At 56.8% G+C, this 114,025-nt stretch carries 108 protein-coding genes and 3 tRNA genes (1 of these 111 cut by a window edge); 42 read left to right on the forward strand and 69 right to left on the reverse strand.

The features are described 5' to 3' along the window. Positions 1 to 247 precede the first annotated feature (247 nt). The gene (locus tag QZ268_RS09940; protein ID WP_295451706.1) at positions 248 to 1,015 is read left to right on the forward strand and encodes an SDR family oxidoreductase; all 768 of its coding nucleotides are present in this window, start codon (positions 248 to 250) and stop codon (positions 1,013 to 1,015) included. 22 nt (positions 1,016 to 1,037) lie between these two features. Here the strand turns inward: QZ268_RS09940 and QZ268_RS09945 are convergent, their stop codons facing one another. The 10 genes from QZ268_RS09945 to QZ268_RS09990 form a co-directional block, all read right to left on the reverse strand. Then, positions 1,038 to 1,904: an acyl-CoA thioesterase II gene (locus tag QZ268_RS09945; RefSeq protein WP_295451709.1), complete on the reverse strand. Its 867-nt coding sequence runs from the start codon at positions 1,902 to 1,904 to the stop codon at positions 1,038 to 1,040. Between the two features lie 13 nt (positions 1,905 to 1,917). After that, positions 1,918 to 3,879, reverse strand: coding sequence for an acetoacetate--CoA ligase (locus QZ268_RS09950; protein ID WP_295451711.1), 1,962 nt, complete (start codon positions 3,877 to 3,879; stop codon positions 1,918 to 1,920). Continuing rightward, a complete protein-coding gene (locus QZ268_RS09955) occupies positions 3,876 to 5,087 on the reverse strand; it encodes a serine hydrolase domain-containing protein (RefSeq protein WP_295451713.1) in 1,212 nt (403 codons plus the stop codon). The genes QZ268_RS09950 and QZ268_RS09955 overlap by 4 nt, the downstream gene beginning before the upstream one ends. A gap of 32 nt (positions 5,088 to 5,119) precedes the next feature. Then, positions 5,120 to 5,884 carry an enoyl-CoA hydratase/isomerase family protein gene (locus QZ268_RS09960; protein ID WP_295451715.1) on the reverse strand — a complete coding sequence of 255 codons (765 nt, stop codon included), beginning with the start codon at positions 5,882 to 5,884 and terminating at the stop codon, positions 5,120 to 5,122. Positions 5,885 to 6,093: 209 nt separating this feature from the next. Then, on the reverse strand, positions 6,094 to 7,122 hold the full coding sequence (locus QZ268_RS09965) for a phosphotransferase family protein (protein ID WP_295451717.1): 1,029 nt from the start codon (positions 7,120 to 7,122) through the stop codon (positions 6,094 to 6,096). Positions 7,123 to 7,134: 12 nt separating this feature from the next. After that, the gene (locus QZ268_RS09970; RefSeq protein WP_295451719.1) at positions 7,135 to 7,785 is read right to left on the reverse strand and encodes a histidine phosphatase family protein; all 651 of its coding nucleotides are present in this window, start codon (positions 7,783 to 7,785) and stop codon (positions 7,135 to 7,137) included. 2 nt (positions 7,786 to 7,787) lie between these two features. After that, complete coding sequence (locus tag QZ268_RS09975; protein WP_295451721.1) at positions 7,788 to 8,783, reverse strand: nitronate monooxygenase family protein; 996 nt, start codon at positions 8,781 to 8,783, stop codon at positions 7,788 to 7,790. A 46-nt stretch (positions 8,784 to 8,829) separates the two neighbouring features. Further along, a complete protein-coding gene (locus QZ268_RS09980; protein ID WP_295452063.1) occupies positions 8,830 to 9,651 on the reverse strand; it encodes an SDR family NAD(P)-dependent oxidoreductase in 822 nt (273 codons plus the stop codon). Between the two features lie 6 nt (positions 9,652 to 9,657). Next, the gene (locus tag QZ268_RS09985; RefSeq protein WP_295451724.1) at positions 9,658 to 10,773 is read right to left on the reverse strand and encodes an acyl-CoA dehydrogenase family protein; all 1,116 of its coding nucleotides are present in this window, start codon (positions 10,771 to 10,773) and stop codon (positions 9,658 to 9,660) included. A gap of 5 nt (positions 10,774 to 10,778) precedes the next feature. Further along, complete coding sequence (locus QZ268_RS09990; RefSeq protein ID WP_295451728.1) at positions 10,779 to 11,948, reverse strand: acyl-CoA dehydrogenase family protein; 1,170 nt, start codon at positions 11,946 to 11,948, stop codon at positions 10,779 to 10,781. A 168-nt stretch (positions 11,949 to 12,116) separates the two neighbouring features. Between QZ268_RS09990 and QZ268_RS09995 the strand changes: the two genes are divergently transcribed. The 3 genes from QZ268_RS09995 (at position 12,117) to QZ268_RS10005 (ending at position 14,484) form a co-directional block, all read left to right on the forward strand. Continuing rightward, a complete protein-coding gene (locus QZ268_RS09995; protein WP_295451730.1) occupies positions 12,117 to 13,112 on the forward strand; it encodes an NADPH:quinone oxidoreductase family protein in 996 nt (331 codons plus the stop codon). 164 nt (positions 13,113 to 13,276) lie between these two features. Continuing rightward, positions 13,277 to 13,729 carry a type II 3-dehydroquinate dehydratase gene (gene aroQ, locus QZ268_RS10000; protein WP_295451732.1) on the forward strand — a complete coding sequence of 151 codons (453 nt, stop codon included), beginning with the start codon at positions 13,277 to 13,279 and terminating at the stop codon, positions 13,727 to 13,729. Then, the gene (locus tag QZ268_RS10005; protein WP_295451734.1) at positions 13,729 to 14,484 is read left to right on the forward strand and encodes a LuxR family transcriptional regulator; all 756 of its coding nucleotides are present in this window, start codon (positions 13,729 to 13,731) and stop codon (positions 14,482 to 14,484) included. Before aroQ ends, QZ268_RS10005 begins: the two co-directional genes overlap by 1 nt. Before the next feature lie 513 nt (positions 14,485 to 14,997). Here QZ268_RS10005 and tsf read toward each other — a convergent pair. The 5 genes from tsf to QZ268_RS10030 form a co-directional block, all read right to left on the reverse strand. Beyond that, positions 14,998 to 15,873, reverse strand: coding sequence for a translation elongation factor Ts (gene tsf, locus QZ268_RS10010; RefSeq protein ID WP_295451739.1), 876 nt, complete (start codon positions 15,871 to 15,873; stop codon positions 14,998 to 15,000). Positions 15,874 to 15,963: 90 nt separating this feature from the next. Then, positions 15,964 to 16,719: a 30S ribosomal protein S2 gene (rpsB, locus tag QZ268_RS10015; RefSeq protein ID WP_295451742.1), complete on the reverse strand. Its 756-nt coding sequence runs from the start codon at positions 16,717 to 16,719 to the stop codon at positions 15,964 to 15,966. Between the two features lie 157 nt (positions 16,720 to 16,876). Next, complete coding sequence (locus tag QZ268_RS10020) at positions 16,877 to 17,704, reverse strand: lysophospholipid acyltransferase family protein (RefSeq protein ID WP_295451745.1); 828 nt, start codon at positions 17,702 to 17,704, stop codon at positions 16,877 to 16,879. 4 nt (positions 17,705 to 17,708) lie between these two features. Then, positions 17,709 to 18,470, reverse strand: coding sequence for a GNAT family N-acyltransferase (locus QZ268_RS10025; RefSeq protein ID WP_295451747.1), 762 nt, complete (start codon positions 18,468 to 18,470; stop codon positions 17,709 to 17,711). A gap of 107 nt (positions 18,471 to 18,577) precedes the next feature. Then, positions 18,578 to 18,760 carry a DUF3553 domain-containing protein gene (locus QZ268_RS10030; RefSeq protein WP_295451749.1) on the reverse strand — a complete coding sequence of 61 codons (183 nt, stop codon included), beginning with the start codon at positions 18,758 to 18,760 and terminating at the stop codon, positions 18,578 to 18,580. A 27-nt stretch (positions 18,761 to 18,787) separates the two neighbouring features. Here QZ268_RS10030 and QZ268_RS10035 point away from each other — a divergent pair, with 27 nt between their 5' ends. Beyond that, the gene (locus tag QZ268_RS10035; RefSeq protein WP_295451751.1) at positions 18,788 to 19,384 is read left to right on the forward strand and encodes a histidine phosphotransferase family protein; all 597 of its coding nucleotides are present in this window, start codon (positions 18,788 to 18,790) and stop codon (positions 19,382 to 19,384) included. 118 nt (positions 19,385 to 19,502) lie between these two features. On the opposite strand, the gene QZ268_RS10040 is transcribed toward QZ268_RS10035, so the two are convergent. The 7 genes from QZ268_RS10040 to QZ268_RS10070 form a co-directional block, all read right to left on the reverse strand. Further along, positions 19,503 to 20,768 carry a glutamate-5-semialdehyde dehydrogenase gene (locus QZ268_RS10040; RefSeq protein ID WP_295451753.1) on the reverse strand — a complete coding sequence of 422 codons (1,266 nt, stop codon included), beginning with the start codon at positions 20,766 to 20,768 and terminating at the stop codon, positions 19,503 to 19,505. Positions 20,769 to 20,868: 100 nt separating this feature from the next. Next, entirely contained in the window at positions 20,869 to 21,975 is a 1,107-nt protein-coding gene (gene proB / locus QZ268_RS10045) for a glutamate 5-kinase (RefSeq protein WP_295451755.1), read from the reverse strand. Next, positions 21,963 to 22,997 (reverse strand): GTPase ObgE, encoded by a 1,035-nt coding sequence (obgE, locus tag QZ268_RS10050; protein WP_295451759.1) that lies wholly within the window; start codon positions 22,995 to 22,997, stop codon positions 21,963 to 21,965. The genes proB and obgE overlap by 13 nt, the downstream gene beginning before the upstream one ends. Before the next feature lie 129 nt (positions 22,998 to 23,126). Continuing rightward, on the reverse strand, positions 23,127 to 23,663 hold the full coding sequence (locus QZ268_RS10055; protein WP_295451761.1) for a GNAT family N-acetyltransferase: 537 nt from the start codon (positions 23,661 to 23,663) through the stop codon (positions 23,127 to 23,129). A 216-nt stretch (positions 23,664 to 23,879) separates the two neighbouring features. After that, positions 23,880 to 24,149 carry a 50S ribosomal protein L27 gene (rpmA, locus tag QZ268_RS10060; RefSeq protein WP_122073771.1) on the reverse strand — a complete coding sequence of 90 codons (270 nt, stop codon included), beginning with the start codon at positions 24,147 to 24,149 and terminating at the stop codon, positions 23,880 to 23,882. 11 nt (positions 24,150 to 24,160) lie between these two features. Further along, complete coding sequence (gene rplU / locus QZ268_RS10065) at positions 24,161 to 24,721, reverse strand: 50S ribosomal protein L21 (RefSeq protein ID WP_295451764.1); 561 nt, start codon at positions 24,719 to 24,721, stop codon at positions 24,161 to 24,163. Between the two features lie 275 nt (positions 24,722 to 24,996). Further along, entirely contained in the window at positions 24,997 to 25,848 is an 852-nt protein-coding gene (locus tag QZ268_RS10070; RefSeq protein ID WP_295451766.1) for a DUF2059 domain-containing protein, read from the reverse strand. Positions 25,849 to 25,970: 122 nt separating this feature from the next. On the opposite strand from QZ268_RS10070, the gene QZ268_RS10075 reads away from it, so the two are divergent. Then, positions 25,971 to 26,060, forward strand: a tRNA-Ser gene (locus QZ268_RS10075). Between the two features lie 240 nt (positions 26,061 to 26,300). Then, positions 26,301 to 26,438 (forward strand): hypothetical protein, encoded by a 138-nt coding sequence (locus QZ268_RS10080; protein WP_365321971.1) that lies wholly within the window; start codon positions 26,301 to 26,303, stop codon positions 26,436 to 26,438. 111 nt (positions 26,439 to 26,549) lie between these two features. Here the strand turns inward: QZ268_RS10080 and QZ268_RS10085 are convergent, their stop codons facing one another. Beyond that, positions 26,550 to 27,473 (reverse strand): LysR family transcriptional regulator, encoded by a 924-nt coding sequence (locus tag QZ268_RS10085; RefSeq protein WP_295451769.1) that lies wholly within the window; start codon positions 27,471 to 27,473, stop codon positions 26,550 to 26,552. Positions 27,474 to 27,604: 131 nt separating this feature from the next. Between QZ268_RS10085 and QZ268_RS10090 the strand changes: the two genes are divergently transcribed. Then, a complete protein-coding gene (locus tag QZ268_RS10090; RefSeq protein WP_295451770.1) occupies positions 27,605 to 28,471 on the forward strand; it encodes an SDR family oxidoreductase in 867 nt (288 codons plus the stop codon). A gap of 434 nt (positions 28,472 to 28,905) precedes the next feature. Here QZ268_RS10090 and QZ268_RS10095 read toward each other — a convergent pair whose 3' ends face one another. From QZ268_RS10095 to QZ268_RS10105, 3 genes are read right to left on the reverse strand one after another with little or no spacing between them, the layout of a single operon-like run. Beyond that, positions 28,906 to 29,967 (reverse strand): methyltetrahydrofolate cobalamin methyltransferase, encoded by a 1,062-nt coding sequence (locus QZ268_RS10095; protein WP_295451772.1) that lies wholly within the window; start codon positions 29,965 to 29,967, stop codon positions 28,906 to 28,908. 3 nt (positions 29,968 to 29,970) lie between these two features. Next, the gene (locus tag QZ268_RS10100; RefSeq protein WP_295452071.1) at positions 29,971 to 30,903 is read right to left on the reverse strand and encodes a methylenetetrahydrofolate reductase; all 933 of its coding nucleotides are present in this window, start codon (positions 30,901 to 30,903) and stop codon (positions 29,971 to 29,973) included. A gap of 26 nt (positions 30,904 to 30,929) precedes the next feature. Continuing rightward, complete coding sequence (locus tag QZ268_RS10105) at positions 30,930 to 31,226, reverse strand: virulence factor (RefSeq protein WP_295451775.1); 297 nt, start codon at positions 31,224 to 31,226, stop codon at positions 30,930 to 30,932. Between the two features lie 307 nt (positions 31,227 to 31,533). Between QZ268_RS10105 and QZ268_RS10110 the strand changes: the two genes are divergently transcribed. Continuing rightward, a complete protein-coding gene (locus tag QZ268_RS10110; protein WP_295451777.1) occupies positions 31,534 to 32,646 on the forward strand; it encodes a Ppx/GppA phosphatase family protein in 1,113 nt (370 codons plus the stop codon). A 64-nt stretch (positions 32,647 to 32,710) separates the two neighbouring features. Beyond that, positions 32,711 to 33,442 carry an RlmE family RNA methyltransferase gene (locus QZ268_RS10115; RefSeq protein WP_295451779.1) on the forward strand — a complete coding sequence of 244 codons (732 nt, stop codon included), beginning with the start codon at positions 32,711 to 32,713 and terminating at the stop codon, positions 33,440 to 33,442. 15 nt (positions 33,443 to 33,457) lie between these two features. Here the strand turns inward: QZ268_RS10115 and QZ268_RS10120 are convergent, their stop codons facing one another. Then, the gene (locus QZ268_RS10120) at positions 33,458 to 33,637 is read right to left on the reverse strand and encodes a hypothetical protein (RefSeq protein ID WP_295451783.1); all 180 of its coding nucleotides are present in this window, start codon (positions 33,635 to 33,637) and stop codon (positions 33,458 to 33,460) included. A 178-nt stretch (positions 33,638 to 33,815) separates the two neighbouring features. After that, a complete protein-coding gene (locus QZ268_RS10125) occupies positions 33,816 to 34,673 on the reverse strand; it encodes a YihY/virulence factor BrkB family protein (protein WP_295451786.1) in 858 nt (285 codons plus the stop codon). A 169-nt stretch (positions 34,674 to 34,842) separates the two neighbouring features. Between QZ268_RS10125 and QZ268_RS10130 the strand changes: the two genes are divergently transcribed. Genes QZ268_RS10130 through QZ268_RS10140 form a run of 3 tightly spaced genes read left to right on the forward strand, consistent with a single transcriptional unit; the run spans position 34,843 to position 38,976 of the window. Next, the gene (locus tag QZ268_RS10130; protein ID WP_295451789.1) at positions 34,843 to 35,499 is read left to right on the forward strand and encodes an ABC transporter ATP-binding protein; all 657 of its coding nucleotides are present in this window, start codon (positions 34,843 to 34,845) and stop codon (positions 35,497 to 35,499) included. After that, positions 35,496 to 37,934 carry an ABC transporter permease gene (locus QZ268_RS10135; protein ID WP_295451791.1) on the forward strand — a complete coding sequence of 813 codons (2,439 nt, stop codon included), beginning with the start codon at positions 35,496 to 35,498 and terminating at the stop codon, positions 37,932 to 37,934. Before QZ268_RS10130 ends, QZ268_RS10135 begins: the two co-directional genes overlap by 4 nt. Further along, positions 37,924 to 38,976, forward strand: a complete 1,053-nt coding sequence (locus QZ268_RS10140) for a lipocalin-like domain-containing protein (RefSeq protein WP_295451793.1) — start codon at positions 37,924 to 37,926, stop codon at positions 38,974 to 38,976. The genes QZ268_RS10135 and QZ268_RS10140 overlap by 11 nt, the downstream gene beginning before the upstream one ends. 83 nt (positions 38,977 to 39,059) lie before the next feature. Here the strand turns inward: QZ268_RS10140 and QZ268_RS10145 are convergent, their stop codons facing one another. The 3 genes from QZ268_RS10145 to QZ268_RS10155 form a co-directional block, all read right to left on the reverse strand. After that, a complete protein-coding gene (locus QZ268_RS10145) occupies positions 39,060 to 39,503 on the reverse strand; it encodes a universal stress protein (protein ID WP_295451795.1) in 444 nt (147 codons plus the stop codon). Further along, positions 39,500 to 42,601 carry a TRAP transporter permease gene (locus tag QZ268_RS10150; protein ID WP_295451798.1) on the reverse strand — a complete coding sequence of 1,034 codons (3,102 nt, stop codon included), beginning with the start codon at positions 42,599 to 42,601 and terminating at the stop codon, positions 39,500 to 39,502. Before QZ268_RS10150 ends, QZ268_RS10145 begins: the two co-directional genes overlap by 4 nt. A gap of 145 nt (positions 42,602 to 42,746) precedes the next feature. Continuing rightward, positions 42,747 to 43,712 (reverse strand): TAXI family TRAP transporter solute-binding subunit, encoded by a 966-nt coding sequence (locus tag QZ268_RS10155; protein ID WP_295451800.1) that lies wholly within the window; start codon positions 43,710 to 43,712, stop codon positions 42,747 to 42,749. Between the two features lie 921 nt (positions 43,713 to 44,633). Here QZ268_RS10155 and mtnA point away from each other — a divergent pair. The 3 genes from mtnA to QZ268_RS10170 all read left to right on the forward strand — a co-directional run bounded on the left by mtnA (position 44,634) and on the right by QZ268_RS10170 (position 47,786). Continuing rightward, positions 44,634 to 45,761, forward strand: a complete 1,128-nt coding sequence (gene mtnA / locus QZ268_RS10160; RefSeq protein ID WP_295451803.1) for an S-methyl-5-thioribose-1-phosphate isomerase — start codon at positions 44,634 to 44,636, stop codon at positions 45,759 to 45,761. Beyond that, a complete protein-coding gene (locus QZ268_RS10165) occupies positions 45,754 to 46,416 on the forward strand; it encodes a class II aldolase/adducin family protein (RefSeq protein ID WP_295451805.1) in 663 nt (220 codons plus the stop codon). Before mtnA ends, QZ268_RS10165 begins: the two co-directional genes overlap by 8 nt. Before the next feature lie 701 nt (positions 46,417 to 47,117). Further along, positions 47,118 to 47,786 carry a hypothetical protein gene (locus tag QZ268_RS10170; RefSeq protein ID WP_295451808.1) on the forward strand — a complete coding sequence of 223 codons (669 nt, stop codon included), beginning with the start codon at positions 47,118 to 47,120 and terminating at the stop codon, positions 47,784 to 47,786. On the opposite strand, the gene QZ268_RS20185 is transcribed toward QZ268_RS10170, so the two are convergent. The 6 genes from QZ268_RS20185 to QZ268_RS10195 all read right to left on the reverse strand — a co-directional run bounded on the left by QZ268_RS20185 (position 47,749) and on the right by QZ268_RS10195 (position 53,891). Then, positions 47,749 to 47,985, reverse strand: coding sequence for an acyl carrier protein (locus QZ268_RS20185; RefSeq protein ID WP_353401956.1), 237 nt, complete (start codon positions 47,983 to 47,985; stop codon positions 47,749 to 47,751). The genes QZ268_RS10170 and QZ268_RS20185 overlap by 38 nt on opposite strands. Next, complete coding sequence (locus QZ268_RS10175; protein WP_295451810.1) at positions 47,975 to 49,432, reverse strand: class I adenylate-forming enzyme family protein; 1,458 nt, start codon at positions 49,430 to 49,432, stop codon at positions 47,975 to 47,977. The genes QZ268_RS20185 and QZ268_RS10175 overlap by 11 nt, the downstream gene beginning before the upstream one ends. Beyond that, positions 49,419 to 50,420: an HEXXH motif-containing putative peptide modification protein gene (locus QZ268_RS10180; RefSeq protein WP_295451813.1), complete on the reverse strand. Its 1,002-nt coding sequence runs from the start codon at positions 50,418 to 50,420 to the stop codon at positions 49,419 to 49,421. Before QZ268_RS10180 ends, QZ268_RS10175 begins: the two co-directional genes overlap by 14 nt. A 1,272-nt stretch (positions 50,421 to 51,692) precedes the next feature. Next, positions 51,693 to 52,391 carry a hypothetical protein gene (locus QZ268_RS10185; protein WP_295451815.1) on the reverse strand — a complete coding sequence of 233 codons (699 nt, stop codon included), beginning with the start codon at positions 52,389 to 52,391 and terminating at the stop codon, positions 51,693 to 51,695. A gap of 10 nt (positions 52,392 to 52,401) precedes the next feature. Continuing rightward, the gene (locus QZ268_RS10190; protein WP_295451818.1) at positions 52,402 to 53,004 is read right to left on the reverse strand and encodes a hypothetical protein; all 603 of its coding nucleotides are present in this window, start codon (positions 53,002 to 53,004) and stop codon (positions 52,402 to 52,404) included. Next, entirely contained in the window at positions 52,989 to 53,891 is a 903-nt protein-coding gene (locus QZ268_RS10195) for an acyltransferase (protein WP_295451820.1), read from the reverse strand. The genes QZ268_RS10190 and QZ268_RS10195 overlap by 16 nt, the downstream gene beginning before the upstream one ends. A gap of 467 nt (positions 53,892 to 54,358) precedes the next feature. On the opposite strand from QZ268_RS10195, the gene QZ268_RS10200 reads away from it, so the two are divergent. The 4 genes from QZ268_RS10200 to QZ268_RS10215 all read left to right on the forward strand — a co-directional run bounded on the left by QZ268_RS10200 (position 54,359) and on the right by QZ268_RS10215 (position 56,567). Next, on the forward strand, positions 54,359 to 54,655 hold the full coding sequence (locus tag QZ268_RS10200) for a hypothetical protein (protein ID WP_295451823.1): 297 nt from the start codon (positions 54,359 to 54,361) through the stop codon (positions 54,653 to 54,655). Next, a complete protein-coding gene (locus tag QZ268_RS10205) occupies positions 54,652 to 54,972 on the forward strand; it encodes a hypothetical protein (RefSeq protein WP_295451825.1) in 321 nt (106 codons plus the stop codon). Before QZ268_RS10200 ends, QZ268_RS10205 begins: the two co-directional genes overlap by 4 nt. 346 nt (positions 54,973 to 55,318) lie before the next feature. After that, positions 55,319 to 55,567 carry a hypothetical protein gene (locus tag QZ268_RS10210; protein WP_295451828.1) on the forward strand — a complete coding sequence of 83 codons (249 nt, stop codon included), beginning with the start codon at positions 55,319 to 55,321 and terminating at the stop codon, positions 55,565 to 55,567. Beyond that, positions 55,557 to 56,567, forward strand: coding sequence for a hypothetical protein (locus QZ268_RS10215; protein ID WP_295451830.1), 1,011 nt, complete (start codon positions 55,557 to 55,559; stop codon positions 56,565 to 56,567). The genes QZ268_RS10210 and QZ268_RS10215 overlap by 11 nt, the downstream gene beginning before the upstream one ends. 70 nt (positions 56,568 to 56,637) lie before the next feature. Here the strand turns inward: QZ268_RS10215 and QZ268_RS10220 are convergent. After that, positions 56,638 to 56,723 (reverse strand) — tRNA-Leu (locus tag QZ268_RS10220). Between the two features lie 163 nt (positions 56,724 to 56,886). Here QZ268_RS10220 and QZ268_RS10225 point away from each other — a divergent pair. Further along, complete coding sequence (locus QZ268_RS10225) at positions 56,887 to 57,465, forward strand: YqaA family protein (protein ID WP_295451833.1); 579 nt, start codon at positions 56,887 to 56,889, stop codon at positions 57,463 to 57,465. A gap of 1 nt (position 57,466) precedes the next feature. Further along, positions 57,467 to 57,934: a disulfide bond formation protein B gene (locus QZ268_RS10230; RefSeq protein ID WP_295451840.1), complete on the forward strand. Its 468-nt coding sequence runs from the start codon at positions 57,467 to 57,469 to the stop codon at positions 57,932 to 57,934. A gap of 35 nt (positions 57,935 to 57,969) precedes the next feature. On the opposite strand, the gene QZ268_RS10235 is transcribed toward QZ268_RS10230, so the two are convergent. Beyond that, positions 57,970 to 58,395, reverse strand: coding sequence for an Lrp/AsnC family transcriptional regulator (locus QZ268_RS10235; RefSeq protein ID WP_122073687.1), 426 nt, complete (start codon positions 58,393 to 58,395; stop codon positions 57,970 to 57,972). A gap of 113 nt (positions 58,396 to 58,508) precedes the next feature. Between QZ268_RS10235 and rocF the strand changes: the two genes are divergently transcribed. The 3 genes from rocF to QZ268_RS10250 are packed head-to-tail and all read left to right on the forward strand — an operon-like array spanning position 58,509 to position 61,401. Next, entirely contained in the window at positions 58,509 to 59,435 is a 927-nt protein-coding gene (gene rocF, locus QZ268_RS10240; protein WP_295451845.1) for an arginase, read from the forward strand. Continuing rightward, positions 59,432 to 60,358 carry a citrulline utilization hydrolase CtlX gene (gene ctlX, locus QZ268_RS10245; RefSeq protein ID WP_295451849.1) on the forward strand — a complete coding sequence of 309 codons (927 nt, stop codon included), beginning with the start codon at positions 59,432 to 59,434 and terminating at the stop codon, positions 60,356 to 60,358. The genes rocF and ctlX overlap by 4 nt, the downstream gene beginning before the upstream one ends. Next, positions 60,355 to 61,401: an ornithine cyclodeaminase gene (locus QZ268_RS10250; protein WP_295451852.1), complete on the forward strand. Its 1,047-nt coding sequence runs from the start codon at positions 60,355 to 60,357 to the stop codon at positions 61,399 to 61,401. The genes ctlX and QZ268_RS10250 overlap by 4 nt, the downstream gene beginning before the upstream one ends. 73 nt (positions 61,402 to 61,474) lie before the next feature. On the opposite strand, the gene QZ268_RS10255 is transcribed toward QZ268_RS10250, so the two are convergent. Then, a complete protein-coding gene (locus QZ268_RS10255; RefSeq protein ID WP_295451858.1) occupies positions 61,475 to 62,059 on the reverse strand; it encodes an HNH endonuclease in 585 nt (194 codons plus the stop codon). A gap of 226 nt (positions 62,060 to 62,285) precedes the next feature. On the opposite strand from QZ268_RS10255, the gene QZ268_RS10260 reads away from it, so the two are divergent. Beyond that, positions 62,286 to 63,044: a pseudouridine synthase gene (locus QZ268_RS10260; RefSeq protein ID WP_295451861.1), complete on the forward strand. Its 759-nt coding sequence runs from the start codon at positions 62,286 to 62,288 to the stop codon at positions 63,042 to 63,044. Between the two features lie 75 nt (positions 63,045 to 63,119). On the opposite strand, the gene QZ268_RS10265 is transcribed toward QZ268_RS10260, so the two are convergent. After that, positions 63,120 to 63,785: an alpha/beta fold hydrolase gene (locus tag QZ268_RS10265; RefSeq protein ID WP_122073681.1), complete on the reverse strand. Its 666-nt coding sequence runs from the start codon at positions 63,783 to 63,785 to the stop codon at positions 63,120 to 63,122. Then, positions 63,782 to 64,441, reverse strand: coding sequence for a DNA-3-methyladenine glycosylase 2 family protein (locus tag QZ268_RS10270; protein ID WP_295451866.1), 660 nt, complete (start codon positions 64,439 to 64,441; stop codon positions 63,782 to 63,784). Before QZ268_RS10270 ends, QZ268_RS10265 begins: the two co-directional genes overlap by 4 nt. A 95-nt stretch (positions 64,442 to 64,536) precedes the next feature. Here QZ268_RS10270 and QZ268_RS10275 point away from each other — a divergent pair, with 95 nt between their 5' ends. Continuing rightward, positions 64,537 to 65,754 (forward strand): MFS transporter, encoded by a 1,218-nt coding sequence (locus tag QZ268_RS10275; RefSeq protein WP_295451868.1) that lies wholly within the window; start codon positions 64,537 to 64,539, stop codon positions 65,752 to 65,754. A gap of 89 nt (positions 65,755 to 65,843) precedes the next feature. On the opposite strand, the gene QZ268_RS10280 is transcribed toward QZ268_RS10275, so the two are convergent. From QZ268_RS10280 to QZ268_RS10300, 5 genes are all read right to left on the reverse strand, one after another. Beyond that, positions 65,844 to 66,620 carry a squalene/phytoene synthase family protein gene (locus QZ268_RS10280; RefSeq protein WP_295451870.1) on the reverse strand — a complete coding sequence of 259 codons (777 nt, stop codon included), beginning with the start codon at positions 66,618 to 66,620 and terminating at the stop codon, positions 65,844 to 65,846. Continuing rightward, a complete protein-coding gene (locus tag QZ268_RS10285; protein WP_295451873.1) occupies positions 66,610 to 67,593 on the reverse strand; it encodes an alpha/beta fold hydrolase in 984 nt (327 codons plus the stop codon). Before QZ268_RS10285 ends, QZ268_RS10280 begins: the two co-directional genes overlap by 11 nt. Further along, a complete protein-coding gene (gene cimA / locus QZ268_RS10290; protein WP_295451877.1) occupies positions 67,590 to 69,212 on the reverse strand; it encodes a citramalate synthase in 1,623 nt (540 codons plus the stop codon). Before cimA ends, QZ268_RS10285 begins: the two co-directional genes overlap by 4 nt. Continuing rightward, a complete protein-coding gene (cysS, locus tag QZ268_RS10295; RefSeq protein WP_295451880.1) occupies positions 69,212 to 70,621 on the reverse strand; it encodes a cysteine--tRNA ligase in 1,410 nt (469 codons plus the stop codon). The genes cimA and cysS overlap by 1 nt, the downstream gene beginning before the upstream one ends. Positions 70,622 to 70,824: 203 nt before the next feature. Beyond that, entirely contained in the window at positions 70,825 to 71,352 is a 528-nt protein-coding gene (locus tag QZ268_RS10300; protein WP_295451887.1) for a hypothetical protein, read from the reverse strand. Between the two features lie 459 nt (positions 71,353 to 71,811). Here QZ268_RS10300 and QZ268_RS10305 point away from each other — a divergent pair, with 459 nt between their 5' ends. After that, positions 71,812 to 73,368, forward strand: a complete 1,557-nt coding sequence (locus QZ268_RS10305; RefSeq protein ID WP_295451890.1) for a trimethylamine methyltransferase family protein — start codon at positions 71,812 to 71,814, stop codon at positions 73,366 to 73,368. A 98-nt stretch (positions 73,369 to 73,466) separates the two neighbouring features. On the opposite strand, the gene QZ268_RS10310 is transcribed toward QZ268_RS10305, so the two are convergent. The 10 genes from QZ268_RS10310 to QZ268_RS10355 form a co-directional block, all read right to left on the reverse strand. Then, positions 73,467 to 74,687, reverse strand: a complete 1,221-nt coding sequence (locus tag QZ268_RS10310) for a cysteine desulfurase (RefSeq protein WP_295451893.1) — start codon at positions 74,685 to 74,687, stop codon at positions 73,467 to 73,469. Then, a complete protein-coding gene (locus tag QZ268_RS10315) occupies positions 74,680 to 75,273 on the reverse strand; it encodes a YIP1 family protein (RefSeq protein WP_295451895.1) in 594 nt (197 codons plus the stop codon). Before QZ268_RS10315 ends, QZ268_RS10310 begins: the two co-directional genes overlap by 8 nt. Next, positions 75,270 to 75,767 carry a YIP1 family protein gene (locus tag QZ268_RS10320; RefSeq protein WP_295451897.1) on the reverse strand — a complete coding sequence of 166 codons (498 nt, stop codon included), beginning with the start codon at positions 75,765 to 75,767 and terminating at the stop codon, positions 75,270 to 75,272. Before QZ268_RS10320 ends, QZ268_RS10315 begins: the two co-directional genes overlap by 4 nt. Beyond that, a complete protein-coding gene (locus tag QZ268_RS10325; protein WP_295451901.1) occupies positions 75,768 to 77,048 on the reverse strand; it encodes a SufD family Fe-S cluster assembly protein in 1,281 nt (426 codons plus the stop codon). A 1-nt stretch (position 77,049) separates the two neighbouring features. After that, entirely contained in the window at positions 77,050 to 77,805 is a 756-nt protein-coding gene (sufC, locus tag QZ268_RS10330; protein WP_295451905.1) for a Fe-S cluster assembly ATPase SufC, read from the reverse strand. A gap of 33 nt (positions 77,806 to 77,838) precedes the next feature. After that, on the reverse strand, positions 77,839 to 78,666 hold the full coding sequence (locus QZ268_RS10335; protein ID WP_295451909.1) for a polysaccharide pyruvyl transferase family protein: 828 nt from the start codon (positions 78,664 to 78,666) through the stop codon (positions 77,839 to 77,841). A gap of 2 nt (positions 78,667 to 78,668) precedes the next feature. Continuing rightward, positions 78,669 to 78,983, reverse strand: a complete 315-nt coding sequence (locus tag QZ268_RS10340; RefSeq protein ID WP_009808387.1) for a heavy metal-binding domain-containing protein — start codon at positions 78,981 to 78,983, stop codon at positions 78,669 to 78,671. 246 nt (positions 78,984 to 79,229) lie between these two features. Beyond that, positions 79,230 to 80,750, reverse strand: a complete 1,521-nt coding sequence (gene sufB / locus QZ268_RS10345; protein WP_295451917.1) for a Fe-S cluster assembly protein SufB — start codon at positions 80,748 to 80,750, stop codon at positions 79,230 to 79,232. Positions 80,751 to 80,765: 15 nt separating this feature from the next. After that, positions 80,766 to 81,809, reverse strand: coding sequence for an aminotransferase class V-fold PLP-dependent enzyme (locus QZ268_RS10350; RefSeq protein ID WP_295451919.1), 1,044 nt, complete (start codon positions 81,807 to 81,809; stop codon positions 80,766 to 80,768). 62 nt (positions 81,810 to 81,871) lie between these two features. Further along, positions 81,872 to 82,333, reverse strand: coding sequence for an Rrf2 family transcriptional regulator (locus tag QZ268_RS10355; RefSeq protein ID WP_295451921.1), 462 nt, complete (start codon positions 82,331 to 82,333; stop codon positions 81,872 to 81,874). Positions 82,334 to 82,524: 191 nt separating this feature from the next. On the opposite strand from QZ268_RS10355, the gene QZ268_RS10360 reads away from it, so the two are divergent. From QZ268_RS10360 to typA, 5 genes are all read left to right on the forward strand, one after another. After that, positions 82,525 to 83,178, forward strand: a complete 654-nt coding sequence (locus QZ268_RS10360; RefSeq protein WP_295451924.1) for an alpha/beta hydrolase — start codon at positions 82,525 to 82,527, stop codon at positions 83,176 to 83,178. After that, positions 83,178 to 83,420 carry a hypothetical protein gene (locus QZ268_RS10365; protein WP_295451927.1) on the forward strand — a complete coding sequence of 81 codons (243 nt, stop codon included), beginning with the start codon at positions 83,178 to 83,180 and terminating at the stop codon, positions 83,418 to 83,420. The genes QZ268_RS10360 and QZ268_RS10365 overlap by 1 nt, the downstream gene beginning before the upstream one ends. Continuing rightward, positions 83,417 to 84,586, forward strand: coding sequence for an HD domain-containing protein (locus QZ268_RS10370; RefSeq protein ID WP_295451930.1), 1,170 nt, complete (start codon positions 83,417 to 83,419; stop codon positions 84,584 to 84,586). The genes QZ268_RS10365 and QZ268_RS10370 overlap by 4 nt, the downstream gene beginning before the upstream one ends. 353 nt (positions 84,587 to 84,939) lie before the next feature. Beyond that, a complete protein-coding gene (locus QZ268_RS10375; RefSeq protein ID WP_295451931.1) occupies positions 84,940 to 85,275 on the forward strand; it encodes an SMR family transporter in 336 nt (111 codons plus the stop codon). Between the two features lie 201 nt (positions 85,276 to 85,476). Then, positions 85,477 to 87,294, forward strand: a complete 1,818-nt coding sequence (gene typA / locus QZ268_RS10380; RefSeq protein ID WP_295452073.1) for a translational GTPase TypA — start codon at positions 85,477 to 85,479, stop codon at positions 87,292 to 87,294. A 146-nt stretch (positions 87,295 to 87,440) separates the two neighbouring features. On the opposite strand, the gene QZ268_RS10385 is transcribed toward typA, so the two are convergent. From QZ268_RS10385 to recA, 3 genes are all read right to left on the reverse strand, one after another. Then, positions 87,441 to 87,728 carry a DUF1330 domain-containing protein gene (locus QZ268_RS10385; RefSeq protein ID WP_295451942.1) on the reverse strand — a complete coding sequence of 96 codons (288 nt, stop codon included), beginning with the start codon at positions 87,726 to 87,728 and terminating at the stop codon, positions 87,441 to 87,443. 168 nt (positions 87,729 to 87,896) lie between these two features. Continuing rightward, a complete protein-coding gene (gene alaS / locus QZ268_RS10390; RefSeq protein ID WP_295451945.1) occupies positions 87,897 to 90,548 on the reverse strand; it encodes an alanine--tRNA ligase in 2,652 nt (883 codons plus the stop codon). A gap of 159 nt (positions 90,549 to 90,707) precedes the next feature. Further along, positions 90,708 to 91,772 carry a recombinase RecA gene (gene recA / locus QZ268_RS10395; protein WP_295451950.1) on the reverse strand — a complete coding sequence of 355 codons (1,065 nt, stop codon included), beginning with the start codon at positions 91,770 to 91,772 and terminating at the stop codon, positions 90,708 to 90,710. 192 nt (positions 91,773 to 91,964) lie between these two features. Here recA and QZ268_RS10400 point away from each other — a divergent pair, with 192 nt between their 5' ends. Next, positions 91,965 to 92,558 carry a gamma-glutamyl kinase gene (locus tag QZ268_RS10400; protein ID WP_295451952.1) on the forward strand — a complete coding sequence of 198 codons (594 nt, stop codon included), beginning with the start codon at positions 91,965 to 91,967 and terminating at the stop codon, positions 92,556 to 92,558. Positions 92,559 to 92,595: 37 nt separating this feature from the next. Here QZ268_RS10400 and QZ268_RS10405 read toward each other — a convergent pair whose 3' ends face one another. The 3 genes from QZ268_RS10405 to guaB all read right to left on the reverse strand — a co-directional run bounded on the left by QZ268_RS10405 (position 92,596) and on the right by guaB (position 97,677). Continuing rightward, the gene (locus QZ268_RS10405; RefSeq protein ID WP_295451955.1) at positions 92,596 to 94,908 is read right to left on the reverse strand and encodes a PAS domain-containing hybrid sensor histidine kinase/response regulator; all 2,313 of its coding nucleotides are present in this window, start codon (positions 94,906 to 94,908) and stop codon (positions 92,596 to 92,598) included. Positions 94,909 to 95,008: 100 nt separating this feature from the next. Then, positions 95,009 to 96,178, reverse strand: coding sequence for an RsmB/NOP family class I SAM-dependent RNA methyltransferase (locus QZ268_RS10410; protein WP_295451958.1), 1,170 nt, complete (start codon positions 96,176 to 96,178; stop codon positions 95,009 to 95,011). Between the two features lie 50 nt (positions 96,179 to 96,228). Beyond that, a complete protein-coding gene (gene guaB, locus QZ268_RS10415) occupies positions 96,229 to 97,677 on the reverse strand; it encodes an IMP dehydrogenase (RefSeq protein WP_295451960.1) in 1,449 nt (482 codons plus the stop codon). A gap of 210 nt (positions 97,678 to 97,887) precedes the next feature. Between guaB and QZ268_RS10420 the strand changes: the two genes are divergently transcribed. From QZ268_RS10420 to QZ268_RS10440, 5 genes are all read left to right on the forward strand, one after another. After that, positions 97,888 to 99,090 (forward strand): CaiB/BaiF CoA-transferase family protein, encoded by a 1,203-nt coding sequence (locus QZ268_RS10420; protein WP_295451963.1) that lies wholly within the window; start codon positions 97,888 to 97,890, stop codon positions 99,088 to 99,090. Positions 99,091 to 99,274: 184 nt separating this feature from the next. Further along, positions 99,275 to 101,317, forward strand: coding sequence for an ASKHA domain-containing protein (locus tag QZ268_RS10425; protein WP_295451965.1), 2,043 nt, complete (start codon positions 99,275 to 99,277; stop codon positions 101,315 to 101,317). Between the two features lie 68 nt (positions 101,318 to 101,385). Further along, positions 101,386 to 102,600: a DUF2235 domain-containing protein gene (locus QZ268_RS10430; RefSeq protein ID WP_295451970.1), complete on the forward strand. Its 1,215-nt coding sequence runs from the start codon at positions 101,386 to 101,388 to the stop codon at positions 102,598 to 102,600. 44 nt (positions 102,601 to 102,644) lie between these two features. Continuing rightward, positions 102,645 to 102,718 (forward strand) — tRNA-Gly (locus tag QZ268_RS10435). Between the two features lie 186 nt (positions 102,719 to 102,904). After that, complete coding sequence (locus tag QZ268_RS10440) at positions 102,905 to 103,384, forward strand: acyl-CoA thioesterase (RefSeq protein WP_295451974.1); 480 nt, start codon at positions 102,905 to 102,907, stop codon at positions 103,382 to 103,384. A gap of 35 nt (positions 103,385 to 103,419) precedes the next feature. On the opposite strand, the gene pgl is transcribed toward QZ268_RS10440, so the two are convergent. Together pgl and zwf are read right to left on the reverse strand one after the other, a co-directional pair. Beyond that, a complete protein-coding gene (gene pgl / locus QZ268_RS10445; protein ID WP_295451977.1) occupies positions 103,420 to 104,091 on the reverse strand; it encodes a 6-phosphogluconolactonase in 672 nt (223 codons plus the stop codon). Further along, on the reverse strand, positions 104,088 to 105,566 hold the full coding sequence (zwf, locus tag QZ268_RS10450) for a glucose-6-phosphate dehydrogenase (protein WP_295451979.1): 1,479 nt from the start codon (positions 105,564 to 105,566) through the stop codon (positions 104,088 to 104,090). Before zwf ends, pgl begins: the two co-directional genes overlap by 4 nt. Positions 105,567 to 105,712: 146 nt before the next feature. On the opposite strand from zwf, the gene QZ268_RS10455 reads away from it, so the two are divergent. Next, a complete protein-coding gene (locus tag QZ268_RS10455; protein WP_295451983.1) occupies positions 105,713 to 106,666 on the forward strand; it encodes a radical SAM protein in 954 nt (317 codons plus the stop codon). Positions 106,667 to 106,731: 65 nt separating this feature from the next. Here QZ268_RS10455 and QZ268_RS10460 read toward each other — a convergent pair whose 3' ends face one another. Further along, on the reverse strand, positions 106,732 to 107,001 hold the full coding sequence (locus tag QZ268_RS10460) for an usg protein (protein WP_295451987.1): 270 nt from the start codon (positions 106,999 to 107,001) through the stop codon (positions 106,732 to 106,734). A 228-nt stretch (positions 107,002 to 107,229) separates the two neighbouring features. On the opposite strand from QZ268_RS10460, the gene gyrA reads away from it, so the two are divergent. Next, positions 107,230 to 109,977 carry a DNA gyrase subunit A gene (gyrA, locus tag QZ268_RS10465; RefSeq protein WP_295451992.1) on the forward strand — a complete coding sequence of 916 codons (2,748 nt, stop codon included), beginning with the start codon at positions 107,230 to 107,232 and terminating at the stop codon, positions 109,975 to 109,977. Positions 109,978 to 110,007: 30 nt separating this feature from the next. Here gyrA and QZ268_RS10470 read toward each other — a convergent pair whose 3' ends face one another. After that, positions 110,008 to 110,739, reverse strand: a complete 732-nt coding sequence (locus QZ268_RS10470; RefSeq protein WP_295451994.1) for a hypothetical protein — start codon at positions 110,737 to 110,739, stop codon at positions 110,008 to 110,010. A 245-nt stretch (positions 110,740 to 110,984) separates the two neighbouring features. Between QZ268_RS10470 and QZ268_RS10475 the strand changes: the two genes are divergently transcribed. After that, a complete protein-coding gene (locus tag QZ268_RS10475) occupies positions 110,985 to 111,335 on the forward strand; it encodes a DUF6614 family protein (RefSeq protein WP_295451997.1) in 351 nt (116 codons plus the stop codon). A 73-nt stretch (positions 111,336 to 111,408) separates the two neighbouring features. Here QZ268_RS10475 and QZ268_RS10480 read toward each other — a convergent pair whose 3' ends face one another. Together QZ268_RS10480 and ctaA are read right to left on the reverse strand one after the other, a co-directional pair. Continuing rightward, positions 111,409 to 112,878, reverse strand: coding sequence for a carboxypeptidase M32 (locus QZ268_RS10480; RefSeq protein WP_295452001.1), 1,470 nt, complete (start codon positions 112,876 to 112,878; stop codon positions 111,409 to 111,411). Between the two features lie 3 nt (positions 112,879 to 112,881). Continuing rightward, positions 112,882 to 114,025, reverse strand: partial view of a heme A synthase gene (gene ctaA, locus QZ268_RS10485; protein WP_295452003.1) — the 3' portion only. It continues 5 nt past the right edge of the window; 1,144 of the gene's 1,149 nt are visible here — the last part of the coding sequence; its start codon lies beyond the right edge, outside the window; it ends in the stop codon at positions 112,882 to 112,884.

Consider the following 114,025-nt stretch of genomic DNA (forward strand, 5'->3'; position numbering starts at 1 on the left):
CTTTGCAAGCTTGCGACGTTCGTCCAGCTTCAGGTGACAGTAGTGGGTTCCCATTCTTCATCCTCCGTGCAACTCTCTGTTTTAGTAAAGAATTTGCACTTCGTTTGTGAATCCACCCGACTACACACTTTAATCCAATAATCTGGATTATGGTAAATATATTTGTTCCGTTCCGTCACACCGGATTGGCAGACCCCGAAAACCACAGTAGCCTTTATTCAACAAAACCAAGGACAAGGCGACAGAGATGGATATCAAGGGTAGTTGCATAGTTGTAACCGGCGCTGGACATGGCATTGGCAAAGGGCTGGCAGAAAAATTTGCCGATCTTGGCGCGGCCCATGTGATCTGCGCTGATATTGATCTGGATGCTGCAAAAGCGACCGCAGACCATATTGGAGGTGTCGCGCTGCATCTTGACGCAGGTAGCGAAGACAGCATCAAGGCTCTGATTGATACCGTTGAAGACAGCATCGCACCGATAGATTTGTTCTGTTCCAATGCCGGGATACTGACCAAGGGTGGATTTGAAGTTCCCAATGATGAATGGCAAAAGATTTGGGATATCAATGTGATGTCCCACGTTTGGGCCTCGCGTCATTTGGTGCCGCTGATGTTGAAACGTGGTGGTGGATATATGCTCAACACTGCCTCGGCGGCAGGCCTGTTGAACCAGATTGGCGCGGCGCCCTATGGGGTGACCAAACATGCGGCAGTTGGGTTTGCTGAGTGGCTGGCCATCACCTACGGGGATCAAGGAATTGGTGTCTCGGTTCTTTGCCCACAGGCCGTGCGATCTGAAATGACCCGTGGATTGGAGGAAAGTGTTGCCAGTCTCGACGGTTTGCTAGAGCCGGATATGGTTGCAGACTGTTGTGTAAAGGCGATTGAGAACAATGAGTTCCTGGTGCTTCCGCATCCACAGGTAAAGGACTACATGCAGGCCAAGACTTCCAACTATGGGCGTTGGATTACTGGCATGCAAAGGCTGCGGGACCGCTTCGGTGGCATGTAATGTGAGATAGGCTGATGGGGTTTTATCGTTCTTTGATTGGCCGCATTAGTCCTTCCTGCGCGACACTGGCGACCAATTGGCCGTCCTGAGTATAGATCGAGCCGCGATTGAAGCCGCGGCCGCCGCCGCCAAAAGGCGAATCCATTGTATAGAGGTGCCAGTTTTCAAACTGCACCGGAGCATGGAACCACATGGCATGGTCCAGACTGGCTGTCATCGCTTCGGGCTTGTGCCAGGTGAGCCCATGGGGCCGCAGTGCGGAACCAAGCAACCCAAAGTCGGAGGCATAGGCCATCAGCACATGTTGCAACTGCGGCCCTGCCCCTTTGGCCGCCTCCATTCTTATCCACATATGATTGATATCACTAGTAATTTCTGGATCTAGCGGATCACGCGGCTCAATATCGCGGATTTCAAAGGGACGCTCTTTGATGAATTCCTCATATTGATCCTCTGCGATGCGATGGGCATGCTGGCGATGCAATTCATCGCGGGACAACAGCCCGTCTGGCGCTGGCACATCGGGCATTTCATGCTGATGTTCCCAGCCTGACTCCACCAAATGGAACGAGGCTGCCAGGTTTAGGATCTGTCGACCATTCTGTATCGCGGTGACCCGACGGGTGGTAAAACTGCCGCCATCACGGGCTGGATCCACCTCGTAGATCACCGGTTTGCTGGGGTCGCCGGGCCGGATGAAATAGGCATGCAGCGAATGGCACAACCGTTCGGGAACACTGGCATAGGCGGCAGCCAAGGCCTGTGCAATGACCTGGCCACCGTAGATCCGCATGGGCGTCTCTCCGCCCGAGCCAACCCCGCGATAAAGATTGGTATCGAGCTCTTCCAGATCAAGAAGATTGAGAAGAACACTCCCAGCGTCAGTCATTTAGCAGATCTTTCTAAGATGTATTTCGGTCGTTCGCATAGGCAATGAATACATCAAAACTGTCAGGGTTCACCATCGAGTCCCGGTTCACAACCTTTGCAGGGTCGCCCCCCAGTAGCAGCTTTTTCACCGGAACTTCCAGCTTTTTGCCTGATAGCGTGCGGGGAATTTCCGGCACTTCAATAATTTCGTCAGGCACAAAGCGAGCGGATACAAACTGACGGATGGAAGTTTTAATCTTATCCTTCAGTGTATTATCCAGGCTTCCGGGCTGTGTCAGCACCACAAAGAGCGGCATAAAGCTTTCTTTGCCAAGGAATTCCAGATCAACAACCAAACTGTCCTGTATCTCCGCCAGCACCTCCACCGCCTGATAGATTTCGGAAGACCCCAGCCGCAGTCCGCGACGGTTGATCGTGGCATCGGAACGTCCGTAGATGACCGAGCCCCCATCGGGGGTGAAGGAGATCCAGTCCCCATGCCGCCAGATGCCTGGATAGGTGTCAAAATAGCTTTCAAACAGGCGTGATCCGTCCTCATCCCCCCAGAAAAACAAAGGCATAGAGGGCAAAGGTTCGGTGCAGACCAATTCTCCGACCTCTCCGGTCAGCTCGGAGCCAAAAGGATCAAAGGCACGCACCGCATTGCCAAGCACACGGGCCTGCATTTCACCGGCCCGAACGGGCAGCATCACGTTGCCGGCGACGAATGCGCCGCCAAAATCAGTGCCGCCAGAAATGGGCGCCAGCCAGATATCTGGGCTCACCGCGCGATAGACCCAGTCATACCCATCCGAGGTCATCGGCGACCCGGTTGCCCCAAGTGAAACCAGAGCGGAAAGATCCAACGTGGCGTCGGGGGTGATCCCGGACTTGGCGCAGGCAGTGAAAAAGGCGGCGCCAGCACCAAAATACGTCATCTTCTCATCTGCCACCCGCCGCCAGATATCCAACATATCCGGATAGTTAGGGGCGCGATCATAAAGCATCACAGTGGCACCCTGCCCCATAGCCCCAAATTGCGAATTCCACATGATCCAACCAGATGAGGTCAGCCAGCAAAAGCGGCTGCTGGGGCTCAGATCAAGGTGAAGCGATTGTTTGGTGCCTTCCAGCAGAATGCCGCCGTGGCCGTGCACAATCGGCTTGGGGTTGCCGGTAGTGCCAGAGGAATAGACGATCCACAGGGGGTGGTCAAAATCGACCTGGGCAAATGTCAGCTCTGCTGGGCGATGCAGCAGGCCTTCCCAGGCGACAGAGCCCGTGGGGTGAGGTTGGTCATTTGCGGCGACATAGATATGGCTCTGCAGGTCCGGCAAGTCCGCGACAACCTTTGCCATCTCGTCCTTGCGGCTGATCTCTTTGCCGCCATGCATGTAACTGTCCTGATAAATCAATACCTTGGGTTTGATCTGGCGGAACCTGTCGAGGATGGCAACATGGCCCATATCTGGCGCACAGAGAGACCAGATGGCACCCAGGCTGGTCGCTGCAAGGCAGGCAATAATGGCGCTTTCGGTGTTGGGAAGGATGGCGGCGACCCGGTCCCCCTGCCCGACCCCCATGTTACGCAGATGTGCGGCCAGGCTTGCGACCTGCGCGCGCAGCTCGCCAAGGCTAAGTTCTGTGCGGCCAAAGGTTTCTGAATGGATGATCAGAGCCTGATGGTCCTCCTCGACACCTCTGGCAGCAAGGATATTTTCGGCCCAATTCAGCTTTGCTCCCGGGAACCACTTGGCACCCGGCATTTTGCGCTCTTCCAGTACAGTGCTGGCCGGTTCCGAGAACTTAAGCTCAAAATAGTCACAAATGCTTTGCCAGAACGCCTCCAAGTCGGTGGTGCTCCAGGTCCACAGCGCGTTGTAGCTGTCAAAATCCAGGCCTTTGGTCTGCTTTAGCCAGTTTTGGTAAGCCGCCAACTGGCTGGCCTCTGCGCGTTCGGATGTGGGGGTCCACAGGATTGGGTTTTCGTTCATGACAAAATGGCTCCGTGCACCAGGGCTTTGAGTTCAGCCCGTGCTGGGTACGAGCTGGAAGGAGAGAGCTGGGTGAAAAAGACCACCGAAAGGTCCAGTATTGGATCCACCCAAAAGAAGGTCGAGGCCATACCGCCCCAGCTGAAATCGCCAACAGATCCGGGGCAGCGCGCCCGGGCTGGATCTAGTACCACAGCCCCTCCCAGGCCAAAGCCCATGCCCTCCATCGGCTGTTCGGCAAAGCTTTGTGGTCCCATAGAGGCAATGTCACCGGGAAGGTGGTTTTGCATCATAAAATCAACGGTTTTTGGCGAGAGGATAAAGCCATCCTTGCCGCGCCCACGCTGGCGCAGCATCTCGGCAAACAGCATATAGTCGTCAAGGGTTCCCACCAGACCACCGCCACCTGACATCATATCGGCGGTTTCAAAGGGGGAGCCGCCGTAAAGATCGGTCAGGCGTAGGGACTCGCCGCCAGTTTGTGCGGAATTGAGCGCCATGGCATCCCCGGACAGCGGAGTATAGAGCGATGCAAATCGGTTGCCCGCCTGCCGTGGAACCCGAAACCCAGTTTCTGTCATCCCCAGAGGTTGGAAGATCTCTGTTTCAAAGAACTCTGCAAGTGTCTGACCAGAAACAATTTCGACCACGCGTCCCAGGACATCAATACCGACGGAATACTCCCAGCGGCTGCCCGGCTGGAACGCCAGTGGATAGCTGGCCAGGTGGGAAACCATCTTGCCCAGATCGCCCTGGTTGGGTTTGAACATCAGCTGTTCACGGTCCATGGCCTGGGACAGGATGCCGGGGTTGAACGGGTAGCTTAACCCGCCGGTATGGGTCAGCAGTTCGTGCAGGGTTGGCGACCGAGAGGGCTCGGTTTGCTCGATCGAACTGGCACCGGGTACCAGCGCCTGCATCTGAGAGAATTCTGGAATGAAATCGGACACCGGCGCATCAAGGTGAAACAATCCCTTTTCGGCCAGCATCATCAGCGCCACAGAGGTCACAGGTTTGGTCATGGAATAGATCCGCACCAGCGTATCGCGGGTGAAGTCCAGGTTCTCTTCCAGGTTCCGGCGGCCTGCCGCATGAAAATACTGCTCAACACCACCCCGATTGATCAGAAGGGAGCTGCCCGCATATTTTCTTTCATCCACATAGCGTTGCTGCCATTGCTTTAAGTTCTCTAGCCGGGTTTTATCCATTCCCTGCACCCCCCATATTCGCCTCTATGTCGCTATCTCTGATCTATCATGCGTTGCATGGCCGCGACGGTCTGGCTGTTGAACCAGCCGCCGTCAGGGGCGTTGCCGCCTGCCGCCAGTGCTGTCTTGATCTTTTTGATTGTCTCGCCTCTGAGCTGCTGCTTGATCGAGGCATAGGCCATCGAAGGAAGCTCAGCCAGCTTGCGCGCCTCTGACAGGGAGTAGCCTGCCAGATCTTCAAGGTCGTCTGCGATAATGTCGATAAAGCCAAAGTTACGCGCCGCGATGGGGCCAATGGGTTGGCCGGTCAGCATCATGCGCCGCTGAGTGTCGGCGTCCAGGGTTGCTTTGGCGATCTCCAATGGGCCAACCGGGAAATCCGCCCCAACGCGAACCTCTGCGAGGCCAAAGGAGGATTTGTTCAGGGCAACCCGACGATCACTGGCAAGCACAAAGAACAACCCACCCGCAATCGCCGCCCCACCGACAGAGGCCACGACCGGTTTGGGGCAGGCATAGAGCGCCAGAAAGCCTTCGTTGAGGCCACGCACAATTTCCTGCTGCTGCTCTAGATCAAAATGCTGCGCTTCCTTCAGGTCAAGCCCGGCAGAAAACACCTTGAAAGGACTGCTTAAAATGATGCACCGCACGGCGTCATCCGTGCCCAGTCGGGTGATCAGTTCAGCAAATTCCATCAGGAACGCAGCACTCAGCGCATTGACCGGGCCACGGCCCAACTGCAGCTCAACTATCCCATCTCCAAGATCACGTGTGGTGAGGGTATCACTTCCTGTCATCCGGGCTCTCCTTTGCTCAGAGTTCGCCTTCTGTTGCCGAAGGCTTTGATTGACATATTGCGCAGTCCTGAAGCCCCCGGTCGAGGGTAAAGAGCTACGTATAACCACGCAGTACCGCATGGTCAGGCCTGTCTAGCCAAGAGAGGTAAACAAATGCGGGCAGATGTTGCCCGCATTTTTCCAAACGATACATGCGATAGATCAAAAGGTTATTTATTCAGCGCTTCCAAACCGCTACGGGCAAACAGTGACACAAATCCACCCAGTTTGACGGCGCGTTCGGGGTTTGAGGCATTGCCATCCAGCGCGCGTTTCAGAACGCCCTGCAAAATCCCGCCCATGCGGAAAAAGCTGAAAGACAGATAGAAGCCAAAATTGTCAATTCCGTCCAATCCCCGCCGCTTGCAATAGCTTTCAATAAAGGCCTGATCCGAAGGCAGACCAAGCGCGGCGCGATCAATACCCGCCAGGCCACGGCCTTCGCTTCCCGGCGGCATTTGCCACTGCATGATAACCCCGGCAAGATCCGCATAGGGATGACCAATGGTTGACAGCTCCCAGTCCAATACGGCCTGACAGGTTGGTCCGTCGCTGGCAAAGATCATATTGTCGATCCGGTAGTCTCCGTGCACAAGACCCCGTTGTCCGTCCTCTTTTGGCATTGCTTTTTCAAGGGCTTGTATCAGCTCGTTCATCTCTGGGATGACCTCGGTTTCCGAGGCGCGATACTGTTTGGTCCAACGCGCCAGCTGGCGCTCAAAATAGTTGCCGGGAGGGCCATAGTCCGCCAAGCCGACCGCATCAATATCCACCTGATGCAGCGAGGCCAGGACCCGGCTCATCTCATCTACCACCGCAGCGCGGGATTGCGGGTCCGAGTCCGGCATACGCGGATCGGTGAGGTTGCGCCCGGCCACGTGATCCATCACATAAAAGGCTGAGCCAATGACATCGTCGTCTTCGCACAGCAGATGCATCTTGGCCACCGGCACATCGGTGTCCGCCAGAGCTTTTTGAACCTGGAATTCACGATCAACCGCATGGGCCGATTTCAGCAAAACACCCGGAGGTTTGCGCCGCAGCACATAGTTTCCTTCGGTGGTTTTCAACATGAAGGTCGGGTTCGATTGCCCGGTTTGAAACTTCACTACCTCAAAATCGCTGTCAAATCCCGGCAGGCGGCCGCGAAGATAGGCGCCAACGGCCTCGTGATCCAGGGTCTGGGTCTTTGTGCTCATCTTCTGTTCCTGTCAACTATAGGTCATAAGAGCCGCACGCTCCACGTTATGAAAATGCGGCACAGAATTGAATTCGTGGAGAAAAAACTTCTCCTTTGAGAACACGAACCGGCTGGTGGATGTGTTCTTGATCTGAAGGTTCAGCGCGATCATCTGATCGTTGGGCAGGGAAAGGCTGTCCGCTACCAGTCGGGCGATGGCTCCGCCCGAACTTACCACCAATACCCGTTCCACCCTATCAGAAACCGCCGCCTGGCGGGCCCGTTCCACCCGGTCGCAAAAGGTGAGCCAGCTTTCACCCGCCGAGGCAATGCCGCCCTGCTGCCACTCTGTCAGCGTTTCCCTGAGGGCGCGAAAATGCGTCTTGCGATCTGTGATGACATCATCCGGGGCCACACCGCCATAGCGGCTGTTGAGCAGGTCGTGAAAATCATATTCATTCCAGCCCGCATGCTCTTCTGCATCTCCGTCAAACCCCATTTCCTCCAGGGTTTGCTTTTGACGCATCAAGCTGCCGGTGATCATCCGATCCGGGACCCAGTCAAGGGCACGTAAGGTATCGCCCAGGGCGCGCGACTGTTGCCGCCCCAGGTCGCTCAGATCATCATAGTTCTCGGCCCCAAACGAGGCCTGACCATGGCGAACAATCAGAAGTTCGGCCATGGTCAGCTCTTGAACTCGCTAGCCAGTTTTTTACCAGCGGCGTGGTATTCGCTGGCAATGCGATCTACCAATTCCCCCGCAGAGCAGATCGATTTTACATCGCCAATGCCTTGGCCAGAACCCCAGATCTCTTTCCAAGCCTTTGGTTTGGAAGAGCCGCTGCCAAAGTTCATGGAAGAGGAATCTGCCTGGGGCAGGTTTTCGGGGTCCAGACCAGCCTGAGAAACAGACTTCTTCAGATAGTTCCCCCAAACACCTGTAAAGAGTGAGGAATATACAATGTCCTCTGCGCCGCTTTCGACGATCATTTGTTTGTAATCCTGTTGGGCGTTTGCCTCATGGGTGGCGATGAAGGGCGAGCCGGCATAGCCAAAATCAGCGCCCAAAGCGCGCGCCGCCAACAGGGCTTCGCCGCTGGCGATTGCGCCGGACAGCGCCAGCGGGCCATCAAACCAGCTGCGGATTTCACGGATCAAGGCAAAAGGCGACTGTTCGCCTGCATGGCCGCCAGCGCCGGCAGCTACGGCAATCAACCCGTCAGCGCCCTTGTCGATGGCCTTTTTGGCAAAGGTATTGTTGATCACATCATGCAACACCACGCCACCACAGGAATGTGCCGCATCATTCACTTCAGGACGCGCGCCCAGCGAGGTGATCCAGATCGGCACCTTCCAGCGGTTGCAGATCTCCAGGTCGCGTTCCAGTCGCGCGTTCGAGCGGTGAACGATCTGATTGACCGCAAAGGGCGCGGCGGGCTGATCAGGGTTTTCCTGATTGTGGCGATCCAGCTCTTCGGTGATCTGCTTGAGCCAAGCCTCCAGCAGGATCGGATCCCCCTCGCCTTCGCGGGCATTTAGCGCTGGAAAGGCGCCGACGATGCCCGCCTTACACTGGGCAATCACCAGTTCTGGCACAGAAATGATAAACAAAGGCGAGCCGATCAGCGGCAGGCGCAGGTTTTGCAGCGCCTTGGGGAGGTGTTGATTGGGTGAAGACATCTTTTCTTCCTTATTTCAGAATATTACGGGTCAACTTTGACCTTTTCTATTCCATTGCGCTGCCAAAAATATTCTGACCGGACATGACATTGATACCACCTGAAATCGGCACCACCGCGCCTGTGACATAGGCGCCGCCCTTGCCGCTGAGAAACAACACAGAACCCGCGATATCCTCGTAGCAGCCAACCCGGCCTAGGGGGACATCGTTGCCGACTTTTTCCCGCTTTTCCTCGTCGCCGGTGGCAAAGGCGGTCATTCTGGAAACAAAGGGCCCAGGGGCCAGCGCATTTACCGTGACATGCTTATGGGCCAGTTCCTTGGCCAGAATTTTGGACATATGAATGACCGCCGCCTTGGAGGCGGAATAGCTATAGGCGCCATCCCCCATAGGGATCTCCCCCATGACCGAGCCTACATTGATCACCCGCGCCGGATCTCCCAGCTCACCGCTTTTGATCAACATTGGCAGCAAGCGACGGGTCAGATCAAAAACGCCAGTCACATTGACATTCATAACCTTTTCCCAAGCCTGATGGGGGAAGTCCTTGAGCTCTGCCCCCCAGGTGATACCAGAGTTGTTCATCAAAATATCAAGCTGTTCGGTGCGGGATTTAACCTCATCCACCAGGGCGATGATGCCCTCTTCGGTGCCGACATCGCCGGCAAAACCTTCGGCCGAGCCCGGTGCATCCAATGCGTTCAGTTCTTGCGCCACGGCTTCGCAGGCATGGCCTTTACGCGAGGCGATCAAGACCCGGGCGCCAGCCCGGACCATGGCTTCAGCCGCCATCCGGCCAATGCCGGTTGCGCCGCCGGTGATCAGTGCGGTTTTGCCGTTGAGTGTAAACAGATCCTGCATCTCAATCTCTCCTTAGAAGCCACGCAATTGGGCAACCAGCCCGGCGTGATAGCCATAGTCCCCCAGCCATTCGGCTGCGACCCGGGCGCGTTTCATATAAAACCCCATGTCGAATTCATCGGTCATGCCAATGCCACCATGCATCTGCACCCCTTCTTGAACCGATTTCTGGGCCGTATCCGTTGCCCGCGCCTTGGCGACCGAGACAGCAAGTGTCGCCTGATCTGGAGTTTCGTCCAGAATACGGCCCGCATTCAACACCGCAGAATGTGTGAGCTCGATTTCACACCACAGATGCGCTGCCCGATGTTGCAACGCCTGGAAACTGCCGATGGTGATGCCAAATTGTTTGCGCTCTTTCAGGTAATCGGTGGTCAGGGAAAATGCCGCCTCTGCCAGTCCGGTGGTTTCAGCCGCCAATGCGGCCTGTCCGGCCTCAAGCGCGGGCTTCAACACATCAAACCCTGCACCGGGGTCGCCCAACAGGGCCTCGCCTGAGACTTCGACATCGTTAAATATCAAGTCCGCTGCATCACGGCTGTCGATCATTTTCAGCGCGTTTTGGGTCAGACCCTGGGCCTTGTTGGCCAGATCAAACAGGCACAGGCCCGCGTCGCTTTTGGCCAGAACCAGAATGCGGTCCGCGTCACAACCATCTACGACAAAACGCTTTTTACCGTTTAACACATAGCCGTTGCCACGGCTTTCCGCAGTTAGCTCAACCTGGTCTGGCGAAAATTTTGCCGTCTCATCCAGCGCCAGCGCATAGGTCAGCCCGCCGACGGCGATCTGCTTCAGTTTGCTGGTGGCGCTGTCATCGCTGAATTGGCGTAGCAAGGTTGCAGCCATGACGGCGGTGCTGAGAAAGGGGCTGACAGTCAGGTTGCGGCCCATTTCGCGGGCCAGCACATGGGCTGCTGCGTGGCCCATATCGGAGCCTTCTGCAGACTCGGGGACCAAAACGCCGGCCCAGCCGGCTGCAGCCATTTCCTGCCAAAGCGCCGGATCAGAATGCTCGCCACTGTCGCGCATTTCCCGCAGACGGGATACTGTCGCGGATTTGGAGAGGAACCCATGGGCCGCCTCTGACAAGAGGGTTTCTTCCTCTGTTTGAATGAGTTTTGCCATGTTTCTTATCCTGGAAGGTTCAAAATGCGACGGCTGATAATCGAGAGCATCACCTCGGAGGTGCCCCCCTCGATCGAGTTGGCCTTGGTCCGCAGCCAGGACGATGCTGGCGTGTCTCCCCAGGTCAATGCATCAGCCCCATCGGCAGCCATTATCAGTTCAAGCCGCGTCTTGTTCAGTTCGGTTCCCATATATTTCAGCATGGCAGAGGCATCGCCAACGCCCTGGCCGCCTTCGGCCTGATCCTTGTACCGCTCCAGGGTCATCGCCATTGCCAGGCTATCCACCTCGGCCCGCATCGCATCACCGCGCAGCACAGGATCGCTCTGACCGGTTTCGCTCTCGGTTAAAACCGCCCCCAGGGCACGGCCAGATCCCATGGCATTGCCGCCATTGCTGATCATCTCGCGTTCATGGGTCAGCAGGTATTTCGCCACATCCCAGCCCCGATCAATGGTGCCAACAACTTGGGTCTTTGGCACCTCAACATTTTCAAAAAAGGTCTCACAAAACGGCGACGCGCCGGAAATTAGCTGGATCGGACGTGTGGTAATTCCAGGGCTGCGCATATCCATAAGGACGAAGGAAATGCCGAGATGTTTCTTGGCGTCACGGTTTGTTCTGAGCAGAGCAAAGATCCAATCGGCGCGATCCGCATAAGAGGTCCAGATCTTTTGCCCATTGACCAGCCAGGTCTCGCCCTGATCCGCGGCATGGGTCTGTACCCCGGCCAGATCAGAGCCGGCGCCGGGCTCGGAATAGCCCTGACACCAGCGAATTTCGCCGCGGGCAATGGGCGGCAGGTAATGCAGTTTCTGCTCTTCTGTACCGAACTTCAAAAGCGCCGGCCCAAGCATCCAAATGCCAAAGCTATCCAGTGGTGAGCGCGCGCCAATGGCCTGCATCTCCTGCTTCAGGATTTTGTCTTCATCCCGGCTAAGCCCTGCACCGCCGTAGGCTTTGGGCCATGTGGGCACGGTAAAACCACGTGCTGCGCAGCGATCCAGCCAGATCTTTTGTGCCTCGCAGGTAAAGACCCAAGTGGTCCCCCCCCAACAGATTGAACTCTCGCCAGCCGCACCATCGCGCATTTCTGGCGGGCAATTTGTCTCCAACCATTCCCGGACCTCGCGCCGAAACTCGGCGTGATCGCGTCCCGCGTTAACTTCACCCATGATGTGTCTTCTCCTCAGTCCCGCGCTCCAGAGCCTCCCATGGCCTATGGCGGTTTCACAATGTAGAATTACATTTCGCTATGCCATTGACAACGCGGCTGAGGGACAGAAGACTTTACGTAATTTTAGGAAACATAAGGCGGCCACCGGGCTGCCGGAAGGAAAAATATGAAATCTATGCTCAGCACCACCCCGGGTGGACCTCAAACACTTGTCTGGACCGAACAGCCGGATTTGAGCCCTGGCAAGGGTGAACTGCTGGTTGATATTCGCGCTGCTGGCGTCAACTTCCCTGACACGCTGATCATTCGTGATCTCTATCAGATGAAGCCGCCGCGCCCCTTTGCCCCGGGTGGCGAGATTGCCGGGGTGGTGGCGGCCCTTGGTGAGGGAGTCAGCGGATACGAAATCGGCGATCGTGTGCTGGCCTTGACCGGCCATGGAGGTTTTGCCACGCAGATCTGTGTGGCGGCAAAGCAGGCCGTGAAGTTCCCAGATGCGATGCCTTTTGAGGATGCTGCGGGCTTTGTCTTTACCTATGGCACCTCCTATCACGCACTCAAAGACCGGGCGCAGCTTAAAGCCGGGGAAACCCTGCTGATATTGGGTGCCGCCGGCGGCGTTGGTGCTGCGGCAATTGAGCTGGGGAAATCCATGGGCGCAAAAGTGATTGCGGCGGTGTCATCCGAGGAAAAAGCAGCCTTTTGCAAGAAGATCGGTGCCGATGAAACCCTGGTCTACAGTCGCGAGATGAGTCGCGATGAGCAGAAAGAGTTTTCGAACAATATCAAAGAGCTGTCCGGCAAAGCTGGCGTTGATGTTGTTTATGATGCGGTGGGCGGTAACTATGCAGAACCAGCGCTTCGGACGATGGCATGGCTGGGGCGCTACCTGGTTGTTGGTTTTCCTGCCGGCATCCCGGAACTTCCGCTGAACCTGCCGCTGCTGAAAGGCTGCGATATTCGTGGCGTATTCTGGGGCGCATCGGTCTTTCGTGATCCCAAGGGTCATGAAGAAAACATGGCCGAGCTGCAGGAGCTCTATGGCGCAGGCAAGATTAAGCCACAGATTTGCGATGTCTTGCCAATGACAAAGGCCGCAGATGCGTTGGAGATGATGCAGGACAGGCGTGTTATGGGCAAGGTGGTCCTGACCAACAGCTAGACCAAACAAAGGTGCAAAGATTCAGGTTGGCGGCCAATTGGGTGCGCCAGCCTTTTTTTCGTGCGATATTAGCAACATACTGCGTGTAAAACCGCGATCAATCGTTTCGCTTTGACTGTGCAAAGCTGCCGTTTCACCTTAATCTTGGACTCAGGGGATATGTAATGCATAGCTTATTGATACTGAACGGTCCTAATCTCAACCTGCTTGGAACGCGGCAACCCGAGGTCTATGGGGCAGAAACCCTCGAAATGCTGGAAAGCAGCTGCATTCAATATGCACAAAAATCGGGGGTTCGGGCGCAGTGTTTTCAATCTAACCACGAAGGCGTTCTACTGGACGCCATACATGATGCCCGTGGTAAACATGCTGGCATTGTTCTTAATGCTGGAGCCTATACCCACACCTCTGTGGCCCTAATGGATGCCATTTACTCGGTTGAGATCCCCACGGTTGAGGTTCATCTGTCCAATATCCATGCCCGCGAGGCCTTTCGCCACCAGTCCTATATTGCCCGTGCGGCGATCGGACAGATATGTGGTTTTGGCCCTCAGGGCTATTTGATGGCGATTGATGCTCTGGTTCAAAAACTGTCTCAATCAAGCGATATAACCTAATGACAATGTTGGAATATCTTCACTTTGTTTCCGGCGCAAAAAGCATCGAAGAGCTGTGGCATGCCCATGTATCGAAAATGGCAGAATATGGGTTCCACCGTCTAATCTACGGCTATACCCGGTTCAAAACCGAAACCTCGCTGGGCGATCCCGACGATTTTGTCATTCTGACCAACCACGATCAGAAATACATTTCTGGTTTTCTACATCAGGGCCTCTACCGCCAGGCTCCGATGGTGCTCTGGGCGCTCAAGAACGAAGGCGCCCGCAGTTGGGAAATGATCCGCAAAATGCTCGACGACGGCCTGTTGGGCCCCGCGTCCAAACAGGTGATCGAATTCAACGAACGCATGCAGCTGACGGCCGGATATACCATCAGTTTTTTCTCTGCTTCCAAACGCTACAAAGGGGCAATTTCCCTGGCTGGTAAACCCGGAATTTGCCAGAGCGATCTTGACGAAATGTGGCGTGAGCATGGTGAAGATGTCATTCTGATGAACAATGTGGTTCATCTCAAGATCCTGACCCTGCCCTATGACTCGCCGAATCGCAGCCTGACCAGTCGCCAGCGCGAAGCCCTGGAATGGGTCGGAGACGGAAAAACCACCCAGGATATTGCTCTGCTTATGGGGCTGACCCCGGCGACCGTAGAAAAACACCTTCGCCTGGCGCGGGCGTCGCTATCGGTGGAAACCAGTGCCCAGGCCGTGCTAAAGGCGGCGCTGCAAAACCAGATGTATGTGCTTGAAAACTGAAACAGTTTTACTGTCATAGGTCGATCGACAAAAAACTACACATGATTTACATCTTTTAGATGTGCCTTCCCTAGGGGGAGCTGCCGTCATTCGGGTATGGAAAACACTACTACACGAAAAGTTAAATATCGGGCACTATAGCACCGTTCCGTGAGTGGTGGCTTTGGCCTAGGAACTTTGGGAAATGACCCTTGCAATACCAAGGCTCTCAGACCTGTTCGGTTTCTGGCGCGTATTTTTCCGCGCCAGTTCCGTGTTAAAGAGAGGCCCCATCCATCCCCATCAATGGGGCCTCTCCACCTGCTCCTTTTCCTTCGCTAGTTCGATGATGCCCAAGATTTAGAGCTTACGCCTCGCACCGATCTGTAGCTGCGTTTGGGCTGGTTTTGCGGTTGCGGCAAATCTAGCCAGTCTAGCTAGGGCGTATTTTGCCCAGCCTGCTGTCATTTTGACAAACAAAAAGGGGCTGACGGAAAACCGCCAGCCCCTGATCTTGGATATTTGGGAGGACGTTTAGCCCTGTGCCGCTTTTGCAACTTCAGCTGCGAAATCTTCTTTTTCGACTTCGATGCCTTCGCCAACTTCCAGACGTACAAAACCGGTGATGGTGGCGCCGGCTTCTTTTGCCGCAGCTTCAACGGTGAGGTCTGGGTTCACAACAAACGGCTGGTTGAGCAGAGTGGACTCACCAACAAATTTCTTCATGCGACCAACGATCATCTTCTCGATGACTGCCTCAGGCTTGCCGGATTCGCGAGCGATATCCATCTGAACCTGCTTTTCTTTTTCAACAACCGAAGCGTCCAGGTCTGCTTCTGACAGAGCTGCAGGGTTCACAGCTGCAATATGCATCGCAACCTGCTTGCCAAAGGCTTCGTCGCCGCCGGTCATTGCAACCAACACGCCGATTTTGCCCATGCCAGCAGTCACGGCATTGTGGACGTAAGAGATGACAGTGTCACCTTCGGCAACAGACATACGACGTACGGACATGTTTTCACCAATGGTGGCGATCTTGTCAGTGATAACGGCTTCGACGGTCTTGCCACCCATGTCAGCGGCTTTCAGCGCCTCAACATCGGAAACACCCAGGGCAGCCTTGGCGATGCCGCCAACCATTTCCTGGAATTCGGCGTTCTTGCCAACAAAGTCGGTCTCGGAGTTCACTTCAACCGCAACACCTTTGCCGCCTTCAACAACAACGGCCACCAGGCCTTCTGCTGCGGTACGACCGGATTTTTTGGCCGCTTTGGCCAGACCTTTGGTGCGCAGCCAGTCAACGGCGGCTTCCATGTCGCCATTGGTTTCGGTCAGCGCTTTTTTGGCGTCCATCATGCCGGCGCCGGTGGAGTCGCGCAGTTCTTTAACGAGTGCAGCTGTGATTGCCATCTTTAGGCTCTCCTCAAATCAAAACGGAATTGGGGCAGGTGATAGCCTGCCCCGCATGTCAAAACTGTGACAGGTAGCGTCGGCGGGTGCTTATTCAGCAACTGCTTCTTCTACAGGCGCCTCTTCCAGGGCACCAAGGTCAACACCGGCGGCACCCAGCTGAGCGGACATGCCGTCCAGCGCAGCACGTGCAACCAGGTCACAGTACAGGGAGATAGCGCGCGATGCGTCATCGTTGCCTGGGATCACAAAATCAACGCCATCAGGGGAGCAGTTGGTGTCGACGATTGCCACAACTGGAATACCCAGTTTTTTGGCTTCGGCGATGGCCAGCGCTTCTTTTTTCACGTCGATGACGAACAGCAGATCAGGAACACCGCCCATTTCGGCGATACCGCCCAATGAGGCCTGCAGTTTGCCCTGGTCACGTTCCATGCCCAGACGCTCTTTCTTGGTGAGGCCTTCGGCGCCACTTTCCAGCTTTTCGTCAATTTCTTTCAGGCGTTTGATCGACTGGGAAACGGTTTTCCAGTTGGTCAAGGTGCCGCCGAGCCAGCGGTGGTTCATGTAGTACTGTGCGGATTTTTCAGCGGCTTCGGCGATGGGGCCGGTGGCCTGACGCTTGGTGCCAACAAAAAGAACGCGGCCGCCCTTTGCAACGGTGTCGCGGACGATCTGCAGGGCCTGGTCCAGCATAGGAACAGTCTGTGTCAGGTCCATGATGTGGATGCCGTTGCGTGCACCATAGATATAGGGTGCCATACGCGGGTTCCAGCGCTGTGTCTGGTGACCAAAGTGTACGCCTGCTTCCAGCAGCTGGCGCATGGTGAACTCGGGAAGAGCCATGCTTGTATTCCTTGTTTCCGGTTTCAGTCCTCGGTGGGGGTTCAGAGCATTTGCTCCAACCGGCGGCCCATTTGGGGATTTCTCCCCCAGACAGGCCAAACCCCACCTGCGGGTTTGATGGCGCGCGTATAGGCCAGGATGACCACCTGTGCAAGGGCTATTTGCGCATCTTCGCATGTCCCTGTCGCACGATACGTTCACATTCCGCCGCCAGGGCCTTGCGATTGGCAAAATCACTGACCTTCAGCGGCGCGTGGTAGGTCAGCTCAACCCGTCCTTGGCGCCGCGAGGCCAGGGTTTTCAGCAGGTGCGGTCCGAACTCCATATCGCCCCACCAGCCATAGAACCGCTCTTCTGCCTCTTTGGGCGCATGGAACACTGCAGATACCGGTTGGATGTAGCAAATATCCCGCAGGTGTTCCCCAAAAAACGCCGCAAAAAGCGTTGTTTTAAAGGGCAAAACCCGGAGCCCATCGGTGGAGGTGCCTTCGGGGAAAAACAGCAGCTTATGTCCTGCCATCAGCCGTGCCTCAAACAGTTCGGTCTGCTCCTTTGCGCGGGCACGGTTGCGTTCGATAAAGACCGTTCCTGTGGCACGGGCCAGCCAGCCAATGCCGGGCCAGGCGGCGACCTCAGCCTTGGACACAAAATAGATGCGCTTTTTGGCGTTAAGCGCAAAAATGTCCAACCAGGATGTGTGATTGGCCACCACGGCACCGCTATGTTTCATCAGGGTGCCATGGGCCGTAAAGCCGATCCCCAGGATACGAAAGGCATTGCGACAGACAAACTGTGTAATAAAGGGAGTGACAGGCCGGTGCAGTCCACAGAGCGGCCGCTCGACCAGACGAACCAAGAGCAGGATTATCAATCCGCCAAACACCAAGGTTCCCAGCACACTGGCGCGCAGTAGGATCAGCCCCCAGCCAGAGGGCGAGATCTGCAGCGGCTCCGGGGGCTCGCCTTCATTCCAGGTCGCAGACATCTTGTTAAGCCCGGGCCTTTGGAGTGCTGTAGAACCGCTTTTGTCGTTCAGTCATACGAGCGGTATCCAGGATCATAAGCACATCAGTGGTGTTAAACCCGTGGTCGACAAAGGCACCATCTCCTACGGTGCCGCCCAGGCGCAGATAGGCCTTGATCAAGGCCGGGCACTCCACCATGGCGCGCTTACGGTCTACCGCGCTGGCCTCCAGAAGGTCCATCGGCTGATAGCTGCGGGATTTGCACCGCAGGGGCGGTGGCGCCAGGTAGTCCCGGTTCAGCACCGACAATGGCCCGGAAAGAGCGTTCAGGTCGGTGCCGGCAAAACTGGCAGTCCCAAACAGGATTTCAATATCGTGCTCAGACACATAGGCATTGAGACCCACCCAAAGATAAAACAGGGCTTTGCCACCGCGAAACTCTGGATGTAGGCAAGACCGGCCCAGTTCCAGCAAGCGCCGCCCAGAGCGGGTCAGTGGGCTCAGATCGTATTCGGCCTCCGAATAGAACCCTCCGGCGTTGACCGCCTGGTCCGCGCGCATCAGGCGGTACACCCCGACCACCCGGTCTGTTGCGGTCTCACGAATGATCATGTGATCACAAAAGGCATCAAACGTGTCTTTCTCCAGCCCTTCGCGATGATCTACCAGGGCGCCGTCAGCGCCCATTTCGCTGACAAAGACCTCATAGCGAAGCGCCTGGGCCGCGCGCAGGTCTGCGTCGGTCGTGGCCAGCGAAACGGTGAATTCAGTTTGGGTTTCAGCCATGTACCAGGGCTTTCCTAGATCAGTTTGCGGCGCTGATAGACCGCTAAGGGTGCAATAGGCAAGGTTTTCGTAAAACTCTCCGGGGTTTCTTAACTATTCATAAACCGTTAAGCCTCATTCACTAGAATCAAGGGAACACGTGTCCCGTCAAAGACCAATTTTCCCTGGTCCGGGAAATTGACAGTAATTTTGCCGCCTGCATTGGATTGGACTTCTCCAGGTCCCCATTCAGGATGATCCGGATGCGTAACGCGCATGCCGGGGGCAAGGAAGGCATTGAGGTCGATCATGTGATGGGCCCAATTCGGAGGAAAGATATGGCCGTAGATACCGCCAATTTGGCCGCTTTGATAGGGTCCAGAATTTGTCACGATTTGATCAGCCCCGTCGGCGCTATCAACAACGGATTGGAATTGCTGGCAATGTCCGGTGCCATGGCCGGACCGGAGCTTGAGCTGATTTCCGACAGTGTGTTGAATGCCAATGCGCGCATCCGGTTTTTCCGCATTGCCTTTGGCGCTGCGGGTGATCAGCAGATGGGCCGGGCAGAGATCGTCTCGGTTCTGGATGACATCAGCAAGGCTGGCCGCCTAAAGTTCCAATGGGATTACGCCGACGGGTGCAGCCGCAGCGCCGTACGTATGGCCTTTCTGGCAGCGCTGTGCCTGGAAACCGCCCTGCCCTATGGCGGTATGATCACCATGACCTGCACAGATGGGAAATGGACGGTGGCGGGCGAAGGCCGCAAGGTCGCTGTTGAAGCATCACTTTGGGGCTATCTCGACGGGAGCGACACCTCGGCCAGCTTGACCCCGGCGCAGGTGCAATTTGCCATGCTACCGGCGGCGGCGACAGAGGCAGAATGTCAGCTGGGCTTTGACCATACAGACGAGAAAGTCACAGTCTGGTTTTAGAATGCCTGCTGTCAGACCCTGACAAAAGTGATCATAGAAAAAGCCCCCAATCATCTGATCGGGGGCTTTTTTGTTGTAGTTTCAGTTAGGTATTCGGCGATCTAGATACCCTGGAATCCTAGGCCCGCACTGTGCCGTCGCCACGCACCAGGTATTTAAAGCTGGTCAACTGGGCCGCGCCGACGGGGCCACGGGCATGCATCTTGCCAGTGGCAATACCAATCTCCGCCCCCATGCCAAATTCACCACCATCGGCAAACTGGGTCGAGGCATTATGCATCAGGATTGCACTGTCGAGCTCAGCAAAAAACTGAGTTACGGCAGCTTCATCCTCGGTAATGATGCAATCAGTATGCTGCGAGTGATATTTGCGGATATGCGCGATCGCATCCTCGATATCCGCTACGGGCTTTGCGGCAATAACCTTATCCAGAAACTCTTTGCCCCAGTCGGCCTCCTCTGCGGGCGCCATGCTCTCGGGGCCAACCAGGCCGCCAGCCGCGTGGATTTCTACCCCGGCTGCCGCCAGTGCAGTCAGCACGTCGCGTCCAATTGTGTCGACGATATCGCGATGGATCAGCAGGCATTCCGCGGCGCCACAAATCCCGGTGCGACGGGTTTTGGCGTTTAGCACCACGTCGAGCGCCTTTTTGGGGTCAGCAGATTTATCCAGGTAGATATGCACGATGCCCTCAAGGTGGGCAAAAACCGGCACCCGCGCCTCGCGCTGCACCAATCCCACCAGGCCCTTGCCGCCACGGGGGACGATGACATCAACATATTCTGTCATGGTCAGCAGCTCTTGCACCGCTGCGCGGTCTCGGGTTGGCACCAGTTGCACAGCATCCTCGGGCAGGTTTGCGCCGCGCAACCCTTCGGCCAGACAGGAATGAATGACCTGGCTGGAATGAAAGCTCTCCGACCCGCCGCGCAGGATTACCGCATTGCCGGATTTCAGGCACAGTGCCCCGGCATCCGCCGTGACATTGGGGCGGCTTTCATAGATCACGCCGATAACGCCAAGCGGCGTTCTTACCCTTTGGATATTTAGCCCCGAGGGTTGCTCCCATTCTGCCAGCACCTCGCCCACGGGGTCAGGTTGTTCCGCCACTGCGCGCAGCCCGTCGACAATGGATTGGATGCGGGGCTCATCCAGCATCAACCTGTCCATCATCGCGGGCGACAGGCCCTTGGAGGTGCCATAATCAAGGTCTTTGGCGTTGGCGGCTATGATCTCGCTGCGGCGCGCCCAGACGGCATCGGCGGCGCCGATCAGGGCGGCATGTTTGCGTTCACCACTGGCTGTTGCCAGGGTTTGCGCTGCGCGCTTTGCGCGAATGCCAAGATCCATCATCAGCGCGGGAATATTTTGTGTCTCTGTCATCGGTCTCTTCTAAGCCTTGTCTGTGAGAGGCTGCTGCGGTTCAGTTGCTGCCAGATTAGGGAAAGCAACAGGCCGGTTTCCAGCCCCAAAAGGAAGGGGATCAGAGCGCCATATCGTCCCGATGGATCAAAGCAGCCCGGCCGGGATAGCCCAGGGCCTGTTCGATTTCGGCAGATTTGCGCCCCTGAATGGCGCGGGCTTCATCGCCGGTGTAGCGTGACAAGCCCTGCCCCAGGTTGCGTCCCTCCGGGCTCTGGATGGCCAGGGGATCCCCCCGGCCAAAGTCACCCTCCACATGACAGACCCCTGCGGGCAATAGGCTATTGCCGTTTGCCAGCGCGCGCGCTGCCCCGGCATCAATGGTCACCACGCCGCGCGGCTTCATCGCCGCAATCCAACGCTTGCGGGCAACCTGCGGGTCATCCAGCGCGGTGAACCAGGTACAAGGTGCGCCGTCTATAAGTGTTTTCAACGGGTTCAGGGGCGATCCTTCAGTGATCACCATGGCGCAGCCTGCGGCTGTCGCCATCTTTGCCGCTAGCACCTTGGTGATCATGCCGCCCTTGGACAGGCCAGACACGCCATCGCCGGCCATGGCTTCGATCTCGGGGGTGATCGCGTCAATCGTGTCATAGCGTTTGGCGCTGGGATCCAGCGCCGGATTGGCACTGTAGAAACCATCCACATCCGACAGCAGCACCAGCGCATCGGCCCCGACAGTCACCGCGACCTGCGCTGCCAGCCGATCATTATCGCCATAGCGGATTTCATCGGTGGCGATGGTGTCATTTTCGTTAACGATGGGCACCGCGCCCAGACCAATCAGCGTCTCCAGTGTGGCGCGTGCGTTCAAATAACGGCGTCGGTCGGCGCTATCCTCTAGGGTGACCAGCACCTGGGCGGTGGTTACGCCATGGGGTGCCAGGGCCTCTTCATAGGCGCGCGCCAGACGGATTTGCCCAACAGCGGCCGCTGCTTGCGATTTTTCCAGCGGCAGGTCAGCGCGCGGCAGCCCCAGAACTTCGCGTCCCAGCGCGATAGATCCTGACGACACCAGGATAACATCCTTGCCCTTGGATTTGAGCCAGGCCACATCATTGGCCAACGAGTGCAGCCAGCCCAGGCGCAGCTTGCCCGTGGTGCGATCCACCAGCAGGGCTGAGCCGATTTTTACAACAATGCGGCGCGCGTCGATCAGGGCCGCCAAGGGTCTTGTTCCTCGACGGGTTTTTGACGAATGCGATCATCGTCGATCTCGGCGCGCACTGCGCGCAAAACCTCGTTCAACCCCTCGCGGCTGACCCCAGACATCATCAGAACCTTGTCGCCAACAGCCGCTTCCAAGGCAGCAAGCGCCTCGGCGCGCTCTTCCTCATCCAGGGCGTCGATCTTGTTCAGGGCGGTCACGCGTGGCTTTTTGGCCAGCTCACCGCCATATGCCTCGAGTTCATCAATGATGGTCTGATAGTCGCCGGCCACATCATCCGAGGTGCCATCCACAAGATGCAGCAGCACAGCGCAGCGTTCTACGTGGCCCAAGAAGCGATCGCCAATGCCTTTGCCTTCATGTGCGCCGGCAATCAGGCCGGGGATGTCAGCCATGACAAATTCAGTGTTATCAATGCCAACCACCCCAAGGTTGGGGTGAAGCGTGGTGAAAGGATAGTCGGCAATTTTGGGCCGCGCATTGGAGCTGGAGGCCAGAAAGGTGGATTTGCCCGCATTGGGCAGCCCCAACAGGCCAGAGTCCGCAATCAGCTTTAGCCGCAGCCAGATGGTGCGCTCAACGCCTTCCTGGCCGGGATTGGCGCGCCGTGGCGCCTGGTTGGTGGAGGATTTGAAGTGCAGGTTGCCAAAGCCACCGTTGCCGCCCTTGGCCAGCTGAACCCGTTGGCCGATCTCGGTCATATCCGCCAGCACGGTCTCCTGATCCTCGTCCAGGATCTCGGTGCCGACTGGCACCCGCAGGATGATCTCGTCGCCATCCTTGCCGGTGCGCTGCCGCCCCATGCCGGACTGGCCGTTGTTGGCAAAGAAATGCTGCTGATAGCGAAAATCAATCAGCGTGTTCAGCCCATCCACGGCCTCAGCCCAGACCGAGCCGCCCTTGCCGCCATCGCCGCCATCCGGGCCACCGTATTCGATGTATTTTTCGCGGCGAAAACTTACGCAGCCGTTACCGCCGCCACCAGAGCGAATATAGACCTTTGCCAGATCAAGAAATTTCATGGCGGCTCCTTGCTGCGCGGCCCCCTTCGCGAGGTGCTGCGCCGAAATACGATTAGCTCAACGAGCCCCCTGCTGGGGCCCGCCTATTTGTCTTTGACGTGCCTTACCTGAAAGCGCCAGCCGCGCCAATCACAGTTTTCGGCTATAGGTCCAGGTGGGCACATTTGCATTGCGGCTGACCGAGAAACTCTCGGCATCGCCCAGATAGTCAAAACCGCAATGGATCAACACCCGCGCCGATGCCGCATTATCCTGAAAGACAGAGGCAAACATGGCGTCATTGTTCAACGGGTTCGCCTGGACCAAGGCCTCCACCGCCTCTGACGCAAGGCCGGTATTCCAGAACAAGGGCGCAATCCAAAAGCTGACCTCAGAATGGTTTCGGTCCATCTGTTTAAGGCTGATGATCCCTTTCAGGTCCTCACCACCATCCGGCGTGCCGTCGATGGCCCAGATGTCCTCTTCCTGTTTGCGCGCTGCAGCACGAGAGACATAGGCCTCTACCGCGCCGGGGGGCATAGGATGCGGAATAGAGGGGGTCATGCGGGCCACGCGCTCATCACCCATATACAGGGCGATAAGGCCGCTGTCGGCCTCCCGTAGCGGGCGCAGCACAAACCGGCTGGTTTCAATAACCTGCTGATCTTTCACATTATCCAAACTCATATCTCTGCTCCTTTTCGCAAAGAAATCGGAAACGACGGCGCGTTTGCCAGATTGAACGCAACCAGCTACCAGCAAGGCCATGCCCCCAAAAGATGTGGGGCGGCTGGTCGTTCATCAAGGCGCCAATACAAAACAATACAGACGCAACCGCGCCAAATAGAAAAAGGGACCGGCTGTCGCCGATCCCCTGATTTTTCAAAACCTTGTGGGTTCGGTTTACTCAGCGGCCTCCGCCACTGGGAGAACCGATACAAAGGTGCGGCCTTTCAGGCCTTTGTGGAAGGTGACAGCACCGTCAGTCACAGCAAAAATCGTGTGATCTTTGCCCAGACCTACGCCTTCACCCGGCCAAAACTTGGTGCCGCGCTGACGAATGATGATGTTACCTGCGATGGCCGCTTGGCCACCATAGAGTTTCACACCGAGGCGGCGACCCGCTGAGTCGCGGCCGTTACGGGAGGAACCACCAGCTTTTTTATGTGCCATTCTGTCTCTCCTTAGCCTTTAGCCAGATCTTTGGCCTGTGCAACCCACTCGGGTTTCACCTTGACCGCGTCAATACCAGCAATGTCGTCATCCGACAAGGCTGCGATCTGGGCAAAGCTTGTCAGACCAGCTTCAACCAGCTTTTTGGCGGCGGCAGGGCCAACACCAGTCAGCTGTGTCAGATCGTCAGAACCGGCTGCAGCAGGCGCAGCTTTAGGCGCTGCTTTGGCGGCGGCCTTAGGGGCAGCTTTGGTTGCGCCGGAGGTCAGGATCTCGGTGATCTTGATCAGGGTCAGCTTTTGACGGTGGCCCTTGGTGCGTTTGGAAGAGTGCTTACGACGACGCTTCACAAAGTGAATGAGCTTTTCGCCTTTGATCTGGTCGATCACTTCTGCCTTAACAGCAGCGCCATCTACCAAAGGAGCACCAACCACGGGGGCATCGCCACCGAGCATCAGGATTTCGTCAAACTGGATTGTTTCGCCAGCATCAGCAGCCAATTTTTCAATGCGGAGGATATCGCCCGCTTGAACTTTGTACTGCTTGCCGCCAGTCTTGAGGACCGCAAACATATGCGTGTTTCCTTTATCAACCGCGTCCTTTGGTCCCCTATTGGGCGTTTTGGCCGTTTGGCCACCTCGAACAGCGCGCCCCGGTTGGGGGCCGTATTGCAAAATGAACCCGGCACAGAGAATCCGAGCCGGGATGGCGCATTTGCCCGAAAACACCTGGCCCTGTCAACCCATTATAACCGTGTCTCAGTCGATGTCGCCAAGTCACACCACAGAAGGTGATAAATCACGGTTTGGCGCGCGGCCAACACCCCGCCAGACACCCGGGCTGGCGGCTAGATATCTTCCCCCTGGCCCAGCTCTTTCATACGAAAAGCCAAAGCTTCAAACCGGTTGGCGGTGATTTCAAACTGTACCGCGTTGAGCAGCTCATAGACCTGCTGCATCAGAGGCGTTTCCAGCGCCTTTACATAGGCTTCCACCTCCGCCTCGCTAAAGCCCTGATAGGTATAGGCCGAGGCCGCAAGGTTAGAGGCCCGCAGCGCAATGCGCATCTCCGCTTCCTGTGCGCGCTGCAGCGCGCGCAGGCCTTCGCCATCCAATTGCAGCTCAATGACGCCAGCGGCATTGGCGGCCATCAGAAAGCGGAATTGGATCTGCTGGATCGACTTCACCCCAGACCCGGCCGCATCAATCGCCTTGCTCATCCGGTGATACAGCGCAACACGCGTGCTGCCGGATTTTACAAGATCCGCAATGATGCGCTGACCGGCGATCTGTTTGGTCTCCCCCTCTTCAACCAGATGCGAGGCGTTTTCAGCCACCACCAAGCGCTGGCCCAGGTCACTGGCATAAAAGGCGGCCGCATGGCTCAGGGCCTCATCCTCCAGGGTCTCGGTCAGAATATCGAGAGCCAGCTCGCGCATTTTGTCCTGATCAAACACCGACTGAGACAGCCGCGTCCAGTTTGAGCCAAAGTCCCCAGCGGACAGCCCCAGCATCTGCGGCGCGTCCCCGGCGGATAGCGCGATACTGTCCAGAGCGACATCAAACCCTGTCACCTCAAGAAAAGCCGCGACCTTCCCCCGTTCAGCGGCCTGTGCCGCAGGCACCAAGTGGAGCACCAAAAAACCAAGGGTAACGGCGGCCAGCGCCAGGTGATTAAAGCGTTTTGCAATCTGTCTCATAGGTGAAATCTAGGCGAAAACTGTGCCAAAACAATGAAAAAATGCCATTCTGAAAAGAAGTTGAAAATCCCCCTTGCACTGGGCCGCATTCAGCCTTAAACGCTCCTCCACCAGACCCCCGCGGAGAGGTGCCGGAGTGGTCGAACGGGGCGGTCTCGAAAACCGTTGAGCCTTCACGGGTTCCCAGGGTTCGAATCCCTGTCTCTCCGCCATTACACCAAAATTGACGTTGAAATTGTGCGCAAACCCGGAAAAACTGATGTTTTCCTAATTCAGCCATTTTGCCTATGGTGAAAAAAATGTGGGCCTGAATGTGGGTGCGGAAATGGATGGTCAATCGAAGAAGATAAACGGCAAACGGCGCATGCCGCATTTTAAGAAACAACTCAAAGCCGCGTTTGTGCGATCTGCTCCACCGCGCAGACATACTGACGGTGGAGGACTATACCTCTATGTCTCTGCATCTGGTGCTCGCCGAGGCGACAAGATCAATCCGGCAGGCGGAGGTTGGTTCGACCAAGACCATGCTGGAGCGCGTGAAGGCCAGGTTCGACCTCCCTCCCGAACGCCTGATCGCGGACGCCGCCTAGCGAACTTTGCAAACCCTGGCACCCAGCGTAAAGCAGTCATTTCTCAGGATGATAGATGTGCCACTCTGGTCCCCAAATTCTAAAAGCTGCACGTCAAATCAATATCTGGTTTTAGAGTGCATCCGGATCAATCACGTCAGTCGAGGCTGGCTCTATCTTGGCTGCGAGAAAATCGACAAACACCCGGACCTTGCTCGCAAGGTTTCTCCCGCTTGGGTAGACTGCACTAATTGGAGTCGCGGGAGGTTCTAGAGGAAAGCCAGGTAAGACAGGAACAAGCGTGCCAGTTTCCAGCTCGGAGCGCACCATCCAGATCGGTAACATTGCTATGCCGAGGCAAGATTTGGTAGCTTCTTTCAGGAGAACGAGACTGCTCGCCTGAACGGGCCCGGTCACGGAAACAGCTGAGACATCTTCGCTTGACCTGAAACGCCAAGTGGCCTGTTCCGTTTCAACTCTGAATGAGAGACATGAGAACCTGGCTAGATCTTCTGGATGTTGAGGAGCGCCTTCACGTCTTAAAAACTCTGGACTTGCCACAAGCAGAGATCGGCTCATTGTCAGGCGCTTTGCTATCAGGCTCGAGTCGGCAAGGTGCCCCACGCGAATTGCTACATCAATCCCCCGGCTGATCAGATCTTCCATGACTGAGGATGTATGAACGTGAACCCGTAGATTTGGGTAAGTCTCCAGAAACTCCGGCAATACCGGAGACAATAGAGTAACGGCCAAATCTGCTTCGGCTGTTACTCGCAACACGCCCGAAGGTGCTCCGCTAAGGCGCGTTACGGCATGTCGCGCAGCATCAACATCTTCAATGATCTGTCTGGCGTGACGCAAGTAGATTTCGCCAGCTTCAGTCAACTCTTGCTGGCGTGTCGTGCGTTGCAACAAACGCGTACCCAGGTTTTCCTCAAGCCGTGAGATTTGCCTCGAAATTGCCGAGGGTGTTGTACGTGTGGAGCGTGCGACGGCCGAAAAGCTCCCTTGGTCCGTGACTTGAACGAACAACCTTAGCAAATTCAGATCTTCCATTTGTGCAAAACCTGCATAAATCTTGTTCCAGTTTTGGAACTTAATACACCCATATCACAAATGATACCAAGCTTGCAGGCGGTGCCAAGTGTCGCAACGCCCGAAACGACCAAGCAAAAAACGAGTATTCTATGCCCAAAACCATCTTAGTTACCGGAGCCTCCAGCGGATTTGGACGGCTCATTTGTGAAACACTGGCCGGATCTGGTCACACAGTCTTTGCGTCAATGCGCGACACGGCTGGGAAGAACCGCGACCATGCCAAATCTCTGCGCAATCGAGGCCTCAATGTTGTCGACCTGGACGTCACGCAAGCAGAATCCATCGAGGCAGCTGTTTCCGGAATCCTATCCACTCAAGGCCAGATCGACGTGTTGGTCAACAATGCCGGCGTTGCGTCTGCGGGAGTGTCCGAAGCCTTTTCAGATCAACAGGTGGCAGACCTGTTCAATGTAAATGTCGTAGGGGTACACCGCGTTACCCGCGCGGTCCTCCCATCGATGCGCCAGCAAGGAAAAGGTCTCGTTGTGAACATCGGTTCGATCCTCGGACGTGTTACCTTTCCGTTTTTCGGTATCTATGGCGCTAGCAAATTTGCTGTGGAGGCCTTAAGCGACAGTTATCGTTATGAACTATCCCAGCTCGGCATTGACGTTTGCCTAGTACAACCTAGCGCTTTCCCCACCCAAATGTACGCGAGTGCGGCGCAACCTGTGGACCAGAAGACCGTGAGCGAATACGGGGATACGGGAAAAATTCCTGCTGAGATGTTTGAACAATTCATGGCCATGCTCTCAGGCCCGGAGGCGCCAGCCCCGCAAGATGTCGCCGATGCGGTTTCTGGCTTGGTTTCACAGTCTGCAGGTACACGTCCGGCGCGAGTTGTGGTCGGAACAAGCTTCGGTGCGGACGAGGCAAATGCGGCAATGACTCCTTTGCAGACCAATACAATCAATGCCTTAGGCCTAAGCCATCTTGCCGCAATAAAGACCGGCTAGGGCAAAACAGGCCTACAGATTACTTAGCTTTATCATGTTCCATAGCAGTTCGCTGCTGTGGGGCAATCCTTGTAAGGAAAACTCTGAACCGATCAGACGATGAACAGTGCATTGAATTTGGGTTCACATGAAAAGAAATTTTCCAGGCATTTGGGCAACCGCGATAATTGGCGGCTATAGTCGGCGGAAGCTTCGAAATTTTGCAACGAAAAAGCCCCAGCGCTTCGCTGCAACCGAGGCAGTAATTCCCAATTTTGCCCTTGGGATTTCAGAAACAGGTTTCGGGGATGCCCACAATCAAGCTGTCGGCGTCGGGGGCAACATCCGCAGCAACAGCCACTTGGCGGAGGCTCACCCCGTGAACCCAACGTAAAGAGGCCGGGTTTCCCCGGCCTCTTTACGTTGGTTGATGCATCACAGGCTGCTGGGCTGACTTAGCCCCGGCGGCGACGTCCGCCACCACGGCCACCGCGACCGCGGCTCTCTTCGCCCTCTTTCAGGGGCGCCTTGTTGAACTTGATCCATTCGCCACCGTGTGGGTCATTGTTGGTCAGGAAGTTGGCGGCACGGATGGCTTCCATTTCCTTGCCCGCGCGGGGCTTCATCGAGCCCAGGCCAAACATGGTGACAAAGGTTTCATCATCCATGTCTTCGGGCAGAATGATGCCGGCGGCGGCGACTTCTTCTTTTTTGGCTGCCAGAGCTTTTTGCGTCACCGGCAGGCCAACAGGATTCATAATAGCCGAGGTCATGCCCGCACCCATCGCCATGGGCAGGAAGGCATTGTTGATGCCGTGACGGTTTGGCAGGCCAAAGGATATGTTGGAGGCACCACAGGTGGTGTTAACCCCCAACTCTTCGCGCAAGCGCCGCACCAGAGCAAAAACCTGCAGGCCGGCAGTCCCCATGGCGCCAATTGGCATCACCAGCGGGTCAACCACGATGTCATGGGCGGGAATGCCAAAGTCGGCAGCGCGCTGCACGATCTTTTTCGCTACTTCAAAACGTACATCGGGATCCTCAGAAATCCCGGTGTCATCATTGGAGATCGCCACAACAGGAACGTTGTATTTCTTGACCAGCGGCAGGATCTGTTCCAGGCGCTCTTCTTCGCCGGTGACAGAGTTCAGTAGCGGGCGACCTTCGCAGACCTCAAGACCGGCCTCCAGCGCGCCAGGCACCGAGGAGTCGATGCACAAAGGAACGTCAACAAGCCCTTGAACCAGTTCAACGATCTTCCGCATCAGTGGCGGCTCTGTCTCATTGGGGTTGGGGTTGGAGTTATAGACAACACCCGCATTGATATCGAGCACGGTTGCGCCAGCCAGCACCTGCGCCACAGCATCTTTTTCAACCGTGGAGAAATCACCGGCTTCCAGTTCTGCAGCCAGTTTTTTGCGCCCGGTGGGATTGATCCGCTCGCCAATAACACAGAAGGGCTCGTCAAAGCCCATAACGGCTGTTTTTGTTTTAGATTCGATAACCGTACGGGTCATTGTTTATCCTTGCGGGTTGACGGGCTGCGCAGATGCGCCGCCGTTGTTGATGGCCCAGGTGGCGTTGGTCTTGATGCCGCCAAGTGGGAAAAAGTGAACTTTGGTGATATTGAAATCCGGGTTGGCGGCCTTGTGGGCTGCCAGATCCGCCAAAACTTCACCGGGTTCATGGGGCAGCAGCAGCTTGGTAACATCTTTGGCGCGCTTTTGCAGCACTTTCAATGAGGGGCCGACGCCGCATGCGATGGCAAATTTGATCATGGTCTGCAGCTTGGCAGGACCGGCGATGCCAATATGGACCGGCAGGTTCATGCCGCGCGCGCTCAGCTCATTGACCCAGTCAATGACCGGCTGTGCCTCAAAGCAGAACTGTGTGGCCAGGGCCATCTCGGCGTCGGTACGCTTGGAGAATTCCTGTTTCCAGTCCAGCGCCGCATAGGTGTTTGCACGACCGCCTTTGGGATCAATGTCGAGGTTGGGTTCCGGATGGCCCGCGACGTTCAGATGGGTAAAGCCCGCCTTGTCAAACAACCCGGTTTCCAACAGCTGCATCGAGGAATGGAAATCGCCTTTTGGCTCGGCAACGCCGCCGGCCAGCAATAGCGCCTGCTTAACGCCAGCTTCGCCCTGGTAGCGGGAGATCCAGTCAGCCAGGGTGGCCTCATCCTTGATGATGCGCGCCGGGAAATGCGGCATGACATCAAAGCCTTCTTCGGCAATGCGTTTGGCGGTGGCAACCATGTCCTCAATAGGTGTGCCATCGATATGGGCGATATAGACGCGGGTTCCCGCAGGCAGCAGGGCGCGGAAATCCTCAACCTTGGTGGCTGTGCGCGGCATTACTTCGATGGAATACCCCTTGAGAAAGGCCTCCATTTCAGGGCTGACGGGCTGGTCGGCGCCAGGGTCGCGTTTTTTGAAGTTCAACAAAGCCATCACGGCCTCCCATAGTGGTGTCAGGCTCACGCCCATCCGTCATTTGCAATCAGGGTCTTAAGACGATCCTGATCGTATTCCGCTTCCAGACGTTTGGCCTCAGCCTCGGCAACCTCGCCAGCATCACCTTCCAGGGCATAGGGCGCTGCTTTGCGCCATTCTGCCAGGTAGGCATCGCTGTCTTTGGCGTTGACCTTCATCGCAGCTCGGTCAATTGCCTGTTCAAACCGTTCTTCCAATTGGCGCTTTGAACCGCGGCGCCCCTTGCCCACAATGACCTGCGCGGGGATATCGCGCCAGTATACGATCGTAACATCCACCATAGCCTGTCCTCCTGAGACGTCTGTTGTGTTGTTTTAGTGCGTCCCGTTTCACCGAGTACGCCGGATTTCGACACCACTTGGGTTTTGAGCGACGTTTTTCCTTTCTCTTGAATACAAAGCTGCCCCGGCGCTGGCCACAGCTGGGCAGTGTCAAAATACTCATCAAACATATGAGTTTGTCGCAACCTTTGCAGTCAGCCCCCACCCTGTCCCCTGTATGCCGGGGGTTATAGCGGCCAGATGCCCTTGCGCAGCAGGGCCTGGCTCCATAGTCTAGGGGTAACACGATAATCGGAGGGCGTGAATCATGACGCCCAGGCGTTCCAAAGGTGCGGGCGCGTTTCCCAAGGTGGTTGAAACCCCTGTACCAGCCCGTCCGGATTCTGATGCGCTTTATGCGGCTCTGGATCTTGGCACAAACAGTTGCCGCATGCTGATTGCCCAGCCAAAGGGCAGCGGCTTTCATGTGGTGGATAGCTTTTCCAAGTCTGTGCAATTGGGCACAGGGCTTGAACGAACCGGACGCCTGTCCCGTTCGTCCATGTCTCGTACTATTCAAGCGCTGCGGATCTGCCAGCAAAAACTCAAACGCAACCGCGTCAAGCGCATGCGACTGGTTACCACCGAAGCCTGTCGGCGTGCCAAAAACGCGCGCGAGTTCATCCGCCAGGTGAAACGGGAAACCGGGCTGCTGCTGGAAATTATCCAGCCCGAAGAAGAGGCCCGTTTGGCGGTGATTTCCTGCGCGCCTTTGGTGTCGACCAAGACTGAGCAGCTGTTGGTGGTGGATATCGGCGGCGGCTCGACTGAACTGGTCTGGATTGATCTGTCTTCGGTGCCAAAGCGTGATCGCCCGGCCGCCATCATGCGGCTACATGCCGGGTTTCACCCTGCCCACAGCCCTTTTCCTTCGGCCAAGGTCGTGGATTGGATTTCTGTCCCGCTTGGGGTGGCCACGCTGCGGGATCAGTTCAACGACGTAGAAGATGATTCCGCCCGCTTTGCCCTGATGAGCTGGTATTTCGAAGAACACCTGGCCGATTTCGCCCCCTATAAGGATGAGCAGGCCCGCGACGGCTTTCAGATTGTTGGCACCTCGGGTACGGTGACCACTGTTGCTGCCTCCCATCTTGGGTTAAAGCGCTACGATCGCACCAAAGTGGACGGGTTGCGGATGACCAGCGACCAGATCGACAAGGTGATCCGGGGCTATCTGGATCTTGGGCCGCAGGGACGTCGTCGTGACCCCCGAATTGGCGAAGATCGTCAGGCCCTGATCATGTCCGGCTCGGCCATTTTGCAGGCGCTGCTCCGGTGCTGGCCCACGGATCGGCTGTCGGTGGCGGATCGCGGTCTGCGCGAAGGCCTGCTTTATGCGCAGATGAGCGCGGATGGTGTACTGGAAGACGGGCCCTTCTGAGGCACGTAAATGTAATTTACGCCCTGCCCTCCGGTTTGGAGGCTGCGGCAAAACGGTGACGATGATGGCAAAAACGCCGAACGGAAAAACCCCTACAGGCAAGAATACCTCTGGCCGTGGTCAGCGGGATCTGAAGGTTAAGGTAAAATCAGCGCGCGGACGTCGGCTCAGCTCTACCCGCTGGCTGCAACGTCAGCTGAACGATCCTTATGTCAAACGCGCCCAGGCCGAAGGTTATCGCGGGCGCGCCGCCTATAAGATCATGGAAGTTGACGACAAATATCGCTTCCTGGTGCCCGGTGCTCGGGTTGTCGATCTGGGCTGTGCCCCAGGTGGATGGGCTCAGGTGGCCGTAAAACGCATCAATGTGATGGGCGAAAAGCGCGGCAAGGCCCAGGGACGCATCATCGGCGTTGACCTGCAGGAGATGGAGCCAATGGCGGGGGCTGAGTTCCACCAGCTCGACTTTATGGATGAAGGCGCTGACGATCAGGTCAAGGAATGGCTGGGCGGCACTGCCGATGTGGTCATGTCTGACATGGCGGCCTCCAGTTCGGGTCACAAACAGACTGACCACCTCAAAATTATCGCCCTGTGCGAAGCTGCCGCCTATTTTGCCTTTGATGTTCTGGAAGAAGGCGGCACCTTTGTCGCCAAGGTTCTGGCCGGCGGCGCCGAGGGTGAGCTGCAAAAACTGCTCAAGAACAAATTCACCAAGGTCGCCAACGTCAAACCGCCATCGTCGCGGTCAGACAGTTCGGAAAAATTTGTGGTGGCCATGGGGTACAAGGGCTAGGGCTCTTGGTCTTGCTTAGGGCTGTGCCAGCAGCGACCGGCTTGCCTGATCACGCAGTTCGAGGGCCTCTGCGCCCTCGCCTTCGCTTTGCAGAGAAACTCGCAGCTTCTGCGACATTTGGCTGGCGAGCCCTGACTTTTGCAAAACCTGTTTTACCAGCTGCGGGACCAGCAGCTCTTTGCCAAACCTTGTCATCTTGCTCTTCCTACCTTTGGTGTTCCTGTGGCGATGGGATAGGATCTGGGTAGGATCCGAGCGGGGCCAAAATGTGGCAGGACTGCCCCATTGTTTCCAATCTGGAAACGTGTGGTATTTTTGCATATCTAGGGCTTTGGTCGGCGACCTAATCAGCGATTGATCTGTCTGGACTGCCTTAGCTTTTTGATCTTAGGTCAATAAGGGCGCTGTTGAATTCCGCCCCCAGGATCAAAATCGCCGCGTTCACATAGAGAAAAATCATTGCCGCCATGGCCCCGGCCAGCCCCGCATAGGTGGCAGAATATTGAGCGATGGAGCCAACATAGAAGGCAAAACCAATCCCAGCGCCCCACCACAGCGCAACCGTGAGAACCGTCCCAGGCAATATGTGGGACAGGCGGTGGACTTGTCCCGGCAGCAACAGGTGGCAGAATAATACCGCCGCAAAAGGCAACAGTGCCAATACCAAGGCATGCAGGCCGGGCGTCAAATAACCCGAAAGCTCCACATTGGGGAAAAAGTCAGCGAGATAATGCAGGTAGAGCGGTAAGATAACCTCAAACAGGGCGGCAATCAGGATACCCACACCGCCCAGGATCACAAAGCCAAGGCAGAGCAGCCGTGACACCCAATAGGGACGCAGATCCTGGTCGTGATAGGCCCGCACCATGGCCAGCCGCACCGCATTGACGCCGTTGGAAGCAAAATAGAGGGCAAAGATACCACCCACGGTGATCAATCCAGTGTTGGAGGTCTCCAGCACCGCGTCAAGCTCAGCCAGGATCGGGGTTGAGACAGGCTCTGGCCAGGCTCCAAAAACCAGCTCCACCAGATGATCCAGTTCGACGCTTTGCGAAAACAGGCTCGCAACGGTGCCGGCCAAGGCCACAGTGAACAAAACAAAAGGGAAAAGCGCCAGCATCATCGACATGGCAATATGGCTGCTCATCACCCAGCCGTTCTTGCTGTTAAAGCGGTTTATCGCCAGCCAAAGCGACCTGATCCAAATATTTGAAAAAATGCCGGTTTTCATATTGGCAGACATCCGTATCTACATCACAAACATCAGTACACTACGACAAAGAGCGCCGACAAGACAGCGGGTTACTGGACAGTTTCACCTCAGACGTATTCACTGCCATTCAGCGATCAACCTGCCATTTGCCCTGCTGACGGCCATTTCTCGGGATACAGATCAAAACATGGTTCTAACCGTAACAGATGTTACCAAGACAATTCCCCAAAGCGGTTTGCAAAAGCCGATCTTGGATCGGGTGAATTTGCAGGTGCAGGCCGGAACCTCTCTGGCGCTCACCGGCGAAAGCGGATCTGGAAAAAGTACGCTATTGCACCTGGTGGGTGCTTTGGACAGTTTTGACAGTGGCGAAATCCATGTGGATGGCATTGCCCTAAGCAACCTGGATGAAACCGGGCGGGCGGCGCTGCGGCGAAGTAAGGTTTCCATTGTTTTTCAGCAATTTAATATAATCCCTTCACTCGATGTCGCTGCAAATGTTGCGCTGCATGCCAAGCTGGCCAAAACCCATGACCCGGATTGGGAGGCGCTTTTGGCCCAGCGGTTGGGCTTGACCGCACTGTTGTCCCGCTACCCCGAACAGCTGTCGGGCGGGCAGCAGCAACGGGTGGCAATTGCCCGTGCGCTTGCTATGCGACCCAAGCTGTTGCTGGCGGATGAACCGACCGGAAGCCTGGATGAGGAGACCGGTGACGCGGTGCTGGGTTTAATGCTGGATCTGGTTACAGAAAGCCAAACCGCGCTGTTTCTGGTCACACACTCCCAATCTATCGCCGCAGCGCTGGATCAACGTCTGCATCTGAGCAACGGCGGGTTGACGTGACCCGGCCCGCCCTCCTTGCACTGCTGTCCCATTGGCGGCAGCACAGGTTTCAGCTGGCAGCCCTGATTGTCGGCCTGGCACTGGCGACCGCGCTCTGGATGGCCGTTCAGGCGATCAACAGCCAGGCAAGGGCCAGCTACGCCAAGGCGGCAAACTATGCGCGCCAAATTGACCGCCCAAGCCTGGTGTCCGCCACCAATAACTTGACGGTGTCCGACTATGTCAGCCTAAAACGCAGCGGCTGGAAACTGTCTCCGATCCTAACCGGAAACATAAAGGTTGCGGGCCAGTCCATTGAAATAACTGGGGTTGATTTGTTATCGCCGCCCCCCATTTCTGGCATCATGCCCCCCGAGATGACTGCCCAGGACATGACTGCCCAGGACGGGGAGATCCTGATTTCCATGTTGCGCCCGCCCGGTGGTTTGCTGCTGCATCCTCAAACGGCCCAACGGATCGCCGCAGAGCTCCCCGATATAACCCTCCATCGCTCGGCAGAGCTGCCGCCAGGACATGCAATTGGCGATATTTCGGTTGTAAGCAGACTGCTCGACGCGCCTACAACGCTGACACGGCTCATCTATCTGCCGTCAACGCCACCACACCCGAGTGCCCTGCAAACACTGCCGGATCATATTCAATTTGAAGCCGCAAATGCCAGCCGCGTTGAACCAGGCACCCTCACCGAAAGCTTTCACCTCAATCTAACGGCCTTTGGGTTCCTGTCCTTTGTCGTTGGGCTGTTTATCGTGCAAGGCACTATTGGTCTGGCGATGGAGCAGCGGCGCGGCCTGTTTCGCACCCTGCGCTGCCTTGGGCTTCCCTTCGCAAATCTTGTGTTGATTTTGCTGATCGAGATCACATTTATTGCCTTTATAGCGGCCTTTATCGGTTTGATAATTGGCTATTTTATCGCCGCATCCCTGTTGCCTGGGGTCGCGGTGACGCTTTCGGGGCTGTACGGTGTCGAGGTGGACAACGGTCTGACCCTGCAACCCGCATGGGTGCTGTCCGGTCTTGCCATGACCCTGTTGGGGGCGGCTGTTGCCAGTGGTTATTCGTTCTTCACCCTTTGGCATCTGCCTATTCTACAAGCGCCCTCCACCCAGGCCAGAGGCCAGCAGATCCTGCGCAATTTCAACGGTTGGGCACGGGCTGGGGTCGGCTTGCTGGGGATTGGCGCCCTGTCCCTGCTGCTTTGGGGCGGGCTCAATGGCGGTTTTGCCTTTCTCGGCTGTCTCATGCTGGGGACGGCGCTGCTGCTGCCATTTTGCCTCTGGCACATACTGCAGGCCGGACAGAGACTGACGCGCCATCCGCTTGGCCATTGGCTCTGGGCGGATGCACGGGCACAGCTGCCGGGCCTGTCGCTGGCGCTGATGGCGCTCATGCTGGCCTTGGCTACAAATATTGGCGTTGGAACAATGGTTTCCAGCTTTCGGTTGACCTTTACGGGCTGGTTGGATCAACGGTTGTCGTCTGAGCTTTACGTCACCGCCCGTGACGACGCCCAGGGGGCAGCGCTCGAGCAATGGCTGGCGCAAAAAGACCTGCGGGTTTTGCCGATCCGCTCCCAGGACTTGCGCGATCAGGCCGGGAAGATCAGCATCTACGGCGTGCGGGACGATCCTACATATCGTGACCACTGGCCGATGCTGGAATCCCAGCCAAGGGCCTGGGATTTACTGGCAACGGGTCAGGGGATTTTGATCAGCGAACAACTGGCACGCCGCCGCAACCTGAGCCTGGGCGACACAATACTGCTGCCACAGGGCTGGCCCAGCAACATCCTGGGCATTTATTCGGATTATGGAAATCCTCACGGGCAGGCGATTGTTTCGATGGTGCAACTGCTGCGCAATGCGCCCCAGGCGCCCAACCAGCGGTTTGGCCTGCGTTTAGACGCCAGGGATGTCCTTGACCTGATTAAAGAGATTCAAGAAACGTTTGATTTGGATCGGGAAGATCTTGTTGAACAAGGTAAGCTCAAGGCCGCTTCACAACAGGTTTTTGATCAGACCTTTCGGGTGACCGACAGCCTGAAGCTGCTCACCCTGGGGGTGGCGAGTTTTGCAATTTTCACCAGTCTCGCAACACTCTGGAGCCAGCGCCTGCCGCAACTGGGTCCGGTTTGGGCCATGGGGGTCAGTCGCCGGACGCTGGCGCAGATCGACATCGCGCGCAGCCTCCTGATGGCGGGTTTGACGGCCCTCTTGGCGCTGCCGCTGGGGTTGGTACTGTCCTGGGCCTTGTTGGTGGTGATCAACACAGAGGCCTTTGGCTGGCGGCTACCGATCTATCTGTTTCCGCTGGACTGGCTGTGGCTGGTCATCCTGTCGCTTTTGGCGGCTTTGCTGGCGGCGCTACTGCCAGCCTGGCGGCTGTTCCGCCTACAGCCCAGTGCACTCTTAAAGGTTTTTTCCAGTGAACGTTAGCCGCCTGCTGCTCTGTCTGAATTTGCTTGTTGCCGGACCGGCCTTGTCCCAGGGGTTTGCCGGCCTCGGGACTGCGGCTGAAGGTTTTGCAATTCCCCATCCCGACCACCGCCTGGAATTTCCCATGGACCACGGAGCGCATCCTGATTTTCGTATTGAATGGTGGTATTTGACCGCCAACCTTAAGGACGAAACCGGGCAAAGCTATGGCATTCAATGGACGCTGTTTCGCAGTGCGCTTGCCCCCGGCGAGGCAGAAGGTTGGCAAAGCCCGCAGATTTGGATGGGACATGCCGGGCTGACCAGCGCCACTGCTCATTTCTCAGCTGAGCGTCTGGCGCGTGGGGGCATTGGCCAGGCCGGCGTCACCACAGCGCCCTTTCAGGCCTGGATTGACGATTGGCAAATGGCAGGAGCAAATGACCTGTCCCAGCTTGATCTCTCAGCCGCGGGTGACAGTTTCTCATATGAGCTCTCGGCCAAGACCACGGCGCCATTGGTTTTGCAAGGTGAGCAGGGCTATTCGGTGAAATCCCCCGAAGGTCAGGCAAGCTATTATTATTCGCAGCCAAATTACCAAATCAACGGCAGTCTCACCCTGCCCTCTGGGCCCGTTGCTGTGACTGGCGATGGCTGGCTGGATCGCGAATGGTCCAGCCAGCCGCTGTCAGAGAACCAAAAAGGCTGGGATTGGTTTTCGCTGCGGTTTGACAGCGGGGATAAGCTGATGGGCTTTGTCCTGCGCGGTGCCAACGGGGCCGAGGACTTCCGTTCCGGCACCTGGATTTCTGCCACTGGCGAGGTCACGCCTTTGGCTCCGGGAGTGTTTCAGGCGGAACCGCTGGCCCAGGTTGAGGTCAAGGGGCGGAGCATTCCAACCCGTTGGAAAGTCGACCTGCCTGAAAGGAATGTTTCCCTTATAGTTGAGGCGCTTAACCCACAAAGCTGGATGGATGTTGCCTTTGCCTATTGGGAAGGTCCGGTGACGGTATCTGGCAGTCACAGTAGCACCGGCTATTTGGAAATGACCGGCTATGAATAGCGCACAGTAAAAATAGCCAGAAAAAAGGGGCGCCTCAAAGCGCCCCTTTTTTGATTTTCAAACCAGGTCTTCAGGTTGGGTCGTCAGGCTTTTGGCCCGCGCACAACAAAGACCGAGCACTCTGAATGACGGATGACCCGGGCCGCATTGGGGCCCAGCAAATAGTCCTTCAGATCAGGCTTATGCGCCCCAACCACGATCAGGTCGCTGTCAGCGGCCTCGGCCACCTTCAGGATCTCCTGATAGGCGGTGCCGGTGGCAACCACATGGCGGATCTTGGCATTGCGCTCTTGCCCCAGGATCTCGGCGCAGATGCTTTTGAGCGTGGCTGTGGTTTCCTCGACTGCCTTTTCATGGTGGTGGCTTTCAAAGAACCCAGAAACCCAGCTTTCGCCAAAGTCAGGCAGAACATTCACCACATCCAATTGCGCCCCGTCCAGGTCGGCCATTCTGGCCGCCTGTTCGAGTACCATTTTATCAGTGGCCTTGTCGCTCAGCTCCACCGCGCACAGGACAGATTTGATCATGCTGGATCTCCTTCTCTGCGGACGCGGCCGCGTTGCATCATGGCTATCAGACCCAGCAGCAACAGCGCTGGAATGAACACCAACTCCTTGGGCAGCTGATCAACTGGTGCCAGGATTTCCTTCACAAAAACAGGGCTGTCCCCGTAAAAGTCAAAGCTGCCCAGGTCTTGTTCCGCCGGGGTGCCAAAGCCCGGTGCATCCAGGTTCATCTGGCTGCCTTCGGGCAACAGGATCAGCCCGGCCTTTTCAGCCAAAGCAGCGCCATCCAAGCCTTCGATCGCTTCGACAATCAGCGTTGTTGAGGCAATTTCACCAGTGTCAAAATCAGGCCCTTCGATGGTCAAGCGCAGCTCTTGCCCCGCCTCAGCCGTCCCAAGCGCCTGCACCAGTTCGGTTGGAGCAACTTCCGTGTGGGCCGGCATTATCCGGTTCATAAAAAAGTCCGGACGGAACAGCGCAAAGGCGACAAAGACCAACAGAAAGCTTTCATAGATCTTACTGCGGGTGACAAAGTAGCCCATGGTGCCAGCGGTAAAGACCAGGATGGCAATGGTAGCGGATATGGCAACCAATATGCCTTGGGTCCAGGTGACATCTATCAACAACAGGTCCGTGTTGAAGATAAAGACAAAGGGCAAAGCCACTGTTCGCAAACTATAAAAGAAGGCGACAAAACCAGTACGGATGGCGTCACCGCCGGACACAGCGGCAGCCGCAAAGCTGGCAAGCCCCACCGGTGGCGTCACATCGGCCATGATCCCAAAGTAGAACACAAACAGATGCACCGCGATCAGTGGCACGATCAGACCAGACTGCGCGCCTAGTTCCACCACAACCCCCGCCATCAGCGAACTGACAACGATATAGTTGGCGGTTGTGGGCAACCCCATGCCCAGCACCAAAGACAACAGACCAACACAAAGCAGAACAAAAACCAGAATGGTCCCGGTCATGTCTGCGGCGCGTTCGGCCACGGTGCCCTGAAAGCTGGTAATGCCAACAAAATCGGTCAGCGGGCTGATCGCGTGAACCGCCATTGCGCTCAGATAGGTGAGTCCATAGGCCATGGTTTCCACCAGATCGGCCATCACCTGACCCACACCTGTCAGCGTTACCGTGCCCACGATCACTCCGGCCGTCGCCGTTGCAAGGGCGATACCGATCATATTGCGAGAGCCGTCAATCAAGCCGCTCCACAGGTCGTGGCACCCCTCAACAAATGTTGCTACGATATTGCTTTGTTTGCGGAAAAACGCCTTGATCGGTTTTTGGGTCAACAGGATGACAAAGAGCAGCGCCGTGGCCCAGAAGGCCGAAAGCCCCGGGGATTTTTGCTCGATCATCAGGAAATACACCAGAACCACGATGGGCAGCATATAGTGCAAACCTGCTTTGTAGATCTTGGCGATTTCCGGCAGTTCGACCTCTTTGGCGTTGGGGTCATCCGGTTCCAGATCATCAATGCTGGAGGCCAGGGCCACCAGAGCCACATAGATCGCAAAGACCACGCCAAACATCAAAACGCCCGCAATACTGGGCACCCACCTATAGGCTGCCTCCACCGGGAACTGACTGCCGTAGCACAGTCCGGCAAAGACTGCGAAAAAGCTGGCCATGCCAAGAATGGTGCGGGTCATGTGGACTTCGCGGTTGCCCAGGGTTGGCATGTTGCGTTTCACCGCCTCCAGGTGCACGATATAGACCAGTGCGATATAGGAAATCGCCGCCGGCAGAAAGGCGTGGGTGATCACCTCGACATAAGAAATGCCGACATACTCCACCATCAAAAAGGCCGCAGCCCCCATCACCGGCGGCATGATCTGCCCGTTCACAGACGAGGCCACCTCGACCGATCCGGCCTGCTCTGACGAGAAGCCAACCCGCTTCATCAGCGGAATGGTAAAGGTGCCGGTGGTGACCACATTGGCAATCGAAGAGCCAGAGATCAGACCGGTCGCAGCAGAGCCAACAACGGCCGCCTTGGCCGGACCACCGCGCAGGTGACCCAGCGCGCCAAAGGCCATTTTAATAAAGTAGTTCCCTGCCCCGGCCTTATCAAGAAGAGCGCCGAAGAGCACAAAAAGAAAGACAAATTTGGTCGAGACCCCAAGTGCGATACCAAAGACACCTTCCGAGGTGATCCACATATGGCTCATCGCTTTTTTCAGGCTTGCGCCTTTCCAGCGAATGACTTCTGGCACCCAGTCAGAGGAGCCGAAGAAAACGTAGGCCAGAAAAATCGTGGCAATAATCGCCATGGCCGGCCCCAGTGCGCGGCGGGCCGCCTCGAACAGGATCAACAGGCCCGCAAGGGCGTAAAACTTGTCGATGTCATCCGCCAGGCCGCCACTGTCGACGATCTTTTGATAGTTCAGATAGCCATAGATGGCGACAAAAACCCCGGCGCCCGCCAAAGCCCAGTCCTGAACCGGGACAAAACCGCCTTCGGGGGGTTTCCATTGACGCACATAGGACAGCACAAACCAGGCGCCCATCGCTAGGGCCAGTATCAGCGCGACAGCCTGCAGGGTGCTGCTCCAGCCGTCCAGCAGGTATTGGCCCAGAATGGCAAAGGCGCTGTAAAACAACACCACAATCGCGGCGAACATACCAAGGGCACTGACGAGGCGTTCCACGCCACTCGCGACACCAGATCCATTCAGGAAGGTTGGCGCCACCAGCGCCAGCGCAACCACTGCGCCAATTGCCACAGCCACATTGATGGAGATATCCGGCGAGACCGTGATCATCACTGCGACCGTAAAGGCCCCCAGCCCCAGAACCGTGCCCAAATGCCCAAGGGCAAAGGAAATCAGATTGCGGCTTTCGCGGCCCATCGCTGGATAGGCCATGAAGCCCAGCATCAGCGCAAAGGCGAGATGGATCAGGCGCGAGTTATTATTGACCGCGCCCGGTAGCAGGTAGTTTGCCAGCGGTGAGGCGAGAATGACTTGAAAAACGGACCAGCTAACAGCGATGACAGCAAGGGAGAGACCCACTGCTCCGACCGGGTTGCGCGCACCCGCATCGGAGGAGGCAACCAGTTCCTGCAGTTCATCTTCGCTAAGCGGTCGATTTCCCTGAGCATCGGATGTCATGGATAATCTCCCATACAGAAGTGATCCGCCCTATGGAGAAAGCCCCCAGTTTCGGACCCTGTCTGATATTATTGGTTTTGGGGGGGTCCCCTTCGTAAATTGAAAGGGGCACGAAATCGCGCCCCTTCCTATGTCGTTGGATTTATTATTCAATCCAACCTTTTTCACGGTAGTATTTCGCCGCGCCGTCATGCAGCGGTGCAGACAGACCATCGGCGATCATTTCTTCAGCCTTCAGATTTGCAAAGGCAGGATGCAGTTTGCGGAAGGCGTCAAAGTTTTCAAATACCGATTTCACAACCGCATAGACGGCCTCGTCCGGAACATCGGTGGAGGAGACAAAGGTCGCGCCAACACCAAAGGTCTGGGTATCCGCATCCGACCCGCGGTACATGCCGCCGGGGATGGTGGCGGTACGGTAAAAGGCGTTGTCGTCAACCAGTTTGGTCACAGCGTCGCCATCAACGGTTACCAGGACGGAATCACAGGCTGTGGTGGCTTCCTGGATCGAACCGGAAGGGTGGCCAACGGTATAGACCATGGCGTCGATCTGGTTGTCACACAGAGCTGCGGACTGTTCAGCCGCTTTCAGCTCGGTCGCCAGTGCAAAGTCTTCCATGCCCCAGCCTTTGGCATTCATCAGCACTTCCATGGTGCCGCGCTGACCAGAGCCCGGGTTGCCGATGTTGACGCGCTTACCCTTCAGATCGTCAAAGGTGGTGATGCCGGCGCCGGCCCGTGCCACAACGGTAAAGGGCTCGGGATGCACAGAGAAGACGGCGCGCAGACTTTCATAGGGGCCTTTTTCAGAGAACTTGGAGGTTCCGTGATAGGCATGGTGCTGCCAGTCAGACTGGGCAACGCCAAACTGCAATTCGCCTTCGCGGATGGTGTTGATGTTGTAGACGGAGCCACCGGTGGATTCCACCGCGCATTTGAACCCGTGCTCTTTGCGGCTCTTGTTCACCAGACGGCAAATCGCGCCACCGGTTGGGTAATACACACCTGTTACACCACCGGTGCCGATGGTGATGTACTCCTGCGCCTGCGCAGCCGGGGCCATAAAGGCCGCCGTGACCAAGGCACCCACGGTTAGTTTTGTATGTTTCATGTTTGGTTTTCTCCCACGATGTTTTTCATGAAATTTCACCGCTCTACGTTGGAACGGCGATAGGCATGCACTCACTCTTGTTTCATCCAGTACCACGCGGCCAACAGAATGAATGAGGGGTGATCATATTGCACTCTCCCAAGCTAGCCCCTTGCGGTCCCGACCTGTCAAGCGCTTCAAAATCAAGCGATGTGGATGAGACGGCACTTTTCTCGCATGTGACAAAAGCCCGCCAATTTTCCCCTGTGCCCTCCCCCTCAAGAGTCGCAGCAGTGTGGCAGATTGCCGCAGGTTAGTGCAAGAGCGAACTCGGCCTGATTAAGGGTCGCCGGTGGGTTCTGCGGGGATTAGGTGGAAAATCAGAACGAAGCATTCGTTTTCCAGATCAATTACTGTCTCATGCCGCTCATTGGTAAAAGTGCCGCGAACCAAACGGTACAGCCTAACCGCGAGCCATTTGATCTTACTTAGCAACTTGGTCGCAGACAACCCTAAGGTAAAAGACTTCAGCGCCCTCGATAGATGCCTATCAGCGGCGTCTATCGAGGGCGCCGATGGTTTGGTGCCCCCGGTTTGCTGTCCCCCCATTGATCTGAAGCCTGAATACTGCCCACCCTCGCGAAAGTGGCAGATCATTCTTACTGCCGCCTTTGAGCGGGGCCTGCAGGCAGGCAACACGGGCGCCTAGATCGCCGCACCAAAGGGCTAAACAAAGCCGACCAGAGAGCCAGACAGGTCGACAAAGCAAAGGAACCGGGGAGGGTCAGAACACGCCTCTGTGGTATGTTTTATGAAGAAGTGGTCGCACTGCCACCTTTAGATCTGTCATAAAGGTACAATCAAAATCAGCCAGGTTGGCTGTACCACTTTATTGCGACCTGCGCCTAGCACTTGCAGGTTACGCCCTTGCGGAGATCACTCATGAAAGTTGACGGCACGCCCTATAGATCCCTGTGGTGGGACACTGACGCCGAGGCCCTGCAAATCATTGATCAAAGATGGCTGCCCCATGACTTTCGGATCGAACAGCTGGACAGCCTGCAGGGTTTTGCCAGTGCGATCAAGGATATGCATGTGCGCGGCGCGCCTCTTATTGGGGCCACGGCCGCCTATGGAATGGCGCTGGCCATGCGCCAGGATCCTAGCGACGCCGCACTGCAACAGGCCTGGGAGGCCCTCAATCAAACCCGCCCCACCGCCATTAACCTCAGGTGGGCCTTGAACCGGTGCCGGAATCTGTTGCTGGGCATGCCTCTGGAGCAGCGTCGCCAGGCTGCGCTGTCTCTGGCGCATGAAATCGCTGACGAAGATGTGGAGATCAACCGCCGCATCGGTGAACACGGGTTAAAACTGATCCAAGACATCGCCGCCCAGAAAAGTGACGATAGCCCGGTGCGCCTGCTGACCCATTGCAACGCCGGTTGGATTGCTACGGTTGACTGGGGCACCGCCACCAGCCCGATGTACCACGCCCATGATGCCGGCATCCCGTTGCATGTCTGGGTGGATGAGACCCGCCCCCGCAACCAGGGGGCGCTGACCGCCTGGGAGCTGGGCAGCCATGGCATCAGCCATAGCTACATCACGGACAACGCCGGCGGGCATCTGATGCAACACGGGTTGGTTGATATGGTGATCACCGGAACCGACCGCACCACCCGGCAGGGGGATGTCTGCAACAAGATCGGCACCTATCTCAAAGCTCTGGCGGCTAAAGACAACAATATTCCCTTTTATGTCGCCCTGCCCTCACCCACGATCGACTGGACGGTGTTGGACGGGATCTCGGAAATACCAATCGAAGACCGCGCCGCAGCAGAGGTAAGCCATATTCAGGGCCGTACAGATACAGGCGAAATATCGACCGTACAGGTGACACCGGAGGGGACTTCTGTCAGCAATCCGGCCTTTGATGTGACCCCCAATCATCTGGTGACGGGCCTGATCACCGAACGTGGCGTCTGCGCCGCATCTGAGGCTGGACTGGCGGCATTGTTCCCGGATATGGCCCCACCTGCCGCCACGGCAAAGGTCTCCGCCAATGTCTAGGCCCTATTGCGATGACACTGCCACCCGGCAATCCATCATTGACGCCTGTCTGGCGATGCAAGCTGCGGGCGTCAATCAAGGTGTGTCCGGCAATATTTCGCTGCGCACCACCGAGGGCATGCTGATCACGCCCTCTGGGGTGGAATATGAAAAGATGCGCCCCGACATGCTGGTGCTGATGCCACTGGATGGCTCTCAGATGCGCACAGGCCAGATGAAACCCTCGTCGGAATGGCAGTTTCACCGGGATATTCTTTTGGCCAAGCGCTCTGAAATGGCCGTGGTTCACGCCCACCCCACCTTTTGCACCGCGCTGGCGATGAACCATCAGCCGATCCCGGCCTGCCACTATATGGTGGCGGCCTTTGGTGGCGATGACGTCCCTGTGGCCGATTATGCGCTCTTTGGCAGCCAGGAGCTGTCGCGTCTGGTGGTTCAGGCCCTGCATCACAGATCAGCCTGCCTGATGGCCAACCACGGCGCAGTGGTTACCGGCGACAGCCTGCAGACTGCGCTGTGGCGGATGATGGAGCTCGAAACCCTGGCCAAGGGCTATGTGACCTCTCTTACAATAGGCAGCCCAAAACTCCTGGGCGCAGACCAGATGAGTGAGGTCAAGCAAGCCTTTGCAGATTATGGCCGCACATCTCTTTGAACAGATCATAAAAGCCGCGCACCGCTCTCGGCTGCTGGTGATTGTTCACGGCGCGTCGGCGATTGTAGTATCGCGCACCGTCCACGGTGCTACCAATGGGCAATTCAGTAGAGTATCTTTTGGCGCAGATTGCGGCAGCTCAGATGTGAATCTTGGCTTCATTGATGCTGAAAAGGTGTTTAATTTTAAATAACTTAGGTTTTTTCGGCGCTAAGGTGTGTGCAGAAATTTCCATCAACTAAAATAAATTTGGATTTCAATAATGCAGCAAGCCAGTCTATGCACAGGCCAATTAGGCAGCACCCGATCGCACCCCTAGCCTCGACAGGCTACCTCATATCAGCCTTTTCAGCGCCGATATGAGCCCCTTATTGATAAGAGGCAAAACCTCATTGACACGGCGAGTTGAAACGTTTTGTCTGTCTCCGCTGAAACAGCCGACAGAAAATCTTTGTGTGATCAAAACCTTTTGAAAGAGGAAGTTACCATGAAATTGAATCCCAATAAAATCCTGACATTGAAGGGCAGCAAGGCAGCAGCCGCTCCGAAAGTCGGTGAACCAGCCCCACCGGGCAGTGGCTTCTAAGCCAATCCGGCACGATATTCCGAATTCTGAAGAAAGCGGCGGCCTGCGAACTATCGGGCCGTCGCAAGCACCAGTAGAGCTTGCCCACAATATCGCAGAAACAAGAAACCTTATGATGAGTTCAGACACACAGATCGACGAAACTTTTCGTTCGATTTCGCGTTTGTCCGACAATTGGCCAGGCCGGGCCGTCGGCCCCCGAGGGGTTGTAAGGTACCTGAATTCATCCGGATCTCTCGCGCCGATCCTATGGTTTTTCAATGCGGCGCACGAACCCGCAAGATTCCATGCAGCACTGGATCCGGAGCGGCCGTTTTTTGCGCTTCGCTCTCTCAACCTCATCATGAAACCATCGCCTGAGCGGGATGAAATTGGTGCCAACATGGCGAACCATCTTGCGGACGCTTTGACTGGCATGTTGCCCAAGGAGATTGCGGTTGTTGGTGGAAATTGCCAAGGAGCGCCATTTGCAATCTGTTTGGCACGGCGCCTGCTGGAACTTGGACATGACATAAAATCCGTAGCCGCGATTGATGCCATTCCCGACTACACAATACCCGTTCCGGCGTTGCTCAATTTCGGCGCGGAGGCACCGGAACGAAACCCCTTCCTGCAGGATCAGAGCATGACCGAGCAGCGGGTAGAAAACCTGTTTCCAGTATATGAGCAAGCCAGCCTGCCCTGTGGGCATGGCAAATACTTCGAGGCTGAAAACCTCCCCTACCTCATCGCGAACATCGAAAATTTCATAGGGACCCGCATTCGCGCCGAAGAGCATCTGTAAGCGTTGCCGGGGTGGAATGAGAAAACAGAATGGATGGATGAACCTCCATGCCGAGGGGGCCTCCAATAAGACGACACAGGTCAACCGCTTTCAGGGAATCCCCACCTAGATCGAAAAAATCACTGTCCTGCGATACCTCGGCATCGGGAAAGCAGGTTTTAAAGGCGTCTTCGACGCAGGTGCTCAGTTCAAATGGCATGGCATACCTCTGGTGTTTCTTCGATCATCTGACCCAACTGTGCCCTTGCGATTTTGAGACCAGATGTCTTTGGAAGCACCCGCATCAGTACGATTTTGTCCGGCCTTGTCAGCGGCGACAGATGGGCTCTCAATCGGGTTTTGACTTCGCTTATGTGGCTTGGCTCGGCTTCGATGACCGCAACGATCTGATCTTCATCACCGGCCTCGCTCGGGATAGAAATCACGCAACAAAGCGCCGCGCCGGTAACGTCCTGGATCCGGTTCTCGAGGTCTGGTGCGTTGAAGGAAATGCCGTTTCGGCAAAAGTACTCCTGAACTCTCCCCACAACATGGAGATACCCTTCGTCGTCCAGGTAGCCACGATCACCAGGCCGAGCGGCATTGCCATTGACCTGCGCTTCAATATGGCCAACCTGGTTGTTGGGCAGTGGGCAGCCTTCGTCATCGACGATCCTGATATGATAATGTGGAAGCGGTTTTCCAACGGAGGTTGGATGGCTGTCAATCGCATCCCCTTCCAGACGGGATATGATGCCCGTTTGCGTCGAAGAATAGGTAACGCAAAGCTTGTCGGACAGGATGGACTTGGCTTCTGTAAGAACCGGGCCAAGCAGCGGGCCGCCGATACTCTGCATTTTGACCAGCCTGTCATAGCGCGGCCCGTCCCCGACCAACCCTTGCGCCTTGATGTGCTGGACCAGACCGCGGATCAATACCGGCGGCAAAGTGACTTCTTCTGCATCCTCATGCAAGAGAGCCGCATCGAGTTCCCCATAGTCGAAGAACACCGGGACAGTGATGATCTTGCGCCCGCTGAGCGCGTTGCGGAACCAGATATAGCGCGTTCCCGGAAAGCTGAGATTGAGACAGGACACTGCATTTCCCCAATGGCCTCTTTCTCCGCCCACGGCCATCCGGTCAATGGCACTCAAAAGCTCTTCATGTGATAAAGGGTGCAGTTTCGGAACCCCGGTTGTTCCAGAACTCATAATGAAATCTGCGGTGACATGCGGCGTGGCCGGAAAAATCAGCCCTCCCGAAGTTTTAGTCACCTCCCCGACCCTGGGAGCCTCCAGAACCCCTTCGTTCTGCGTCAGCTTCCGAAAGTCTGAAAAGATACATACAGCGCGCGACCTCGCAGCCCTTTCCAAAATGTCCGAAGGCGGGCTTCTGAAATCGAGCACCAGAGGCGACGCCCCCAATGCCCATAGCGCAAAAATTGCAGCGAACGTGTCAATCTGGTTGGTGTTGGCAAGCCCTACCACCTGGCCAGCAGAAACGCCTTTTCTGGCAAAAGCTAACATCGTCAACTCGATGCGCATTTTGAAGTCTGCGTAGGTGAGGGAGCCGCCCCCTGTTCCGCGCCGAGTTTCGAAAAGTATGGTGCCTGGGTTTGTTTCGACCTGTTTCAGAAAGGCCGCGCCGATGGTTTCAGGAGCAGGCATCTGACATTGCCCTTTGTGCATCATCAAACAACTGTTGTCCCAGCGGCGTCAAACGCGCATGTCGTTCAACTTGAGTAGCGCAATCCCGATAGATGATCACCGCCTGCCTGCATTGGCGGCGCAGCTCTTCGGCATCCGGCCCGCTAAAGCCGTTTTCGAGCATAGCCCTCGCAGATTGCACCATGCGTGCCGAGACCCAGGCCGCATGGAAAATCCCCTCCATCGGGCGCGGCGTGGAGCGGAGGGGAGAGCTGAAGAGTTCAGTATCTTCATTCAGGATGACAGGGTCATCCAGGTGATACAGGAACAGTTTGGCATGAGAGCTTTCATGCACCAGCGTCATCAAAACCGTTGGTAGAATATCAATCTTGTCAGAGTTCACGAGGATGGAACCAAAAGCCCCAAAGACCGTGGCGCCGCCAAAGCCGCTCTTCTTGGGGTCCCGGTTAACGGCAAGGTATACCTGCGACACGAGGAGATCGAACTCCTTTGCCCAATTGGGCGCGTACTGTTCCAGCGTGTTTATCGCTAGTTTGATCTTGGCAGCAGCTTGTTTCTTCTCCTCGGCGCCGGGAGCGCTCAGATCGGCTGTGAGCCCGACATCATCACGAAACACACGACGAAGAAGGTTACATGCACCGAGTCCCAGCTCTTCTTCCGACAGGCCGAGTACCCTGAGGCCGGTCGCCTCGACCGGATCGGGGAGCTGTAGGAATTGCAGGCAGGCCTGTTCAAATCTGGGTTCGTCCTGCGCGAGTGCTGCGTTCAACATGGCGTCATGGGCGGCAAACACAAGGCTATCGGGGCGCCTGTGATCGGAGAAAATACGCTTGATTTTTTCTTCTGCTCTCGCTGTGTTTTCGGGTGCGTCCCAAACCTCAAGCAGCAGGTGCCACAATGAGGTCTCAAGCCTGCAGAATAATCGCGTGATCGTTTCCCGAAGATCATCTGCATTCGGCAACAAGGTTGTTCCAAACTGGATTTCCATAATATGTACCTAATAAAATGACTTTCACAAACATGATACTGATTTTCGAGAAGTTTGCACTTTCACGAAGCCGCAGCCGGGGGCGGTTAAACGCGGCTAGGCCTAGCTGCTCCGAACCAATATATGCGGCGTAACCCGTTGTACTATCAAGTGCTGCCTGTGCGCTGGAAGCCTCCGCTGCGGAAAATATCTTTCCCCTTTTCGGAAGAAAATCGCGTCAACTGGTATCTGAACTGCTCTTGAAGCGCTGTGAGTTCCGCGGAGGGAAAATCGACGCGACTGCTTCTAATCACGTGCATGATGTTTCCCAGCGAAATTGTGTAACCTGTCAATCTATTTTCCCAACTTTTGGATAGCTTAGCGACAGTGGCGCTATCACTGTTCGCAATGATGAAACGGGCCGCGAAGGCGTTCCGCTCGCCGTAGGTATTTGGTAAGTGAGAGCGATCACGCGTCAAGGCAAACCGGAGAACAGGAGGACGCAGGGGGCAGCCCCTCCCAATATGTGGGCGGGATCTACATGCACGTAGCGGTCAAAAAATGCGTGCGCTGCGGCCTTGGAAAATTGCTACACTATGCGCGTAAAACGCTCAAATTCAGGATCTGTAAGCGCCGCGATCAGTTTTCTGGATCGACAGAAACTGGCTCAGACAAATCATAGCCACCGTCACAGTCCGCAAGCGTTCGCCACTGAGGCCTTTTCGTGTTTTGCGGGGTGCTGGAACTAGATCTGACAGGCGGGAATGTGCCTGCCCCGACCCTCCCTTGCGCGTCTCCGGCGCGACGTCGTGGCAGGCCCCTAGTCCCTCTCCATGCGGGCCCCATTGTGGTTGCATTCGGTGCGCAAATTCAATCAGTGACAGGCCACAAAACTCTAGCCATGGTTCAAAAGTATCGCCAGCGTGCATCGCAGAGAAGGCTCTCAAAACAGGCCCAAAGCCGACGCGACAGAACGTGAACGAAAAGGGAATGGGGGAACTGCTGGGGGAACTTGTGAGGAGGCTCTCAAGGGCTTGCATTAACGTAATAACGCAAGCCCTTGAAGAATATGGTACCCAAGGCCGGACTCGAACCGGCACGCTGTCACCAGCGGGGGATTTTAAAATCATAAGTTTTCTAATGATTTCAATGGGGTGGTACTCAAAGAATAGTACCAAGGCGGAAAAGTCTTCGCCTTGGTACAACAACTACTTCGCCCAAACCCGCAGCGGGGTTTTGATCCCGTTGCCATCGATCTGGCGCATCCCATGCAGCTCACAACCGGTTACATTGCTAAGAGAATCCACTAGTCTTTGTCGAAAGGGTGAACCTAATTCTCCTACGTTTCAACGGCTCTGTTAGCTTCAAACCAACATGGGATGACGCCAAGACAAGAGCGATGTAAAACCACACCCTAGGGGCTACAAAACCAGCGTCCGAAAGCAAAATTAGCGTCGCGGCAGCCGTTGGGAAGAACAGCACCCCAGTCATTCCCCAAAACAGTCGTATGTAAAGCGCTACAAGGACAGCACTGAAAACAACACCGCCATAGACAAACAGTTCAAAAAGAGCAGATCCCCAACCAGAGTATCCAGGATTAAGTATGAAACGCTGAATGAACACGTAAGGGTTTTTCGCGTAGACTTCGATCACAATGTCCTGCACGAGTTCTCTAGCACCGATGCCCGTTCCCGCCAGCGGGTATCGGATCATCGTGCGAAGTGCTATCTCAGCTGGTCCCGAACTTCTCAATAAGGTACTGACATCAGTATTGTTTGCGATGCTTTGCGCGCGCGCTATTGGGACAAATTGCGCAAAGTATGGCAGATTTAGGTATATGAACAACAGTAGACAAACAATGGCCACAGCCACCAGTCGATGAGCGGCGTTGCGCCCAAAATGCCGATAGTGAAGGCCTAGAAGATAGATCATCACACCAAAGAACATCGAAGGCGAGCCGGTCAACAATAGCCCGGCGACAAACATGACCATCGTTTGCAGTTTAGTCCCCTTCGAACTGAGACCAAATGCGCATGTCATGAAAGTCACAAATTTTGCTACATGCGAAGGTTCTTGAGTGAAGAACTTTGGGCGAATATTGCAAAAAAATCTCTATGTCCCTAGCATCCGAAGCATAAAGTAGGCTTTCACCATAAAGAGCTGCCCGCACGCCGTCAGTGGTGAATGGGGTGTAGACCTCCAACGCGCAGCCCAACAGGGTTACCACTACTAATAGTCGAGCGATCCTAGAAAACTTCTCGACGCCGATTTCTTCAATGAGACGGAAGACAGAAACAAACACGATTAGAGCTGAGAACATGAGTGCAAGTGATTTCACTTGTTCCAAGTTGTCAGAAAAAAGTGGATCAAAAACCAATCCCAAAAACCACGAAAGGAAAATCCAAACAACACTGCTGAATGCCTTTCCACGGTTGTCTATTAGACCATTTCGAGACTTGAGAGCAAAAACCGCAAGACCAAGCAAACTAAGAATCGCGCCTGCCACGTAACCGCCAATGCTTATTCCTAGGTTAGTATATGCTGCGACCGTTAGGGCCAAGAACAGAGCAATTGAGGTGCCATCTTTCTTTATACTAACTTGCATAAAAAATCACCCCGACCGCCCCAAAGATTGACACACAGTCCCTCGCAGCAGAAATGAAGTGCTCCCCTCTCGCTGGCAAACACCCACACAACAATCGCAAAAACTAGCGGTGCAGCAAAGCTAGCTGGCCTACCGCATGCATAAACAACAAATATAACGACAACAGACAGAATAATAATTTCCAAAATCGTCGCTACAAATTTACTTAAACTATTGTCTCGCCAAAATCGGTGCACAATTACACCAGCAAAAAAACCAGCGACGCATCTGAAATACCCAAGATCATATGTTGCAACAATATAGTCGGGCGACAACACAATCAAAACGAAAATGGCACCTGCAATCAAAACTAGTGACACGAAAATATACAGACTACGAGCACGTATCAACACGATTGCAAATGTTAAATACGCCCAAAACTCCGCTGCTATTGACCAGCTAGGCAGGTTCCATGTTCCGGTATCGTGTATACCAAATGCTTGCAGAAAGAAAATATTTGTTGGAATTGCTGCGACGTCCCAATTCTCGGTGAATGGCGACTTTGGCAACGTCACTCCTGCGTTAGAAACCAATAGAGCGGCGCATTGGGCCAAAATCAAGACCAACAGCACAGCCAAATTCAAGGGAGCAAGCCGCCCAAAACGCCTCACCATGAATTGCAGTGACGACAATCCATTAGTTATCCGTTTTGAGTATGCAAATGAAATAACAAACCCTGAAAGCACAAAGAAGAAGTCTACAAACAGAAAGCTATGCCTAACAAAATCAGCAGAATAGAAATGGTGCAACGCCTGGAAGTGCATGAACGCCACAGCCGTTGCCGCGATGCCGCGAAAGCCATCAAGGGTTTCAAACCTCGCTCGGGTTGTCGCTTGAGAATATTTCATAATATGGATCCAAATCAAATGATGGCTGGTTCTATCACTAAAGGGCCTAAAGATCGGAAATGCGCTCTGTTCCTGACCGAATTGAGAAGCTCGGTCAAGTATGCTTCAGATGTATCCGGACAAGAGTTGCCATAAATCTCCTACGTAGGAGAACCTGTTCTAGACACGAACAGATGGGGCTCAACAACCGACAAACCGACCTTACTCCACAGGTATCTGGATCGGCTTCAGGAGTAGAACCTGGCCATCATCGAGTCGGGTGACTGTTAACTTATCAGAGCTCACTGGTGCCTACTGCTTTCATGACAGGAGATATCCGCCTAAGGGTGACCATAGCCGCAGGATTACCCGTCCTTGGCTTGGCTATCACAAAACCACCATCACGCACCCGCACTTCGGCCCCGATCCGGTCGAGGTCTATGCAATCCGCGTTAACTGAAAAAGGAACATCACCAGTGGAGGCCCAAGTGGACCTCTTTTCCGAACAATTCGACCAATACACTTCGCCATCCAGCCAACCTCCCCAGGACACGAGCCAGTACCTTCTCGCACCGCGGGCCATGGAAAACGCCATGCTTAAGGCGATGGGCGCCGCGCCAACAAAGCCAGTCGTCAAAAAAAGATCCGCGCATCAGGCAGACAAACAAACGGTTCGTATGAACGGCATGCCCGCATCAGAGAGGCGATTGTTGCTGCTGTCGAAGGAAAGTGGCTCAGCATCGACCAAATTGCTGCAGCCATCTCTGAGGATCGGGATGTGGTGAAAAATAAGACTGGCGTCATGGTTGCCAAGGGGCTGCTTTCCGGGCGTGGCCATTGCCTCTCGCGCCGCTTCACCAAAGGGAAGAATCCCAAGGAAAAGAAAGCTACCCGAAGAACGATGGTCGCGGATCGACGGGAGGCCATTGTTAAAACGATCAACAAGCCTATGAAAATGCAGGAGATTGCCAAGGTGACTGGCAAGGATCGACATACTTTGCAAGGCGATTTGAACTGGCTCGGCAGCGCCGGAAGAATCGAAATCAGCAAGGAAAAGAACGGATTGCCCGCAGTATATAGCCCGGCAACCCAGGAGGCATAAGGATGAGTGAAGCACTTAAACCATGCCTGTTTTGTGGGGGTGAAAACCTGAAAAGCGGGGGAGATGACAAAATTGTCGGAACTTGGTGCTTGGATTGTCAAGCTACGGGCCCAAACTAATACATAACAGGACAGGATTGGAACAACCGCCCCGCCATCACCCCAGCCATGGCGGCAAACGTGTTGTTGGCAGATGACCTGAACGTATCCCAAATGGCGAAAGCGATGCACGATGGGCCATTAATGGCAGATGATCATTGGTTTAGCGCGGCAACCGAACAGGGCGGGTGGTGCGTTGACATGGCTCGCGCCGCTCTCCGCGCCATTGCAGAACAGGAGGCACAGTGATGCCTCCACAACGTCTTTATGAAACCGAGAAAGAAGTGGCGCGGTTGCTGGGTCACGATGTCACTTGGTTAAGAAAGAACTCTAACACACTGGAAACACAATATGGATTTCCACCGATTGATGCTGCCGTAGGAATGCGGCATCGTGAGTCTATTGAGGCGTGGGCGCGAGAACGCAACACGAGAAAGGTGAAAGCGCGCACAGGGCGGTTGTCGGAAACCAACCAGGAGAACGAAAATGGCTTTTAAAAGCTCATTGTGGGATGATAGCGATCCGCTGTATGCCCCCGGATTAAAACACAGTAAGGTAATTGGGCGCTACAAATCTGATGAATACAGTCAGATCCATGACGTCCGACCAAACGCCCGTCTGGACTACCTAAAGGTTCTCGGCAAGATCGAGGAAGCCATTGGAGAGGTCCTAATTCAGGAAACTGATTTTTCCCGAATGATGAGCTGGAAAAAGTCAATGGAAAGAAAGGGTCGCTCCACAAACTTCATCAAAAAATGGTTCACCCACTGGGGGATCGTGAACTCTCACGGGATCAAGATTGGTGTAACACAGTGCAGTGCGCTGAAGGCAATTCGCGGCGAGATGCGTATCAAATCACCTTCTCGCAGAAGCACGTACATCACGCGGCCACAGGTCGATGCTGTAGTAGCGGAAGCGGATAGCCGCGGGCTGACCCATGTGGCTTTGGCAGTTCTGATACGCTTTGAGTTTATGCTTCGAGGAGTGGATGTTCACAGTCAATGGGAACCAAAGGGAAATCGTGAAGGAGGTATCCAATCAGATGGCCAAATGTGGGTCGACGGTCTCACCTGGGACAGGTTCGACACCCATTTGACAACCTTTACCAAGGTGATCAGCAAGACGAGGGATAGCCTACCAGAACCCTACACCTTCGATTTGGCCAACACGTCTGATATTCGAGACCGTCTTGCGAAGGTACCTCAGCAGCATCGTACTGGCCCGGTAATTGTTCTGTCGACTGGGAAACCACCCAAGAACAGTGTCATTACCCGTATGTTCAAATCGATTGTTCGGGATCTCGGCCTTCCAGAAGAGCTACATATTCGGGACACCCTGTCTGGCGCTATCACCGAAGCAAAGGGGCTTGCTGACCCTCATTCACTCCAGTATGCGGCTCAGCACACCCAAAGCACCACGACAGACATCTATATTCGTGACCGTTCTGGTGCTGCAAGTAAAATCGTTCGCCTTAGAAAACAGGGGTGGAAAGTCTAAGAGTACCCCTCGAGTACCACCCCCAATAAAAAAACAGAGAGCAGATTTCTCTAACCCTCTGTTTTTATTTTGGTACCCAAGGCCGGACTCGAACCGGCACGCTGTCACCAGCGGGGGATTTTGAATCCCCTGCGTCTACCATTCCGCCACTTGGGCAACGACCCGTTCCTACCCAAGCCAGAACCGGAGGTCCAGAGGAAAATGCCTAATAGAATGCAGAAAAATGGCAAGAATCCACCACAGGCAGCGCACTGTTATTGACCTCTTCGCGCGCCCATGCGAGGCCCCTGTTGCAGGGGCAAACGCAAAGGTATTTCAAATGCTACGCAGGCTATATGATCGAACCATGTCCCTCGCGTATCACCGCCATGCCTTGTGGTGGCTCGCTGCGGTCTCCTTTGTCGAAAGTTCGATCTTTCCCATTCCGCCGGATGTGTTGATGATTCCGATGATACTGGCGCGTCCTTCCCGGGCCTGGCTGATCGCTTCAGTTGCGCTGGTCGCCTCCGTTGCGGGTGGCATGCTGGGCTATGCCATTGGTGCCTTTTTCTATGACAGCCTGGGCCAACCGATCCTCGAAGCCATGGGAAAAGGCGCTGCAATTGAAGAGTTCAACCATAAATTCAATGACTTCGGGTTTTGGGCGGTTCTGATGGCCGGGATCACGCCTTTTCCTTATAAGGTCATCACAATCATGTCGGGCTGGACCGGCATGCCGCTAATGACGTTTCTGGCAACCTCCGTTTTGGCCCGTGCGCTGCGCTTCTTTATCGTGGCCGGACTGTTGCGTGCCTTTGGCGCCCCCATTCGCGGCTTTATCGAGCAGCGTATGGGGCTTGTCTTTACCGTCTTTATCGTGCTCCTGTTTGGCGGATTTTTAGGGCTGAGGTACCTGTGATATGCGACGAATTCTGATCCTTGCCGCCACCTTGGGCTCAGCCGCAATGATGCTGGGAGCGCTGGGGTTTCAATACATTGGTGAAATGGCGCCCTGTAAGATGTGTTACTGGCAGCGCTACCCGCATGTGGCAGCGGTCGGCATCGGAATTCTGGCCCTTTTATTGCCTGGCGCAGGCCTTACGGCGCTGCTGTACCTTGGCGCCCTGGCCGCCCTGATCACTGGCGGGATTGGTGTTTACCACACCGGCGTTGAGCGCGGCTATTGGGAGGGACCGACAACCTGTACCTCAAGCCCAATAGGAGGTTTGTCCCCCGAACAGTTGATGGAACAGATCATGGGGGCGCCGCTGGTGCGCTGCGATGAGGTGCCATGGGAGCTGTTCAGCCTGTCAATGGCCAGTTGGAACGCCATTATTTCCTTTGCCCTGGCCAGTCTGTGGATCGCGGCGGCGCGCAGCAAGCCCTGAACCACTTTGCGGCACGCGGTTCACCAGGTCTGGTTTCAGGAGTCCTTTTTGGTTGCCAAAAGCAGATTTGTTTCACTGCTGACCACCCCGTCAAAGGTGCGTATCTTTGCAAGTGCGGCATCCAGTGTTTCCAGTGTTTCCGTGCCCAGTTCGACAATCAGATCCCAGCGTCCATTGGTGGTATGGATGGCACGCACCTCCGGCAGGCCTTGAAGCTGGCGAATAATGCGACTGGCGCCGCGGCCTTCGATGCCGATCATCATCAATCCCCGCACCGGATCGCGCAGCACGTCCTCTTTCAGAACAACCGTAAAGCCAAGTACATCTCCACGCAGTTGCAGCCGCTCAATCCGAGCGCGCACGGTGGTTCGGGACAAATCCAGCTGCAAAGCAAGATCTGACAGGCTGGCGCGGGCGTTGTGCCGCAAGGCTGCAATCAGTCTTTCGTCCGTTTTATCCACTTTAATACTCCGTTTTGTTGGTCAGTTAAACATATCGGTCAATTTGATCGGTTTCAATCACCTCATTTCGGAGGTTTTTAGATCTCACTGATTTCGACGTGGAGAATTCTACCGTGACGCAAAAGACTTGTTTCCTTGTTGGTGCCCCCGTGGATAGCGGCAAACGGCGGCCTGGTTGCCTTATGGGGCCGGATGCCTACCGAACTGCGGGCCTGGCTGCAGCTCTGTCCGGGCTTGGCCATCAAGTGACAGACCTGGGCAATATCGCCCCTGCTCCACATGCCCCCGATGCCGAATCTGGCGCAGTTTTTGCGCCCAATCAGACAATTGGCTGGACCTCAGCACTGGCGGAGATCGCCGAACAGACTATGGCCGACGGTTTGCCGATCTTCCTTGGAGGCGATCATTCATTGTCGCTGGGATCGGTGTCTGGTGTGGCAGCCTATGCCGCTTCTGTTGGACGCCCGCTTTTTGTTTTGTGGCTGGATGCCCATACGGATTTTCACACGCCGCAGAGCTCTGACAGCGGCAACCTGCATGGCACGCCGGTCGGCTATTTCACCGGGCGCAGTGGGTTTGACGGCTTTCCCGAGGTGGCCCACCCGGTGCCACAGGACAACATCTGTATGATTGGGCTGCGCTCTGTCGACAGTGCTGAGCGTCAGGCGCTGGAAGCCAGCGCAATCCACCGCCATGATATGCGCGACATAGATGAAAATGGTATCGCCGGGCCGCTGGCACAGTTTCTCAAGCGGGTCGCGGCGGCCAATGGGTTGCTGCATGTCTCGCTGGATGTTGATTTCCTGGACCCCTCGGTGGCGCCAGCTGTTGGCACCACGGTTCCGGGTGGCGCAACGGTGCGCGAAGCCCATCTGGTTTGCGAAATGTTGCATGATTCCGGGCTGATGACCTCTTTGGATCTGGTAGAGCTGAACCCGTTTCTGGATGAACGCGGTCGCACCGCCCATCTGATGGTTGACCTTTGCGCCTCTGCGCTCGGGCGCCGTGTCTTTGATCGGCCAACCAGGAGCTACACTTGAACAGTCTGCAAGCCCCCACCGCCGTGGTGATGATCCGGCCGCATAATTTTTGTTCCAACCCGGACACCCAGGTGGACAATGCCTTTCAGATCACTGCCGGAGACCCAGAATCCACCCGTAAGAAGGCGCTGCAAGAGTTTGATACCGCGGTGGAAACCCTGCGAAACGCAGGCGTACGTGTGCATGTCTTTGACGACACCGGCACCACGACACCTGACAGCGTATTTCCAAACAACTGGTTCTCAACCCATTCCGGTGGTCATATTGCCATCTACCCGATGCATGCCCCAAATCGCCGTCTGGAACGGCGTTGGGATGTCATAGAGGCGCTCAAGCGCAGCTACCGGGTGCAGGATGTCATTGATTTCTCTGGACTGGAAGAAGACGGGCTGGCGCTGGAGGGCACCGGCGCCATGGTGCTCGATCATGTTGGCCGGGTTGCCTATACGGTGAAATCAAACCGCGCCGATCCAGTGCTGCTGGAGCGGTTTTGCACCCATTTCAACTATGAACCCATGGCCTTTGAGGCCCGCGATGCAGCAGGGCGTGAAGTTTATCACAGCAATGTTTTGATGGGCATTGGCAGTGATTTTGCCATGATCTGCCTGTCGATGATCAGCGATCCATCCCGGCGCATGGAAGTTGCCACGCGCCTGGCAGAAACCGGCCATGAGGTCATCGACCTGACGGAAGATCAGATCCGGAACTTTGCCGGTAATGTCTTTGCGCTAACGGGATCAAAGCCCCTGCTGGCCCTGTCCTCCCGTGCGCTGGAGGCCCTGCGCCCCGATCAAATCCGCATCATCGAGCGCAGCACAAGCCTGTTGCCACTCTCCATTCCAACCATCGAAACAGCCGGAGGCTCGGTGCGCTGCATGTTGGCAGGTATCCACCTTAGCCCCCGCGAAAGGACCATCCCATGACCACGCCCTCACATAAAGCTCTCGTTCCCTTTGTCAGCGTCGACAACATGATGCGCCTGGTCCATAGCATTGGCATTGAAACCATGCTGCGCGATCTGGCGGAATACGTCGAAGCGGACTTTAAGCGTTGGGAATTGTTCGACAAAACCCCACGCGTTGCCAGCCACTCAGATGTCGGCGTGATCGAACTGATGCCCACCTCTGATGGGGAGGCCTATGGGTTCAAATACGTCAATGGCCACCCCAAAAACACCAGCGAAGGCTTGCAAACCGTAACTGCCTTTGGGTTGTTGGCGGATGTCTACACTGGCTACCCGGTGCTTTTCACCGAGATGACAATGCTCACTGCGCTGCGTACCGCCGCGACATCAGCTATGGCGGCTAAGTATCTGGCTCCAAAAGGCGCGGACACCATGGCGATGATTGGAAACGGGGCGCAGTCTGAATTCCAAACCCTGGCGATGAAGGCGATCTGCGGGCTGAAAACCGTGCGCTTGTTTGACAAGGACCCGGCGGCAACAGAAAAATGCGCCCGCAACCTGGGGGCTTTTGGTCTCAATGTTGTGCGCTGCAGCTCCCCCGAGGAAGCCATTGAAGGCGCACAGATCCTGACCACCTGCACCGCCGACAAGCAAAACGCCACCATCCTGACCGACAACATGATCGGCGCTGGGGTGCATATCAATGCCATCGGCGGCGACTGCCCCGGCAAGACCGAATTGGCCGCCGGCATCTTGAACCGGTCTGATGTCTTTGTGGAATTCCCACCGCAAACCCGGATCGAGGGCGAAATCCAGCAGATGCCAGAGGATTTTGCCGTCACCGAGCTTTGGGAAGTGATCAGCGGTCAGAAAAAGGGACGCCGCGACGACAAGCAGATCACTCTGTTCGACAGCGTCGGTTTTGCAATCGAGGATTTCAGCGCCCTGCGTTACATCCGCGACCACATCAAAGGCACCGAATTCTTTATTGATCTTGATATGTTAGCGGACCCGGATGATCCACGGGATCTGTTTGGTATGCTGCAACGCTCAGACGCGTAAACTACATCCAGATCACGACATTGGGGCCAGCCGGACTGATGACCTGCAACATGGCCATTTTGAACCGGCGACCTCAGGCATCGAGCTCTGTGTCCCAATAGAGAAAATCCATCCAACTGTCGTGCAGATGGTTGGGTGGGAACTTCCGCCCAGTATTGCGCAATTCCTCGGCACCTGGGCGCCTGGGGGCTTTGCACAGTGACATCCCAAGCATATGCAAGGGCTTGGAGCCTTTTTTTAAGTTACACGGCGAACAGGCTGCCACGACATTTTCCCAGCTGGTAATCCCACCAGCGGCCCGCGGGACCACATGATCAAAGGTCAGATCACCACGGGCACCACAGTATTGGCAGCAGAACTCGTCGCGCAGAAATAAATTAAAGCGCGTGAAGGCCACGCGCTTTTGAAGTTTCACATAGTCTTTCAGCACCACAACCGAAGGTATTCGGATCTGCGTGCTGGGGCTATGCACCACCTCGTCATATTCCGCCAGAATATCCACCCGATCCAGCCAGGCCGCCTTGACCGCGTCTTGCCAGCTCCACAGCGACAGTGGGTAATAGGACAGCGGCCGATAATCCGCGTTCAGCACCAGTGCAGGATGCTGCCGCAACGCGCTGGGGTCCCTCACAAAATCAGTTCTGAAATCGCCATCCATGATGCTACGTCTTCCTCGCCCTGTCTGCCGGTTGCCGGCACCAGAGCGGGGAACCCGCCCCAGCATATGTTCAACTATATATCGTGGTTTTTGTCTGACAAGCCCTTGCCAGCTACAAGATTTCGCTTCTTCGCTAGCATTCCTCTGTGACAGGCTCGTGACGGGGAATTGCCATGGTCGCCAAAGCCCGCTTGCAAGCCAAGGGACCACTGCCTATGCACGTCCCATGACCCGTCTTATACGCTTTAACAAACCCTATGACGTGCTGCCGCAGTTCACCGATTCCGGCAGCCAGGGCAGCACGCGCCAGACCCTCAGCGCCTTTATTGACTGCCCCGGCGTCTATGCCGCAGGGCGGTTGGACCGGGACAGCGAAGGCTTGATGCTGCTGACAGATACCGGCCGTTTGCAGGCCTGGATCAGCGACCCACAGCACAAGATGGCCAAAACCTATTGGGTACAGGTCGAGGGCGAAATGGATTCTGCGGCAGTGTCGGCACTGGAAAAAGGCGTGGAACTGAAGGACGGCTTAACCCGGCCCGCCAAGGCGCATCTGATGGCGGAGCCTGCGCAGCTCTGGGCGCGGACGCCCCCCATTCGCGCGCGCAAATCCATTCCCACCAGCTGGATTTCCCTCACCCTTCGGGAAGGCAAGAACCGCCAGGTCCGCCGCATGACAGCTGCGGTTGGCTTTCCCACCCTGCGGCTTATTCGCTATAGCATCGGGGCCTGGACGCTGGATGGGCTGTCCCAGGGCGCTTGGGCAGATCTTGAAGTGCCAAACATTCCAGGGCCTGCAAAACCATCGCAGCTGCCCAATCGCAGAGCGCAAAAGACTAGGGCCAAAAATACCAAGGCCCAAAAGACTGACGCACAGTCTAGGATACAGGCTAAGATACCGGGCAAGGCTGAAGCCGAACACAAGCTTGACCGCAAGGATCCTACGCCCCGCTCAAGCCGGGGAAACCGCTCCCGGAAAACTTGACCCAGCGCTCGTTTTGGCGAATTGAGCCCTGTAGTGAAGCAGGCCAGTAGCCTGCATCACTATTATATCAGTGACTTACAGGCCCAACTTGTCGCGCATAAAGGCCAGGGAAACACTCAGCCCATCCGGTGCGATCCCGTGCCCGGTGCCTTTCATGATATGGGCAAAGACATCCTTGAACCCGGCCTGATCCAGCGCTTCTGCGGCTTCTGGTAGGGATTGAGGTGGCACCACATCATCTGCATCGCCATGCACCAACATGACCGGCATCCGGCTCACCACCTCGTCTTTCAGCGTGTCAGGCGACAGCAGGCGCCCCGAGAAGGCAACAATGCCAGCAATCGCATCTTCGCGGCGCGGCGCCACGTGCAGGCTCATCATGGTGCCCTGCGAGAAGCCAAAGAGCACCACCTGTTCGGGCAGAACATCTTCGTCGACCATCAGCGCGTCCAAAAAGGCGTTCAGATCCTCGATCGAGGCATTCATGCCCCGCATGCTTTCCTCTTCCGAGGAGCCATCGATCCAGGGGATGGGGAACCACTGGTATCCCATTGGCGCACCGGGACAATTCTCTGGTGCATCTGGGGCCACAAACAGCGTATCTGGCAGGTGCTCGGCCAGCGGATCAGCCAGCCCCAAAAGATCCGCCCCATTGGCGCCGTAGCCATGCAGAAACACCACAATAGACCGGGTCACCCCGGAGAGCGGCTCTCTGCGCTCAGCTTTTAGTACACGAGTCATCGGATCCCTTCCCTGTCTTTTGCAATATGGTAATAGGCCCAGAGGATGCGGGCCGCAACCGACCGCCACGGGGACCAGGCCTCGGCCAGCTGCCTGAGTTCACCTTCCTTTGGCCGGTCTGGCAGGTCAAACAGCACTTTGGCCGCCTCCTGCAAGGCCAAATCGCCGGGGGCAAAGACATCGGCCCGCCCCAACGAAAACATGGCATAAATTTCAGCGGTCCAGACCCCAACGCCGGTCACCTGTGTCAGGGCCTTGATAACCCTGTCTGTAGGCATGTCACGAAGTGTATCAAAATCAATATCTTCCTGAGCCAAGGCGCGAGAATACCTGACTTTTTGTCGGCTTAACCCGGCGGCACGCAGATCATCCTCTGTGGCTGCCAGGATCTCTGCCTGGGTGGTCAGGCGGGCCGCGATAAGACGCTGCCAGATCGCATTGGCAGAGGCCACACTCACCTGCTGGCTGACGATGGCGCTGAGCAATTGCCCAAAGCCATCCGGTTTGCGCCGCAGCGGCAGCGGGCCACATTGGGTCAAAGCCATGGCAAACCGTGGATCCTGTTTGGCAAGCCAGGCAGCGCCTTCGTCCACACAGGCATCTGTGATGATTATACGGCCCGCCGCTGGCGCACAGCTGGTCACAAATGGGGTCACCGCAAACTCCTCAAAGCGTTCTCTTTTCCTGCGACATTGTACCAAAGAGGATCTTGCCGCTTGTTCCTTTGAATATTGATCGCTACGCATCCCATATGACAGATCACATGACCACCCCGAGCGACAGCGTCGCCAAGAAAAACGTCGCCATCCTGGTATTGGCCCAGGCGATCCTCGGCTCACAAATGCCGATGATTTTTATCATTGGCGGGCTGGCTGGCCAGTCCCTGGCCTCCAATCCCTGTTTTGCCACCCTGCCGATCTCTTTGATTGTTGCGGGATCTATGATTGCGGCGACACCCATTTCGTCGATCATGCAAAAATGGGGACGGCGCGCCGGCTTTTTTACCGGTGCGATGTTTGGTGCTCTGGGCGGGGTGGTTGGTGCCTATGGGCTCTACCTCGGGTCCTTCCCGGTCTTCCTGCTGGGCAGTCTTTTGACCGGCGTCTACATGAGCGCCCATGGGTTCTATCGCTTTGCTGCGGCAGATACCGCCTCTGAGAGTTTTCGGCCCAAGGCGATTTCTTATGTCATGGCGGGCGGATTGCTTTCGGCTTTGCTGGGGCCACAATTGGTCAAAGCGACAAGCCAGGTCTTTGTTATTCCCTTTCTCGGCACATATTTGACAGTGATTGCCATCAACCTGTTGGGATCCGGGCTGTTTTTGTTTCTGAATATCCCCAAACCACAAGCTCCCCACGAAGATTTACCCGTTGGGCGCAGCCGCATGGAGTTGCTGAAAACTCCGGCTATTGCTGTGGCGGTGATATGTTCCATGGTCTCTTACGCGCTGATGAACCTGGTGATGACCTCTACCCCCCTGGCGGTTGTGGGATGTGGCTTCACCGAAGGAAACGCTGCGGATGTTGTATCCCTGCATGTTCTGGCGATGTATGTGCCCTCCTTCTTTACTGGACACCTGATTGCGCGCTTTGGCGTCCATAAGATTGTCGCTGCGGGTTTGGTGATCCTGGCAGGTGCTGGCGCAGTGGCGCTGCAGGGGGTCGAACTGGAAAATTTCTTTATCGCCCTGATCCTGCTGGGCGTGGGGTGGAACTTTGGCTTTATTGGCGCCACCACCATGCTGACCGCCTCGCATACGCCAGAAGAGCGCGGACGGATGCAGGGCCTCAATGACCTGCTTGTCTTTGGTGGTGTGACCATGGCCTCGCTGGCCTCTGGTGGCCTGATGAACTGCTCGGGTGGTAATCCGGTTGAAGGCTGGAATGCCGTCAATATGGCGATGGCGCCCTTCCTGGTTCTGGCAGGCGGCGCCCTGGTGTGGCTGGCCATGCGCCCCAAAGAGGCCTGATCTCCAAGGCCTGATTCAAACAGCAAAAAGGCGCCAGATTGTGGCGCCTTTTTTTTCGTTTAGTCAGATAGATACGGCAGAAATCTAAGCTACCACCGACCACATCCAGCCCGCCACATCAGCCCCGCACGGCGGCGAAATTCGCTTTGGCCCAGGCTGCCCTCGGCAATACGGTCTGGCTGGGAGAGCGCCTGTTTTAAGATTGCTTTGGCCTGCCAGCCCGACAACAGCGCCCAGCCGGCGTCTTTTGAAACAAGAGCGCGGTGTTTTTCCGCCTGCAGGATATGTTCCAGGCCTTTGCGGGCCAATTGGCGCAACCCCTCTGGGGTGCCATCCAGCAGCGGGATACGGCTGTGGCTCACCAGCTCGGGAATGGCCCTGAACCAGTTGGCGATCCCTACCCCATAGGCATATTTGCGCACCACGGCTTCGTCCGCCGGACCAAGGGAAGCCGCAGCCATCCACATCAGCCCACCAGAAGTGCCGTCAATATAGCGGTCAAACCCCGGCTCATCTTCAAAGGGGTCTTTGTAGATATCCCACCTGCGGGCCTCGGCCATGGGGTCAATATATGTGGCGAGATCCGCGCGCAGTAACCGGCCCAGAGGGGTGGCAACATGGTGGCGTCTGACCGCACCGCCCTGGGCGATCTCAGCGCCAATATCACGCCACCATTGCACCCGCATCTCGGCGATCATGCTTTCCTGACTGGCCCAGGGGGCCCGCGCCAGTTCAAGATTAAACGCGTAAAGCGCAAACAGCAGCGGCCGCGCCGCAACCGGGGCCGCCATGGTCGCCAGAAACCGGTCTGGGTCGCCCTGCTGGACCAGCTCTGCACAGCTGGAGAGGTCTTCGTCAAAATGCATCCAAATATCCCCGAATTGCCGCCAAAGTTTGTGGCGCATCAACCAGATCTAGATGACCTGTATCTTCCAGGACCTGAAAGGCTCCCTTGTCTGTTTCCGCCTCCATCAATGGGCGATAGGCCTCAGCGATAAAGGCCTCATCCTGCGCGCCAGCAAGCAGAAGAAACTCCGGTAGCGACCTGATATCACTCAGATAGTCAGATCTCGGCGCGTAGGATTTATTAAGCCGGTAACTGTAAGAGGTTGTTGCCAGATGCCCCAGTGGCCCCTGCAGAACCTCCGCTGGCATATTGAACTGAATGACCGGCAGGCGGTTCCAGGCCTTGATGCCAACCGCATTGAGCATCGACAGCCCGATGATGCGGCGCAACAAGGGCTGCGCCCAGCCGCCGGAATTGGCACGCATGGTGGGGGCGCTATGATGCAGAAAGGGCGCCAATAACACCGCGCCATCCAACAGATCCCCCTGTGCACCACCAGCAAAGCGCACCACCAGACCACCACCTGAGGAATGGCCGACCAGGACGACCTTTTGATCCAGTCCAACCCTAGCCGTAATCAGATCCGCCAGATCATCCTCCAACTGGCCGATATAGTTGACATCTCCGCGCCTGCCGGGCTGCGCTCCATGACCTCGAAGATCCGGCACCAGGACGGTTCCTGCGAGCTGCGGCGCCAGATGTGAAAACTGCAACCCATTCCAGCCGGAGCCGTGCACCAGGACAATCAGTGGCCCATCCCCATTGGAATAGGACCTTACCTGAAGCCCGTAACCATCTCTCATATATATGGTTTCTGGATCGATAGAGGGAGCCTCCTCAGCCTGAGGTTTGTCCTGCAGCAGGCTTGTGAAATCCAGGGTCGGCGCTGCAGGCTCAATGGGTGTAACAGGCTGTGACAAGATCAGGCCAAGCGGGATAAGCGCGGTGATCCCTGCTGAGATCGCGATAAACTTTAGCGCCTGGGGGATCACTTTAGCGCTCCGCTGTCCCGCATCAGTTTCCACCGCATGGCATCCAGCAAAGCCTCAAAAGAGGCGTCTATTATATTGGCGCTGACGCCAACAGTGGACCAACGGCGCCCCTGCCCGTCTTCACTGTCGATGATAACACGGGTCACAGCCTCGGTACCGCCCTGGGTGATCCGCACTTTGAAATCCACCAGATGCATATCGTTGATAATCGCTGAATACCGCCCCAGATCCTTGGCCAGCGCCTTTGCCAGTGCATTCACCGGCCCCCGGTCACTGCCGGTTTCATCCATCGACTCGCTGACAGAGAGACGCTTTTCACCATCAACCTTGACCACCACAACAGCCTCCGAGAGGCTAATCATGCGATTATATTTGTTCTTGCGACGCTCCACGGTGACTTTGTAGCGCTTGACCTCAAAGAAATCGGTGCTCTGCCCCAGTTCTTCCCGGGCCAGCAGCTCAAACGACGCCTGCGCCGTATCATAGGAATAACCCTCGGCCTCACGCTCTTTGATGCGATCAAGAATACGCGCCAGGGCCGGGTCGCCCTTGGCAACCTCCAGCCCGGCATCCATCAGGCGTTTGCGCAGGTTGGACTGGCCGGCCTGGTTTGACATCGGTATGATCCGCGCATTGCCGACCAACTCAGGGGCGATATGCTCATAGGTGGTTGGGTCTTTGAGGATCGCGCTGGCGTGCAACCCAGCCTTATGAGCAAAGGCCGAGGCACCGACATAGGGCGCCTGTTTCGTTGGCACCCGGTTCAGGATGTCGTCTAACATCCGGCTGAGCTTGGTCAATCCGGTAAGCGCCTCTTGGCTGACGCCAATGTCGAACTGATCGGCATAGGGTTGTTTCAGCAGCAGGGTCGGGATCAAGGTGGTCAGATTGGCATTGCCACAGCGTTCCCCCAACCCGTTCAGGGTGCCCTGTACCTGGCGTGCCCCGGCCTCAATCGCGGCCAGAGAACAGGCCACGGCATTTTCGGTATCATTATGGGTGTGAATGCCAAGACTTGCGCCCGGAATGCCTGCCGCTATGACCTCGGCCACGATACGGCGCACTTCACTGGGCATGGCGCCGCCATTGGTGTCACATAACACCACCCAACGCGCCCCTGCATCCAGCGCCGCGCGGCATGCCGCCAGCGCGTATTCAGGATTGGCCTTGTAGCCATCAAAGAAATGCTCAGCATCATATAGCGCCTCGCGCCCCTGGCTCACCAAATGCGCCACAGAGGCCCGGATATTTTCCAGGTTTTCCTCCAGGCTAATGCCAAGCGCAGCCGTCACATGGTAATCATGCGACTTGCCAACCAGGCAAACCGCCGAGGTGCCGGCATTCATCACCGCTGCCAACACATCGTCATTCTCTGCTGAGCGCCCTGCCCGTTTGGTCATGCCAAAGGCGGTCATGGTGGCGCGGGTCTTGGGCGCTTCGTCAAAAAACGCACTGTCGGTGGGGTTGGCACCGGGCCAGCCGCCCTCGATGTAATCAATCCCCAGATCATCCAGCGCCTGGGTGATCTGCTTCTTTTCGGCAGTGGAGAATTGCACCCCCTGGGTCTGCTGGCCATCGCGCAGGGTGGTGTCGTAAAGATAGAGCCGTTCGCGCTGCATCACAGCCCCTCCAGTTTGGCCGCGTCAAATCCCGGCCCGGGCACCAGTTCAACACCGGCCTTGCTCATCCGCACTTCCAACCCTGCCGCGACAAATGCAGCCTTCAACCGGTCGACCTGCGAGAAGTCCTTGCTCTGCATGGCGGCTTCCCGTGCCTCCAGCAACTGCGCCGCATAGGCCGACAGATCGAAATCGGGCGTCTCTGCCCACTCCCCGAGCGCGTCACTCAAAAGTCCCATCAACCGCGCCGATGCCAACAATCCAGGCCCATCGCCAGCGGCGGCCAGTTTGTGCATCTCGGCAATGGCCCCGGCGGTGTTGAGATCATCAGCCAGTGCGTCCAGAACCGCGGCAGCAGCGTTGGCGGCGGGCTCGATGCCCGCTGTCAGCGCACGCCACTTGCGCAGCGTTGCCTCCGCTTCTTTTGCCTTTTTCTCAGTCCAGTCCATTGGTTTCCGGTAATGGGTCTGCAAAAACACAAATCGTATCACCTCGCCGGGAATGCCCTGGACCAGCAAGTCATGCACAGTAAAGAAGTTGCCCAGGGATTTGGACATCTTCTTGCCCTCGACCTGCAGCATCTCATTGTGCAGCCAGTAGTGGGCAAAACTGTCATCACCATTGGCGCAGCAGCTTTGGGCTATTTCGTTCTCATGGTGGGGAAACATCAGATCATTGCCGCCGCCGTGAATATCAAACGTCGCCCCCAGCAGTTCCTGGGCCATGGCGGAGCACTCAATATGCCAGCCCGGACGACCACGCCCCCAGGGACTGTCCCACCCCGGCAGCTCATCCGTGGAGGGCTTCCACAGGACAAAATCCATCGGGTTCTTCTTATAGGGCGCCACTTCGACGCGGGCACCGGCAATCATATCATCGACTGACCGCCCGGACAGGGCGCCATAGTGTTGCTTCCAGCTGTCTACGGCAAAAAGCACATGGCCCTCGGCCGCGTAGGCATGGCCCTTGGCGATCAGATCCTCGATCATTGCAACCATCTGGCCAATATACTGCGTCGCCCGTGGCATGTGGTCGGGTTCCAGGGCGCCCAGTTTGCCCATGTCGTTCAGATACCAGCCGATGGTCTCTTCGGTGCGCTCTGCAACCAGCTGTTCCAGGGATCCGGGGGCGCCTGCCTCTTTGCGCGCCAGAGCTGTAGCGTTGATCTTGTCATCGACATCAGTGAAGTTGCGCACGTAAGTGACATGCGCTGCGCCATAAACCTGCCGCAGCAACCGATAGAGCACATCAAACACCACCACAGGCCGTGCATTGCCCAGATGCGCCCGGTCATAGACCGTGGGCCCGCAGAGATACATCCGCACATTGTTCGCATCAATCGGGGTAAACTCCGACTTTTTGCGGGTTTTGGTATTGTGCAGTTTAATCACGGTGTTCGAGGTCATCATGACAGCTCCTTGGACGGACACGGATGGGCTGAGCGCGCAGCGCGGGCATAGCAACTTGTCAAGGTGAAGAAAACGACAGAAACCAGCCCGCTGAGGAAATCAGCAGGAAATGCAGCAAATAATCAGGGTGCAGGTTTTAGTCATGCCAAACCTCCTAGCATGTCTTATTTGGTCCGCCAAGGGGGAAGTCTAGCGGCGTGGCCCTAGAAACGAAACGCCGCGCCGATAGAAATCCGGCTGGGGGATTGACCTTGATGTGCTGCCGACCCTAACGGCGCGTGATGCAGGTATTCACCTGTCAACTGCAGCGCACGGTTCAGGGAGACCCGAACGCCAATGCCCAAAGTGTTGGTCTCTTCCTGGCCGCTAACTGCCTGCTCCCGCTGGTGCCCCAAAGAAATATAGCCAAGGCTGTGGCCAAAATCATATCCAGCCCGCAGGCTCACCTGCTCTGTCCTGGCTGTGGCTCCAAATCCAGACAGCAAAGAGCCGTTGCCGCGACTGTAGGTTCCACCCAGCACAAGTTGCCCATAGTCCCTGTCAGCGGAAAACTCCAAGCTGTCATCAGCCTGGTTAAAGCTTTCGTCTGTTGCGCCGATTTGTTCGTGTTGAGGTGAGAAAAAGTTGGGAGAGTTCCAGTCCCCGGACATCGCCGGAACGGCCACAGCCGAAAACGTGCCCACAGCGAGCAATAGTCCGATTTTTGTCCAATTTATCTGCGCAGCGGGCATGATTTCTTGCCTGTTCTAGCGCCGTTCACAGCGCGGTATGTCCTGAGCCTCCATTTTCGGAGAAATACCTTAACGAGCTGTTCCATTTTTTCAGGGAAAGGGCTCGAAACGGAAAGAAAATCTGCGCCCTCAGCCAGAGGCGGCTGAGGGAAAGGAACATTGTTGAAAAACCGCTGAAATGGCCCTGGAGCCATAGCCTTCCATCGCAACGGTCGCGCATGAAAAAGAGGTCGCATTTTTCACACAAGTCGCAAACAGGTTAGAATCGGTCCTAAAAACCGCCAAGGCTGTACGGGGGAACAGGAGGAATTCTTTATGCGAGCCGAACGCTGTGTCGTTAATCTGGTCTGGCGCACGATTGGTGCCACCAGAGGCCTGGCCGCCCGCGGGCGCCCTGGCGGGGTGTTGTCTTCAGCTCTTTGAAACACCTTTGCTTTTCCTGCATCAAGGAACCTCACCATGACCAATCAAACTGCCAGCCCGCCCCCTGCCTCCGTGCGTAGCGGGGGCCGCGCCGCACGTCGAACCGCCCGTGCCAGCGCCCTGCCCGATCATCTGCGTCCCATTCGCCCCGGCATGGAGGGCGGCACTCTCAAACCGCTCACCCAGGAGGGAATGGAAAAAATTCACAGAGCTGCGCTGGATGCGCTGGAACATATCGGCCTGGCAGATGCCCCACCCAGTGGTATCGGCCACCTGACACAGGCGGGCTGCATCCTGGGCGAGGATGGCCGCATCCGCTTTCCCCGCGCCCTGGTGGAGGACATGCTGGCCAAGGCCAACCGCTCCGTTACCCTGTTCAGCCGGGACGGCAAACATGATCTTGAGCTGTCAGGGAACCGCGTACACTACGGCACGGCCGGCGCTGCGGTTCATTTGGTCGATGTCCAGGGGCGCCACTACCGCGATTCAACGGTTCAGGATCTGCACGATGCCTCCCGGATCTGTGACAAGCTTGATAATATCCATTTTGTTCAACGCCCTATGGTCTGCCGCGACATCGCGGACAATATGGAGATGGACCTGAATTCGATCTACGCCACCACATCTGGCACCACCAAACATATCGGCACCTCCTTTTCAGAACCGGGATTTGTTGCCCCGGCAATGGAGATGCTGCACCTCTTGGCAGGTGGAGAAGACAAATGGCGCGCCCGTCCCTTTGTCTCCAACTCCAACTGCTTTGTGGTGCCGCCGATGAAATTTGCCACCGAAAGCTGCCAAGTGATGGAGGAGTGCATCAAACATGGCATGCCCGTGCTGCTGCTCTCTGCCGGAATGGCTGGGGCCACGGCACCTTCAACCATCGCAGGTGCCATCACCCAGGCGGTGGCAGAATGCCTTGCGGGGTTGGTCTATGTGAATGCGGTGAAACCCGGTGCCCCGGCGATTTTTGGCACCTGGCCCTTTGGCCTGGATCTGCGCACCGGTGCCATGACCGGCGGATCCGGTGAACAGGCGCTGCTGACAGCGGGTTGCGCCCAGATGCACAAATTCTACGACCTGCCAGGCGGTGCGGCTGCCGGCATCGCAGATTCCAAACTGCCCGACATGCAGGCTGGATGGGAGCAAATGTGTTCTAATGTCATGGCCGGGCTCTCGGGCCTCAACATGGTCTATGAGGCCGCCGGCATGCATGCCTCCCTATTGGGGTTTTGCCATGAATCCCTGATCTTGGGCGACGACCTTATTGGACAGGCGCTGCGCTGTGTGCGCGGGATTGAGGTCACAGATGAGACCCTGGCGCTGGATCAGATGGCCGAGGTCTGTCTGAATGGCCCGGGGCACTATCTGGGCACCAGCCAGACCCTGGGGCGCATGCAGGCGGATTATGTGTATCCGGCGCTAGGGGATCGCACCTCGCCAAAGGAATGGGTTGAGCTGGGCAAACCGGACCTGCTGCACAAGGCCACAGCCCGTAAGGAGCAAATCCTGTCAGAACGATCAGCCGCCCGGTTTGATCCGGTGCTGGACGCAGAGATACGCGCCCGGTTCAACATTCACCTGGGAACGTGAACCAAAAACAGCACAGGCGAGGATCCCTCCTCGCCTGTACCAAATCAACCTGTGCCTAATTAGCCTGTGTCAAATTTGCTTGCGCGTCTTATTTGCTCTTAAGCGAACAACTCATGTGCCAGTTCTAGCGCCTCGATCAAAGTATCGACCTCTGCCTTGGTATTATAGGCGCCAAAGGACGCGCGACAGGTGGCGGTGACGCCCAGATGATCCATCAAGGGGCCAGCGCAGTGATGACCGGCCCGCACCGCGACGCCCTTTTTGTCTAGAATGGTGGAGATGTCATGGGCATGAGCAGCGCCCTCCATAGTAAAGCTGAAAATCGCTGCTTTGCCTGTGGCTTGCCCCTGGATATTGATCCAGTTCAATCCCTGCAACCGGGCCATGGCATGTTCACGCACCTCGGCTTCATGGGCGGCGATATTCTCCATCCCCAGATCCATCATGTAATTCAGCGCCACACCCAAGCCGATGGTTTGCACAATCCCCGGCGTTCCGGCTTCAAACATCATCGGCGGATCATTGTAGATCACCGCCTCCTTGGAGACCTCGCGGATCATATCGCCACCGCCCAGGAAAGGCCGCATCTCTGCCATGCGGTCAGGATGCACATAAATCGCCCCCGACCCGGAAGGCCCGTATAGTTTATGCCCGGTAATGGCAAAGAAATCGCAGCCAAGATCTTGCACATCCACCGGCATATGCACCGCGCTTTGCGAGCCATCGACCAGTACCGGGATGCCCTGTGCATGGGCGCCTGCAGTGATGGCTTTGACGTCAACAACGGTACCCAACACATTGGAACAGTGGGTAATTGCAATCAGTTTGGTTTTTGGCGAGATGGCGTCCAGTACCGCCTGTGGATCCAGGCTGCCGTCGGCGGCGGTATCCACCCATTTGATCACCACCCCCTGACGTTCGCGCAGGAAATGCCAGGGCACAATATTGGCGTGATGTTCCATCACCGACAACAGGATTTCATCCCCTGCCTGAAGCCGCGGCATGGCCCAGCTATAGGCCACCATATTGATGCCCTCGGTGGTGCCCGAATTCAGAATGATACTGTCTTCGCTTGCCGCATTCAGGAACTTGGCAATGACGCCACGCACGCCTTCATATTTTTCGGTGGCGAGATTGGAAAGATAGTGCAACCCCCTGTGAACATTTGAATATTCTTGCGAGTAGGCTTGGGTAATTGCATCAATCACCACCTGCGGCTTTTGCGCCGAGGCCCCATTGTCCAGATAGGTCAGCGGCTTTCCGTTCACCTGCCGGGACAGAATTGGGAAATCGCTGCGGATTTTTTCGACATCATACATTTTCGAGCAGTCCAAGGTTTGCAGGCCCAAGCAGCCCGACGATAAAGATCATGGCAAAGAACATCACGATCGAGGCCATCAGAACAACCGCAAAGGAGCGCCAAAGAGAGGCAAACCCATGCGCTTCATTGACAAAATTCAACAGCACAAAGAGCAACACAAGGCCAATCAGCAAAAACATCATGCTGCCCAGCGGGGGCAACACCAGCAAAACCACTATCCCCAGGCCCATGAGGGCGAGCTGAAGCAGCTGATCCCAGACCAGCAGCGCGAGAATAGGCATAAACTGGCCGGTTCCACCAAGCCAGCGGCCACCGAATGTGAGCATGGTGGCAAAGACAACGCTTCTGATGGCGGACACCATCATCGACAACCCCGGCGAGTCCGGCGACATGTCAAAAATGGGCAATTCACTGCTACTGGGAGCGATTAGGCCCAAGACCCCAAAAAACAAGGCATTCAGAACAACCGCCAAGAACAGGCCGGTCCAAATGGCTTCATTCGGCCATTGCCGCAACAGGATACTTCGGGCGGCCACACCAGGCTGGCGCAGGGTCAGGATCATAAATGACCACAGAAACCTCATGCTTTCACCTGGGGTTTGGCCCAATAGCCCTGATACATGCCAGAGATCCAGAACCACAAAAAGACAGTGAACCAGAGCCCACCAACCAGGGTCAACTCACGTCCCGGGCCAATCATGCCCGCGACTAGCCCATTCAGCAGCATCAGCGGGCTGGCAGCAAGAAAGCTCCAGAACAGCGCCAGACGCGCCGCATGGCTTTCGCCAGTGCCGCGCAGAACACGGGCGATGACATGGGCAATCAACGCCAGGGTATATAGCGCCAGCGGAGCAACAAAAATGATGCCAAACAAGGCGTTGCTAAGCAACATTGTCTGTTCCTGCCCGGTCAAATGCGCCTCGCGCGCCAGGCTGGGCATGCGTGAGATGAACATCAAAGCACAGCCAGCCATCAGGATCGCCAAAAACCGATCTTCACGAGGGCCCATGGTCAAGAGCCGCGCAAACACCCTGCGCGGCCCCCGATAAGTTGCAAGGATATCTCCGGTGATCGCCATTTAGCGACGCCGCGACAGCCAGCCTTCCAGGCGGGCAACAATGGCAGCAGAGATGTCACCGTCTTCGATCTCTTCCACCGCTTCCGCAAGGAACGCCAGGGTCAAAAGATCCGTTGCCTCCGAAACCGGGACCCCACGCGAGCGCAGATAGAACAGGGCCTCGTCGTCAATGGCGCCGGTGGTGGAACCATGGGAACAAATCACATCGTCGGCATAGATTTCCAGCTCTGGCTTGGCCAGGAACTGGCTGTCATCATCCAAAAGCAGCGATTGGCTGATCTGGTAGCCATCGGTTTTCTGAGCCCCCTCTTTGACGAGGATCTTGCCCTGAAACACACCGGTGGCCCCATTGCGCAGCACCTTTTTGAACACCTGACGGCTTTCGCAGTTTACCGCATCATGGGTGATGAACACCGTGTCATCATGGTGGAATTCCCCGTCGCCCACACAGGCACCGGCGATATGGGCAATGGCGTCATCGCCCAACAGCTCAACCACGGCCTCGTTGCGGGTCAGAATGCCATTCACCGTGAGGGTGAAGCTTTTGAATACCGATTCAGTGCCCAGGCGGGCAAACAGATGGGTCGCAGCCCGACGTTCATGATCCCGCCCCTGGGCGCGCACCAGATGCAGCTTGCCAGTGTCGGCAATGTCGATCTCCATACATTTGTTGAACCGCGCGGCGGCCGGACCGTTTTCCAGGATCGTGGCCTCGGCGCCGGATTCAACCCGGATCACGTGATGCAGGATAGCGTCTGACCCCTCATCCGAATGCACATAGATGAGGTTGATTGGCTTGCTGGGTTTGCCTGTCACGTGGATGGCAACACCGTCCTGGGCAAAGGCGGTGTTCAACGCCGCCAGTGGGCGCTGCACCGGAGCCTGACCGCGCGCTTCCAGAACCCCGTACAGATCTTTGGCCCAGTGGATGTCTTGACCGCAGATATCAGAAATTCGGTCGATCTGGACCCCTTCCAGGCTCAGATCATCCGAGGCCTCGGCATTATAGACGCCATCCACAAAAACGACCTTCAAGCGGTCGAATTCATTGAACATTGGCGCTTCATCCATGGTGAATACCGCCGCCTTTGTGGCCTCGGGTGAGGTCAGCGTATCTGGGCGGGTATATTTCCAGTATTCATCGCGCCGGCTTGGCAACCCCATGGTCTGCACCCGTGACAGCGCCGCCTGACGTGCCGCCGCAAGGCAACCGCCCTGCGGCAGGCTCAGCGCCGCCAGCCGTGCCTCGGTGGCACTTTGTTTCACATCAGCCAATGCCATCTCAGGAAACCTCCGCCAGGATACCAGCATAGCCGTTGTTTTCGACTTCCATTGCCAGCTCTGGTCCACCGGTTTTTACGATTTTGCCGTCAGCCAGAATATGCACAACATCGGGTTTGATATGGTCCAGCAAGCGCTGGTAGTGGGTGATCACCAGAAAGCCACGGCCCTCATCGCGCAGGGCATTGACGCCTTCGGCAACCAGCTTCATCGCGTCGACATCAAGGCCCGAGTCGGTTTCATCCAGGATGCACATCTTGGGCTCAAGCATGGCCATCTGCAGGATTTCATTGCGCTTTTTCTCACCACCGGAGAAGCCCACATTGACCGGACGCTTCAGCATATCAGCGTCGATCTTCAGCTCCTTGGCCTTGGCGCGGATGGATTTGAGGAAGTCTGCCGCTGACAGCTCTTCTTCACCGCGGGCCTTGCGCTGGGAATTCACTGCGGTGCGCAGGAAAGTCATGTTGCCAACACCGGGGATTTCAACCGGGTATTGGAAGGCCAGGAACACACCCAATGCGGCGCGCTCTTCCGGGTCCAGCTCCAGCAGGTCTTCACCCGACAGGGTGGCACTGCCTTCGGTGACTTCATAGCCATCGCGACCCGACAGAACATAAGACAGTGTCGACTTGCCAGAGCCATTAGGCCCCATGATCGCATGCACCTTGCCGGCCTCAACAGTCAGGTCCAGACCTTTCAGGATCTGTTTGTCCTCGTCTTCAAGTTTGACGTGCAGGTTTTTGATTTCGAGCATTTTTTCCTCGTCTCTTTTCTCTTGGTCGCGCCCTCAGGCGGTCCCTGTGTTCTGCTCAGCGCGCAGGCGCGCAGGAAAGCTGTTACGCAGATCGGCCTGGGCGCGCGCAATGCCCGCGCCATAAGCCAGCTCTGCCGGTTGATTATTGTTTCGCAAATGATCCGGGATCTGGTCCCAGGCCAGCGGAGAAATAAGCACCCGCCCGATCGAGGCGGCATAGTCGCGGTATTTCAGATGCCCCTGATCGCCAGGCGAAACCCAGGTCGAGGCCACGCCATAGGCATCCGCCGTGATCAACCCATGCAATGAGGCCGCATAGATGTGATCGCAGGCGCTGATCTGGCCACAGACCGTGGCTGGGTCCTTACGCGGATCAATCAGCAAGATCTCCTCACTGCTGTTCGCCAAGGTCTGAATCCCGGGATCTTCCATCTGGCTGTGATGGGGAACCAGGCCGATCCGGTGGGTTTTTGATGGCGCCGGCGCAAGGACATCTGCCACCAACAGTCCAGGGTCGCCAAAGCGTTGAGTTTTCACCCCCAACAGCGAAGCCGTGATAGGACCGCGCAGCAAGGCAATGTTTACATTTGATAAAAACTCTGTCGACGCAACCGCGTGCAGCAGGCCAGAGCCCCAGATCACCGGTTTCTGCGCATAGGTCTTTGCCTCGGAATATTTGCGCCGGGCAATTTGCAGGATCGAGCCAATGGCATAAAGATCCGCCTGACCGGGGCCAGCATGTCGCACCTCATGGCCACTCAGATGCGCCACCACAAGGCGAGAAAGCGCGTCGCCAAAATTTGGCACCGCTTTCCACCAGAACAGGCGCAAAGGCGTGATATGTGAGGGCGTTGCCAGCATCGTCAGCCGATCACCACTGCGGTGCCGCTGGCCGAAACCATCAGCATCGAATTGCCAACGACCTCGTAGTCGAGATCAACGCCAACAACCGCATTGGCGCCTTTATCGCGGGCGCGGTCTTCCAGCTCTGCCAGCGCGGTTTCACGCGCGTCCTGCAGTTTGCTTTCATAGGCGCCAGAGCGCCCGCCGACGATATCGGTGATCGAAGCAAAGACATCGCGCACCACATTGGCGCCCATGATGGCCTCGCCCACGACGATGCCCTTGTATTCAGCGATCTGATAACCTTCGACGGAAGGTGTGGTTGTGACAATCATTTCTTCAACTCTTTTCCAGCGCTTTTCCATCCGGAATTCCTACTTCAACCATAACTTCCAAAATGGCCTTTTTCTTTTCGGGTAGTAGAGGTTGGCGAAGCTGCTTCTTCCTCGACGAGCCATCACGGTTCAGTTGTGGGTCAGGATGGTTTAAGGCTATGGCTTTGCACTCAGATATCCAGCACGGCTGAGCGGAGAAACCAAATCTCTGCTTAACCAATCCATGAATATCCTTGTACGTTGGCATTAGCCCACAGACCCTTCCAGCGAGATCGCGACCAGTTGCTGAGCTTCCATGGCGAATTCCATCGGCAGCGCCTGCAGCACGTCCTTGCAGAAGCCGTTGACCACCAGGGCCACCGCGTCTTCTTCGCCGATACCGCGCTGGCGGCAGTAGAACAGCTGGTCATCGTCCACTTTTGAGGTTGTCGCCTCGTGCTCAACCCGGGATGAGTTATTCTTCACCTCAATATAAGGCACGGTGTGGGCGCCACATTTGTCGCCAATCAGCAGGCTGTCACACTGGGTGAAATTGCGGCTGTTTTTTGCCTTTGGATGCATCGAGACCAGACCACGATAGGTGTTCTGCGCCTTGCCGGCGGAAATCCCTTTGGAGACGATCCGCGATTTGGTGTCTTTGCCAAGGTGCACCATCTTGGTGCCGGTGTCGGCCTGCTGCATGTTGTTGGCGATGGCAATGGAGTAGAACTCGCCCTGGCTCTCGTTGCCGCGCAGGATGCAAGAGGGGTATTTCCAGGTCACAGCCGATCCGGTTTCCACCTGGGTCCACATGACCTTGGCGCGATCACCGCGGCAATCGGCGCGTTTGGTGACAAAGTTATAGATGCCGCCCTTGCCGTTTTCATCACCGGGATACCAGTTCTGCACGGTGGAGTATTTCACCTCGGCGTCTTCCTCAATGATGATCTCAACCACAGCGGCGTGCAGCTGGGCGATATCACGGGCCGGCGCGGTACAGCCTTCCAGGTAGCTCACGTAGGAGCCCTTGTCGGCGATGATCAGGGTGCGTTCAAACTGGCCAGTGTTTTCCGCGTTGATGCGGAAATAGGTGCTCAGCTCCATCGGGCAGCGCACGCCCGGCGGGATATAAACAAAAGAGCCATCCGAGAACACGGCGGAGTTCAGCGTCGCATAGAAGTTATCTGAGACCGGAACCACCGAGCCGAGGTATTTCTTCACCAGTTCGGGGTGTTCGCGGATCGCTTCAGAGATCGAACAGAAGATAACGCCGGCCTTTTTCAGCTCCGCCTGGAAGGTGGTGCCAACAGAAACGGAGTCAAACACCGCGTCGACAGCGACCTTACGACCCTCGGCGGGGGCATCTTCAGCGCCTTCAACACCGGCCAGGATCATCTGCTCTTTCAGCGGGATACCAAGCTTTTTGTAGGTTTCCAGAAGCTTGGGGTCGACCTCATCCAGGGATTTTGGCTTCACTTCCATAGATTTCGGACGGGCATAATAATACTGGTCCTGAAAATCGATCTCAGGGTAGTCGACCATGGCCCAGCTTGGCTCTTCTTTCTGCAACCAGCGGTCATAGGCTTCCAGGCGCCAGTTCAGCATCCACTCGGGCTCTTCGTTCTTTTCCGAGATCAGGCGAACAATGTCGGTGGTCAGACCCTTGGGGGCATATTCCATCTCGATATCGGTTTCCCAGCCGTATTTATACGTGCTGACCTCGGCCACCGCATCCACGGTTTCCTGATCAACACCTTCCTTGACTTGGGTCTGGTCCAAAGCGGCCATGTTATTCTCCTGCATTCACGCCACCCGGGCGCAATGTTTCTTGTGTTTCTGAAGCCAGGCCTGCGCAAAACGCAGCACCTCGTCTTCTGTTGTTGTCGGCCCAAGTGAGACGCGCACGGCGCCCTGGGCGGTATTTTCGTCAAATCCCATCGCGGTCAGCACCGCACTGGCACGCACCTTGCCACTGGAGCAGGCAGATCCGGCGCTGATGGCAAAACCCGACAGATCCATCTGCATCACCTGGGTTTCGCCCTTCCAGCCCGGCACCACAAAGCAGGAAGTGTTGGGCAAACGTGCCACATCTTTGCCGATACAGATAAGCCCTGGAGCGCCAGCCACAAGGGCTTCTTCCATCAGATCGCGCAGCTGTTGCACCCGTTCCCAGGTGCCATCGGCAAGCTGCGCAGCCGCGGCCTCGGCAGCGGCACCAAAACCGGCAATGCCAATCACGTTTTCGGTGCCGGAGCGACGGCCCATCTCCTGACCGCCACCGCGAATTTGCGCCGCCAGATCAGTGCCACGGGGCATCACCAAAGCGCCAATACCTTTGGGGCCGCCCAGTTTATGGGCCGAAATCAGCGCCATGCCGACGCCCATCCAGTTAAAGGCGATCGGCAGTTTGCCAAAGCCCTGGGTCACATCGCTGACCGCCAGCCCCTGCGGCAGAGCCTGCACCACTCCGGTTTCGGAATTGGCCAGCTGCAGGGTTGTCTCTGCGGGGGCTTCAACAGCGACCAAACCGGCGGAAGAAACCAACAGATCCTCGCATGTCCAGGCCCTTACCGCATCATGTTCAATCGCCGCCCCATGAAGATCCCGCCCTGCCAAAGCCAGCGAAGCGCCCTCAGTAGAGCCAGAGGTAAAGACAATATCCGCACCATCCGCACCAAAGGCAGCCGCAATCTGGGCGCGGGCGCGTTCAATCACTGCCTTGGCGGCGCGACCCTCGGCATGCACCGACGAGGGATTGCCACATTGATCCATGGCCGCAACCATCGCAGCCCGGGCCGCAGGGGCCAAGGGCGTGGTGGCGTTATGATCGAGATAAACCCGTGTCATGGAATCATCTTTTCTCGTTCAAGTGGGACAGGATTGGTGCATTCACGCTCTTCATGTCCGGATTATTCTGCGTCAACAACCGAAAACAAGCCCGGAACCGCAGGGCATGGGGCCAGATCATTTTGAATGATGTCCGACAATCTGGTCTGGTGCAAAAACACGTACACATGGGCGCTGAGGCTTTCCCATAAACGGTTGGTCAGCGATTGCGCCCGACTGCCACTTGTCGCCCCCGACGCGCCGGCACCTTTGTGCATGGCATCAACGGTTTCATCCACTGCGCTCAGGATATCGACCACCCGAATTTCGGACGCCGAACGGGCCAGACGATAGCCGCCACCAGGACCACGCACCGAAGAGACCAGCTCTGCCCGGCGCAGTTTCACAAAGAGCTGCTCCAGATAGGGTAGTGAGATGTTTTGCCGTTTGGAGATATCGCCAAGTACAACCAGCGCGCCCTGCGGCTGCAGGGCAATATCAGCCAGCGCGACCATGGCATAGCGCCCTTTGGTAGAAAGCTTCATCTTTCCATCTCTCCAAACATCCAGTTTAGACGCGAAAACATTGACCTTAACCGCGTGAGTGCGTATCTCAGCGTGACGGTGCAATGCAATGGCCTGCGCCAGCAATTAGAATTGTTCTAAGATGACTGATGGAATTCGTCAAGTATTCCTGAACAGCATCTGCAGAAATTAAGAGTAGGATCCACCCACCCATGCCTGAGGTCATTTTCCCCGGACCCGAAGGCCGCCTGGAAGGCCGCTATCACCCGCAAAAAGAAAAAGACGCCCCCATTGCAATTGTTCTGCACCCGCACCCCCAGTTTGGCGGTACGATGAACAACAAGGTCGTCTACAATCTGCACTATGCATTCTACAACATGGGTTTTACCGTTTTGCGGTTTAATTTCCGTGGTGTGGGCCGCTCGCAGGGCGAATATGATCAGGGTATTGGTGAGCTGTCGGATGCGGCATCGGCGCTGGATTACCTGCAGTCGATGAACAACAACTCCAAGCATTGCTGGGTTGCTGGGTTCTCGTTTGGCGCCTGGATCGGCATGCAACTGTTGATGCGCCGCCCGGAAATCACCGGTTTTATCTCGGTCGCTCCGCCCGCTAATATGTATGATTTCTCCTTCCTGGCGCCCTGTCCCTCCTCTGGGTTGATCATCAACGGCACCTCTGATCGGGTGGCCCCGCCTGCAGACACCGTCAATCTGGTGAACAAGCTGCACGAGCAAAAAGGCATCACCGTCACCCATACCGAAGTTGAGGGCGCTGACCACTTCTTCCAGGGGGAGCACATGGACACCCTGATGGGACACACCACAGATTATGTGAAGCGTCGCCTGACGGAGAACACCCGCTAATGAGCACCATCGAAAAGCTGGCTGAAAAACTGGCAATCGATACGCTCAAAGTTCAGGAAGCCATCGACGAGGATCGGTTTTATATGGAGGTTGCCCAAGTGCTTGGGGCAGCCTCTCAATCCCTGGAAGAAGCCTTTTTGACTGAAATTCGAGTGCGTCTTGCCGAACGCAAAGCGCGTGATTTCATCTCTGGCAAACTGGCCCAGGTACAACGGGATCTGGAAGCGAAAGTCCAACAATGAAACAACGCATTCAGGCACAGTTTGCCTTTTTGCTGGAAGCAGACAGACTGCGCGGGATTGAGCGCCAGAACCTGATCCTGGACTGCTCACGGCGTGAAAACTCTGCCGAACACAGCTGGCATCTGGCGCTCTATGCCTTGGTGCTGGCGCCCTTTGCCGCGCCGGAGGTCTCGATCACCCGCGTCATTCAGATGCTTTTGCTGCACGATCTGGTGGAGATCGACGCCGGAGATCACCCCATTAGCGACGATGTGGATTGGCAGGCCGTGGCACAAGCAGAACAGGCTGCTGCAACCCGGCTGTTTGGGCTGCTGCCCCGCGATCAAGGCACCACGCTGCACCACCTTTGGCAGGAATTCGAGCAGGCCGAATCGCCAGACGCGCGCTTTGCCAAACATCTGGACCACTGCCAGCCGATTTTTCAGACCCTTTACGGTGCTGCACCTCTGCCGGATCATATTGATGTGGTCCGGGGCAATCTACATGGTGGACGCGCTGCCGCCCTGGAACAGAGTTTACCGCAGGCCTATCATCATGCCCTTTCCCTGCTTGGCGAGCCCACCAGCCAAGATGTCAGCGCTCTGACCCAGCGGCTTCCCTTCCTCAACGAGGCCGACGCGCTGAAATCCATCTTGCGCGCCACCTGGATTGGCGATGGGTCACGGCCGGAAAACTCAGCCGAACACAGCTGGCATATCATGCTCTTTGGTTGGATTTTGGGGGAACACGCCGCCACCGACATAGATATATCCCGCGTTATCAAAATGTTGCTACTGCATGATATTGTTGAAGTAGACGCTGGCGACACCCCAATTCACGGCGCGATATCGGCCCAGGCACAGGCCGCACAGGAGGCTGAAGAACAGCAGGCTGCCGATCGTCTGTTTGGCCTACTGCCCGCGCCGCAGGCAACAGAGTTCCGGGCGCTCTGGGATGAATTTGAAGCCGCCACAAGCGCCGATGCTGTCTATGCCAAGGCCATCGACCGGGTGCAGCCGGTTCTGCTGAACCTTCTCAACGGTGGTGGCAGCTGGCTGGAGTACGATGTCAGCCTGCAACAGGTCGAATCCCGCGTTGGGGTCAAAGTCACCCGTGGCGCGCCACAGGTGTGGACATATGTGCGTGACCGTATCTCCCCCTGGTTTGAGGAAAATCAGCGGATATAGACACTTACCCTGGGCGGCTGAGGTTAACATCATGCCTGCCTGGGGCGAAATCCGTGACCTCGCCACGAGACCCGCTCATGGGACAGTAACAGCCCGGACTGCCCCTGATGGGCCAGTGCGGGCTGTTTGCAACCAGACCTGACCGGAAAACACTGTACTGGGACTTGGTCAACGGTGTGTTTCGTCTGACGTCAGTGTCTGCTGGTGCAACGGCGCCCCCATGCCTTGTGATCCGACCTTCTGGCCGCCCGACAAAAATGTCGCGCGCTGCCGTTTCCAGACTGTCACAGGTCCAAGCCTTGGGATATGGCCGAGGAAGCGCCCCAAAGTCCAAAGCGAATGAGGATCCGGACATGCCCATACATTACCTCTATCTTGTCCTAGCTATCTTGGCTGAAACCATTGGCACCTCCGCACTGCAGGCAAGCCAGCAATTCAGCCGCCTTGGACCATCCCTACTGGTGATTGTTGCTTATGGATTTTCCTTCTTCATGTTGGGGCTGACGTTGAAATATATGCCCGTGGGCCTGGTCTATGCCATCTGGGCTGGGCTTGGCATCGTGCTGATTGCCTTTATCGGATTGGTCATGTTTGGGCAGCGCCTGGATTTACCTGCCATCATTGGCATTGGCCTGATCCTCGCCGGAGTGCTGGTCATTCATCTCTTTTCCGCCTCTTCCGGCCACTAAGCAAAGCGGTTGAGCAGGGCCCGCGCCCAGCCCCACATACCAACGGCTGAGCCTTTGCCCTGAAGAACTGGAATAATTGGCAATCAAATACGCAGTATTGTTGCAGGTTTCGCCTCACAGGCCGGATTGGACGTATTTTTGCTGGCCTTTGGCGTGGGATCGGGCTATGGGCGGCGCAACTTCCTTACAAAGGCTGACGTCATGGACATGCGCAACATTGCGATCATTGCTCACGTGGACCACGGTAAAACGACCCTGGTTGATGAGCTTCTGAAACAATCCGGCGCCTTCCGCGAAAACCAGGCTGTGGCAGAACGTGCCATGGACAGTAACGACCTGGAACGCGAGCGGGGCATTACCATTTTTGCAAAACCCACTTCGGTGGAGTGGAATGGAACCCGTATCAACATCGTTGATACCCCCGGGCACGCCGATTTTGGCGGTGAAGTTGAGCGGATCCTGTCCATGGTGGACGGTGTTGTGCTGCTGGTGGATGCCGCCGAAGGCCCCATGCCGCAGACCAAGTTTGTGACCTCCAAGGCCCTGGCTCTGGGCCTGCGCCCCATCGTGGTGCTGAACAAAGTCGACAAACCCGACGCCGAGCCCGATCGCGCGCTGGACGAATGCTTTGATCTTTTTGCCTCCCTGGATGCAACCGAAGATCAGCTGGACTTTCCCCATATGTATGCCTCTGGCCGCAATGGCTGGGCCGATGCAGAGCTCGACGGTCCCCGCAAGGATCTGCACGCGCTGTACAACCTGATCGTCAACCACGTGCCCGAGCCCAAGCAGATCAAACGCCAAAGCGAAGATTTCCGCATGCTGGCCACCACCCTGGGCTCTGACCCCTTTGTTGGCCGCCTGCTGACAGGTCGCGTCGAAAGCGGCACCCTGAAGGTTGGCGCCACCGTGCAGGCCCTGTCCCGTATTGGCCAAAAGATCGAACAGTTCCGCGTCACCAAAATTCAGGCCTTCCGTGGTCTGGCACAGCAGGACATCGAAGAAGCCCAAGCCGGCGATATCGTCTCGCTTGCAGGTATGACCAAAGCCACCGTGGCCGATACCATCTGCGCCCTTGCCGTGGATGAGGCCCTGGATGCCCAGCCTATCGATCCTCCAACCATCACCGTGACCTTTGGCATCAACGACAGCCCGCTGGCCGGTCGTGACGGCAAAAAGGTGCAGTCGCGGGTTATCCGTGACCGCCTGATGAAAGAAGCCGAAGGCAATGTCGCGATCAAGATCACCGACACCCCTGGTGGTGATGCCTTTGAAGTTGCCGGCCGTGGCGAACTTCAAATGGGCGTTCTGATCGAAAACATGCGCCGTGAAGGCTTTGAACTGTCGATCTCGCGTCCTCAGGTTCTGATGAAAGAAGTCGACGGCGTCCGCATGGAGCCAATCGAAGAAGCGACCATCGACGTTGATGACGAATACTCTGGTGCGGTGATTGAAAAAATCACTGGCGCACGCAAAGGTGAGCTGGTCGAGATGAAGCCAGCCGGTGCCGGCAAGACCCGCATCATCGCCCATGTGCCGTCGCGGGGCCTGATCGGCTATCACGGCGAATTCCTGACCGATACCCGTGGCACGGGCGTGTTGAACCGCGTGTTCCACGGCTGGGCTCCGCACAAGGGCTCTATCCCTGGCCGTCGTGCCGGTGTGCTGCTGTCAATGGAAAGCGGCCAATCCGTGGCCTATGCGCTGTGGAACCTGGAAGATCGCGGCAAAATGTTTATCGGCTCGCAGGTGGACATCTATCAGGGCATGATCATCGGTGAACATTCCCGTGAAAACGATCTGGAAGTGAACCCGCTGAAAGGCAAAAAGCTGACCAACGTGCGGGCCTCGGGCACCGACGAAGCCGTCCGCCTGACCACGCCGATCACGCTGTCGCTGGAAGAGGCCATTGCCTATATCAACGATGACGAACTGGTAGAGGTCACGCCTAACTCGATCCGTCTGCGCAAGCGCTATCTTGACCCGCATGAGCGTAAACGGATGGCCCGTAACGGCTAAAGCCTTACAGACCTACAGAGCAAAAACAGGGGCGCCTTTGGGCGCCTCTTTCTGTTTTAAACGATGCCTTCGCAGCAAAGAGTATAGGCACAAAAAAGGGCACCCCAAATGGATGCCCCTGTGCTCTGCTTGACATTTATTCGCCTTCAGGCGCTGGTTTCGACCACCATCAGCTCGCGCTCAGAGGCGTCACGGGCATGGCTCAGCGCCTCTTGGTACTCGGGGCTGTGATAGCACTCTACCGCCGCCTCGACACTGGGGAATGTCGCAACCACATTGCGGGGGCGCTCCTTGCCTTCGAGCTGCACAAAGCGACCGCCGCGGGCGATGAATTCCCCGCCGGCCTTGGCGATGGCTGGGCCTGCCAATTTGGCATATTTGCCATAGGCCTCTTCGTCGGTGACGGTGACATGAGCAATCCAAAGTGCGGGCATGGGGAACCTCCGGTAATCTGCCTGGCTTTGGCCCAGCATAGGCAATTGCTTCGCCGCGTCGATCAATTTTTGACCACATGGTCCAAATTAATAAAAACGCCCGCCAGTCAGATGACTGCGGGCGTTTCTTGCTTTTTAGTGTGCAGGCACCTTGCCCGCAATGACGGATCAGCTTGCCAAAAAGGCCTCGGCTGCGGCAATTGCCTCATCTGCCCCGGCAAAATCCTTGCCACCGCCCTGGGCCATGTCCGCACGGCCACCGCCGCCTTTACCGCCAACGGCTGGAACTGCAGCACGCAAAACATCCACGGCCGAAACATCGCCGGTAAGATCGTCCGTGACACCCGCAGCAACAGCAACCTTGCCGCCCTCTTCGGCGATCAGCAAGATCACACCCGAGCCGATGCTTTGCTTATGGGCGTCGATCAAGCCGCGCAGATCCTTGCCAGAGACCCCTTGCAGAGCCTGGGCCAGGAAGGTCTTGCCGCCAATATCTTTGGTTTCGGCACCACCACCGGCGCCACCGCCCATGGCGATTTGCTGCTTCAGATTGGCGATCTCATTTTGCAGCGATTTGCGTTCATCCATCATGGATTTCAAACGATCCATCACCTCAGCCGGTTGTGCCTTCAGCGTACCGGCGATCTCAGCCATCTGGCCCGCCGTGCGCTGCAAATGGTCAAAGGCCGCAGCCCCGGTCAAGGCCTCGATACGGCGCACCCCAGCGGATGAGGCACTGTCACCCAGAATAACAAAGGTGCCAATGTCGCCAGTCTGGCGCACATGGGTACCGCCACAGAGCTCGATCGAATAGGTCTCACCGTCGTTGCCCTTGCCGGTATCCGCGCGCCCCATGGAAACAACCCGGACTTCATCGCCGTATTTTTCGCCAAACAAGGCCTGCGCCCCCAGGGCACGCGCATCGTCTGGTGTCATGATACGGGTTTCAACAGGGGTGTTCTGACGAATATAGCTATTCACATCCGCTGCAACCTTGCTCAGCTCAGCCTCGCTCAGCGCCTTGCTGTGGCTAAAGTCAAACCGCAACCGATCATCCGCATTCAGCGAGCCACGCTGCGCCACGTGATCGCCAAGCGCTTCGCGCAGGGCCTCGTGTAGCAGGTGGGTGGCCGAATGGTTGGCACGAATGGCAGCGCGCCGTGTGGGATCAACCCGCAACTGCGCCGGGGCGCCAACTGTGACCAGCCCCTCAACCACTTCGCCCATATGAATAAAGACACCGGCAGATTTCTTGGTATCCGAAACACGGATAACCCCGCCGTCGACGCGGATGTCACCGCTATCGCCAACCTGACCACCAGATTCAGCATAGAACGGCGTCTGGTTCAGAACCAACTGCACGCTGTCGCCCTGCCCGGCCTCGCTGACCTCGCTGCCATCCTTGACCAAGGCAACAACCTGGCCCTCGGCCTCCTCTGTGTCATAGCCAAGGAAATCCGTGTCGCCGTGTTTGTCGGCGATATCAAACCAGATGGTGCTGTCGGCACTGTCGCCGGAGCCCGACCAGGCCGCTCGTGCCTTGGCTTTTTGCTCCGCCATGGCGCTGTCAAAGCCGTCGGTGTCGACCTCGCGGCCTTTTTCCCGCAGGGCATCCTGGGTCAGATCCAGCGGGAAGCCATAGGTATCATAAAGTTTGAAGGCGGTGGCACCCGGCAGCGGCGCTTCGTCTTCCAGTTCGGCAACCTCATCATCCAACAGCTTAAGGCCACGCTCCAGCGTTTGCTTGAAGCGGGTTTCTTCCTGTTGCAGCGTTTCTTCGATCATCGACTGAGCCTGGCCCAGTTCTGGGTAGGCAGCCCCCATCTGCTGCACCAGCGCAGGCACCAGCCGGTGCATTACCGGATCCTTGGCGCCCAGAAGATGGGCATGGCGCATGGCGCGACGCATAATGCGGCGCAGCACAAAGCCACGGCCAACATTGGAGGGCATCACCCCATCGGCCATCAGGAAAGAGGTCGAGCGCAGGTGGTCGGCAATCACCCGGTGATGCACGTTCTGATCGCCGTAGGGGTCGGAATTGGTGACATCCGCCGAGGCCTCGATCAGGGATTTGAACAGGTCGGTATCGTAGTTGTCGTGACTGCCCTGCAGCAGCGCACCGATACGTTCCAGCCCCATGCCGGTGTCAATCGACTGCATGTCCAGCGGTGTCATCGAACCGTCTTCGAACTTTTCGTTTTGCATGAAAACCACGTTCCATATCTCGATGAAACGGTCGCCATCTTCATCGGCGGAACCGGGAGGGCCGCCCCAGATATGGTCGCCATGGTCATAAAAGATCTCGGTGCAGGGGCCGCAGGGACCAGTGGGCCCCATCTGCCAGAAGTTATCCGCAGTATCGATGCGGATAATGCGATCCTCTGGCACCCCCAGCTTTTTCCAGATCGCAAAGGCTTCGTCATCGGTGTGATACACAGTCGTCAACAGACGATTTTTGTCGATGCCAAATTCCTTGGTGATCAGCTCCCAGGCAAAGGGGATCGCCTCTTCCTTGAAATAGTCGCCAAAGGAGAAGTTCCCCAGCATTTCAAAAAAGGTGTGGTGACGCGCAGTGTATCCGACATTGTCGAGATCATTGTGCTTACCGCCGGCACGGACGCATTTCTGCGAGGTCGTTGCGCGTTGGTAATCGCGGGTCTCAACCCCGGTAAACAGGTTCTTGAACTGCACCATGCCTGAGTTCACAAACATCAGGGTTGGATCATTGCGCGGCACCAGTGGGCTGGAGTCGACGATCTCATGCCCCTGTTTGGCAAAGTAGTTCAGAAAGGTGGAGCGGATGTCGTTCAGCGTCGCCATGGATAGGGATCCCTTTGCGGGCAATGTTCAAGGTTGGAGAGAGGTTTATCCCCCCAATCTGTCCCTGTCCACAGCCCGCACCCCACCAAAGAACGTAAAAAGGACGCAGCCGTAGCCACGTCCTTTTGAAAGATCATTTTGATCAAATTCACAGGGGCCTTACCCTTCGAGAATATCATCCTCATCACCGCCATCGGGGCGGTCAAACTCCAACCCATGGGCGGCGCGGATCTTGTCTTCAATGTCATAGGCAATGGCCTGATGATCTCGCAGGAACTGTTTGGCGTTTTCGCGCCCCTGCCCGATCCGTTCATCCCCGTAGGAGAACCAGGACCCGGATTTGTTCACCACGCCTGCAGCGACCCCCAGATCCAGCAGCTCGCCCATTTTGGAGATGCCTTCGCCATACATGATGTCGAATTCAACCTGTTTGAAGGGCGGTGCCACCTTGTTCTTCACCACTTTGACGCGGGTGGCATTGCCGACAATTTCGTCCCGGTCCTTGACCGCGCCGATACGGCGGATGTCCAGACGCACAGAGGAATAGAATTTCAGGGCGTTGCCGCCAGTTGTTGTCTCGGGCGAGCCAAACATAACGCCGATTTTCATCCGGATCTGGTTGATGAAGATAACCATACATTTGGAGCGGCTGATCGAGCCGGTGAGCTTGCGCATGGCCTGACTCATCAGCCGAGCCTGAACACCCACACTGGAATCGCCCATATCGCCTTCGAGTTCTGATTTTGGCGTCAGCGCCGCCACCGAGTCGACAATGACCATATTGACCGCGCCAGAACGCACCAGGGTATCGGTGATTTCCAGGGCCTGTTCGCCGGTGTCCGGCTGCGAGATCAGCAGCTCATCAAGATCAACACCAAGCTTGGCCGCATATTGCGGATCCAGCGCATGTTCCGCATCAACAAAAGCGACAACGCCGCCTTTTCTCTGCTGCTCTGCCGCACAATGCAGGGTCAGCGTGGTCTTACCCGAACTTTCCGGCCCGTAGATTTCGATAATCCGCCCCATCGGCAGGCCACCAATGCCCAGGGCAATATCCAAGCCAAGAGAGCCGGTAGAGCTCGCTTCGATTTCCTGAATGGCACCGTCGCCCATCTTCATGATGGAGCCCTTGCCGAACTGCCGTTCGATCTGCGCAAGCGCGCTATCCAGCGCCTTTTGCTTGTCACCGCTTACTTTGTTTTTCATGGTCAACAGATCCGCCATAGTCCCTTGTTCCCTTCTATGTGTCATAGAGCTGCGCTTGCGGCAATCCCTGCTGTGTTCGCTTCTTGTTCCTTATGAGACCAAAAAGAGAACAAAGCAAATACAAACTTCACCTATTCAGGCCACGCGCCAGGTGTTAGACATATGGGAACGACCACTTTCCATCTTGTTTCGAAGGGTTTGACGCGGTTTATGTTGGTATTTTATGACGAAAAACTGGTACTCCTCTCGGTTCCAAAAACGGGAACATCGGCCTATCAGGAGGCGCTGCAGACGCGCGCAGATCTGGCAATTACCAACCCGCCTGAACTAAAACATGCGCCACTGTATCGCTACAACCGCTGGATTCGCCCGATGTTTGAACGGGTTTGCGATGTGGAGCTGGAGGTGGCAGCCGTCATGCGCGAGCCAGTTAGCTGGCTTGGGAGCTGGTATCGGTTTCGCCAACGCCCCTTTATGGAGGGCAAGCCCAATGCAACCCATGGCATTAGTTTTGATCAATTTGTGCGCGGCTATTGCAAGGGCCAGCAACCGGGCTATGCCAATGTTGGCAGTCAGGCAAAGTTCCTGGAAACGCAAAAAAACGGCTGTCACGTCACCCATCTGTTTCGCTATGAGGACCAGTCAGCCATTCAATCCTTCCTGGAACAGCGGCTGGATGTGAAGATCACTTTGCAAAAACGCAATGTCAGCCCCGTCATGGATCTGACACTCAGCCCCGAGATCGAGGCGCTATACCGGCGCAAAAAGCCCGAGGAATTCGAGCTGTACGACAGTATTCAGTGAGAGGCGCAGCACCCGTGGGAAACCCCAGACTTAGAGCTTAATGAAGCTGAGCGTGCACGGTTTCCGTCAACTGATTGAGCGAGAAGGGTTTGGGCAGGAATACAGAATTCGGCACATCCGGTTCAGATTCGCCAAAGGCCCCTTCGGCATAACCAGACACAAAGACAACGCGGGTGTCGGGGCGCGTTTTCAGGGCCTCGCGCACCCAGGTGGGGCCGTCCATGCCTGGCATAACTACATCGGTCACAAACACATCCACCGTCAGACCGGGGTCCTCCAGTGTGCGCAGCGCATCCTCTGCGGACTCCGCCTCAAGAACTGTGTACCCGCGCATGCGCAGGGCGCGCGAGGCAAAGGCCCGCACTGGCGCCTCATCCTCGACCAATAGCACCACGCCCTCGCCGTGTTGCGGCGCAGGGGCGTCCTTGGGCGCGGGGACTTCGGCAACCTCGACCTGATCGTCCTGGCCCTCTTGGTAGACCGGGAAGAACAGGGTGAATTGTGTGCCTTTGTCGGGCACCGAGTCGACGAAGATAAAGCCGCCCGTCTGCTTGACGATCCCATAGGCCGTGGACAGGCCCAGGCCAGTGCCTTCGCCGGTGCGTTTGGTGGTATAAAAAGGCTCAAAAACCTTTTGCAATTGGTCTGGCGAAATCCCCACACCTTCGTCACTGACCTTTACCGTGATCCAGTTGCCCTCGGGCACCGCGGCGCGGTCTCGTTTCAGCGGGGTGTCCAAGGTAACGGCTTCGGTCCGCACCCGGATCTCACCGCCGTTGGGCATCGCGTCGCGGGCATTCACCACCAGGTTCATCAAAACCTGCTCCAACTGGCGTTTGTCAGCCCGGATCGGGCGCATGACCGGATCGTGGCTCAGGGTCAGGGTAACTTTCTCCCCCACCAGACGGTTGAGCAGATGGGTCAGATCGGACAGAGTATCGCGGACATCCAACACCTCGGGCAACAGGGTCTGCTTGCGCGAAAAGGCCAGAAGCTGGCTCACCAGCGAGGCGGCGCGATTGGCATTCTCATGGATCTGAATCAGATCGCCAAAGTCCTGATCTCCCTGATCATGGCGCAACAACAGCAGATCACAATGGCCTGAAATCGCTGTCAAAAGATTGTTGAAATCATGGGCCACGCCCCCGGCCAGCTGACCAATCGCCTGCATCTTTTGGCTCTGAACAAACTGCGCCTCCAGCGTCTTCAGCTCGGTCGCATCGTTCAACACTGCGATAATGATCGTGTTGCCCTCTTCCACCGAGCGGGTCAGAGTAACCTGGACAAAGACCTCCTTGTCGGGCCGGGACAACCGCAGAAATTCGGATTTGTTGGAGGCCAGCCCATCCGCCGTATCCCGCAGCCAATCCGACATCGGCCGCCCCAGGCCCTCCATCAGCTGTGCCAGTTTCAGATTTTCCCGGCCTTTCACCCCCAGCATTCCCATCGCCATCTTGTTGAGCGACAGAATATCCCCGGAGGGCGCCAGTTTGATGATGGGAACAGGCATATGTTCAAAACTGGTTTTCGGACCCTGCAGTTCCGCTGTGTTGACCTCCATCAGGAACAGCTCACTGCGGCCCTGGGTTCGGTTCAATTCGGTCACCAACACGTCAAGCGGGCCGTTTTTGGTGGTGATGGTGTTCACCTCACCGCTGCTCACCGGCAGCGTCACAAACAAACGATCGGTGGATTTAACCCGCTCGCCGACCAATTTGCGCGCCGCCTCGTTCATGAACAAGACCGCACCAGTGCGCCCAACGGTGATCATCGGGATGGGCACCGTTTCAGAGCCACGCCCGGACTGGCGCTCTGCGATATCTTCAACACGCCACAGGAAGCTACCGCCATGCATCTGGTGTACCGCCAAGCGCACATGCCCCCTGCGGGTCACGATATCTTCGCGTGCGGATCCTTCGAACCTGGCGCGGCTCTGCAACCGGAACAATACTGCCGAAGGATTAGCCAATACCGAACGCAGCGCCCCGGCCAGGGTCTCGCGGTCATTGTCTTCAAACCGATTCTGTGCCGCCTGATTACAAGCGTGAATGGTGCCGTCATCATCGGTCACAAAGCTGGGCGTGGCATCTTTCTCGATAAACCCGGTAAGCAGTTCAACCGCCATAGCCCGCGCATTGATCCGCAGCCGCGACTGAAACAGCAACAATAACGCAACCGCCAGCAGCGTCAGGCCAACCGTCAACAGCCCGCGCAACACCCAATCTGGCAATGCAAAAAAGCTGGGCACCACCATCAGACCAATCGACAAAAGCAACGTCGCCCCAAGGCGAAGGTGTTCGGGATGATAGATCCGTAGCGCAGGCACGGAAGAATTTTGGCGACCGGACATTGCGGCTCCATCTTCGGGATTGGTAGCCGATATAACGCGGCTAAAGTCTTAAAGCCACGTTAAGGTAGATGTAGCTTTTCTGACGAATTACCTAACAACCCTAGCCGATAAGCGTCAACACAGTGACAAAAAACCCATCGGTTCCGGCCTGAACCTGCCAGTTGCCCTGGTCACCGCGGGACCAGCCCTCATGTTTATCGAGAAAGCTTTGAATTTGTACGCTGTTTTCCTCGTCCAGCATGGAGCAGGTCGCATAGGCGAGATAGCCACCGGGGCGCACCAGCTTGCTGGCATCTTCCAGGATCTGCCGCTGAGACAGGCGGATCTCGTCGAGCATCTCCCGGGTAAGGCGCCATTTACCCTCTGGCGCCCGTCGCCAGGATCCAGACCCGGAACAGGGCACATCACACAGCACCAGATCAAAAAGCTCAGCCTTCTCCAGCTCGTCCTCGGACAGGCAGGTGATATCAGCGCCCGCCCGCTGCGCCCGCAGCGGCAGGTCGTTCATCCGAATGGGATTGGCATCATGGGCAAACAGATCAATTTTTGCGCGCCCCGCCATGGCCAGGCTTTTGCCACCGCCCCCGGCACAGAAATCCAGCACCCGCATGCCGTCTTGCAGGGGTAGCGTGTCAACAACCGCCTGACTGGCTGCATCCTGCAACTCGACCAGCCCGTCCGCAAAACAATCGCTGTTGCGGATCTTGCGGCCCCCCTGAGTGACCTCCAACGCCGTTTCGCTGGCGGCATGTGGCACACAGATAATGCCCTCTTCTGCCAGGGCCTCAATTGCGTCAGCGCGGTTGCTGCGCAGCAGGTTGACCCGCAAATGCACTGGCGCCCGCGATTGCAGCGCCTGGGCTGCGGCCTCTGCGGCATCGCCCAGACTGTCGCTGAACGATGGCCAGATCCAATCAGGAATATCCAGTCGCTCGGCATCAGAGGCAAAGGCGGCAGGCGCGGTGTTTTCCGCCTCGGTAAGGGGCGCAGGCCCGTAGCCCTGGCCGCTGAACACGGTTGCGGGATCAATATCTGCGGCACGCAGGGAGCCCAGCACCAAACCGCGTCCGGTCTGCGCCCCGCCCAGCACCGCAAAAGACCGGCGACAGCGCAGGGCGGTAAACACGTGATCACGCACTGCAGCGCGATCCTTGGAGCCGGCATAGCGATTGCGCCGCCCCCAAGAGGTCAGCGCCTTTTCAGCCGCTTCCCCATCCAGGATCAGGTCAAGAATGTCGATGGCCGCCTGCTGGCGGGCAGCCGGGGTCACGCCCAGGCTCCAAGGCTACAAAGGGTCATCGTCATCTTTCCAATCTCTAATTAGCCGATACGGTAGTTCGGGCTTTCACGTGTGATTTGAACGTCGTGCACGTGGCTTTCTTTCAGGCCGGCACCGGTAATACGCACAAAGGAGCAGTCCTTGCGCATCGCCGCAACCGTGGCACTGCCGGTATAACCCATGGCGGCACGCAAGCCCCCCACCAGCTGGTGGATCACTGCGTTGGCGCTGCCTTTATAGGGCACCTGCCCTTCGATGCCTTCGGGCACCAGTTTGTCGCTGGCGGCGTCTTTCTGGAAATAGCGATCGGCAGAGCCGCGCGCCATAGCGCCAAGCGAGCCCATACCCCGGTAGGATTTGAAGGAGCGGCCCTGATAGAGGATCACTTCACCGGGGCTTTCATCGGTGCCGGCAATCATCGACCCCACCATGGCACAGGAGGCGCCGGCGGCAATGGCCTTCGCAAAGTCACCGGAGAATTTGATACCACCATCGGCAATGACGGGCGTGTCGCCCGCCGCGGCGGCGCAGTCCATGATGGCGGTCAGCTGTGGAACCCCCACCCCGGCAACCATCCGCGTGGTACAGATGGAGCCCGGCCCAATCCCCACTTTGATCGCGTCCGCGCCGGCATCAATCAACGCTGAGGTCGCAGCGCCAGTGGCCACATTGCCGGCAATAACCTGTACATTAGGGTATTGCGACTTGATACGTTTGACGGCCTCAAGCACGCCAGCAGAGTGACCGTGAGCCGTGTCAACAACCACGATATCAACACCGGCATCGATCAGCAGCTCGGAGCGGGCAAAACCGCTATCGCCAACCGAGCTGGCAGCAGCCACCCGCAGGCGGCCCAGCTCATCCTTGCAGGCGGTTGGGTTCAACACGGCCTGTTCGGTATCTTTCAGGGTCAAAAGACCGGTCAGCTTGCCACTGCCATCGGTGACCAAAAGCTTTTCAATGCGACGGGCACGCATCATTGACTTGGCCTCGTCCAGATCGGCGGGCTCTTGCAGCATCGCCAGATTATCAGAGGTCATCATCACCGACACAGGTGTGTCATCGTCGTTGGCAAAGCGCATATCGCGGTTGGTGACGATGCCCACCACCCGGCCTGCCTCATCCACCACCGGGAAACCGGTGACGCGATAGCGTTCCTGCAGTGCCTTGGCATCGGCCAGGGTCTGGCTGGCCAGCAATGTGATCGGGTTATAGACAATGCCGCTTTCAAAGCGCTTGACCCGCCGCACCTGACGCGACTGCTCTTCGGCATCCAGGTTTTTGTGAATGACACCCATACCGCCGGCCTGCGCCATGGCAATGGCCATGCGCGCCTCGGTCACCGTATCCATGGCCGAGCTCATCAGCGGAATATTGAGATCAATTTTCTGCGTCACGCGTGTGCGTGTATCAGCAGTGCTGGGCAGGACGTCAGACGCGCCTGGAACCAGTAGAACATCATCAAAGGTGAGTGCCTCACGAATCTGCATTTGCTACCCCTATGCAAAACCCCGTTTGACGGTGACCCTATTGCACAGATGTTGGGGATAGAAAAGAGCCCGTGCGAAGAAATCCTGCAGCGCAGCATTTCTTGCCCTAACCTACGGACTTCCCCGAGGCCGACCTGATCTACGTCAAAGTTGTTTTACACAAAGCCTTTATGCCCTGTACTTAAGCGAACAGACCAAAAGGACCCTTCAATGACAACGCCAGATTTCCCAGTGTCCGGAGTAGCCCCCTCGCCAGAGACCGGACCATTGACTGGAATTCTTATCGTCGATCTCACCCATGTGCTTGCCGGCCCCTATGCTTCGATGACCCTGGCGGATCTGGGCGCCCGGGTGATCAAGGTGGAACGCCCCGGCAGCGGCGATGACACCCGCTCGTTCCCGCCGTTCAAGGGCCAGGACAGCGCCTATTTTGCCACCATCAACCACGGCAAAGAAAGCATCGCACTGGACCTTAAGTCTCCTGAAGACTGCGTTGTTTTTAATAAACTTCTGTCACAGGCGGATGTGGTGCTGGAAAACTACCGCCCTGGCGTGATGGAGCGCCTTGGCTTTGGCTGGGAGGAACTTCACAAACGCTTTCCCAAGCTGATCTACGGAGCGGTTTCCGGCTTTGGCCATAGCGGCCCGGATTCGCAACGCCCCGCCTATGACATGGTGGTTCAGGCCCGCGGTGGGGTGATGTCGATCACCGGAGAGCGCAACCGCGACCCCGTCCGGGTTGGTGCCTCCATTGGCGATATTGCTGCGGGCATGTTTCTGGCGCAGGGCGTTCTTGCCGCGCTGTTGGAGGTGCAAAAAACCGGGCTGGGGCAGAAGGTCGATATTGCCATGCTCGACAGTCAGCTGGCCCTGCTGGAACATGCCATTGCTATTACCTCGGTCACCGGCGAGGCACCGCGCCCCTCTGGCGCACGGCATCCGTCGATCACCCCGTTTGAGACCTTCCACGCCGAAGATGGGCTGTTTGTCATCGCGGCTGGCAATGACGCACTTTTTGCCACGCTCTGCACCGCGCTGGAGTTGCCATTGGCACAGGATCCGCGCTTTGCGACAAATCCAGCCAGATGCGAAAATGCCCGCCTTTTGAAACGCTTGATCGAAGCTGTTACCATTGATCGCCCTGCCGATTACTGGATTTCGCGCCTTACCGAGGCTGGCATTCCAACCGGGCCAATCCAGGATGTGGCGCAGGTGCTGAAGGATCCGCAAATCCTGGCGCGCAATATGGTGGTTGACGTCCTGGGCGAAGACGGTGCCCCGGCCTATGTGGCTGCGGGCAACCCGATCAAGATGTCAGGCTTGCAGGACCCCAAGACCCGCGCCCCGGCGCCGCGCCTGGATGGCAACCGCCAGGCTATTCTGGACTGGCTGGAGCAGGTTTCCGGGGGCTAAAGCGCAGCCAAGCCGCCAGGTTGCCAGCGCTGGACGGCACTTTCGCTGGTCTGCAGGTTCCACATGGACGGCGCAGCGGCAGAAAATGACGCCACTGGACCAGATTGTGGCGGTCTGAGACTTTTGATTACCCCGCCAAGTCCCTATGGTCCGGAGGAAATACATGAATCCATGGGGTGCCTTTATGAGCAGCGATCCTCTCGTCATCTTTACGCCATCGGGCAAGCGCGGTCATTTCCCGGTTGGGACGCCCGTTTTGACGGCCGCACGGCAATTGGGCGTAGATCTCGATTCTGTCTGCGGCGGGCGTGGCATCTGCTCGAAATGCCAGATCACCCCCTCCTATGGCGAGTTCTCCAAACACGGGGTGACGGTGGCCGATGATGCCCTGACCGAGTGGAACAAGGTTGAACAGCGCTACAAGGATAAGCGCGGCTTGATTGATGGCCGCCGGTTGGGCTGTCAGGCTCAGGTTCAGGGGGATGTCGTGATTGACGTCCCGCCCGAAAGCCAGGTGCACCGGCAGGTGGTGCGCAAACGCGCCGAAGCCCGCGATATCACCATGAACCCCTCGACCCGGCTGTTTTATGTCGAGGTGGAAGAACCCGACATGCACAAGCCCTCGGGCGATATGGAGCGGCTGATCGAAGCGCTCGACAGCCAATGGCAGCTCAAGAATGTCAAAACCGACCTGCACATCCTGCAAAGCCTGCAGCCTGCCCTGCGCAAAGGCAAATGGAAGGTCACCGTGGCGGTGCATCTGGGCGACGAGAGCAACCCGCCCAAGATCATGCATATCTGGCCTGGCTATTACGAAGGCTCCCTCTACGGGCTGGCGGTTGATCTGGGCTCCACCACCATTGCAGCGCATCTGTGCGATCTGATCAGCGGCGAAGTCATCGCCTCTTCCGGTATTATGAACCCACAGATCCGCTTTGGTGAGGATCTGATGAGCCGGGTTTCCTATTCGATGATGAACGAGGGCGGCGATCAGGAGATGACCCGCGCAGTGCGTGAGGGCATGAATGCCCTGTTCACCCAGATCGCTGCCGAGGCCGAGATCGACAAGAATCTGATCGTGGATGCGGTTTTTGTCTGCAACCCGGTGATGCACCACCTGTTCCTGGGCATTGATCCCTTTGAACTGGGACAGGCGCCTTTTGCCCTGGCCACCTCGGATTCGCTCGCCCTGCGCGCCACTGAACTGGATCTCAACATCCACCCCGCGGCCCGTGTCTACCTGCTGCCCTGCATCGCCGGCCACGTGGGTGCAGATGCAGCCGCCGTTGCCCTGTCTGAAGCGCCGGACAAATCCGAAGATCTGGTGCTGGTGGTTGATGTGGGCACCAATGCCGAAATCCTGCTGGGCGACAAGACCAAGGTCCTCGCCTGTTCCTCCCCCACCGGTCCCGCTTTTGAAGGCGCGCAGATCTCCAGCGGTCAGCGGGCCGCCCCTGGGGCCATTGAACGACTGGAAATCAACCCAGAGACCAAAGAGCCACGCTTTCGCGTCATCGGGTCTGAGATCTGGTCCGATGAAGAGGGCTTTGATGCTGCCATTGCCACCACTGGCATCACCGGCATCTGTGGCTCTGGCATCATCGAGGCCATTGCTGAAATGCGCATGGCCGGGGTTTTGGACGCCTCCGGCCTGATTGGCTCGGCAGAGCAGACCGGCACGCCCCGCTGTGTCCAGGATGGCCGCACCAATGCCTATCTGGTTTGGGATGGCAGCGCCGAAGGCGGACCCAAGATCACCATCACCAACCCAGACATTCGCGCCATTCAGATGGCCAAGGCGGCGCTCTACTCTGGGGCGCGTCTGTTGATGGACAAATTTGGCGTCGACACTGTTGACCGGGTGGTACTGGCTGGCGCCTTTGGGGCGCATATTTCCGCCAAACACGCCATGGTTCTGGGCATGATCCCCGATTGCCCCATCGACAAGGTCACCAGCGCCGGCAATGCCGCGGGCACCGGCGCCCGCATTGCCCTGCTCAACACCAAGGCCCGCAGCGAAATCGAACAAACCGTCCGCCGGATTGAAAAAATCGAAACCGCTGTCGAGCCGCGGTTCCAGGAGCATTTTGTCAATGCCTCGGCAATCCCCAACTCGAAAGAGCCTTTCCCAATTCTGGCCTCGATTTTGACCCTGCCCGAGGTCAACTTCAACACCGGCGGCAGCGACGGCCCCGCAGGCGGGCGGCGGCGGCGGCGGCGCGGCTAACACGTCAAGGTTGTTCAAAAGCCTGAAAGATGATAGCTTTCCGGGGATTTTTCTCGGAAAGCTTATTCATGTCACGCAAATTGATTATCTGCCTGGATGGTACCGGAAACGAGGTCGAACAGAACGAAAGCAATATTCTGCGGCTCTACAAGTGCCTGAAACACAACGAAAATCAACTTGTCTATTATGAACCGGGCGTTGGCACGCTTTCGACCCGCCCCTTTGCCGAAAGCCTGTTTGCCAAAACCAAACTGGTGGCAGGCCTGGCCTTTGGCTGGGGGCTGCATGCCAATGTGCTGCATGCCTATTCCTTCCTGTGCGAAAACTACCGCGAAGGCGACAGGCTCTACTTTTTTGGCTATTCACGCGGGGCCTATACCGCGCGCGTCCTGGCTGGTTTCATCAACGATTTCGGCCTCGTCGCCCCGCATGAACTGCACCTGATCGGTCCAGTATTCAAAGCCTGGCGAAAACTGCGCCAGGATGGGCCCAATGAACAGTTCGCTCCGTTGCGGATATCTGAGCAGTTTTTCCACCTGCGCCGGGTTCCCATCCGGTTTCTGGGGCTTTGGGATACGGTCAGTTCAATGATCCGCATTCGGCTGCAAAAAGACACCTTTATCGAATTCGGCACCCACTCCAGCGTCGACGAAAACCCATCAGTCAAAGCCGTGCGCCATGTGCTTTCAATTGATGAGACCCGCTGCTTTTTCCGCCAACAGATGTGGCAAGAAGGACAAGAATACCACGGCACCCGGTTTCGCAGCAAAACGAACCCGGACCCTCAGGATGTAAAACAGGTCTGGTTTCCCGGCACCCATACCGATGTCGCAGGTAGTGTGCCAGAAGCAGAGGCCGGGCTGGCCAAACAAACCATGCAATGGATGCGACAGGAGCTTGACGCGCTGAGCGTCGACAGTCTCGAGTTTCGTGAGCAGTACTATGACCGCTATGTGCTTGGCAAAAAGGACAAAGTGACTGAGCGCATGAACCTAAAAGTCTCACACCCCAGCGCCAAAGCCCCATTGCACAGTCAGATGAAACTACGCAAACTCTGGCCAATTCTGGAACTTTTCCCCCGCCTGGTGCGCCGCAGCAATTGGCCCGCTCAAAAGGGGCTTCTTGGCTATTACCTGCCACTGGCCCAGTATCGCCATATCCCCGACGACGCCCATATTCACCCCTCCGCCTTCATGCGCCGCGCCGATCCTGCTTTGCGCTATAACCCAAAAAACCTCCGCAGCTTCACCCCACCAAAAGAGGACCCCGAAAACCCGGTTTGAGCATATTGACCTCACCGGTGGCATTGGGTAGCAAGGCCCCAAGGGCGGGTATGGTGAAAAGGTATCACGGCAGCTTCCCAAGCTTTAGTTACGAGTTCGATTCTCGTTACCCGCTCCATAAATTATCCAATGCTTGGCTTTCACCTGACCGCCGCACCTTTACGCGCCCGTTTGCTGGCTCGCCGTTAGCTGTTCTGCCCCTCCTCCGACACCGCTGAAAACGGGCCATTTCAAGACGCTGGCGACGCGGCGGCACGAAACAGGTCTCTTGCCTTTTGTGCCTTGGGCGGTTTAGCGCAGGGGTATGGATTTACGATTTCTCACACCGCTCAGCGCGGATGAACAACGCGCGCAGGGGCTGGACCAGCCTAAGCCAATGGCCCTGGCCGATCGGGTCCGGTTTTCCGAGCTCGATATACTGCGTCACGTCAACAACAAGGCCTACTTGGGCTGGTTTGAAACCGCCCGTGTCACCTATTTCGACAAGTTCTGCGCCAAGCATTTTGAAGGCAGGCCAGCGCCGCGCACCGTCTTGCGCAATGCCAATGTGCACTACATGCGGGAAATGGTGCTGGATGAGCCCTATATTACCACCGCGCGCTGCGTTTCGTTTCGCAACAGCTCATATGTCATGGAACAACAGATCTGGTCCGATGGGCTGCGGGCAAGCCTTGAGGCGGTCATGGTGCTGCGCAGCCCCGATGGCAGCGCCGGGTACCCGCTCCCCGACAGCTTGAAGCAGCAGTTTGTCAACCTGGATGGAGCAGCCCCTGCAGGGGGATAGTCTGCAGGGGCATTGTCTGGAAGGGGCGGCTATTTCTACGGAGCCCAGTGCACCCTCATTTCGGTCAAGACCGCTTGAATTGGGGCCTGTTCAGGCGGCAGCGAAAGCGCCTTCTCCAGCGCCCGTCTCTTGGCCTCCCCGTAGATTACCAGATGTTTGGACAGCGCTCCGTTCAACACTGGGGCTGACAGGCTGACGCGGGGTTCTGGCTGGCTGTCAGGGCGCAGCACGCACAGGATTGGCGCATCAGCGGCCAAGGCCTGTTCCACCCCTTCTACGCCGGGAAACAGCGAGGCGGTATGCATGTCCTCTCCCATCCCCAGCAGCACAACCGAAAGCGGCAGGTTGGGGGCAATCTGGGCTTCAACCTCCGCCAGAACCTCTTCGGGCTCTCTGGCGGGGACATGAAAGGGCAGGAAATGCGCCGCCGAAGCCCGGTCCGTCAGCAAACGTTCGCGGATCAGACGGGCATTGGAGCGGTCACTTTCCAGTGCCACCCAGCGTTCATCCGTGGCCATGACATTGACCCGCTTCCAGTCCAGATCGGCGGCGCAAAGATCGTCAAAAATCGGCGCCGGTGAGGTTCCGCCCGCCACAGCAAGCGCAGCGATATCGTGATGCAGAAGATGCATTTTCAGATCTCCGGCGATCGCGTTGGCCACATCAATTGCCAACATGTCACGGTCTGGATATTCGCTAATATTCATGGGTTTATCCCTCTCCACTCACGTTGATCGCGACGCAATAACAGATCCGAATCTCCAGGTCCTGCACTGCCACTTTCATAAGGTTTGGGAACATCCCCCCGCGCCTGCCAACCGGCAATAATCGGATCAGTCCAGCCCCAGGCAGCTTCGACCTCATCGCCGCGCATAAACAGCGTCTGGTTGCCGCGCACCACATCCATAATCAGCCGCTCATAGGCATCCGCAGGCTCGCTCCCCTCCGGCCCCAAGGCCTCAGCAAAGCTCATATCCAGCGGTACATCCATCAGGCGCATCCCCCCCGGCCCCGGCTCTTTGATGGTGACGCTCAGGGTGATGCCCTCATTGGGTTGCAGGCGGATTTTCAGATGGTTGGCATGACGCCCCGCCTCTTCGCCAAAAATGGAATGCGGCGCATCCTTGAACATCACATTGATCACCGAGGAACGCGCCTTGAGCCGCTTTCCCGTGCGCAGGTAGAACGGCGTCCCGGCCCAACGCCAATTGCTGATATGGGTCTTGAGCGCGATATAGCTTTCGGTGCTACTGCGTTGATTGCCAACGGTTTCACGGTAATTCAAATCGCGCCCAACCGCCCCCGGCGCGGGCGCATATTGTCCACGCACGATGTGATAGGGCTCCACCGGATCCAGGGCACGGATCACTTTGAGCTTTTCGTCGCGGACGGCGTCGGGATCAAACTTTGCCGGCGGCTCCATGGCGATGAGGCACAAAAGCTGCATCAGATGGTTCTGCGTCATGTCCCGCATCGCACCGGCGCGTTCATAGTAGTCTTCGCGCCCCAACACCCCGACGGTTTCCGCCACGGTGATCTGAATGTGATCAACATACTGGCTGTTCCAAAGCGGCTCGAACAACATATTGCCAAACCGCACCGCCATCAGGTTTTGCACCGTTTCCTTGCCAAGATAGTGGTCGATCCGGTAAATCTGCCCCTCGTCAAAATGGCTGGCCAGGGTCCGGTTCAGATCCCGCGCCGAGGCAAGATCGTGGCCAAAGGGCTTTTCCACCACTATACGGGTCGCGGCACTGGTTAAACCATAGCTGTGCAGACGCTCTGCCAGGGGTTCAAACAGCGCCGGGCCAACCGAGAAATAGAACACCTGCACCCGCTCGTCCCCGCCGCGCCCAGACAGGCGCTCACAGAGCGCAGGCCAGCCGGTCTCTGCGCTCCCATCCAGCGGCACATAGGTCACCAGCTGTAAAAACGCGGCAAGAACGTTGGCGTCACAGAGCGCATCATTGGTGATCTTCTTCAGGTCCGCCGCCAGCTTGTCGCGATACTCGGCAATCGAATACTCTGATCGTGCGGCGCCAATAATCCGGGTGCCATCAGGAATTTGCCCGGCGCAGAACCTGCGAAACAGGGCCGGCAAAATCTTGCGTCGGGCCAAATCGCCTGTTGCTCCAAACACCACCAGGTCAAAAGGGTCGACCGGAATGACACGAGATACCATCTTGTTTTCCAACTTCCTGCAGCGACACTGTGCCGGTTCCGGGGGCGCACCATCACTTCCCTGTCATCAAGACCTGTGGCGGCTTTTCATTTTCCACCATTATAAGCTAGCTTCCAGCGAAAGAAACTGTCCGAGGGTGCTTAAGTGTGAAAGATCTAACCAGCCCAACCGCCAATATCGGGAAATTCAAAGACAGTCAGGTGACAGCGGATGGGTCCGAACGCGCCTCCGTCGCACTGAGCAATCCTGAAACCCTGTGGTTCAACACCGGCACCCTGTGCAATATCGAGTGTGAGAACTGCTATATCCTCAGCTCCCCCACCAATGATGCGCTGGTCTATCTGAGCGAACCTGAGGTGGGGCAGTATCTCGATCAAATAGCTGAGCGCGCCTGGCCGATCCGCGAAATCGGGTTTACCGGCGGTGAGCCATTTATGAACCCGCAGATGATCGCCATGACCAAAACCGCCCTGGCGCGGGGGTTTGAGGTTTTGATCCTGACCAATGCTATGCTGCCGATGATGCGCAAATCCATGCGTGCCGGGCTGCAGGAGCTGGAAGCCGCCTACCCCGGCAAGATGACACTGCGGGTGTCGCTGGATCATTTCTCTGCCCAGCATCACGATGAAGAGCGCGGGTTCGGCAGTTTTGCCAAGACCATCGAAGGCATGTGCTGGTTGCGGGATACGGGCATCAAAATGGCCGTGGCAGGCCGAAGCCTGTGGGGCGAAAGCGAGGCGGATAGCCGTGCCGGTTTTGCGGCGCTCTATCAGACACACGGATTTGACATTGACGCTCAGAACCCGGGCGCCACGGTGCTGTTTCCCGAAATGGACGAAAACGTCGAGGTGCCAGAAATCACCACAGCCTGCTGGGGTATTCTGGATAAATCGCCCAATGACGTGATGTGTGCTTCCTCCCGCATGGTGGTCAAACGCAAAGGCGCCGAGACCCCAGTGGTGCTCGCATGTACCCTGCTGCCCTATGCGCCAGAGTTCGAACTGGGCGCGACGCTGGCCGAAGCCGAGGCGCCGGTGCGGTTGAACCACGCCCATTGCGCCAAGTTTTGCGTTCTGGGCGGCGCCAGCTGTTCCGCCTGACAGGTGCCTGAGCAACGACAGGCCAGTGGTCCGCCTAGGTAGCAGCACCAGCGGACCGCCCTCTGTCAATGCAGGTTCAAGATACCTTTGACATTGCGCCACTCACCCGGGCTGATCATCTTGCGATGACTGAACCGCACCGAATGCAACGGCCCGTCCAGCTCGCGCTGCCAAAATTCGATAAATTTGAACAGGCGCTCATGGTCCGGCGCTAAGTCGTAGTCCTGCCAGACATAGGTGTTCAGAACATGGGCATGATCGGGCATGTGATAGGTGAACTCGGCAGTGGTCAACCCATAGCCCTTGAGCATCATTTCGGTACTGTTCATCTCCATCTGCGGCCTCCTTTTGAAAGCCCCCCAAGATATAGACTAGCCCGAAACAGGTTAACCACGTGCAAATCCTGATTTCATCCGCACAAACTCCCTCAAAAACCCCGCAAAACCAGTACAAAGCCAGTAGAATGCCAGTGCAGAACCGGCAGTTAGCTTGCGCCCTATATGTGCTCTCTGATAGGGTGCACCAACAAGATATAGACCCATAGAAAAGAACGGGCAGCAAACGTGACAGATACGCCGGAAACTCCTGAAAACGCAGAAGAAAACCTTCCTCAGCGCGCCACTTATGATGGTCCCTCGGTCTCCATCGAAGCGGAGATGAAGACCTCCTATCTCGACTACGCCATGTCCGTCATCGTCAGCCGGGCCATTCCCGACCTGCGCGATGGGTTGAAACCGGTGCATCGCCGTATTCTTTATGCCATGCATGAGACCGGCAATACCCATGACAAGAGCTATCGCAAATCTGCCCGTCCTGTGGGCGATGTCATGGGTAAATACCACCCGCACGGTGACAGCGCGATCTATGATGCCTTGGTTCGGATGGCGCAGGATTTCTCCATGTCGCTGCCGCTTCTGGACGGTCAGGGCAACTTTGGCTCGATGGATGGCGATAACGCGGCGGCTATGCGCTATACCGAAGTGCGTATGGATAAGCCCGCGGCCTTTATGCTGTCGGATATCGAAAAAGAGACGGTCGATTTCCAGGATAACTACGACGGCAAAGACAAAGAACCCACCGTTCTGCCTGCGCGTTTTCCGAACATGTTGGTCAATGGGGCCGGCGGTATTGCCGTGGGTATGGCCACCAATATCCCGCCCCATAACCTGGGCGAAGTGATTGATGCCACCCTGGCGCTGATCGACAATCCGGATCTCACCAGCGAACAGCTGATTGACTATGTCCCCGGCCCTGACTTCCCCACGGGTGCGATCATGCTGGGGCGTTCAGGCGCGCGCAAAGCCTACCTGGAGGGGCGCGGCAGCGTTATCATCCGCTCTAAAACCCGCGTCGAAGAGATCCGCAAGGACCGCTACGCCATCGTGATTGATGAGGTGCCATACCAGGTCAACAAGGCGGCGATGATTGAAAAAATTGCCGAACAGGTGCGCGACAAGAAAATCGAAGGCGTCGCCCACGTACAGGATGAATCCGACCGTAACGGCGTGCGCGTGGTGGTCGAGCTGAAACGCGATGCAACGCCCGAGGTGGTGCTGAACCAGCTGTTCCGTTTCACCCCGATGCAGACCTATTTTGGCTGCAACATGCTGGCGCTGAATGGTGGTCGCCCCGAACAGCTGACCCTGCGCCGGTTCCTCACCTCTTTCATTGATTTCCGCGAAGATGTGGTGGCGCGCCGCACCGCCTACCTGCTGCGCAAGGCCCGCGAGCGCAGCCATGTGCTGTGTGGTCTGGCTGTGGCCGTCACCAATATCGACGAGATCGTCGCCACCATCCGCCAATCCGCTGATGCTGCCGAAGCCCGTCTAAAGCTGATGACACGGCGCTGGCCCGCCCAGCCAATCCTGCAATATATCGCGCTGATTGATGATCCGACCCATACCGCCAACGAAGATGGTACTTACAACCTGTCAGAGACCCAGGCCCGCGCCATTTTGGAACTGCGCCTGCAACGTCTGACCCAGATCGGCGTCAAAGAAGTCACCGACGAGCTGGAAGACCTGGCAAGCAAGATCAAGGAATACCTTGAAATTCTGTCCTCGCGGGAACGGATCATGGGCATCATCTGCGATGAGCTGCATGAAGTACGCGAGCAGTTTGCCGTGCCACGTCGCACCGAGATCGTCGATTGGTCCGGTGATATGGACGACGAAGACCTGATCGAGCGCGAAGACATGGTGGTCACCATCACCTCTGGCGGCTACATCAAGCGCACGCCATTGGGTGATTTCCGCGCCCAAAAGCGCGGCGGCAAGGGCATTTCGGGGATGCAGACCAAAGAAGAGGATGTTGTTACCAACCTCTTTGTGGCCAATACCCATACCCAGCTGTTGTTCTTCACCACCGATGGCATGGTTTACAAGCTCAAAACCTGGCGCTTGCCACAGGGCGGACGCACTTCCAAAGGCAAGGCCATCGTCAATATCCTGCCGATCCCGGTTGGGGTGTCGATTGCAGCAATCATGCCGGTAGATCGCCCCGATGAGGAATGGGCAGATCTGCAGATCATCTTTGCCACCTCAGCCGGAACTGTGCGCCGCAACCGGCTGTCGGACTTCACAAATGTGAAAGCCAACGGCAAGATTGCGATGAAGTTCGAGGATGAGCATGCCGACACCAAGCTGATCAACGCCCGCATCTGCTCTGAAGAGGACGATGTGATGCTGGTCACCAGCACCGGGCGGGCGATCCGTTTCCCCACCACAGACGTGCGGGTCTTTAACAGCCGCAATTCTGTTGGGGTGCGTGGCATCAAACTCGGCGATGGGGCTGAAGTTGTATCTATGTCGGTGATCCGCCACTTTGACGCCGAACCCTGGGAACGCAGCGCCTTTATCAAGCGCTTCCGGTCTGAGCTTGGCGCGGATATTTCCGAGGACGACGTCACACCTGAGGTCGCGGAAGAGGTCGAAGACGGTGTTCTGTCTGAGGAGCGCTATCAGCAAATGCTGGCGACCAATGATCTGCTTGTCACCATCAACAAACCCGGTGCGGGCAATCTGACTTCGGCCCATGACTACCGGGTGAGTGGCCGTGGCGGCCAGGGGGTTGGCGCCATGAAGGGCGGCGAGATTGTCGCCACCTTCCCGGTTGAACTGGGTGACCAGATCATGCTGGCCACCTCCAAGGGCCAGTCGATCCGGGTGCCGGTTGATGGCATCTCTTTCCGCTCCCGGTCTGCTGGCGGCGTGCGGGTCTTTAACACCGGCAAAGGCGAAGAGGTGGTTTCGGTCGCCTGGATCGCCGAAAGCGGCGAAGACGACGAAACCACCGTGGTGAGCGAAGAGTAAGCCGCGATAAAAACAAGCGATTGGCCGGCGTTATTCAACCGCCGGCCAATGCGCCTGATGATCATAAGACAGATCCACCTCAACCGGCTGAAAGGCCAGCTCTTCCGGGCTTAACCCGTTGATATACTCACAATTTTGATCCGCCTGCGCCACCTTCAACTGTGGCGCAAAGGATGCAAGATCCTCCTCTGCGCAATATCCCCGGCCACTGTTTGCCGCACAGAACTGCTCCAACAAAAGATAGGCGCGCAGGAATGGGCAGTTCACCAAGCCACTGCGGTCAAATGAGCGAGCGTAGTCTTTCCACGGTAGGATATCGGGATGGTCCTCCTGGGTCAGCACGTCTTCCAGAATCCGCAACTGATGAGCCTTTTTGCCAAGGTAGCCATAGAGCGCCCTATCCTTCAAACCGGAATAGACAACAGCATTTTGGTAGTACGGATCGCTCGCAAACAGGCTTTCTGGCTGGAAAAAGTCAAACTGAAATCGGCCCAAGGTATTCCAATTATCTTCCGAGAAAGGGGCCGCGATAACCTGGCGCAGGGCAAAGTCCTTTTCGATTCGCTTTCTGAATTCAGACATTTCGGCCTCCGTCATCTCAGAAGACCCATTTTGTCCTTGCAGGCGGATCCAGTCTTGTATCACGCTCATCAAATCGGAGTTGAACGGATCATGCCGCAACCCCTCCTTCACTTCATCAATCTTCAATACCGCGATTTCTTCCTCAAGAGACCGACCGCCCAACCGGGTTTTAAAGGCCATGTCAAAGTTCTGAACAACCAGAGGCCTCCACCAGGCCTGCTCCAGAATGGTTTTGCGCGCAAACGAGATTTCATCTTCTGTGCGGTTATCTCTCGCTAAATAAGTGTGCATCCTGCGGTCAAACTCTCCCTAACGGAGAGCTAAATTGTGGCATCTGGAGGTGAAAACCCGGGTTTTAACGAAAGCGAAGGCTTTTTCGGCTAGCAAGAAGATCAAAAGCCCACAAAACTCGCCAGGATCTGCTTATGAACCTCTATCACTGCGCCATCGACATCCATAACGAAGCCAAAGCCCTGGCCTTTGCCGGAGCGGTTGATCAATGGATGGATTATCTGAAACAGCGTGGCGTTGTGCGGGGGCACCGGTTGCTGCGGCGTAAGCTGAACCTGGCCAGTGACAGTTGCAAAGACTTTCTGCTGGAGATCGAGTTCGAGAATATGACCCAGCTTGATCAGGCCTTTCGCGTTCTGGGCGAGGATGACGAGGAAGTGGCGCGGCTCTATCGCAATGTGAACACGCTGATTGCCCATGCAGAATTTGGTCTGTTCCGCCCCTTCCCGGATCCGGAACGCGCCGAACGTATGGCCCTGATCTAACCGAAACCAAAGCGAGCACAAGAAAAAGGCCAGGCAATTGCCCGGCCTTTCGTTTTTTCAAAGGTTGGATGTTTTACAGATCATAGAGGCCGGTAAACTTCTCTTCCAGATAGTGCATCAGCGGCGCCGGGCTGGGGTCGGCGCCAGCGGCCAGGGCAATCGTCTCTTGTGGGCTGCGCAGGCCACCGTGCTGTTGTAGGTTCTGGCGCAGCCAGTTGGTTGCAGAACTGGTATTGCCACTTTCCAGTTCAGCGTCCAGCCCCGGCAGTTCCGCCCGCATCTTTTCGTTCAGGCAGCCCGCATAGACATTGCCCAAGGAATAGGTGGGGAAGTACCCAAACAGACCAACAGACCAGTGCACATCCTGCAAACAGCCGTTTGACGGTTTGTCGACACGATAGCCAAAGTCCGCTTCAAAACGATCGTTCCAGGCGGCTTCCAGATCGCCAACTTCCAGATCACCCGCCATCAGGGCACGCTCCAGATCAAAGCGCAGCATAATATGCAGATTGTATTGCAGCTCATCCGCTTCGGTGCGGATATAGCCTTTGTGCACGGTGTTCACCGCCTTGTAGAACGCATCTGCATCCGAAATGCCAAACTCGCCAAATGTGTCGCGCATTTCACCATAGAGCCAGCTGGTAAAGGCGGCACTGCGGCCGATCTGGTTTTCATAAATCCGGCTTTGGCTTTCATGCACCCCCATCGACACACCCCGCCCCAGGGGCGTCAGCAGGTAGTCTCGGCTGATCCCTTGTTCATAGGCCCCGTGGCCGACCTCGTGAATGGTGGAGTAAAAGCAATTAAAAGGGTCCTCTTCGCTGGTGCGGGTGGTGATGCGCACATCCAGCCCACTGCCCGAACTAAAGGGATGCACGGCCTTGTCTACCCGGCCGTGGCTCATGTCATAGCCGAAGGTCTTGGCCAGTTTGCGGGTCAGTTTCATCTGCGCGCCTTCGGGGAAGCGGCCCTGCAGCGCCTGTGGCGCAGGCTTGTCCAGTACCCGCGCCCGCAGGTCCACCAAACCGGGGCGCATGGCGTCAAAGATCGCTGCAATTTCGCCAGCGCTTGTCCCTTGCTCATAGTCCTCAACCATGGCGTCATAGACATCGCCCCCTGCCGCCAGAGCCTGGCCCTCTTCGCGCTTCAGGGCCACAACCTCTTGCAGCACTGGCAAGAAGGCGGCAACGTCTTCATCGGCGCGCGCGGCGGCCCATTTGCCCTGCGCCTCAGAGGTGACACGGGCCAGCCGACGCGCCAAATCGGCGGGAACCTTGACGCTGCGCTCATAGCTGCGCTTGATCTCGCGCAGCTGCGCCTCCCCCACCACATCCGGTGCCTGCGCTGCAGCCAGCCACTCGGCCACTTGCGGCGAGGAACGGCGCGCATGCAGAACCGCCTCGATGGCGGCCATTTCTTCGCCCCGCTGTGCGCCTGCGCCGCGCGGCATCATGGTTTCCTGATCCCAGCCCAGACGCCCGGCGATCTGCCCCAGCGCCTGCGTGTCGCGCTCATAGGCCATCAAAGTGTCAAAAATGCTCATGGGTCAATGGTCCTTGATCGAAGTTGAAATGGGATAGCCCGCCAGAAAACGCGCCCGCAAGATTGCCACCCAAAGGGCGACCGCCACCAGTTGATGCAGGATCGCGGCCTGCCAGGGGGCACCGTAGATCACGGTGATCACACCCAAAAGGATTTGCAGGCACAAAATTGCAAAACTTAAGGAAAAGGCGCTGCGGGTAAGCGGATGCGCCGAGCCGCGCCCTTTCAGCCAGACCACCACGCCAAAGGCAAACAAGAGATAGCCGCTGACCCGGTGAATGAACTGAACAAGCCCAGGGTTTTCAAAGAAATTCCTCCAGATCGGCTCAAACATCAGCGGGTTTGGTGGGATCACCTGCCCGCCCATCAATGGCCAATCGGTATAGGACCGCCCGGCGTCAATCCCTGCCACCAGGGCGCCCAGTAGGATTTGCAGAAAGGCAAAATGCAGCAAGCCGGTAGAGAGGCCAAAGATCTTCGCCTCTTTGGCGCGGCGCGCCTGCATTAGATCTCGCTCACTGCGTCCCAGTTGCAGGATAAACCAGGCGATAACGCCCAAAATCACAAAGGCCAGCCCAAGGTGCGTCGCCAGGCGATAGGAGGCCACAGCGGTCATGCCTTCGCCCTGGGTCACGCCAGAGGACACCATCCACCAGCCAATAGCGCCCTGAACACCGCCCAACAGCCCCGGCAGGGCAAGCCGACCCGCCCATCCGGTGGGAATTTTCTTGGTGATGAGAAAGCCTAAATATCCAACAGCCCAGATCAGCCCCATGACGCGGCCAAGCTGGCGATGGCCCCATTCCCACCAATAGATCTCTTTGAAATCAGCCAGTTCCATCCATTGGTTTTCAATACGCCACTGGTCAATCTGCTTGTACTTATCGAACTCGGCCTGCCAGTCCAGCTCTGTCAGCGGCGGCATGGCCCCGGTCACCGGCCGCCATTCGGTGATGGACAGTCCCGAATCCGTGAGCCGGGTCAGCCCGCCCACCACAATCATCGCGACCACCAGGGCAAAGAGCACCGTCAACCACGCCCGAATGGCGCCACGCGCGCCGCGACGACCGCGATCAATCATGCCCGGAGTGACGGCTGGGGCGGTCTCGGGTTTGTCGCCCGCGACCTCTTCAAAAATGCTGCGCTTG

This window comes from uncultured Pseudophaeobacter sp. (assembly GCA_905479575.1).
In the GTDB taxonomy this organism is placed as follows: Bacteria; Pseudomonadota; Alphaproteobacteria; order Rhodobacterales; family Rhodobacteraceae; genus Pseudophaeobacter.

Bases quoted from the DNA above. Each gene is read 5' to 3' on its own strand.
- QZ268_RS09940 (WP_295451706.1), top strand. From the start codon at position 248: ATGGATATCAAGGGTAGTTGCATAGTTGTAACCGGCGCTGGACATGGC.
- QZ268_RS09945 (WP_295451709.1), bottom strand. From the start codon at position 1,904: ATGACTGACGCTGGGAGTGTTCTTCTCAATCTTCTTGATCTGGAAGAG.
- QZ268_RS09950 (WP_295451711.1), bottom strand. From the start codon at position 3,879: ATGAACGAAAACCCAATCCTGTGGACCCCCACATCCGAACGCGCAGAG.
- QZ268_RS09955 (WP_295451713.1), bottom strand. From the start codon at position 5,087: ATGGATAAAACCCGGCTAGAGAACTTAAAGCAATGGCAGCAACGCTAT.
- QZ268_RS09960 (WP_295451715.1), bottom strand. From the start codon at position 5,884: ATGACAGGAAGTGATACCCTCACCACACGTGATCTTGGAGATGGGATA.
- QZ268_RS09965 (WP_295451717.1), bottom strand. From the start codon at position 7,122: ATGAGCACAAAGACCCAGACCCTGGATCACGAGGCCGTTGGCGCCTAT.
- QZ268_RS09970 (WP_295451719.1), bottom strand. From the start codon at position 7,785: ATGGCCGAACTTCTGATTGTTCGCCATGGTCAGGCCTCGTTTGGGGCC.
- QZ268_RS09975 (WP_295451721.1), bottom strand. From the start codon at position 8,783: ATGTCTTCACCCAATCAACACCTCCCCAAGGCGCTGCAAAACCTGCGC.
- QZ268_RS09985 (WP_295451724.1), bottom strand. From the start codon at position 10,773: ATGGCAAAACTCATTCAAACAGAGGAAGAAACCCTCTTGTCAGAGGCG.
- QZ268_RS09990 (WP_295451728.1), bottom strand. From the start codon at position 11,948: ATGGGTGAAGTTAACGCGGGACGCGATCACGCCGAGTTTCGGCGCGAG.
- QZ268_RS09995 (WP_295451730.1), top strand. From the start codon at position 12,117: ATGAAATCTATGCTCAGCACCACCCCGGGTGGACCTCAAACACTTGTC.
- aroQ (WP_295451732.1), top strand. From the start codon at position 13,277: ATGCATAGCTTATTGATACTGAACGGTCCTAATCTCAACCTGCTTGGA.
- QZ268_RS10005 (WP_295451734.1), top strand. From the start codon at position 13,729: ATGACAATGTTGGAATATCTTCACTTTGTTTCCGGCGCAAAAAGCATC.
- tsf (WP_295451739.1), bottom strand. From the start codon at position 15,873: ATGGCAATCACAGCTGCACTCGTTAAAGAACTGCGCGACTCCACCGGC.
- rpsB (WP_295451742.1), bottom strand. From the start codon at position 16,719: ATGGCTCTTCCCGAGTTCACCATGCGCCAGCTGCTGGAAGCAGGCGTA.
- QZ268_RS10020 (WP_295451745.1), bottom strand. From the start codon at position 17,704: ATGTCTGCGACCTGGAATGAAGGCGAGCCCCCGGAGCCGCTGCAGATC.
- QZ268_RS10025 (WP_295451747.1), bottom strand. From the start codon at position 18,470: ATGGCTGAAACCCAAACTGAATTCACCGTTTCGCTGGCCACGACCGAC.
- QZ268_RS10030 (WP_295451749.1), bottom strand. From the start codon at position 18,760: ATGATCGACCTCAATGCCTTCCTTGCCCCCGGCATGCGCGTTACGCAT.
- QZ268_RS10035 (WP_295451751.1), top strand. From the start codon at position 18,788: ATGGCCGTAGATACCGCCAATTTGGCCGCTTTGATAGGGTCCAGAATT.
- QZ268_RS10040 (WP_295451753.1), bottom strand. From the start codon at position 20,768: ATGACAGAGACACAAAATATTCCCGCGCTGATGATGGATCTTGGCATT.
- obgE (WP_295451759.1), bottom strand. From the start codon at position 22,997: ATGAAATTTCTTGATCTGGCAAAGGTCTATATTCGCTCTGGTGGCGGC.
- QZ268_RS10055 (WP_295451761.1), bottom strand. From the start codon at position 23,663: ATGAGTTTGGATAATGTGAAAGATCAGCAGGTTATTGAAACCAGCCGG.
- rpmA (WP_122073771.1), bottom strand. From the start codon at position 24,149: ATGGCACATAAAAAAGCTGGTGGTTCCTCCCGTAACGGCCGCGACTCA.
- rplU (WP_295451764.1), bottom strand. From the start codon at position 24,721: ATGTTTGCGGTCCTCAAGACTGGCGGCAAGCAGTACAAAGTTCAAGCG.
- QZ268_RS10070 (WP_295451766.1), bottom strand. From the start codon at position 25,848: ATGAGACAGATTGCAAAACGCTTTAATCACCTGGCGCTGGCCGCCGTT.
- QZ268_RS10080 (WP_365321971.1), top strand. From the start codon at position 26,301: ATGTCTCTGCATCTGGTGCTCGCCGAGGCGACAAGATCAATCCGGCAG.
- QZ268_RS10085 (WP_295451769.1), bottom strand. From the start codon at position 27,473: ATGGAAGATCTGAATTTGCTAAGGTTGTTCGTTCAAGTCACGGACCAA.
- QZ268_RS10090 (WP_295451770.1), top strand. From the start codon at position 27,605: ATGCCCAAAACCATCTTAGTTACCGGAGCCTCCAGCGGATTTGGACGG.
- QZ268_RS10095 (WP_295451772.1), bottom strand. From the start codon at position 29,967: ATGACCCGTACGGTTATCGAATCTAAAACAAAAACAGCCGTTATGGGC.
- QZ268_RS10100 (WP_295452071.1), bottom strand. From the start codon at position 30,903: ATGGCTTTGTTGAACTTCAAAAAACGCGACCCTGGCGCCGACCAGCCC.
- QZ268_RS10105 (WP_295451775.1), bottom strand. From the start codon at position 31,226: ATGGTGGATGTTACGATCGTATACTGGCGCGATATCCCCGCGCAGGTC.
- QZ268_RS10110 (WP_295451777.1), top strand. From the start codon at position 31,534: ATGACGCCCAGGCGTTCCAAAGGTGCGGGCGCGTTTCCCAAGGTGGTT.
- QZ268_RS10115 (WP_295451779.1), top strand. From the start codon at position 32,711: ATGGCAAAAACGCCGAACGGAAAAACCCCTACAGGCAAGAATACCTCT.
- QZ268_RS10120 (WP_295451783.1), bottom strand. From the start codon at position 33,637: ATGACAAGGTTTGGCAAAGAGCTGCTGGTCCCGCAGCTGGTAAAACAG.
- QZ268_RS10125 (WP_295451786.1), bottom strand. From the start codon at position 34,673: ATGAAAACCGGCATTTTTTCAAATATTTGGATCAGGTCGCTTTGGCTG.
- QZ268_RS10130 (WP_295451789.1), top strand. From the start codon at position 34,843: ATGGTTCTAACCGTAACAGATGTTACCAAGACAATTCCCCAAAGCGGT.
- QZ268_RS10145 (WP_295451795.1), bottom strand. From the start codon at position 39,503: ATGATCAAATCTGTCCTGTGCGCGGTGGAGCTGAGCGACAAGGCCACT.
- QZ268_RS10150 (WP_295451798.1), bottom strand. From the start codon at position 42,601: ATGACATCCGATGCTCAGGGAAATCGACCGCTTAGCGAAGATGAACTG.
- QZ268_RS10155 (WP_295451800.1), bottom strand. From the start codon at position 43,712: ATGAAACATACAAAACTAACCGTGGGTGCCTTGGTCACGGCGGCCTTT.
- mtnA (WP_295451803.1), top strand. From the start codon at position 44,634: ATGAAAGTTGACGGCACGCCCTATAGATCCCTGTGGTGGGACACTGAC.
- QZ268_RS10165 (WP_295451805.1), top strand. From the start codon at position 45,754: ATGTCTAGGCCCTATTGCGATGACACTGCCACCCGGCAATCCATCATT.
- QZ268_RS10170 (WP_295451808.1), top strand. From the start codon at position 47,118: ATGAGTTCAGACACACAGATCGACGAAACTTTTCGTTCGATTTCGCGT.
- QZ268_RS20185 (WP_353401956.1), bottom strand. From the start codon at position 47,985: ATGCCATTTGAACTGAGCACCTGCGTCGAAGACGCCTTTAAAACCTGC.
- QZ268_RS10175 (WP_295451810.1), bottom strand. From the start codon at position 49,432: ATGCCTGCTCCTGAAACCATCGGCGCGGCCTTTCTGAAACAGGTCGAA.
- QZ268_RS10180 (WP_295451813.1), bottom strand. From the start codon at position 50,420: ATGGAAATCCAGTTTGGAACAACCTTGTTGCCGAATGCAGATGATCTT.
- QZ268_RS10185 (WP_295451815.1), bottom strand. From the start codon at position 52,391: ATGGTCATGTTTGTCGCCGGGCTATTGTTGACCGGCTCGCCTTCGATG.
- QZ268_RS10190 (WP_295451818.1), bottom strand. From the start codon at position 53,004: ATGCAAGTTAGTATAAAGAAAGATGGCACCTCAATTGCTCTGTTCTTG.
- QZ268_RS10195 (WP_295451820.1), bottom strand. From the start codon at position 53,891: ATGAAATATTCTCAAGCGACAACCCGAGCGAGGTTTGAAACCCTTGAT.
- QZ268_RS10210 (WP_295451828.1), top strand. From the start codon at position 55,319: ATGCCTCCACAACGTCTTTATGAAACCGAGAAAGAAGTGGCGCGGTTG.
- QZ268_RS10215 (WP_295451830.1), top strand. From the start codon at position 55,557: ATGGCTTTTAAAAGCTCATTGTGGGATGATAGCGATCCGCTGTATGCC.
- QZ268_RS10225 (WP_295451833.1), top strand. From the start codon at position 56,887: ATGCTACGCAGGCTATATGATCGAACCATGTCCCTCGCGTATCACCGC.
- QZ268_RS10230 (WP_295451840.1), top strand. From the start codon at position 57,467: ATGCGACGAATTCTGATCCTTGCCGCCACCTTGGGCTCAGCCGCAATG.
- QZ268_RS10250 (WP_295451852.1), top strand. From the start codon at position 60,355: ATGACCACGCCCTCACATAAAGCTCTCGTTCCCTTTGTCAGCGTCGAC.
- QZ268_RS10255 (WP_295451858.1), bottom strand. From the start codon at position 62,059: ATGGATGGCGATTTCAGAACTGATTTTGTGAGGGACCCCAGCGCGTTG.
- QZ268_RS10260 (WP_295451861.1), top strand. From the start codon at position 62,286: ATGACCCGTCTTATACGCTTTAACAAACCCTATGACGTGCTGCCGCAG.
- QZ268_RS10265 (WP_122073681.1), bottom strand. From the start codon at position 63,785: ATGACTCGTGTACTAAAAGCTGAGCGCAGAGAGCCGCTCTCCGGGGTG.
- QZ268_RS10275 (WP_295451868.1), top strand. From the start codon at position 64,537: ATGACAGATCACATGACCACCCCGAGCGACAGCGTCGCCAAGAAAAAC.
- QZ268_RS10280 (WP_295451870.1), bottom strand. From the start codon at position 66,620: ATGCATTTTGACGAAGACCTCTCCAGCTGTGCAGAGCTGGTCCAGCAG.
- cimA (WP_295451877.1), bottom strand. From the start codon at position 69,212: ATGCAGCGCGAACGGCTCTATCTTTACGACACCACCCTGCGCGATGGC.
- cysS (WP_295451880.1), bottom strand. From the start codon at position 70,621: ATGATGACCTCGAACACCGTGATTAAACTGCACAATACCAAAACCCGC.
- QZ268_RS10300 (WP_295451887.1), bottom strand. From the start codon at position 71,352: ATGCCCGCTGCGCAGATAAATTGGACAAAAATCGGACTATTGCTCGCT.
- QZ268_RS10305 (WP_295451890.1), top strand. From the start codon at position 71,812: ATGACCAATCAAACTGCCAGCCCGCCCCCTGCCTCCGTGCGTAGCGGG.
- QZ268_RS10310 (WP_295451893.1), bottom strand. From the start codon at position 74,687: ATGTATGATGTCGAAAAAATCCGCAGCGATTTCCCAATTCTGTCCCGG.
- QZ268_RS10315 (WP_295451895.1), bottom strand. From the start codon at position 75,273: ATGAGGTTTCTGTGGTCATTTATGATCCTGACCCTGCGCCAGCCTGGT.
- QZ268_RS10320 (WP_295451897.1), bottom strand. From the start codon at position 75,767: ATGGCGATCACCGGAGATATCCTTGCAACTTATCGGGGGCCGCGCAGG.
- QZ268_RS10325 (WP_295451901.1), bottom strand. From the start codon at position 77,048: ATGGCATTGGCTGATGTGAAACAAAGTGCCACCGAGGCACGGCTGGCG.
- sufC (WP_295451905.1), bottom strand. From the start codon at position 77,805: ATGCTCGAAATCAAAAACCTGCACGTCAAACTTGAAGACGAGGACAAA.
- QZ268_RS10335 (WP_295451909.1), bottom strand. From the start codon at position 78,666: ATGCTGGCAACGCCCTCACATATCACGCCTTTGCGCCTGTTCTGGTGG.
- QZ268_RS10340 (WP_009808387.1), bottom strand. From the start codon at position 78,983: ATGATTGTCACAACCACACCTTCCGTCGAAGGTTATCAGATCGCTGAA.
- sufB (WP_295451917.1), bottom strand. From the start codon at position 80,750: ATGGCCGCTTTGGACCAGACCCAAGTCAAGGAAGGTGTTGATCAGGAA.
- QZ268_RS10350 (WP_295451919.1), bottom strand. From the start codon at position 81,809: ATGACACGGGTTTATCTCGATCATAACGCCACCACGCCCTTGGCCCCT.
- QZ268_RS10355 (WP_295451921.1), bottom strand. From the start codon at position 82,333: ATGAAGCTTTCTACCAAAGGGCGCTATGCCATGGTCGCGCTGGCTGAT.
- QZ268_RS10360 (WP_295451924.1), top strand. From the start codon at position 82,525: ATGCCTGAGGTCATTTTCCCCGGACCCGAAGGCCGCCTGGAAGGCCGC.
- QZ268_RS10365 (WP_295451927.1), top strand. From the start codon at position 83,178: ATGAGCACCATCGAAAAGCTGGCTGAAAAACTGGCAATCGATACGCTC.
- QZ268_RS10370 (WP_295451930.1), top strand. From the start codon at position 83,417: ATGAAACAACGCATTCAGGCACAGTTTGCCTTTTTGCTGGAAGCAGAC.
- QZ268_RS10375 (WP_295451931.1), top strand. From the start codon at position 84,940: ATGCCCATACATTACCTCTATCTTGTCCTAGCTATCTTGGCTGAAACC.
- typA (WP_295452073.1), top strand. From the start codon at position 85,477: ATGGACATGCGCAACATTGCGATCATTGCTCACGTGGACCACGGTAAA.
- QZ268_RS10385 (WP_295451942.1), bottom strand. From the start codon at position 87,728: ATGCCCGCACTTTGGATTGCTCATGTCACCGTCACCGACGAAGAGGCC.
- alaS (WP_295451945.1), bottom strand. From the start codon at position 90,548: ATGGCGACGCTGAACGACATCCGCTCCACCTTTCTGAACTACTTTGCC.
- recA (WP_295451950.1), bottom strand. From the start codon at position 91,772: ATGGCGGATCTGTTGACCATGAAAAACAAAGTAAGCGGTGACAAGCAA.
- QZ268_RS10400 (WP_295451952.1), top strand. From the start codon at position 91,965: ATGTTGGTATTTTATGACGAAAAACTGGTACTCCTCTCGGTTCCAAAA.
- QZ268_RS10405 (WP_295451955.1), bottom strand. From the start codon at position 94,908: ATGTCCGGTCGCCAAAATTCTTCCGTGCCTGCGCTACGGATCTATCAT.
- guaB (WP_295451960.1), bottom strand. From the start codon at position 97,677: ATGCAGATTCGTGAGGCACTCACCTTTGATGATGTTCTACTGGTTCCA.
- QZ268_RS10420 (WP_295451963.1), top strand. From the start codon at position 97,888: ATGACAACGCCAGATTTCCCAGTGTCCGGAGTAGCCCCCTCGCCAGAG.
- QZ268_RS10425 (WP_295451965.1), top strand. From the start codon at position 99,275: ATGAGCAGCGATCCTCTCGTCATCTTTACGCCATCGGGCAAGCGCGGT.
- QZ268_RS10430 (WP_295451970.1), top strand. From the start codon at position 101,386: ATGTCACGCAAATTGATTATCTGCCTGGATGGTACCGGAAACGAGGTC.
- QZ268_RS10440 (WP_295451974.1), top strand. From the start codon at position 102,905: ATGGATTTACGATTTCTCACACCGCTCAGCGCGGATGAACAACGCGCG.
- pgl (WP_295451977.1), bottom strand. From the start codon at position 104,091: ATGAATATTAGCGAATATCCAGACCGTGACATGTTGGCAATTGATGTG.
- zwf (WP_295451979.1), bottom strand. From the start codon at position 105,566: ATGGTATCTCGTGTCATTCCGGTCGACCCTTTTGACCTGGTGGTGTTT.
- QZ268_RS10460 (WP_295451987.1), bottom strand. From the start codon at position 107,001: ATGGAGATGAACAGTACCGAAATGATGCTCAAGGGCTATGGGTTGACC.
- QZ268_RS10470 (WP_295451994.1), bottom strand. From the start codon at position 110,739: ATGGCCTTTAAAACCCGGTTGGGCGGTCGGTCTCTTGAGGAAGAAATC.
- QZ268_RS10475 (WP_295451997.1), top strand. From the start codon at position 110,985: ATGAACCTCTATCACTGCGCCATCGACATCCATAACGAAGCCAAAGCC.
- QZ268_RS10480 (WP_295452001.1), bottom strand. From the start codon at position 112,878: ATGAGCATTTTTGACACTTTGATGGCCTATGAGCGCGACACGCAGGCG.